Genomic DNA, 80,765 nt, shown 5'->3' on the forward strand with positions numbered 1-80,765 from the left:
CGGCGGTCCGGTACATCCGAACCGCACGCTCACGCAACTCCAGCGGGTACTTCCTCGGGGCAGGCATCGTCTGGGCTCCTCTCGTGAGACCCATCTGACCCCCTGTCACCCATCCCCGCATCTCGGGGGAACCTCACTCACTCGTTCAAGCACCCAACCCGCGTGTCACCAACGTTCCGGGACAGCACACCTAGGCCCTGACTCTGCCGCCGCCACCGCCCGCGCTGCCGACCCGGGTCCGACGACGGTCGGCGTCGCCCAGTACAGCCCGGGGCCTCCTGTCGGCCGACGTCATTGACGCCCCGATCGGCGCCGAGTTCATCTGCAGCAACGGCGTCGCCGACCTCCTCGTCACGTCCAGCCCACTCGCAAGCGGCTCCTGCACGGGCCAGTGACACCAGTTCCTGCCAGGGTGACCAACAGGGGTGTCGGCTCTCAGCTACGCCGTGACAGCGTACGGACGGCAGGTGTCGCGCAATCCCTGCCGCCGACGTCCCGTCACCGCCGCTGCCTTCGGGTTGCGGGCGTGTGAGGCAGGACAGATCCAACTGGCAGCACATCCGCGACGGTGCTTGCATGGAAGTGGAGCTATGCCCTCGTGTAAGCACCGAGGAAGGCTCATCTACGCGTTCACGGGATCCGGCTTTCGGCCCCGTTTGCAGCGCACAGCAGCACGCCGGACCGGATCAGGCCCGCACGACGCAATTCATCAACCAGAGGTGACAACCATGGCCGCGACCGCCACAAAGATCGACTCCACGTGCCATACACCACTGTTGTACATCGGGCGCGTGCTCTTGCGCCCGTCGACCCCGGCAGAACTCCAGCAGTTCCCAAACGCGACATACGTACTCGCCGTGGACATCATCGGCCCGCCCGAGTACAAGGTGGTTCTGGATAACCTCATGCTGTTCGTCACCATCACGGATCCCCCCTTGAACGCGGACGGGACCGGGGTGTTCTTCGTCCAGCATGCGAATACCGGCTGGCTTTGGGGCCTCCCCGTAAGTGACAACACACCCCCCGGTCTGGACGGCTGGAAAGAAGACCCGCATCAGCCGCATCAGCCTACGAGGCGGCTGCGAGGTCGGAAGCTCCAGGACAAGATCTGGTCGGGCGCCGATAACGGCTCGACCTACTGGATCGGCGTGAACGGCTTGAAAGCCACTCAAACCTTGTCCTTCACTGCCTACCCGATGGCAGAGAAGGCTGTCGCTGACACGGGCGGATGCACTATCCAGATGACGGGCCTCAGCATCAACGAAGATTTCCGCGGGACTTGGGGTGGTTAGTATTCCAGCTGTAGATCGCGATCTTGCTGGTGGAGTACCAGGTGCCGGGCCGGTCTGATCCCCGCCTCGATTGGTTTGGTCCGATGCGCTTGCCGCTGGACTGGTCAGGAGGGGCTGTTGGCGCTGGCCGTGCCGTAGAAGCGGCCCTGGTCGCACAGGGCGTCGATCTCGGCGTTGTCTTCGTCGCTCAGTTGTGCATCCAGCGCGACGCTGATGATGCCTCGGGCGCGGGCCAATCGGCGAGCGACATCCCAGTCGGCGATGAATTTGCCGACTGTGTATTCGTCGGCGGTTCCGGATGCCTGGCGGGATCCGAGTCGGTCGAGGGAAACGACGAACTCGTTCAGGTCCTGCAGTACTTCGACGATCTCGCTGAGGGGCATGCGGATCACTCGGGAGGACACGTCCATCAGCCGATTCAACTCCAGAGTTGATGCTCGGGCCCAGATCCTGATCTTGGTGCTCGGGGCCGGTCCGGGAACGGGTGCGGCCACCGGTGATCATCGGTGTGTGAAGACAGAAGATCAGACGGTGGCCGCAGGTCACAGCATAGATCCTGCCCGCTGGCAGAAGGCGTTCGAGGTCCTGATGGGCCGTATCGCGGGACGGTTCAGCCGGGTAGAACCTCGGCGCCGGGCACGGGCGTTCGTGCTCGGACTCTTGTCGGACCTGCCGCGCAAAAACTGCTGGACACTCGCCGAGCAGGCCGGCGACGCCAACCCGTACGGTCTGCAACACCTGCTGTCGAGGGCGAAGTGGGATGCCGACGCGGTACGCGATGACCTCCGCGGCTTCGTCGTCGAGCACCTGCACCACGACGATGCGGTGCTGGTCGTGGATGAGACCGGCGACCTGAAGAAGGGCATGGGCACGGTGGGGGTGCGGCGCCAGTACACCGGCACTGCCGGGCGCATCGAGAACTCCCAGGTCGCCGTCTACCTTGCCTACTCGACTCCGCTCGGGCACGCGGCGATAGACCGGGAACTGCATGTTCCGCGTTCGTGGACCGAGGACACGGCCCGTTGCCAGGGCGCCGGGATACCCGACAGCCTCGCCTTCGCCACGAAACCCGCCCTCGCAGTCCGTATGATCATCCGCGCGCTGGATGCCGGCGTCCGCACATCCTGGGTGGCCGGCGACGAGGTCTACGGAGCCAACCCGCACATGCGCACCGCCCTGGAGAAACGGCAGGTCGGCTAGGTACTCGCCGTCGCCCGTGACCACCAGATCACCACCCACGCGGGCACGTTCCGCGCCGACGCCCTGATAAAGAAGCTGCCGCGCAGAGCCTGGCAGAAACTCTCCGCCGGCGCCGGAGCCAAGGGGCACCGCCTTTACGATTGGGCCCTGGCCGACCTAGCCGACGACCGGCCTGGCCACCACCAGTTACTCGTCCGTCGCAGCCGACGCACTGGTGAACTCGCCTTCTACCGCTGCTACTCAGCCACCCCAGCGCCGCTGTCCACCTTGGTGCGCGTCGCCGGACGCAGATGGACCGTCGAGGAGACCTTCCAGTCCGGCAAGGGCCTGGCCGGACTGGACGAACGCCAAGTCAGACGTTGGACGTCCTGGCACCGCTGGGTCACCCTCGCAATGCTCGCCCACGCCTTCCTCACCGTCGTCCGCGCCGACGAACACGCCCGCTACCCGAAGCCCGACGGACTGATACCCCTCACCTGCAACGAGATCCAGCGCCTGTTCATCGCGCTCGTCGTCCGGCCCGTCCACGGCACGACCCACCGGCTCGACTGGTCCCACTGGGGACGCCGCCACCAAACCGGCGGAAATCGCATCTGACGCGAACTGGAGGATTGTTGCGCCGCGTTGGCCGGGCGGGCGTCGGGAAGCCGCTGATCAGCGGCTAGAGGCCCCGCCATGTGCCTGCGAAGACGGTAGCCGAAGGGCCGGGGTCGCGTCGTTCCACTTCACTCGATCGGATGGTTGACCTGCTGTTCCTCTCCGGGCTTCGCGTCTGATGCGAGATTCTCGCACCGAATGCGATCTCCGGAGCGTGACGGATTTGGCGAGCACGGATGGAACGGCCCCCGGTGCCGTGCGACTGCACCTGGCCGATGGGGTGCCGCTCCTGCGTCCGGAGGAGCAGGTCTTCGAGGCCATGCTGGACGGCTGGCGCAACCAGCAGCTGGCGCGGAACCTCGCGCTGTCGACCATCAACGGCCGCGAGCGGAAGGTACGGGCGTTCGCCGCGCACGCGGACGCCTTCCCATGGAACTGGTCCTCGCCACTGGCGGACGAGTGGTTCGGCGACCTGCGGGCCGTCTGTGGCTGCGTCCGCTCGACACTGCGTGGCTACCAGGAGGCGGTGCGGCTGTTCTGCGACTACGCCACCGACCCGGCATACGGCTGGGCCGGCGAGTGCGAGCGGCGATTCGGCACCCATCCGATCCAGGTATGCCACGAGTGGAACACCGCCGTGCACATGCAGGAATGCGAGGCCGAGGCCCCGAAACGAGCCTTCACCCGGGACGAGTTGCAGGCGTTCTTCGACCACGCCGACGACGAGGTGAGCCGGGTCCGAGGCAGAGGCCGCCAGGGCTGGCTACCAGCCTTCCGCGACGCGATGCTATTCAAGACCGCGTATGCCTACGGGCTACGACGCAACGAGACGCGGATGCTGGACACCGCCGACTTCGGCCGGAACCCCGAGGGACCCGAGTTCGGCGAGTATGGCGTCTGCTACGTCCGCCACGGCAAGGCCAAGAAGGGCTCACCCCCCAAACGCCGCAGCGTGCTGACCGTCTTCGACTGGCGGCCGAGATCCTCGACCAGTGGGTCAGCGAGGTCAGGCCCGCCATGCGGCACGCGGACGGGACCGCCCTATGGCCGTCCGAACGCGGCCGGCGCGTCGGCCTGCGACGGCTGGACTCCCGCTTCGCCGCCTACCGCGACGACCTCGGCCTGGATGCGGTCCTGGACTTCCACTCGCTGCGGAGGTCCTACGTCACGCACCTGATCGAGGACGGGGGGATGCGTTGTTCGTCCAGCAGCAGGCCGGCCACGACCACGCCTCCACCACCTCCATCTACACCTGCGTGTCCTCCGACTTCCGCACCCGCACCCTGCGGCGGGCCCTGGACGCCACGATCGAGGCCGCGCTCAAGCCCGCGAGGAGCGTCCGATGAAACGCCAGGTCAGCTACCAGTGGCGACTGCGCGAGCGGATGGCCGCCGCCGGGATGTTCACCACCAGCGAGCTCGCCCCTCCGCTCGCCGAACGCGGCATCAACCTCTCCCTCTCCCAGGTCCATCGCCTGGTCACCGGCACCCCCGAGCGGCTGTCGCTGCCGGTCCTGGCCGCGCTCTGCGACATCTTCGAGTGCACGCCGGCCGACCTGATCGCCACCAAGGCGGAGAACGCCACCGTCCGCAAGGTCGCCACCGGCGACGCGGTCTTCGACCTGTCGACGGTCCGTCCCAAGCGCACCCGCATCCGGCCCGAAGGATGAGCCGCACCCGCGTCCGCACCGAGGACCTGTTCTGCACGCGGTGCAGGCGAGCCGTCCGCCTCGGGGCGGCCCACTGGCCCGAGGGCTACCTCTGCACAAGGTGCTACGACCACGCGCTGGAAACCTATGGGACCTGCACCGGCTGCGACACCGAGCGGCTGACGCCCGGCCTCACGCCGGACGGCGGCAAGCTCTGCACCGACTGCGCCGGCGGCCTCGGCGACTTCACCTGTGAACGGTGCGGCCAGGAAGCACGGCGCTACCGGCGCGGAGTCTGCGGCCGATGCGTCCTGGCCGAGCAAGTCGGCGAACTCCTCGACGACGGCACCGGCAGCATCCGGCCCGAATTCCTCCCGTTCTTGGACGCCCCGCGGCAGATGCGCCGCCCGAAGGGCGCCCTGACCTGGGCCAGCAAGCCGCACGTCCAGCGGAACCTGCGGGCCCTGGCTCGCGGCGAAGTCCCGCTCACCCACGAGGGCCTGAGCCGGCTCACCCCCTGGCGTTCAGTGGCCTACCTGCGTGATCTGTTCATCGAGGCCGGGATCCTGCCACCGGCCGACCGGCAGCTGCTGCTGTTCCAGCGATGGCTCGCGGAGAAGCTGCCCGCCATCGACGATGCCGGGCACCGGCAGTTGCTGGAGCTTTTCACCGCCTGGCACGTCCAGCGCCGCCCGAACACCCTGGCCGGCCGCGGCCCGCTCACCGGCAAGCAGGTCCAGCAGGCCCGCGACCAGATCCGCCTCGCGACCGCCTTCCTCGATCACCACGCCGATCGTGGACGATCCCCCGCCAACTGCACGCAGGCCGATGTCGATGCCTGGTACGCCGGCGGCTACACCGCCCGGCGCCTCACCCACGCCTTTCTGCGGTGGGCGATACGGTCCAAACACATGCCGAAGGTCGTCGTCCCGCACCACTCCACAAGCAATCCCGCCCCGCTCGCCCAGCACCAACGGCTCGCGCCAGTTCGATCCCCCTCAGGCGCTGCTTGACCTTGCCGCTGGGGGCAGGGTTGCACGATGACCGGCATGAACAGCACGCACCACAGAGCAGCAGGATCGTCGCCGTCACCGGAGCCGGCACCGGGATCGGCCGGGCCACCGCCCGCGCCTTCGCCGCTGAGGGCGCCCACGTGGTCGCGATCGGGCGGCGGGCCGAGCCCCTCAAGGAGACCGGGGCCAGGCACGACCGGATCACGCCGCTGGTCGCCGACATCACCGCCGAGGGCGAGCCGGATCGGATCATCCGGGCCGTTCTGGAGACACACGGCCGGCTGGACGTGCTGGTCAACAACGCAGGCGTCGTGCGCAGCGGCGCCCTCGGCACGCTGACGCCGGGGATGATCACAGCTCAGCTTGCCACCAACCTCGTCGCCCCCATCCTGCTGGCCCAGGTCGCGCTACCACTCCTGGAGAAGTCGGGCGGGGTGATCGTCAATGTCAGTACGTCGGTGGGGCAGCGGGCCTGGCCCGGCAGCTCGGTCTATGCGGCTACCAAGACCGCTCTGGAGCTGCTGACCCGCAGCTGGGCGGTCGAGCTGGCACCCCGCGGGATCCGGGTGGTGGCGGTCGCCCCCGGCGCGATCGACACCCCCATCGGCGAGCACCAGGGCCTGACGCCGGAGCGAATGGCAGCGGTGCGGGAGTGGCAGCTGGCGCACACCCCACTGGCCCGGATCGGCCGCCCCGAGGAGGTGGCCTGGGCAGTCACCCAGCTTGCCGCACCGGCCGCTTCGTTCGTCACCGGAGTGGTACTCCCGGTCGACGGCGGAGCGGTCGTGGCGTGATAGGAGTGGCCCGGGAGGTGGAATGGGTGCGGATCGGTGAGCTAGCCAGGGCGACCGGGACAACCGCCCGTGCGCTGCGGCACTACGAGCAGGCCGGACTGATCTCCTCGCAGCGGGCCCCCAACGGCTACCGCATCTACGACGAGCGGGCGGTGGTGCGGGTCCGCAATATCCGCTACCTGCTGGCCTCCGGGCTCACCCTGGACGACGTGCGGGTGTGCCTGCCATGCCTAGACGGCGATGTGTCCGCCGCACCGCCCTCGGAGCAGGGCCTGCGAGTCGCGTTGGAACGGCTGGCGGTCCTCAACGAACGGATCGCCGCCCAGACCGAGGCCCGCGACCGGCTGGAAGCCGCATTGCGACAGGCAACCGGTGGCCGGATCCGCCCAGTGGCCTGAACGCCCGCCCCGTCGCAGAAACCGGAGGAACCTGTCACTACGCTCCCCACGGCCACTCACGGTGACCACGAACCCTCACCGGCCAAGGAATGCGCGACTCTCGATTACGCGAGGTCGCCAGTTTCACACGCCTCACGGGTTCATCCGATCGCGTCGGGAGTAGCGATCAGCCTCCGGGCCAGATGCGTTCTCGCCATCGGGGAGAGGAATAGTCAATACCTGTGGATCTGGGGGGGCAGCGGTGATGTCGAAGTCTGCCGAGGTCCGGGTGCTCGTCTTCGAAGCCGCGGTTCCAAACAGCGTTGAGATCTCAGTCCTTGGCTGGCAGGTCATGTCGCGCTAGCCAGTTCGGATCATCCAGATCCTTGAGGACCTGCTCCGACAGCCGGGCGAGCCCCGTACCGCGTCCCCGGGCGAAGCATCCGCGAGCCTCGCACCGGGCGTGCTCCAAGGCAGCAGCCCGAGCGGCATCTTCGCTGTCGTACCGCGTCACGTTGCGCCGCTCGTAGCCCTCCTCTGAATCGGCGGAGGCCTGCCCGGCTTCGCACGCCCGTGCTTACGGTGGTCAACGAGGACGGCACCACGCCAAGCGGCAGTTCGCTGTTGGATGAGGTTGTTCGGGAAGGCGCACGGCGGATGCTGGCCGCCGCACTGGAGGCCGACGTCAATGCCTACATAGGCGAGTTGACTGCTGAGCGCGACGCCAGGGGGCGCCGCCTGGTGGTCCGCAACGGCTGTCACCAACCCCGGCAGGTCACCACCGCTGCCGGCGTGGTCGAGGTGAAGGCCCCGCGGGTGAACGACAAGCGCGTCGACGAACAGACCGGAGAGCGCAAGCGGTTCTCGTCCGCGATCCTGCCGCCGTGGTGCCGCAAGTCGTCGAAGATCGGCGAGGTGCTGCCCCTGCTCTACTTGCACGGCCTGTCCTCCGGCGACTTCGTGCCCGCCCTGGAGCAGTTCCTCGGCTCCTCCGCCGGGCTGTCGGCGGCGACGGTTACCCGGCTGACGACGCAGTGGCAGTCCGACCACGCCGCCTTCATAGACCGCGACCTGTCGGAGGTCGACTACGCCTACGTGTGCGACGACGGCATCCACCTCAACGTCCGTCTGGAGGAGGCCAAGGCGTGCGTCCTGGTGCTCATCGGGGTCCGCGCCGACGGCTCCAAGGAGCTCGTCGCCCTCAAGGACGGCTACCGAGAATCCGGCGAGTCATGGGCTGACCTGCTGCGGGACTGCGCCCGCCGGGGCATGCGCGCCCCGGTCCTCGCGGTCGGCGACGGCGCCCTGGGCTTCTGGAAGGCCCTGGCGGAGGTGTTCCCCGAAACCCGCGAGCAGAGGTGCTGGGTTCACAAAACGGCCGACGTCCTCGACTCCATGCCGAAGTCCGCGCAGCCGGGCGCGAAGAAGGCGATCCAGGACGTCTACAACGCGGAGGGCCGCGACCACGCCGAGGTGGCGATCAAGACATTCGCCCAGCTCTACGGGGTGAAGTTTCCCAAGGCGGTCAAGAAGATCACCGACGACCAGGAGCAGCTGCTGGCGTTCTACGACTTCCCGGCCGAGGACTGGATCCACTTGCGCACCACGTATGTAATCGTCAAGGAGGGCAGGTCATGGGCCGGTGCCGGGGATGGCGGGCATGCGGGGTCTGCCGCTCGGGCGTGTGGGCTGCCATTGGGCGGTCAGCAGAGCGCAGGCGCGTTCGGCCTGTTCGGCGATCTCGCGTTCGTGGCGGCGCAGTTGCTTGTTGTTGTAGTCGTAGCCCGCCCCGCGGCGGGCGATCCGGCGTTCGGCGCCGGCGGTCAGCTCGAGCTTGCGGCGTTTGAAGGCGACCAGGCTCGGGCGGGCGAAGGCGTAGTCCTGCTCCTTGGTGACCAGGTGCCAGGCGATGACCGTGATCTTCCGGGCGACCGCGACGATCGCGATCTGCATCCCGCGCCGGGCCGCGATCCGCTGGTGCAGGGCCCACAGCGGGCCCGGGGAGCGCGGCGCGGCGAACGCGGCCTGCACCAGCATCCCACGGGCCTTGCCACAGCCGGCCTTCGTGATCCGGCCGTGGTGGGCGGGTGTCCCGCCGGACTGGCGCACCCGCGGGTTCAGGCCGAGGTAGGACACGAGCTTGTCCGCGCTGTCGAAGCGGTGGAAGTCCCCGACCGCGGCCAGCACGGTGACCGCGGTCATCGCATCCACCCCGGGGATGGTCATCAGGTGCCGCACGGCCGGGTCGTCCAGCGCCTCGGCGGCCAGCCGCCGTTCCACCTCGGCGAGTTCGCCACCGTAGAAGCCGAGCCGGCGCAACAGGGCTTGCACGGTCTGCCGCTCGTCGGCCGGCAGCGTCTGATGCTCCAGCCAGGCCCGGCCGCGGGTGCCGAAGAGATCGGTCACCGGCGGCCGCGGCAGCATGTTGCAGTGCAGCACTGCCTGCACTTGGTTCTTCACCCGGATCCGGCCGCGCACCAGCTGCGCCCGGTGCGCCGACAGGCGCCGCAGCATCCTGATCCGCTCGTCCGGCAGCCAGGTGCCCGGCAGGAAGTCAGCGGCCGGCAGCTGGGCCAGGATGCGGGCGTCGACCTTGTCGGTCTTGACCTTCGCCTCGGCGATCGCCCGGGTCTTGACCGGATTGGAAATCACCACCCGGGCCACGTGCGGCTCCAACAGCACCGCCACCGCGCTCGCGTTACCGGTGGCCTCCAGCGCCACCTGGTCCTCCGGACGCAGCCCGGCGGCGAACTCCCGCAGCGCCTGCGGCCGGCAATCCACTCGGCCCCAGTCCGTGACCAGCCCGTCCTCGACCGCCGCGACCTGCGCGAAGTCACGGTGGATGTCCAAACCGATGAACCGCCCCACCGTCCGCCTCCCTGTGCCGACATGAACCTGATGCGGGGGTCAGCCGGGCGAAACGACACCTACGGAATCGCGCTCACGACGCAGCCAGGCAAGTCGCAGGGGCGGCCATCTACCAAGGCGGGCTCGCAGCCCATCGTTCAAGATCGGCCTGCCCATGCTGATTCCCCGGGCACCCCTTGTCCTGACGGTCGCACCGTACAACCGGGCCGAAGCCTGGTCACCAGGACACGGACAGCGGCACCCACGACTTTCATACCTGGTACGAACCCCATTGAGTCGACCTTCTCCACCGTCCGGCTGCAAACCAAGGTCACCCGTGGCGCCGGCTCCCGCACCGCCGCCCTGGCCGTGGTCTTCGAACTCGTCGAGTCCGCCCAGCAGCGGTGGCGGGCCGTGAACGCACCCCACCTCGTCGCCCTCGTCCGCGCCGGAGCCCGCTTCGAACGCGGCCTCGCGGGCCGTCTTCGCGACAGGGCTCAACCATGCGGTCGGTAAGCCAACTCAGGCGGGACTTTCCTCATCGTCGCGGCCGCGACTCTGAGAGGCGGCCGCGACGCCGGGACACCCCGCAAGCCCTGCGCTCGCGCTACCAGCGCATGACGGCAGGCTCTCCCGATCCGGCCGTGTCCTGGCTGAACTGGGTGATCCGGCTCCGCGCCGAATCCTGCCTGACGGGCACAGTCCAGGCGACGGTCAGCCCCTCCGGCCCCGGCCCCATCGCCGAGATCGCCTGGGTGGTGGGGACCCCGTGGCAGGGAAGAGGCATCGCCGCCGAAGCAGCCCAAGGACTCGTCGACTGGCTCAACCGGCTGCCGGTGCACACCGTAATCGCCCACATCCACCCCGAGCATCGCGCATCCGCTGCCGTCGCCACTGCCGCCGAGCTCACACCGACCGACGAATGGCACGAAGGCGAGATCCGATGGCGCCGGAGCATCAGCCGATAACTTCACCGATCCACAGGTCTTGACTATTACTCTCGGCAGGACGGGGACTGGTCATCGTGGATGCCCTGACCAGCCAGTGGGGTTACGCCCGAACCCATTCCGGCGGAAAGATCGTCTGGGCGCGCATCGCCCCCCATGCCTGACATCCAGCGAGCCAAACCGGCAAGACCGGCACAGGCGCGCCTCGGTGGCTCTTGCGGCACTCGTGAGGCACTGCGACAACAGCCGGACGCAAGGACGATCGGACCGAGTGCGCAACCGGCGGCCCCTCAGCGCAGGCGCGAGGCCGCCTGTCTGCGCGCTGAGGCCATGCGCCCCGAGTGCGCCAACAAGCAGGACACGATCCCGTCAACCCCCGCCCGGGATCAATGACACGCTGTCAGCATCGGCGGCCATGAATTCTCTTGAAAGGCTTGCCGCGTTCAAGCCCGACACCTGCAGCAGCGGAGCCGGCGGAATCGACTGGAGCTCCATCGCCTCCGCCAGTGCCATGAGCGCCTTCTGCGGCATCATGGCCGGCTTCGTCTTCGCCGGCATCGTCGTCGTCATAGGCGAGCGAAACCCCACCCAGGGGGACGGCCACGCCTCCCGCGCCTTGAGACTCATGCTGCCCTGCTTCGTGGGCCTGGCCACCGCGTCCTACCTCTACGCACTCACCTCCGGCGAACTGGTGTGCACCCGAGGCATCACAGAGCAGCTGTTCTCCGGCGCGATCCTCGCCGGAGATGCCGTCGTGGTGATCGTGGCCCTCGCCTGGCTGCTGCCCGCCTACGGCCGCAACACCCACGGCACGGTCGGCTTCTTCCGCGGACTCATCCAGTTCGCAGCCCAGTTCTCCACGCTCATGGTCACCGTGTCCGCAAGCGGATTCACCAACTCCATCCTGCACCACAATGCCGCCGGATGGGCCGACGCACTGGTTTGGGGCAGCGGCGTCCTCGCCTGCGCCGCGGTCTTCTACTTCTGGCGCAAGCCTCTGCCCACAGCTCCTTCCACACTGCCCACCGGACAGACAGCAACTCAGTGGCGCGACGAAGTCCTGCTCAACCGGCGCGTGCACATAGCATCCTGGACGACTCTCTATGTGGGTGGCGTCCTCGCCGTCGCAAGCGGTATCGCCGTCGGCATCCCCTACACCCACTGGGCCGCTCTGCCGGCCTGGCTGGTCTACACACTCGGCGAAGCCTCGCTTCTCCTGCCCGGCTCCATCATCGTCGCCGCCGTCTGGGCAGTCCCCCGCGAATGACCCTGCTCCCGCACAAGCCCCCATGCGGTCCCCGATTGTCATCCCCGCTCCCGACTTCTTCATCTTCTTCATCCGGCCCGAACTGGTCTCGTGCGGAGCGCCGGCTTGGGCAGAACCGAACGAAGCTGACGTACCCCTCCCCCGCCGGAGATGTACGAGGCTGCCTTTCGATGGGGTCCCAGTTCGCCGCGCGGGTGAACCCACCTCCGATCACCCCGCGCGCCGCCGCCCTTACAGCTAAGAAGATCACACTCCTGTTCGTGATCTCCGAAACCAATGCCCTGCCCTGGAGGAAGTGTGGGAGTTCCGTAGATCAGCGGCAGCGGAGTTCTTCGGACCAGTTCCGCAGCCGTCTTTCGAGAGTGAGGTTGTCCCCGCGGCTCACTGTCTGGAGCAGTTGGGCGCACACCGTCGCTTCTGCGGCGAGGCCGGCCCGGCTGCCCAGGACGGGGAAGGCCATGCGGACGCGGGTGGCGGTGTCGGGCTGGAGCAGTGTGTAGGCGTAGAGGGCCGCGGCGTCGAAGCCCTCCGGTGCCATGCCCCCAGCTCTCCCAGTCCAGGATCCGAAGCGGCGAGGCGGTGAGGTTCGCCCAGTGCACGTCGCCGTGAGAGGCGGTCCAGGCGGTGACGGCCGGGGCTGGGATGCCCACGAACTCGGGGATCGCCCGGTCCATGTACTGCTGGCGTACCGCGACGCGGTCGGTGGCGGCGGCTGCCACCTTCGCCAGTGTCCCGGCGAGGTCGGTCCACCAGGAATCCGGCAACGGGAGTTCGCTCTGGAGGATCGGGGCGTCGGACAGGACCGGCTCGTCCACGCGAACCGACAGCTCGGCCCGGTAGGCGGTGCCGTCGTCGACGGCGTCATGGACGGCCAGGAGGGCGGGCCGGTGCCCGTCGAGGTCACCGAAGGCGTGCTGGGCGTCCACGGCGCCGTCCCACAGCTTCCCCGAGGCCTTGTCCTGCGGCGCGGACACCAGGCGCAGCCACGTCGGCCGGCCGTCGGCGGTGCGGGCCGGGGCGCCCGGCCCACCCCCAGAACTCGGTGCCCGGCTCGGTCCGCGCGTTCAGGGCCTGGGCGGCATGGTCGTGGTGGGCGCGCATGCTGCGTTCGGTGTCCGGGTCAGGGGGAGGCGAGTACACCGGATATCTCCCGCAACTTGGCCGCGGTCAGAGGTGGTTGGGCGACCGCGTCGGCCGCCTCCTTCCAGTCTGACGCACCGGAGGCGGCCACCAGGACGTCCGTCACTCCTGGGCACGACGCGACCGTCAGAACGCACGCCTGTGCCGGGGTCAGGCCGGGTCGGACGAGGTCGGCGAGTTCCTGGCCGACGATGTGGGGCAGGTGGCCGCCGCGCAGCGGCGCGGAGGCCACCACCCGCAGCCCTGCGCCAGCGGCGACCCGGAGGGGCCACGGCCGTGCAGGGCCTGCGCGAGCGGGTGCAGTGGCGTCAGCCGAGCGTCCACTGCTGGTTGCTCTGTCCGGTGCAGGTCCACAGTTCGAGCTTGGCGCCGTCGGCGGTGGAGCCCCCGGTGACGTCGAGGCAGAGGCCTGACTGCGCGCCGGTGATGGTGCCGTTGGTGTTGAGGGTCCACTGCTGGTTGGCGCCGCCGTTGCAGGCCCAGATCTCCACCGGGGTGCCGGGAGTCGTCTGGTTGTTGGTGGCGTCCAGACACTTCGCGCCGCCATAGACCGTGAGCTGGTTGCCGGTGGTGTGGGTCCAGGTCTGGTTTCCGTTGCCGTTGCAGTCCCAGATCTGCGTTGCGGTGCCGTTGGTCTGGGATGCGCCGGGCACGTCCAGGCACTTGCCGGCGCCGGCGGCGTGGACGGGGCCGGTGGTGGCACCCGTGCCGCCGATGCCCCAGGCGTACTGGAGCCGGTCGAGGCCGGACTGGTTGTTGATGCTGAGCGTGTAGTTCGGCGCGGTGCCCTGGAGGGAGGTGATCGCGCAGGAGGCGTTCTCGCACGGGCCGGGGCCCTGGGTCTGGTCGGCGGACTTCACGCCGGCCCAGAGGATCGCGCCCATGCCCTGCTTGCGCACGGTGTCGGTGAGCGCGTAGAGGAAGGACACGTCGTTGACGCCGTCGCGCGGGCCGTCGTAGTTGACGCCGGTGTTCATCGGCACGCCGAACTCGGTGAGCACGGCGCGGCTGTCGTATCCGCAGACGTTGTTCTCGAAGCTGGTGATCCAGTCGGCCTCGGTGGGGTGGGTCTCGCCGCCGAGGGTGTAGTCGTGAAGCGAGAGCAGGGTGCCGTCGAGGCGGGAGTCGGCGCCGACGACGCACAGGTTCCCCTCCCAGGAACCGGGCACGATGATCCGTCCACGGGGCACCTGGGAGTAGTGCGCCACCCAGGCCTCCGCGATGTTGTCCTCATCGGTGTTGCTGTAGCCCCACGGCTCGTTCATGATGCCGAAGTACACCCGGCTGTTGCCCGCGTACTTGTTGATCACGGTGTCCCACATCGCGTAGAACGATGTGGTGTCGCCGATCACACCGCTCTGCAGCCACGGGGTGAGCACGACGTTCATGCCCAGCGCGGTGGCCGCGTCGAAGGCGGCGGTGTAGCTGTTCCACCAGCTGTCGCTGACGGTCGCCCGGTTGAAGGCCATGCGGACGGTGTTGGCTCCCAGTGCCTGGAAGCCCTTGAGGATGGGGACGGCCTTCGCGTACGTCGCCGAGTAGCTGTCCGTGTTCGACAGGCCGACCGGTGTGATGTCGCCGGTGACGAAGTTGTCGTTGGGGTCGGCCCAGTTCACGCCGTGGAACTGGCTGGTCGTGGCGTGCGCCGCGGTCCCGGTCGCCGCCTGTAGCCCGAGCAGGCCGAGCAGCATCGCGACGATCAGGCCGACCGGAGTGAAGCGCCGGAAGCGGCTTTCATAGGTCTTCATGGACTCCATACCTTTCTTCGTGGGTTGGTTCGGATCATTCGCAGGATCGGGATGCCCAGGGTGCTCGATGTGACTGTCATGGTTTAGCCGCATTCGTGGCTCAAGGAGATTGGCCGCCCGGTGCCCCGCGAAGACTCGGACCGCTCATCGGGATGCGCGACACCGGATCGCCCGTGTGGACACGTCGGCGAGGTCGTCTGCCGGGCCGGAACAATGGCGTGACCTTGGAGGACTTGGTGCCCGAACTTTGGGCCGGGGCGGACGCCGGCAAGGGCGAGCACCACTGCACGGTGATCGGCGGCGACGGGCAGACGCTGCTCTCCCGCCGGGTACCGAACAGCGAGGACGAACTGATCGAACTTCTCGGTGACGTAACGGAGTTGGCCGACGGGTCTCCGGTGACAGGGGTGGTCGACCTGAACACGGGTGGAGCCGCACTGTGGATCGCCCTGCTGGTCGGTCACAGGCAGAAGCTGCTCTACATCCCCGGTCGGACCGTGCATCACGCCTTGCCGACCACGGTCTCCGGGCGGCGTTACGAGCAGCGGTGGCGCGCGGCAGGCGTGGACAGGAAGTCCATCGCCCTTGCCCTGGAGGGCACTTCGGGTGGGCGCGGGGCCGGTCCGGCCCCGCGCCCAGGGCGTTCGGATCATCCGGCGGTCAGCGCGGTCCACTGCTGGTTGGGGCCGGCGTTGCAGTCCCACAGCTGGACCTGGGTGCCGTCGGTGGCGGAGTAGCCCGGATCGTCGAGGCAGCGTCCGGAGGCCGGGTTCCGGTAGCCGCCGTTGTAGGGCTGCCAGACCTGGTTGGGGCCGCCGTTGCAGCCCCAGAGCTGCACCTTGGTGCCGTTGACCGTCCCCTGGCCCGCGGCGTCCAGGCACTTGCCCATGGAGCGCAGGGTGCCGTCGGTGTACGCGGACCAGAGCTGGTTGGCGCTGTTGCCGCAGCTCCAGATTTGGACCGACGTCCCGTCAGCGGTGTTGGCGCCGTTGACGTCGAGGCACTTCCCGCTGACGCCGGAGCGGACGGGGGCGGGAGCGGGAGCCGGACTCCGCAGCCACCCGGCGCTGTCCGCGGCCTGGATGCCCCGGTGGAAGGCGTCCGCCATCTTCTGGTACCCGGCGTCGTTGGGATGCAGGGCGTCGGCTAGGTCTCCCACGGTAAGCGTGCTCATGTCCACATAGCCGACGTGCTTGCCTGCCGCCTGCTCGCTGCTCACGATGTCCGGGATGGCCTGGTTGTACGCCGCGCGGTACGGCTCCTCGCTGGAGCTGGTGGACACGATCAGTGAGGCCACCAGCACGGTGGCATCCGGGACGTCATTGGTGATCTGGTCGATCAGTGACTTCAATCGCGCACTGGCGGTGGCGAGTTGGTAGTTCTCGTTGAGGTCGTTGGTGCCGATCTCCAGCGTCACGATGTTGGGGCGGTACCGGACCAACGAGGCGTCGACCAGGGGAGCGATCTGGTCGATGCGGTATCCGGAGTGCCCCTCGTTGTCGGGGTCGGACATCGAACCGTTGCGCACCGTGCCGACGAAGTCCAACGGGTGCCCGTCCGCCGCCAGCTCACTCCACAGCGGACCCCGGTAGCCGTTGCCCGTACTGCTACCCAGGCCCCAGGTGATCGAGTCGCCCAGTGGCATCACCCGTAAGGGCGTGTCCGGCGCGGCGGAGGCCGGCATCACGCCCGTGGTCAGCCCACCGAGTGTGGCGGCGACGAGCGCGACGAGGGCCGTCGTCCATGGCTTTCTCATCAGAGGTCCCTTCTCTGTGGGCGGATTCCGAGCAGGGTCGGACGTGTTCGTGCGCGCGGCCGCGCCGAGCGCAAACAGCGGAGGCGAGGCTCACCGCCACCGCGGCAGGCAGCAGTCCAGACGTGTGGGCCCTCCGGATGTTTGAGGCGTGCTCAAGGACAGTCGGGTGCGGCGGCGATGGGTCCTCGTGGACGCCGCACATGGCTGACCTGCCATCATGTTGCCTTGCGTTTGTTTCTGTCTGCCACGCTGCACTGCTTCTTGGTGATGCCAGGTGATGATGGCGGCGAGATGACACTCGATACATGGGATGGATGCGGAGAGGGGCTGGTCAGATGCCCTTCGGCGTCCGGTCCGATGTCCTGCTTGTCGGGACGGTCAAGACGTTGGAGAGCATGCCCTGGTCAAACGAGAGGGTCAAGGGGTGCGACGCAAGCTGCACGACATAGACATGGGATGTATCGGGCCAATCATGCGTCGCAACGCAGCGTCCGACCGGAGGCTGTCGAGACTCTTGACGGTGCACTTCTGAGATAGTTCCCTGTTTCCGTGTTTGATTGTGCGCCGTTCTGATCGGGCGTGGTCGGCTATGTCGACGAGGCCGACCGTTCTCGCCGCGAGGCGGGCCTCGACGCGAGCAGCCGCAGGTAGGGGCGAAGCGGTCAGGCCCTGCTTGTGAGCGCCCACAGTCGGCTTGGTCAAGGCATCCGGTCGGGCACGGCTTGATGACCCGCCCGTCTGGACAAGGGAGTTCATGGTGCCTGCCCTTCTTGTTCGTCGCCGACTGCGCGGGGTACTGGTCTCCTTGCGACGGTGGCGCTCACCTTCGCCGGCCTGGTCGCCGGCCCCGGAGTTTCGCACGCTGCGACGCAGGGGCCCTGCGACATCTACGCCGCGGGCAACACACCCTGCGTCGCGGCCCACAGCACCACCCGCGCCCTGTACGGGTCCTACGGCGGCCCGCTGTACCAGGTCAGGCGCTCGTCGGACAACGCCACCCGCGACATCGTCATGCTGAGCGCAGGCGGGTACGCCAACGCCGCGGCGCAGGACGGGGCGGTGCTGCTGCTCGGTGCCGACGTGGTCGGCCAGGCCGGTCAGCGTGCGGGCGGTGTGGCTGGCGACAGTGTCGGCGGCCGGTCCGCTCACGCGGGAGTAGCTGGGCCGGGGGACCGTCGTCGCGCAGCAGGGCGTCGTCGGCGGCGAGCAGAGCGCGGGCTGCCGCTGGTCTCTCGCCGACGGCGGCGTAGGCACGGGCGTGGGTGATGTGCAGCAGAGCCTCGGTCTGGCCGTCGACGTGACCAAGCCCGCGAGTGAGGGCGCCTTCGACCAGGTCGACGCAGTGATGGGGCTGCTTGAGGCTGAGGGACTGGTGGGCGAGGGCGCGCATCATCCAGGCCGCGTGGCCGCGCGGGTCGGCTTCACAGGCGAGCTGGTATCCGACCTGGTAGTAGCGCTGAGCAGCCCCTTCCTGGCCGAGGTCATGGTGCTTCCAGCCTGCCAGGTAGGCGAGTTCGGCCACGGCACCGAATGCCGCCCGGCGTAAGGACGCGCTCGGGTAACGACTGCGGAGCAGGGGAGCAGCGGTATCAGCGAGGTATGCAGTGACGGTGGTCAGGCCGTGGCCGCCGCCGAGTCGTTCATCGGCCGCGCTGAAGGCCGCGGTGATGTCGCGGACGACGTTCACATCCTCGGCGCCGATCACGGAGGTGGCTGTGCGGGCGCGGAGCATGCGGGCGGTGGCCTCGTGGTCATCGGCCAGCGGCATGGCGACACCGGCGACCAGGTGCTCGGCGCCACCGGCGCGTCCCAGGTCGACATCGTCGGCCACTCCCTTTGACGGGGCGGTCTCGTGGCATGCCGCGTGCGGCGCCTGCACGGATGCAGGTGCCGCACGCGGCCGAACGCCAGGCGTCAAGCGGAGGGCGCCGAGGCCGGGGCGTACTCGAACCAGTCGAAGGCGACCGTGCCCTCGGTGGCGTACATGCCGATAACGCGGCCGGTGAAGCCGCAGGCGACCTCGGTGGACAGGTAGCGCCCGTCCAGTTCGACGAGTGGCTGGGCGTCCGAGGCGTCGGGATCGCCAACCCAGAAGACGATGGTGTCAGGGCCGGTGGTCCCGCCATCGGTGAGTTCGGGCGACGCGGGCACAAGGTCGTTCGTCCGGATCGCGACGGTGAGGGTCAGCGGGCCGGACGGGACCGGTCGGCTGGCCACGGTCTGGCGCAGCGGACCGATCCGGGCGACGACGCCGGCCTCTCCGTTCCCGACCTCCAGTTCGTAGTGGTGGGCTTCGTCCAGGCGCACGCAGAGGCCCCCGCGTCCCGTACCCGGGTCGATCGCCGCGGTGACGCGGCAGTCGTGGTGTTGCTGGCGGCGGCCGACGAAGGTGTACCCGGGGCGGTCGAGGGTGGCGCCGGTGGCGTTGAGGGCCAGCCAGCCAGGGCGCTCGGTGAGCGACCAGGAGCCCTCCGGGCGGGTGAACGGCGAGACCCACTGCGGCGCGAGAGCGGACTCGTCGAAGTCGTCGCGGGCGGGCAGGGCCGGAACGGGGTGCCAGGCACCGCCCGGGGCCGCGTGGCTCTCAGGAACGGGCGCGACGACGGGCCAGCCGTCCTCGTCCCACTCCACGGGGGTCAGGAACGTCTCGCGGCCGAGCACGTGCACGTCGGGCGTGAAGCCGCGGGGCCGGACGCCGAGCAGCACCATCCACCAACTGCCGTCGGGAGCCTCCACCAGGTCGGCGTGGCCGGTGTTCTGGATGGAGCGGGCGGTACCGCTGTGGGACAGCAGGGGGTTGGAGGGTGCGCCTTCCCAGGGGCCGCGCGGCGAGCGGCCGCGGGCGATGGACACGCTGTGGCCGCGTTCGGTGCCGCCTTCCGCGATCAGCAGGTACCACCAGTCGCCGATGCGGTAGAGGTGCGGCGCCTCAGGATACTTGAGGCCGCTGCCCGACCACGTGGCAAAGGGCCCCTCCAGCACCTCCCCCTTGACCGGGTCGATCCTGGCCATGTTGATGCCGCCTTCGGGCCCGGAGAACGCGCACCAGCAGGTGCCGTCCTCCTCCCACGCCAGATCGGGGTCGATCCCCTGCAGGTCGATCCACACCGGGTCGCTCCACGGCCCCTCGGGCCGCTCGGCCGAGACGACGAAGTTGCCGCCGCCGTCGATATTGGTGTTGATGACCCAGTAACGACCGTCGTGGTGGCGGATCGTGGGGGCGTAGAGGCCTCCGGACGCTTTGGCGCCGGGGAGAGGCAGCGGCAGTTGCTCGGACCGGTCGAGCACGTTGCCGATCTGCTCCCAGTGCACGAGGTCCTTGCTGTGGAAGATCGGCAGCCCGGGGAAGTATTCGAAGCTGGAGCACACCAGGTAGTAGTCGTCACCGACCCGGCACACGCTCGGATCGGGGTGGAACCCGCTGATCACAGGGTTGTCGTACGTACGCACAGAATGTGTTCCTTTCGGGCAGCCGGGTGCCGTGGAGCGAGTCCAAGGGGTGCCGTAACTGCTGGTTACTGTTCGCCGGGTTGCGTCCGCGTCGGTTCGGAAAGCTGATCTCCGCGTGCGGCAGGAGGGCGCGGACCCGGTGCGCAGCGACTCACTCGTCCCCTCTCCGGCAGTTCGGCGTAGGAGTCGTGGCGCCAGGTCGGGGACAGCGAGTGCGGTGCCGCCGCCCTGGCTTTGTCCGATCACAGCGACCCGGTCAGGGTCGACGCGGTCCAGCCGGCGGACGGCGTCCACGGCCCGGACCGCCTCGGTGAGCAGTCGGCGGTAGTGGTACGTGCGCGGCGAGCTGATGCCTCGGGTCATCACGCCGGAGACCTCCGGCCCGGTCGGGCCGGAGTCGGGGGTCGCGCCCCGGCTCCAGCCCGAGCCCGGCCCGCGCGTGTCCACCTGGAGGTGGGCGTACCCGGCGGACGCCCAGAGCAGGTTCTCCAGCACATGCCCCCGTCCGCCGCCACCCTTGACCGGCCCCATGCCGAAGCCCGGGAAGGTGACGTCGAAGGTGTCCACGGTGCTCAGTCCGGTGCTGACCGGCGTCAGGCCGACCTCGCCGCTGTACGAGCGGGCCTCCTCGGGCAGGTCGGTGTACACGCGCGGCTCTCGTTGCGTCAGCGGCACTCGACGGTGACGACGGGGTGCAACCTACGGGTGTGGTCGACCTCCCGGACCGGGCCGGTCAGGCGCAGCGGGACCGTGATGCGGTGGTCGGTGCTGCTGGCTGAGATCCGCAGTTCCAGCTCGCCGGGTTCGACGATGCGACGGCCCGTGCGGCCGGTGAAGGAGGCCAGGTCCGCGGGGAGTTCCAGGAGGACCCGGCAGGCTTCCCCGGGTTCGAGCGGGAGGCGCCGGTAGCCGACGAGGCGCTGCATCGGCTGGACCACCGAGGCCACCGGGTCGTGCAGGTAGAACTGCACGACCTCGCAGCCGGAGCGTTCGCCGGTGTTGCGGACCTCGAAGGCGATCCGGAAGCTGCCGTCGGTGCCGGTCTCCGCGACGCTGACGTCGAGCGCGGACCACTCGAATTCCGTGTAGCCGAGCCCGTGCCCGAACCCGTAGGCCGCGCTGGTGCTGGTGCTGGACACGTCGCTGTCCTGGGCCAGCCGGGCGGCCAGGTAGGTGGAGGGCTGAACACCCTTGTGCCGCGGCACACTCACGGGCAGCCGTCCGGAGGGGTTCACCCGCCCGCTGAGCACGCCGGCGATCGCCTCGGTGCCCGCCTCCCCAGGGAAGAAGGACTGCACGATCGCCGCCGCCTCCGTGTCGGCGCGGCCCAGTGCGTAAGGGCGGCCCGCCAGCATGACGAGCACCACGGGCGTGTCGGCATCCAGCAGGGCGTCGAGCAACTGCTGCTGCACGCCGGGCAGTTGAATCGATTCGGCGTCGCATCCCTCGCCGCTGGTGCCGCGGCCGAACAGGCCGGCGCGGTCCCCGAGAGCGAGCACCACGACGTCGGCGACGCGGGCCGCCGCGACCGCCTCGGCGAAGCCGGCCGTGCTGTCGCCGTCGACCGTCGCACCGGGCGCGGAGAAGATCTCGGCGTCGGGGAACTCGGCCGCCAGGGTCTCGCGCAGCGTGGGCAGCGCGATGCCGGTCGGGACCTCGGGGTGTTGCGAGCCGACGTGCACGGGGAAGGAGTAGCAGCCCAGCACGGCCGTCGGGGTGTCGGCGTTGGGGCCGATCAGCGCGATCCGGCGGGGGCGGCCGAGTGGCAGCGTGCCGTCATTGCGCAGCAGCACGACGGCCTGCTCCGCCAGTTCGCGCGCCAACTCCCGGTTGGCCGGGGGGTCCAGGTCGACGCTGCCGCGCAGCGCCTCGGGAACGGCCAGTTCCGCTCCGGAGAGCGCCTGCGGAACCGGGTTCCAGTCGGGGTCGAGCAGGCCGAGCTGTGCCTTCTGGACGAGGATCCGGCGCAGGGCGCGATCGATCAGCTCCTCGGGGACGGTGCCGGCCTCGACCGCGTCGAGCAGGGGCTGTCCGAATGTCTTGACGGTCGGCAGTTCGACGTCGACGCCGCTGGCGAGGGCAAGCCCGGCGGCTTCGTCCCAGCTTCCGGCGACGCCGTGCAGGAGCTTGAGGAAGGCGATGCCGAAGTAGTCCGCCACCACCGTCCCGTCGAAGCCCCAGGTGTCCCGGAGCAGACCGGTGAGCAGTTCCTGGTCGGCGGCCGAGGGGATGCCGTCGGTGTCGGTGTAGGCGTGCATGACCGAGCGCGGTCGGCCCTCGCGCAGCGCCATCTCGAACGGAGGAAGGATGACGTCGGCGCGCTCGCGGGCGCCCATGGAGACCGGTGCGAGGTTGCGGCCGGCCCGCGAGGCGGAGTAGCCGGCGAAGTGCTTGAGCGTGGCGACGATCCCGGCGGACTCCAGGCCCTGCACGTAGGCGGTGGCGATGGTGCCGACCAGGTACGGGTCCTCGCCGATGGTCTCCTCGACGCGGCCCCAGCGGGCGTCGCGCACCACGTCGAGCACGGGGGCGAGGCCCTGGTGGACGCCGACGGCGCGCATGTCGGTCCCGATGGCGGTGGCCATGGTGCGCACCAGCTCGGGGTTGAAGGTCGCTCCCCAGGACAGTGGGACCGGGTAGGCGGTCGCCCCCCAAGCCGCGAACCCGGCCAGGCACTCCTCGTGGGCGATCGCGGGTATGCCGAAGCGGTTGGCGGCGACGATGCGCTGCTGGGAGCGGGCGAGCGAGAGCGCACCGACGGCGGCGTCCACGGGAACGGTGCCGAAGGGCCGGGTCAGCTGGCCCAGACCGTTCGGCAGCAGCTCGTCAAGGTCCGGCGGCTCCTCCATCTCGTGCTGGTGCGGGGCGACCTCGCCGCCCTCGTCGGAGGCGCCCACCCAGACGCCGACCAGCTGCGCTGTCTTCTCCCGCAGGGTCATCGCCGCGATTAGGGCGTCGGCCCTGGTCGCGGGGTCGAGCGAGACGTCCCGCCACACAGGGTTGGCGAGCTCGACGGTGGGGTTCATGTTGCCGGTCACTTTCCTCCGACCCCCATGAGCCCCTGGACCAGGGCGCGGCGGGCGAACAGGTAGACGATGAAGATGGGGAGCATGGACAGCACCACGGCGCTGAGCAGTCCGGGGACGTCGACGCCGTGTTCGGTCTGGAAGTTGTACAGACCGAGGGTGATCACCTTGGTCGAGTCCGACTGGGTGAGGATCAGCGGGAAGAGGAAGCCGTTCCAGGCCTGGAGGGCCGAGAAGACGACGATGGAGGAGAGTCCGCCCTTCGACAGCGGCAGGACGAGTTGCCTGAAGACCCGCCACGGGGAGGCTCCGTCCATCGCCATGGCTTCGTACAGGTCGGGGGTGATGTCGCGCATCGCCCCGGTCAGCACCAGGGTGCACACCGGCAGCGAGAACGCGGCGGTGGGCAGGATGACGCCGATCAGGTGGTCATAGAGTCCGGCCTGGCTGATCACGTAGAACATGGGCACGATCACCGCTTGCGCGGGGACCGCGAGTCCCAGCAGGAAGACCCGGAACACGACGGTGATGGTCCGGCCCTGGGCGCGCACGATGGCGTAGGCGAGCGGCGGCACCACCACCAGCACGATACCCACCACGCTGACGGTGACGATCAGGGTGTTGAGGAAGTCCTGGCCGAAGCCGTTGGAGAACGCGTTGAGGTAGTTGCTCAGGGTCAGCTGCGACGGAAAGCTCAGCGGCCCCTGGGCGGAGTAGTTGGAGGTGGTGCGCAGGGTCGCGATCAGCAGCACGTAGAGCGGCAGGCCGATCAGAGCGAGCCATATCAGGGAGCCCAGTCCGGCAAGGTAGTTGGGGCGCTGCCGCATCAGATCCCCTCCGCCGTGCCGCGCATCTTGTCGTAGCCGGAGAGCCGGACCACGGCCAGGGAGATGAGGGTGGCGACCACGACCAGGACCAGCGCGATGGCCGAGCCGGCGCCGAAGTCGTACTCCTTGAAGCCCTGCTCGTACATGTAGTAGGCGCTGACCGTGGTGTCCGTGCCGGGACCGCCCTGGGTGAGGATCAGCACCGTGTCGAAGGTGGTCAGCCCGCCGACGACCATGAGGATCATCGAGGTGATCATGGTGTTGCGCAGTTGCGGCAGGGTGACGTGGAAGAACTGCCGCACGGTGCCGGCCCCGTCGATCGCCGCGGCCTGGTAGAGCACCTGCGGAATCGCGCGGGCGCCGCCCTCATAGAGCAGCGCGTGCAGGGGGGTGAACTGCCACATTCCGACGAAGGTCAGCACCGCGATCGAACCGGCCTGGCTGCCGAGCAGGTTGCCGTTGCCGAACAGCCAGGGAAGCTGGCCCGGGATGCCGAAGTTGGGGTCGAGCAAGGCGCGCCACACCACCGAGACCGCAGTCGCCGAGAGCAGCAGGGGGACGAAGAAGATCGCGGACAGCACGGCCCGGTTGCGCTGGGGTCCGGCCGCCCAGACGCCCAGCAGGATGCTGATGGGCGTCTGCGTCACGACCCCGAGCACGGTGAGCACGAGGGTGAGCCAGACGCTCTGGGCCATCACCGGGTCGTGGATCAGCTTGGTCCAGTTCGCCAGGCCGTTGAAGTGCGGCGAGGTGATGCCGTCCCAGCTGGTGAAGGACAGCACCGCGACCAGCACCAGCGGGAGGATCGCGAAGAGGAGGAAGAAGACGGTCGCGGGTACCGCCCAGACGAAGCCCGGGCGGGTCACCCCGACGCCGGGCCGGCGCGCCTTGAGGCGGCGGCCGGACACGGCTGCGAGAGAAAGGGAGCTCATCGGTCCTACTCAGGAGGTGGACAGCGACTGCATCGCCTGGATGAAGCCGTTGGCGTCGGTCTTGCCGTCGAAGAACTTCTGAATGGCCGTGTGGAGCGGCGTGGCCTCCGACTGCGGGTAGGCCTGGTCCCAGGACAGCTGGAACGACGGGGCCGCCTTGACCAGGTCGAACTGGAACTTCGAGTAGTCCGGGCTGGCCGAGGTGGACAGGAACTTGGGGGTGTTGGTGGTGGTCGGCAGGTTGCCGATGCCGAGCTGGGCCTTCACGAACTCGTCGGAGTACATGAGCTTGAGGAAGGCCGCCACGGTGTCGGGGTGCTTGGTCTTCTTCAGGACGGAGTAGAAGTTGTTGGTGTTGCCGACGAGGTCCTTCGGGTCGCCCTTGCCGCCACTGACGGTCGGGAAGGCGCTGTAGCCGAGGTCGTTCTTGGCGAAGTCGGGGTTGTTGGACTGCTGGGTGGAGTACTCCCAGGAGCCCATCAGCTCGAAGGCGGCCTTGCCCTTGGCCAGCAGCGCCGGGGACCCGCCGTCGGTGAACTTCACCGAGTCGAAGTTGCTGCCGAATGCGCCGGCGTCGACCAGCTGCTTCAGCATGCTCAGGGCCTTCTGGCTTTCCGGTCTGGCCCACGCGCTCTTGTCACCGGCGAGCGCCTTCTGGAACAGGTCCGGCCCGGCGACCCGGTCGAAGACGTACTCGAACCACATGAGGGTGGGCCACTGGTCGCCGCCGCCGAGCGCGATCGGGGTCAGGCCCTTGCCCTTGAGCACCTTGACGTCGTTGATCAGGTCGTCCCAGGTCTGCGGGACGCTCAGGCCGGCGCCCGCCAGGACCTTCTTGTTGTTGAAGAGCAGCACGGGCTGCGTGCCGCGCATCGGGACACCGTAGGACTTGCCGTCGACCACCGCGGTGTTGAACACCGAGGGGAGGAAGTTGGCCTTGAGCCCCGGGTCCTTGGCGATCATGTCGTCCAAGGGGAGCAGGAGGTTCTTCTTGGCGAAGGGCGCGATGCTGCCGCCGCCCCAGTTGAAGAAGATGTCCGGGGCCTGCGGGGTGTTGATGATCGTGTTGAGCTTGGACTGGTAGTCGGCGCCGGGGATGGTGTCCAGCACCACCTTGACCTTCGAGGTCTTGTTGAACGTGTCGACGATCTGCTTTTCGACCTTGTTCGCGGAGTCCCCGTAGACGAGGACGTGGATCGCCCCGGAGCTGGAGCCGCCGCTGGACCCGCATGCGGTGGTCAGACCGAGCAGCAGCGCGGTCGTTGCCGCTGCTGCGGCGAGTCTGTTCCGGGTCGCACCGTTGCGAACGGTCACGCGAAGAGAACCCATGGGATTGCCACTCCGTCGATAATTTCGATGTGGTTTCCGAATGCTGCGGGAAACCTAGGCGTAACGTCGATCTCCGTCAAGGGTTTGGAAGATCTCGATTCGGACGTACCGGCTGGGGCCCTGACCAGCTAATATCCGTCTTGTACAGCCGCAGTGACGACGTACTTCGCACACCAGGGCAGCACAGGAGGGGCTCGTGACCAGAGCGGCGACACTCGCCGAAATCGCGCGCGAGGCGGGGGTGTCCACACCGACTGTTTCGAAAGTCGTCAACGGCCGCGCGGACGTCGCCCCCGCCACCCGGGAGCGGGTGGAGGAGCTGCTGCATCAGTACGGCTACCAGCGGCGACGCAGCAACAACGCCCCGCCCAGCCCCTTGCTTGAGCTGGTGTTCCACGAGCTCGAGAGCGCCTGGGCGATGGAGGTCATCCGCGGGGTCGAGAACGTCGTCCGCGAAGAGGGGATGAGCGTCGTCCTGTCCGAATCCTCGGGCCGGCTCAGCCTCGGGCAGTCCTGGATGGACGGAGTGCTCGCCCGCCGCCCCACCGGCGTGGTCCTGGTGCTGTCCGGGCTCGACGAGGCCCAGCAGGCGCAGCTGACCAGTCGTGATATCCCGTTCGTGGTGATGGACCCGGCCGGGGACCCCGGTCAGGACGTGCCGGCGGTCGGTACGACCAACTGGAACGGCGGCCTCGCCGCCACCCGCCACCTGCTCGACCTGGGCCACGGGCGCATCGGCATGATTGCCGGACCGCAGCGGATGATGTGCAGCCGCGCCCGGATCGACGGCTACCGGGCCGCGCTGGAGACGGGCGGCGTCGCCTTCGATCCCGCACTGATCCGCGAGGGCAACTTCTACCACGAGACCGGCTACTGGGCGGGCCTGGAGCTGCTGCGCCTCGAGGACCGGCCCACCGCGATCTTCACGGGGAACGACCTGCAGGCGCTCGGCCTCTATGAGGCCGCACGGGAGTTGGGCCTACGCATCCCGGAGGATCTCAGCGTCGTCGGCTTCGACGACCTGCCCATCGCCCGCTGGGTCGGCCCACCCCTGACCACCGTCCGCCAGCCGCTGACCGAGATGGCCGAGGTCGCCGCGCGCATGGTGATCGACCTCGCCCGCGGCAACCTGCCGTCCGCGCTGCGCGTCGACCTGGCCACCAGCCTGGTCGAGCGCAGCAGCACAGCCCCCCGGCCCCCGACCGCCGGCCGGCACTGAGTCGTCGGCACCTTCGAAATTTTCGACAGCACGTGACACATCGCTCCGGACGCGTACCGCGGGCACTGGAGCCATTGCCCCTCGAACCGCCCCACTGCCGGCTGCCGGCCAGGTTGCCCCGCGCACATCGACTGCTTCGGGCGCGTCCCGCTTCCCGCAACGGCATCCCCCGGGACGGCTCGAGCCCCGACAGAACCCAGGTGAGTCGTGTCAAGAAGCCGTATCTCCATCGATCATGAGGACGGTTCTGATCGAACACGGTCCCCGGCCGGGTGATCTCGGCCGTCACTCCCGCCTCGGACACCGCAGGCCGAACGCCTACGAAACAGCGTCCCGAACAACACCAACTACGCCGGCCCCAGCCGCATGACCCATGTCCAAGACTCGGAGTCAAGGCCCAAGGCCGGGTGGTTAGCGTTTTCGCAGGTCACGCAAGTGAGGCTGGGGACCACGCTGTTGCGGCGTAGGGGCCGGGGTCGAGTATGTGGATGAGGCCGCCGGCGGCCCATCGGTTCAGTTGTCTGTACATGGTTTCCAGGGTGACATCGCCGAAGTAGGCGGCGATGTCACGGGGTTGCCACAGACGCGTGGGGTCTTCCTGGAGCAGGGCCAGGATGCGGTGCCGGCGCCGTGCGGAGGGTGTGGCGTGTCGGTCGTCCCGGGAGGCCGTGGGCGGTGCGGGTTGATCCACGGGTTCGAGGACGGTGATGTCGAGGTGGGTGACGGTGTGGCTTGTGCCGGGCCGGCCGTCGGCGTGGCGCTCGCTGTAGCGGGACATCGGGAACTTGACCTTGCGGATGCTGACCCGTTGTCGGCAGGGCGGGAGCAGACCGGTCAGGATCCGGCGGCCGATCATCCCGAGGAGAGTGTGCCGATCGGTGTCCGCGGGGATGCTGCCGTTGGCCTGGATCACCTGGTCGCGGACGGTGTGGAGTGTGATGCTGAAACGGCAGCGGTCCGGGTCGGTGCCGGGGAGAGACTCGGCGGCACCGACCATCACGGTGCGAAGGGCCTGGTAGAGCGTGAGCAGTGAGCACATCTCCTGCTCGATGCCTGCAAGGACCGCGTCCACCAGCTCGAACGGCACGACTGCCGTCAGCTCCCCCAGATGCCCAGGAGCGAACCGGCCTCCGGCCACGGTGACCGTTCGGGTGATGGCCGTCAGCACAGACGGCAGGACACAATGACGGGGCAACGGAGCTCCTTCGGGACAAGCTGTCCTGGTCGACTGCCTGTACCAACGAGCTCCGTCGCTCTGCGTCGGAACCCTTCAACTCACTCGCGTGACCTGCGAAAACGCTAACTACCCGGCCTTGGTGGAAGCCTCGTTTTCGGAGGGGCTGCGAACGCCGATTCCTTCGAATGTTTCGAAGGGGTTCCGGACGGAACCGTCGGTCACTCCGTGGCCCTGCGGATACGGGCCAGCAGGGCGCGCAACCGGTCACGGTCCTCGGCGTCCAAGCCGGCCGTGGCCTCGGCGAGGGCGTCGCGGTCCACCACCTCCGCCTCGCGGTGGCACTCCACGCCTCGGTCCGTAAGGCGGAGCAGGAAGGCACGGCGGTCGTGCGGATGGCGGACGCGCTCAACCAAGCCGTCGCGCTCCAGGCTGTCGACGATGCTGGTCGTGGTCCGGGCGGAGACACCGGTCAGGTCGCTCAGGTCCCGCATCCGCAGCGGCTCCTCGGCATGCGCCAACATCCGCATCGCGCGCAGCCGGGCAACCGACGCGCCCCCGGTGCGCAGCCGTGCCTCCACGAACTGACGCAGTTGGTGTGTCGTCTCGTACAGCTCGTCCACCAGGATGTCGCTGCTGCCCTGTACTGCCATGACCGCTCCCCGTCGAACGTTCCCCGGCCCGGGAAGGCCGTTGCCCGGTCCGGCTGGAAAACCAGATTCTATGAGCAGCCACATACTGAGTATGCTCAGCATGTGCTGTCGTCCCCTCGCCGCCTCCGGCTGTCACCCCGGCTCCGCCGTCCTGGCCAGCGTCTGGTCGTCCCCGTCATCTGCGCCAGCGTGACGTTCATCGCCATCGTCGACGGCGCGATCACCACCGTCGCGCTGCCCTCGATCGCCCGCCAGTTCGACCTCACGACGGCCGCCCTGGACGGGGTGGTCGTGGTCTATCCGGTCTGCCTCGCCATGACCATCCCCGCCTCCGCCTGGCTCGTCGAGAGGTTCGGAGCAAAACGCGTCCTGCTCTGGGCGCTCGGCGCCTTCCTCACCTCGTCACTGCTGTGCGGCACGGCCCCCGGGCTCGCCGAACTGGTCGGCTACCGCGCCATCCAGGGACTCACCGCCGGGGTGCTCTTCCCGGCGTCCGCCGCGCTGCTCTTCGCCACCTTCGACACCGCCGACCAGGTGCGGATATCCCGGTACATGATCGTTCCCCAGCAGATCGCCCCGGCCGCCGCGCCGATCCTCGGCGGGCTGCTCGTGGACCATCTGTCCTGGCGCTGGGTCTTCTACGTCAACCTTCCAGTGGGCATCCCCGTCGTCGTATTCGGCATGCTGTTGCTCGCCGAGCAGCGCGGCCGGCCGGGCGGCCGCTTCGACCTGACCGGACTGCTGCTGAGCGCCGCCGGGCTGGGGGCCGCAATGTTCGGGATCTGCGAGGGACCCAACCAGGGCTGGTCCTCCGCTCCCGTGATCGCGGGGCTGGCCCTCGGCGCCGTCGTGCTGGCCGCCGCCGTCGTCTTCGAACTGCGCACCACCAAGCCCTTGCTGAAGCTCCGGCTCTTCACGGACCGGCTCTTCCGCGACACCAACCTGATCAACCTCGTCGGCCTGATCCCGATCCTCGGCGCGATGTACCTCGGCCCACTCTTCCTGCAGGAGGCGCAGGGGCGCACCGCCCTGGAGTCCGGCACCAGCACCTTCCCCGAGGCGTTCGGCGTCCTGCTCACCGTGCAGCTCGCCAGCGTGCTCTACGCCCGCGTCGGACCCCGAGTGATCGTCGGATGCGGCATGGCCGGGGTCGCCGTGGTGCTGCTGCTCTTTTCCACCTGCGACGAGAACACCGGGCTGTGGACCTTCCGCGCCTACATGCTGTTCCTCGGCATCGCCATGGGCGGCGTCTTCATGCCGACGACGGTGGCGTCGCTCGCCAACATCGCCAAGCCCGACCTGGCCCAGGCCTCCACCCTCAACACCGTCGTACGCCAGACCGGCGGCGCGCTCGCTCCCGCGGCGGTCACCACCGCCCTGGTGCTCGGCACCCCCACGGCGGCCCCCGCCCATCCGCCCATCGGCGCCTACCAGGACGCCTATCTGGCCCTCGCCGCGATCGCCGCCGTCACCGCGGTCTTCGCCTTCACCCTGCCGGACGCCGCGGCCCGCGCGGCGGCGCGGACCACGACCACGGTCGGCGGCCCGGCACCGGCGCACGCCGGGCACGAGAACGTCCACTGACCTCCGCGCCACCTCCGCCACGCGCAAGCCGGTTCCCCGCGTGGGCAGATGGCCTTCCGCTTGTCCCAGTCGTGTCTGCACCGTGGACGCCGCCTATGGCATGCGGCGGTCCGAGACGCGGCCCGCGGAAACCAATCGACCAGCACCGACCGCTCGACCGAGGCTGCGCTGAAGTCTGGCTGTCACGTTTGTGCCGTGCGATCCGACTTCTTGTACGAGAGGGCACGGAACGGCCGTGCCGGACCAGGACAGGACGAGGAAGCGGACATGCGGATCGTCATCTTCGGCGCGAACGGCGGCACCGGCCGCCAGCTCGCCCAGCAGGCACTCGAGGTCGGCCACGAGGTCGTTGCGGTGACGCGCAACCCCGACAGCTTCCCCATCGCGGCCACGCGCTTGACGGTCGCCCGAGCGGACGTGCACGACCGGGCAGCGACTGCGCGGATTGTCGAGGGCAGTGAGGTGGTGCTCTCCACGTTGGGGGTGCAATTCAGCCGGAAGCCGATCACGATCTACAGCGACGGGATCGCGTCCATCGCCGATGCCATGACGACCCACGGGCGCAAGCGGTTGGTAGTGGTGAGCTCGGCGGGCACTGAGCCGAGTCGGCACGCCGACGGCGGGTTCCTGTTGAACCGGGTGATGCAGCCCATGGTCACCCGGACGATCGGCAAGACGACGTACGCCGACATGCGCCGCATGGAGGCCTTCTTGCGCCAGTCCAGCCTGGACTGGACGGTCATGCGTCCTGGCGGCCTGTTCGACGCGGAGCAGCCCAGTGACTACGAGCTGGCGGAGAACCGCTCCGAGCGAGTGTTCACCAGCCGCGCCGACCTGGCCGCGTCGATGCTGGCCCAGGCCACCAGCCGGGTGTGGATCGGCAAGTTCGTCGCGGTCAACACCACCAAGGGTGCTCCCACCGTGCTGCGGATGATCCGCCGCGAAGCGTTCGGCAGCCACTGACCACGACCGGCACCGACAACCATCGGCTGGAGACACTGATGAGCAACCACCACCCCGGAGTCACCGAAACCAGCACCGCGGCGTGGGAACGTCGCGCAGCCCTGGCCGGCCCGGTCGATTTCACGATGATGTATGTCGCACACGACGCCTTCAACCGCGACCTGGACCGCCTGCTGGACGCCGTCGCGGACGGACGCGGCCACTCCCCTGCGGTCGTCGCGACCTGGCAGCTGTTCAGCAAGCAGCTCCACACCCACCACTCTGCCGAGGACACCGTGCTGTGGCCGCGACTGCGGGCGGCGGTCACCGATCCCGACGAGCATCGCATCCTGGACGACATGGAAGCCGAGCACGCCTCGCTCGACCCACGCGTCGAGCAGATCAACGCCGCCATCGCCGATCAGAACACCAAGGCTCTCGAACGAGAAATGTCCGTCCTGGCCAAGGGCCTGTCGGCGCACATGATCCACGAGGAGTCCCAGGCGCTGCCGCTGCTCGAGCGTCGGCTGGGCAAGGCCGGCTGGGATGCCTTCAGCAAGGAGATCCGTGACCAGCAGGGCGGGATCAAGGGCGCCGCGGACTACCTTCCGTGGCTGCTCGACGGCGCCACCGAGCAACTGAAGACCCAGGTCCTCAGGCTCCTGCCCGCGCCCGCACGCGTCGTCTACCGCAGGGTTTGGGAGCCCAAGTACCGCAAGGCCGCGCGGCGGTGAGGGACGAGACTGTCCGCGATGCGAGCGGGCCACAGAGCGGCCAGGAGCAGACGGGCATGGATGATCTGGATTGGTTCGCAGAGCAGTTCGAGGCCCACCGCCCACGACTGCAGGCGGTGGCCTACCGGATGCTGGGCTCGCTCACCGAGGCCGAGGACGCCCTCCAGGAGGCGTGGATCCGTACCACCCGCTCGCAAAGCAGCAGCATCGACAACATCAGCGCGTGGCTGGTGACCCTTGTCGGCCGGGTGTGCATCGACATGCTGCGTAGCCATCAGTCCCGGCGCGAGAACCTGGTCGGCACCTGGCTGCCCGAGCCCGTTGTCAGCACCGAGGAGACCCACGATCCCGAACAAGCCAGCCTGCTCGCCGACTCCGTCGGCCTTGCCCTACTCGTCGTGCTCGAGAGCCTGGAACCGGCCGAACGACTCGCATTCGTCCTGCACGACATGTTCGGCGTCCCCTTCGACAAGATCGCCCCGATCGTGGACCGAACACCCGTCGCCGCCCGCCAGCTCGCCAGCCGGGCCCGCCGCCGGCTACGCGGGACGGTGACGATGCCCGACGCCGACCTGCCCACCCAACGGCGCGTCGTCGACGCGTTCCTCGCCGCGTCCCGAGCCGGCGACTTCGAAGCCCTGATCACCCTCCTCGACCCCGACGTCGTCTTCCGCGTCGACACCGGCCCCCGCCCCTGGCTCGGCCCCGCCCTCCTCGTCGGCGCCCGTGACGTTGCCGAGCACGCCACCACGTTCGGACCGCGGTTCGCTACCCTGTGCCAGCCGGCGCTGGTCAACGGCGCCGCCGGCATCATCGCCACCGGCCGCGCCGGCGTCCTCGCCGTAGTCGGCATCACTGTCGTCGACGAGCACATCGCCGAGATCGACCTCGTCCTCGACCCCGACAAGCTCTCCGGGGTCACCATCGACGACTGAGTCAATACGAAGGCGGCAATAACTGAGGGTCTGAGCTTGACGCTGGTCCGAAAATGAAGATGAGCCCAGGTCAGTGAGGTGATCGGTGGGATGTGTTCATGCGGCCTCGATGGGGTCGAAGCGGACGGTGAAGCCGAGGGCGTTGGCCTGGCGGGTGATGCGGCGCATGGCTCGCTCGGGGTTGTACTTCGCGTAGTAGTCGCCACCGAGATCCTGGTAGGCGACATCTTTGGTGAGCATGTGCCAGACCGCGGTCAGGAGCGGGTGTTCGAAGGCGACCAGGGCCTTCTTCTTGCCCAGCCTGGGCATGAGCCGGTGGTAGCGGGCGCCGAGGTAGGTGGTCTCTCGAGTGCGGGAGGCCGCCATGCCCGCTGTGCCCAGGGCGGCGCCGAGCCACCGGTTCCCGTGGCGTCTGCGGGCCGGACTTGTGCTTGCCGGCGGACTCGTGGTGGCCGGGGCAGACCCCGGCCCACGAGGCGAGGTGGCCGGCGGCCGCGAAGCGGGACATGTCGCCGCCGGTCTCGGCGATGATGACTTCGGCGACTCCCTGGCCGACGCCGGGCACGGTGGCCAGCAGCTCAAGCTGGCGGGCGAAAGGGAGCACCTCCTCCTCGATCCGCGCGGACAGCTCGTCGATCGCCCCGGTGAGGTGGTCCATGCGTTCCAGGTGCAGTCGGCAGAGGAACGCGTGGTGTGCGCCGAAGTTCCCGGTCAGCGCCTCGACCAGTGCGGGGAACTTCGGTCGCAGGCGGGCTTTGGCCATCCCCGCCCGGGCGTGGACGTCGCGTTCACCCTCGATCAGGGCGGCGAGCATGGCCCGTCCGGAAACCCCCCATGATGTCGGTGGCCACGCTGGAGAGCTTGATGCCCGCGTCCTCCAACTCCTCCTCCAGCCGCTGGGCTTCGCGGGTCCGCTCTCCGGCGAGGCTGGCGCGGTAGCGGGTGAGGTCGCGCAGGTGCCGGACTGGCTCCGGCGGCACGAGCGAGGCCTTGGCCCGCAAAGCCCATGCGACTGCCGCGCTCTGCCTCACCGACAGATGACGACACCCCGCCGCCCACCCGCAGCCACGCCACGTGCTGCGAAACCGGCGGCATCCCACAGCCGTGCCGACCAGAACAACGTCAAGAGATGCCCGTGAACCGCGAAAGCGGCCCCGACAGCGATCGCCAGAACATGGTCGAACAAGTCCGCGCATGCATCGCCAGCATGGACACCCCATCCGACGACCGGTCCATGTTCGGCGTGGTGAGACCTCCTTCGTGGCAGGCCACGCCGCAGTCGGTGTCCGCGCCGGAGGCGAACTCATGATCCGTATCGACCCCTCGCGATCCGACGAACTCCTCAGCCGACCCGAAGCACATCCGCTCACGATGGGCACCCGTACCTTCACCGGCTGGGCCGGCATCGGCTTCGACCAACAAACCGACTCCCAGCTCGACTTCTGGGCGGGCCGGCGAATCGAATACGTGCACAGACTGCCGTCCAAAGCCACCAGCCCCCGAACTCAACGCCGGGGCTGAAGCAATCACCTGCTCGGCCACACCCGGAGACTTCCAGGCGGCGGGCCACGTCGGAGTAGGCCAGCTGCCTGCCGGCCCTTACGACGCCATCACGTGCGTCGCCACGATCCACCACCTGCCGTTCACCCTGGCGCTCACCTGCCTCCGCCGTCATCTGGCTCCGGGAGGGGACACTGGTGGGGGCGTCGAAGCCCTCGCTGGCGAGCTTGTCGATGGCCAGCCGTACCGGCGGAGCGGCCATCTCGTCGGCCAGCCGGGCACGGAGGCGGGCCCGCGGAGAGCACAGCCTGTGGCGGCGACACCGGGTCGCCGCCGGTTCACGTACCCAGGACCGCCAGAGTCCGACGGGCCGGGAGCGCCGGCCCGGCTTGTAGCCGGCCACGCCTGCCATCGACACCCGCCCCGAGCCCGCTTCCTGAGCCGACCGACGGGCGTCCGGCCGATCCGGTCCCAGGTCCTGGTGCGTGGCGGAGCCGTAGTCAGTGAAGCTGTCTCGCCAGCAGGTCTGCGGCCAGGTCGGCGAGGATGTCGGGTGCCTGCGTCGCGTCGAGTTCGGCTCCCGGCTCCTCCGGTTCGAGGGGTTCGAGCGTGGCAAGTTGCGAGTCGGGGAGCGAGCTCGGCATGAAGTGGCCGGTGCGTCCGCCGAGCCGGTCCGCCAGCACTTCGGGGCTGGCGGTCAGGGGCAGGAAGATGGCGCCCGGGCAGGCCGCTCACAGGACGTCGCGGTAGCGCCGCCTGAATGCGGAGCAGGCGACCACCGCACCTGTGCCCGCCACATCCCGCTGGTGCAGCCAGCGGCGGACGGACTCCAGCCAGGGCCGACGGTCGGTGTCGTCGAGCGGCGTGCCGGACGGCATCTTGGTGATGTCGGCCGGGGAGTGGAAGGCGTCGCCGTCCGCGAAGGGCACGCCCAGCCGCTGCGCCGGCAGGCGGGCCACCGTGGTCTTGCCGACTCAGTCGGTTCATGCGCTCGAACAGATCCTTGAACTCGGCGGCGCCCGGTCCACCCCACCCGAAGCCGGCGAAGGGCCTGTACAGCAGGCTCCCCCGGCCGGTGTCGTACGGGCAGCGTCATCGCGGTTCACCTCCGGCTGGTCGGCCGTACAGGTCACCATCCACCGTGCGCGTCTACGCAGAACCGTGTGAACCGGGCGACTCAACCCCTTTCGCACGTTTCTCATCGCCGGCAATGCCCAGGCGCCCGATGAACGCGGGCTCGCTGCGCGCCAGGACACGCCGTAGCGCTACGCGTAACTCCGTGTACCGCACACCCGTGCCAGATCGCTGTGCTGTCACGGCAGAACCAACGAATTGCGCCTCGGCAGCGAAGTGCGCCGGACGGGTGGAGTGGCGAACCCGTCGCAAGAGACGTGCGGGACGCGAACTCCGGTCGGACACTGGAGGTCAGAGCGGCGGCCGACGGCGTACGGAACCAGGGCACGATGGCCATGATCCACGGCACGACACACTCCTCCGGTGCGACGGACGCCGTCTCCACGCGCTCCGTGTTCGGCGCGCCGTGCTGGGTGAGCCTGAGCAGCCGCGACCTCGACGCGACCCAGGACTTCTATGCGGCCGTGCTGGGCTGGCGGTGGCGCACGGCCCGACTCGGCGACCGTTTCCGGACCGCACTGGCGGATGGGACCCCCGTCGCGGGGATCACCGAGACGGCCACCGTGTGGCAGATGGCCGTGGCCTGGACGCCGTACTTCGCCGTGGCGGACGCCGACGAGGCGGTCGGCCGGGTCCGGGAGCGTGGCGGAACCGTGGCAGTGGGGCCGATCTCCTTCCCGCCCGGAAGGGCGGCGCTGCTCGCGGACCGCGACGGTGCCCGCTTCGGGGTATGGCAGGGGCAACTCGTCACCGAGTGGGAGGCATGGCGGCAGGCGGCGCCGACGTTCATCACCCTGCACACCCGGGACGCCTTCGACGCGACCATCTTCTACGGTGAGATCCTCGACTGGGCCTCGGACCTGCCCGGCTGCTGCGAGGTCGAGTACGCGGCGGGCGAAGTGCTGCTGCGCAGCCGAGGCGACATCGTGGCCCGCATCGAGTCGGGCTCGGTGGAGGCACCGCCCGACCCTTCTGTGCGGCCGCACTGGCAGGTCCACTTCGCCGTGGCCGATGTGGGACCGTGCGTCCAGAGCGCGGGGAAGCATGGCGGCAGTGTCCTGCACGAAGGCGAGCACGAGGCCGTGCTGCGCGACCCCGACGGCGCCCAGTTCACGGTGACCTCGCGTCGGCGCCACTGACGTCCCGCCCGGGCTGCCGCGCAGCTGGCCGAGCTCGCCCAGCGGGTCTGACCGACGGCGCAGGCAGAAACGAACGGCAGGTCTCTGCCTGCTCAAAAGGCTTGGCTCGGCCCAGGGCTGTTCACGTCGGCGGGCCGGGCACCGAGGCCGTACAGGCCTCAGACTCAAAGGAGGGGCCAAGACTGCGAAAGGACCCGGTGCGCGATGCCCGAGGAACCGCGGGCCGCACTGGCGCTGTTTCTGGAGCGGTCGCACACGGCGGCCCCGCTGCAGCTACCCCAGCTGGTCGATGAGGCAGCCCGCCGGCTGGGGATGGTGTCGGCGACCGTATACCTGGCGGATGTACAGGAAAATCTGCTCGTGCCCTTGCCCGGTCCGGGTGCGGGGGACAACGCACCGGCGTTGACGGTTGAGGGGACGGTGGCCGGGTGGGCATACCGGACGATGTCACTGCGGCTGTCGCGCCAGCCGCTGGCGGTGTGGCTGCCGCTGGTCGATGGCATCGCGCGGATCGGCGTTCTCCAGATCGTCGCCGACCAGATCACGTCTGCGATCCTCGACGGCGCCACGCAGCTAGCGGCGGTGACCGCGTTGACTGTCGTGTCCAAGAGCGGGTTCAGCGGCCTGCTCAGCCGCGCCGCGCGCCGACGGCCTATGACCACGGCGGCGGAAATGGTGTGGGCGTTCCTGCCTCCGCGCACCCTGGGCACCGACAAGGTCACCTCCACGGCCGTGCTGGAGCCCGCCTACGACGTCGGCGGGGACGCCTCCGACCACGGCCTGGACGACGGACGCCTGCACCTGACCGTGGTCGACGCCATGGGGCACGACCTCGCGGCGGGACTGGCCTCCGCCGTCGCCCTGGCCGGCTGCCGGGCCACCCGTCGCGCAGGCGGCACCCTGACCGACATCACCGCCCGGATTGACGAAGACCTGCACCACTGGCGGCCCGGCGGCCTGCTCACCGGCGTCTTCGCGTACCTGGACCTCGACACCGGGCACCTGTCCTGGATCAACGCCGGCCACCCGCCACCGCTCCTGATCCGCGCCCACCACGTCGTCGCGGGGGCACTGGAAGCACACGGCGAGCTGCCACTCGGCCTGGGCCCCGGCTATCAGCCCTCCCGGACCGTGCACCAGGCTCAGCTGCAACCCGGTGACCGCATCCTGATCCACACCGACGGCGTCACCGAAGCCCGCTCGGCCACCGGCCGGCAGTTCGGCGAGAACCAGCTCGTCGACTTGGTCACCCGCGCCCTGGCCGCTGGCGAACCTGCCCCGAAGCCATGCGCCGCCTCATCCACGCCATCCTCGACTACCACCACGGCCAGCTACAGGACGACGCCGCCATCGTCATGGCCGAATGGCATCCCCCGGCCCAATCCGCCCACGATGATCAACCTCAGCGTTGACCGGTCCACGCCTACTACTCGGGGACAGGCTCCAAGCGCCACGACGCTGCTCACCCCAACCATGGGTCCCGCGTCACACGGCTGGGAGTCCCGGTAGTTGCCGAGCGGCACCCCGCCGCGTGTCACCGGACGTGCCCCCCATCTGCGGCTGGTGACAGCGTCGGCCCCCCGATGCGCTGCCGCGCGCCAGTACGCCGATGCGGGCGACGGCGGTCACCTCGCGCGCCCCAGGGGCGATGGAGCGGACAGCGGGCGCGGCGGTCGTCGCGTCCGCCCCGAGCACGCCCGCACGTCGTCGGCTACGCGGCTCGGGTGAGTTCGGCGCGGCCGAACAGCAGCGCGTAGCCGGAGGGGAGCCGGCGCAGGATGCGGGTGATGAGGTCGGGGCCGGCGTAGGCGGCGACGGCGGAGAAGACGGATCCGGTATCCCAGCGGGTGGTGGCCAGGGAGGCGCCGGTGCGGGCGGCGAGGTCCTTGACGAAGGCCCAGCCGCCAAGCGGCTGGGTGTCAGGGATCTGGGCGGTGAGGATGCGTGCGGCCTCAACGGGCAGGCGGGCGGCCAGGTCGACGCGTTCGTCGCCGGTCAGCTGGCGCCCGAGTCCTGAAAGGACGAGGTGGACGGCTTCCTCGGCCTTCTCCCGGGTGGGGCAGGCGCCTTCGTAGCGGACTTCTCCAGCATGTGCTCGTACGCCCTCCCGTAGGGATGCTGGATCGGTGCACTGTGGTCGGACATCACTGCGGTGGTTTTTTCTGTCACCAGGTCGTGGTGGCCGGTGTGTGGTCACCTGGTCACCGGCGGTGGGTGGTCAGGTGGGCTGAGGGCGGCCGAAGAGGAGGTCGTAGCCGACAGGGAGCTGGAACAGGATCTGCCCCATCAGGTCCTTGCCTGCCGTGTCGGCGACGGTGGACAGCACGGCGCTGACGTCCCAGTTCGCGGTCTGCTCGGTGGCGCCCTCGATCCAGGCGGCCGTCGCGCGGACGAACCGCTCAGGGGGCAGCGGTTCGGCGCTCTGCAGCGGGTTGAGCAGGATCAGGGCGAAGCCCTCCGGCAGGCGGGCCGCGAGCTGGGCGCGGACGTCGCCGACCAGGTGTGCGCCGAGCAGGGCGAGCACCACGCGGGCCGCGCGTTCGGCTTCCTCGGGAGTGTCGTACTCGCCGCGTTCCTTCACGTGGTCGAGGAACGCTTCGCGTCGCAGAGTCATCGGGCCGCAATCCCTCTCCTTGCACGGACTGCGCATGAGGGTGCGGAGGGCGGGATGGAGGGGGGAGATCAGGTGCCCGTCCTCCGCACCGGCCCGGCCGGTGTCAGCCGGAGATCTCCTTGTGGCCGGAGCCGACGCCGATGGCGATCTTGCGGGGCTTGGCGCGCTCGGCGATCGGGATGCGCAGGGTGAGCACGCCCGCGTCGTAGTCGGCCTGGATGTGCTCGGTGTCCAGGGTGTCGGCGAGCACGATCTGGCGGGAGAAGACGCCGAGCGGCCGTTCCGACAGGTCCATCTGCACGTCGTCGGCCTTGGCCACCGGCCGGCGCTCGGCCTTGACGGTGAGCATGTTCCGTTCCACGTCGATGTCGATCGCGTCCGGGTCGACACCGGGGATGTCGAAGGCCACCACGTACTGGTCGCCCTCGCGGTAGGCGTCCATCGGCACCGGGGACGGCCGCGACCAGGTGCCCGGGCCCATCAGCTGCTGCGCCAGCCGGTCCAGCTCACGGAAGGGGTCGGTGCGCATCAACATCGTGAAACACCTCCAGCAGGTTCGGGCAGTTGCTGGCAATGCGCTGCACTGACACCGTTGTAACATGTCATCCAATGGATGACAAACATGATGTCGTCGACGCGATGACCATCCGAGGGAGGTGCCCGTGACCGCGGCCGACCAGCCGTCCACGCCCCGTACGAACGCCCACAGCCCGGCGTCCTTCCTTGCCGCCGCGGCGGCTCTTGCCGCCATAGACGACGCGCTGCGCGATGCCCAACACGAGACCCCTGACGCCGCCGGCCCCGGCCCCGAACAGGCGCTGGACTCCCTGATGCTGCTGCGGCAGGTGCGCGAGCAGCTCGCCGACTGGGAGACCGGCCTGATCGAGACCGCCCGCGACGCGGGCGCCAGCTGGGCCGACCTCGCCGGCCCCCTCGGCGTCGCCAGCCGCCAGGCCGCCGAACGCCGCTACCTGCGCGGCCGCCCCGGCGCCGTCGGCACCACCGGCGAACAGCGCGTGACGGCCACCCGCCAGGCCAGAGCCGCCGAACGCGCCACCGCCACCTGGGCCCGTCGCCACGCAGCCGACCTGCGCCGCATCGCCGGCCAGATCACCGCGCTCGCCCACCTCGCGCCCGAAGCGCGCCCAGCCCAGGCCGCCCTGCATGCCGCTCTCGGCGCCGCCGACGCCGCCGAGCTCATTGGGCCCCTGACCGGCATGCGTCCCTACCTCGATGCCCGCCACACCGGCCTCGTCGATTCCCTGGACGCCCTCGACGACCGGCGCACGGCGACAGCCGCTGACGATGACTGACTCCCGGCACACGGAGTCGCATCATGCGGGTGCGGTCCGGCCCGCCCCGAACCACGCCGACGACGGGCAACGCTCTGTCGCAGCCCGAGTCCAACTCCGTTCATGACGTTCCCACAGAAAGAGACCCCCATGAGCAGCAGCGTCGAGACGCTGGAATTCCAGACCGAGACCCGCCAGTTGCTCCGACTGGTGATTCACTCGATCTACTCGAACAAGGACATCTTCCTGCGCGAGCTGATCTCGAACGCCTCCGACGCCCTGGACAAGCTGCGACTGGAATCGCTGACCGACTCCAGCCTCACCGAGACCGACACCACCGACCTGCACATCTCGCTGGAGGTCGACAAGGACGCCCGCACACTGACCGTCCGTGACAACGGGATCGGGATGACCCGGGACGATCTCGTCGAGCTGATCGGCACGATCGCCAAGTCCGGCACCGCCGGCCTGCTGGAGAAGATCAAGGAGTCCAAGGACGCCGCCACCGCAGAGAGCCTGATCGGGCAGTTCGGCGTCGGCTTCTACTCGGCGTTCATGGTCGCCGACAAGGTCACCCTGCGCACCCGGCGGGCCGGCACCGACTCCGGCACCCAGTGGGAGTCCGACGGCGAGGGCACCTACGATCTCCAGAGCGTCGACGACCTGCCCGTGGGCACCTCGGTCACCCTGCACCTCAAGCCCGCCGACAGCGAGGACGGGCTCGCCGACTACCTGTCCGAATCCAAGATCCGCCAGATCGTCAAGCGGTACTCGGACTTCATCCGCTGGCCGATCCGGATGGCCACCGAGCGCGCCGGCGCCGAGGGCGAGACCACCCGCGGCATCGACACGCTCAACTCGATGAAGGCGCTGTGGGCCCGGCCGCGCAGCGAGGTGACCGAGGACGAGTACAACGAGTTCTACCAGCAGATCAGCCACGACTGGCTGCCCCCGGCCGAGACGATCCACATGCGAGCCGAAGGCACCTTCGAGTACGAGGCACTGCTGTTCATCCCCTCGCAGGCACCCTTCGACCTGTTCTCCCGCGAGACCAAGCCCGGCGTGCAGCTGTACGTCAAGCGGGTGTTCATCATGGACGACTGCGAAGCGCTCATGCCCAACTACCTGCGCTTCGTCAAGGGTGTGGTGGACGCCCACGACCTGTCGCTGAACGTCTCCCGCGAGATCCTCCAGCACGACCGACAGATCCGCGGCGTACGCCGGCGCCTGGTCAAGAAGGTCCTCGGCGCCATCAAGGACATGCAGTCCAAGGACGCCGAGCGCTACGCGAAGGTGTGGGCGCAGTTCGGCCGGGCGCTGAAAGAAGGCCTGGTCGAGGACACGGACAACACCGAGACCCTGCTGGAGCTGGTGTCGGCCGCCTCCACGCACGACCCGGAGAAGACCACCACGCTGCGCGAGTACGTCGAGCGCATGAAGGACGGCCAGGACACCATCTACTACCTGACCGGCGAGAGTCGCGCGATGGTGGAGAACTCCCCGCACATGGAAGCCTTCGCCGCCAAGGGGTACGAGGTTCTGATCCTCACCGACCCCGTCGACGAGGTGTGGGTGGACCGGATCCCGGCCTTCGACGGTCGCCGTCTGCAGTCCATCGCCAAGGGCCAGGTCGATCTCGACGAGTCCGCCGACGGCGACCAGGAAACCGACGCCGAGAAGGCCCGGCGTGAACAGGACTTCGCCTCCCTGCTGCCGTGGCTGACCACCACCCTGTCCGAGCAGGTCAAGCAGGTCCGCCTGTCGTCACGCCTGACGACCTCGGCGGCCTGCATCGTCGGCGACGCCCACGACGTGACGCCGACCCTGGAGAAGATGTACCGGGCGATGGGCCAGCAGATACCCCCGGTCAAGCGGATTCTGGAACTCAACCCCGCACACCCGCTGATCACCGCCCTGCGCACAGCACACGACGCGGGCGCCGACGATCCCGCACTGGCGGAGATCGCCGAGCTGATCTACGGCAGCGCGCTGCTCGCCGAAGGGGGTGACCTGCCCGACCCGGCCCGCTTCACGCGGCTGCTCACCGACCGCCTGACCCGCACTCTGTAACCACGGGGCGGCCCGGCGCTTCGGCGGTGCCGGGCCGCACCCACCCCGACCTCGCCACCCTGGCACCGTCGCGCGCGGATCACGCCGGCGATCAAGGAGCGGGCGGTGCCCACCAACTTTCTGAGTGGACCAGGGCGGGTTGGCCAGGTCTCGGCCGGTGCAACGCCCGCGGCCTCGCGCAGCCGGCGACGTGGTGCTGGGCCTGCGCGGCCGCCTCATGATGCACGGTGATCAGTGGTAACGCGGGGGGAGTTGGCTGGGGTTGGGCATGTCCGCATTCCCTTGCTGCTGTGGGTGTGCGGGCCGTTCCGCATGCTGTTACCGGAGTTCGACGGCGTACGAGGTGCCGGGGAACTCCCATCCGTCGGTGCCTTCGCCGATGACGGCGACGATGACGTCGTCGATGAAGAGGCCCTCGAACTCGTCGTAGGCGAGCACACGCGCCGTTCAACGACGGCCGGGTCCGTCCCGCTGCTGTCGGGGACGTCGACGAACCGGGCGTGCAGAAGGTATACCGACCCGAGGACTCCGAAGTCCCGCTCGAAGATCGTGACGTGGACCCGGAAGGGGTCCGCCGTCGGGGCGAGCATCAGGAGGACGTCGGCGTCCAGGAGACTCAGGAGCGCGGGGTCGCTACTGTCCACCACCGCCAGGACAGGGACATGCAGAGAGCGGGCCAGCGTAGCCAGGACCTGGGAGGCAGCCGAAAGACGGTCGCCGGACAGCGTCAGCCGGGCACCGTGGGCAGCCTGGAGCCGGTCCACGACCACGAGGGCCAGGTCCTCCGTGTACGGGACTGTCTCCACGATCGCCTCGGCCGTCAGGTCACTGCCGTCGTCGATCGACAGCGGCACCTGCCCCAACTGCTGAGCGAACTCCTGCTCGGAGGCAGTGAGTCGGCCCTGCCTCAGCCGCGGGTAGTCGCCGTTCGTCTCGGCCGACAAGATCCGCCGGAAGATGTCGTCCCGGTCCGGCCCCGACCCCGCATACAGGACTCGGCGGCCGTCCCCCAGCGCGGTCTTTCGCGCGGCGGCCAGTCCCAGAAGGCTGCCGCCGACACTGGGCGGGGCCGCCACCAGCGTCAGCCGGCCCGCCTGGAGACGGCCCACCGCGCTGTCCAGGGCGGGCAGCCCGAAGGCGGGGCCGGCCGCCGGGGCGGAGGTGAGGGCGGGGCTGATGGCGTCGCCGAGCGTGGCGAGCCGGCGTGGCGAGCCGGCGTGGCGTGCCAACGGGATCCCAAGTGCTCACTGCGTCTCCTGTGTCCGCCGCGCCCGCGGCCGCAGGCGGATCGGATGGGGGCAGGGGGCCGGCCGGCAGCACGGCGACCGGCGTGGTGTTCCGCAGGAGCACCTGTGGCTGGCCCAGGGCCTCCCGGACGACGAGGTCGCCGAACTCCTTCTGAGCCGTGCTGAGAACGTAGGACGGAAGACCTTCCGTCTGCCGGGCCGCCGGCAGCCGGTCGACCGGCGCCAACTCCACCGTCACCAGGGCGCCAGCATGAGCTTCTGGACCAGGGTGATATGCCCGTCCTCCTCCACGCGCTTCACGAGTGCGTAGAGCTGACTGCGGGCAGCCGTCGCGTTCAGGGGCGCTCGGTCGTCTTCGAACGCGCGGAGTCCCTCGGCTCCTTCGCCCGCTTCTACTGCAGCCTCCCGGAGCACCTGCGCGAACTGACCCTGCTGATGGCCGCCCGCAACTGGGACGCCCAGTACTCCTGGAACGCCCGAAACCTTCGCGTACAGCGGGCGGTCGGGTACGGCGAGGGGCCACGCGGACCGCGGGCCGCCCGGCCTACCGCCGGATCGCGGGAATCGGGTTCTTCGCGAGCCGCCGAGGAGGGGTCCGCATGACCGGCGGCATCAATGGCGTCCTCGGATGATGTAGCCGAAGGCCGGCCGCGTTCGGTGAGCACGTCGTCACAACCTCTGGACGATCTCCGGGAGCAACGCGATGACTGCGGGCACCAGCAGGTACCCGGTGATCGCGGTGATGGCCTTGCGCGTCCCGACGGGCAGCACCGACACGGACCACACCTGGGCTATCGCCACGTCACGGTCGTTCGGAGACATGTCAGTCGTGGACAGCGAAGCGACGTATTCCTTCTTGACGTCCAGGGCCGAGTGGTAGCCGATCGAGGAGGGGTAGATGATGACGAGGGCGTCCACCACCATCACCACCACCACTGCGAAGAGCGTCCACGGTGCGGCGGGCAGCCATATCACGAACAGGACCAGCAGCCCGGACAGATGAGCGAGGGCGGAACCGTAGGTCCACAGCATGAACTGCCTGAGGGTGCGGAGTCCTTGGAACCCGTCACTGTCGTAGGCCATGTTCGGTGTCACGCCGAAGCCGAGTTCAGAGGACCGTTTCAGGTAGATGGTGAAGACGACACCCATCGCCAGCTGCTTCGCCAGGAAGTAGAAGGCGTACGCGCCCGCCACACACAGCGCCATCGCCAGCTCGGGGTGGGTGTGCCGGTTGGCCCACCAGCCGTCGTACACCTCGGACCGCCAGACCGCGTCCGGGAGCGTCGTCGAGTTCCAGCCCTCCAGGAGACCGTGGTCGTTGACGAAGGTGTACAGCAGGGCGGTACCGGCCGCCACGGTAGCCATGATGGTCACCGAAACGTCCCTGCGACCGAGCGCCGCGAACGCCCTGTTGGTTCTGGCGGTCAGCCGATTGAGCTGTTCGATCCGGCGTTCTGAAAGCTGAGAGGCACCACCGTTGCGCTCATTCATCGGTACGAAGTCGGAGATCGCCCGCACCTGCTGGCAGTAGAACATCGGCGTGACGAAGACGACGGCCAAGATGATCAGGCCGGCGGGATCTTGAAGCAGCGACAGGCTGACCGCGCTCGGCTCGGCGTCTGCGGAGAAGAGGTAGTTGAGGGCCGGCCGTGCGCCGTCGACTGTCGACGACACCAGCACTCCCCCGGCGTCGGCCAGACCCAGCAGCGCCACCGAGGAAGACAGGCTGATCAAAAGGAACCTGGTCTTGGGAGTCCAAGGCGTGTAGCACAGGCGGACCAGCAGGCGCGCCGCACGCCGCACGGGACGCGGCAGCCAGCGAAGCACGCGCATCGCACTGCGGATCCCGAAAGGCTCCCACGCGCGGAAGATCGTGCCGGTCAACTGCGGCTGCAGGACATCGAGTTGCGCCATGCGCTCCCCCCGATCGCAATATCGCATCGCACCCTTTATATCCGGCGTGACCAGCCTTAACCCAACCCTCAGCCAGGGGCCACCGCCCTCCACAGCGCCGCTCGGTACCTCTACGGCTGCCTCAACATGTCTTGGGCGTACGGTTCGCGGCGGCGGCGCTTGTGGCGTTCGGTCCGCTGCAGGTGCATGACGACGACGCCGGTACGGAACCGGCGCGGCAGGGTCAGCGGATCACGGCAGGCCCGGCACTCCAGCGGGTGCAGCACGTTGTCCTGCGGTCGCAGGAAGTTCTCCGGCGCGGCCACGCCCTCGCGGGTGTTGCAGCTGCCGCAAAGCGGTCCTTCTCCGAACTACGGGTTCCTCCGGGTTCGTTTTTCGGATGCGGTGTGCCGCTGCTCCGTGGTGGGACGCGCCGCATGAGCGACTCGCTGCGTGCTCGTATCGAGCAGTACTACGCCACCGTCCCCCTGCTGTTCGCAGATGCCGAAGAGTTCGGCCCGCTGCGGCTGTTCGTACGAAAGGAACCGGGAACCCCGTACTACGGCGGCCCGAGCCATGCTCAGCCCACCGCAGAGAGTGCCGGGAGCGTCACCACAGCAGCTTGCCGAGGCAGCCCCGGCTCTACGCGCCCGTATCGAGGACGTGGGGCTGCCGGTGGCAGAACGTCCGCTCATGGCCCTCGCCCCCCCTCCCTATCCCTCCGCAACTACTGCCGGATGGCGTCACGATCCGAGTGCTGACGGCTGACGCCCCAGCACTCCCTGCAGTTCTTGCTCTGCCTCGACTGGCTTTCGCCGCGGAGGCCACTGCTGTGGGCGCCGCAGGCCGTGCGGAACTGTCAGCAGCGGCTGAGGAAGTGACCGCGGACGGCACAGTCGAGAGCACCCGCCCGACTGTCCGCGCCGGGCACAAGACACTCATTGCTGCTCTTGCCTCGGACGGCACCCCTCTCGCCGTCGGCCACTACCATCCGGCCAACGGCACCACCGAGATCGGTGGCGTGGGCACCCTCCCCACCGCTCGCCGCCAGGGTCTGGCCGCAGCTGTCACGGCGGCCCTGGCCGCCCACGCCCGCGACCACGGAGTGCAGACAGTCTTTCTCGCCTATGCGGAGGAGAGTGTCGCTCGCATCTACCGCCGCCTGGGCTTCCGCCCTGCCGATGTCACGCTGCTGATCGCCAACCAACCCGCACGGTCGTAGAAGGCGGCGCGGTCGACTGCGGCCTCGCTGGCGAGGGTCTTGATGTTGCACTTTCCGCCGGGCCGGATCTCGCCTCGGAGGAGCCGGTCCATGGCGGCCCGGATGCGGTTCTCGTTCTCGGTCCGCTGGGCTGCGGAAATCCTCGTGCGGACTCCTCCTGCTTGGTGGCGCCGGCGGCGTCGATCTCGGCGACGCGGAGGGCCCGGTCGTAGTCGGCCTGGAGCCGGGTATGTTCGGTCTTGCGTGTGGTGCCGAGCTGGCCGAGGAAGGTCTCGGTGCGTTCGGCGTGTTCGGCCCAGACGGGGCGGTGACAGGGGCGATGGGTGGCCTGGGGCAGCGGGCTGAGTCACACATCCCGACCGGCGGGCGGTCTGCCGTCGGGGCACCGGTCAGCAGGTCTGCACCCTGGACATCGTGGCCCGTCGGCAACCGCTGCACGCCGCGGGTCTTCTGCTACCGCTGCTGGAGGCGGCGGACGACACCGGCGCCCCGGGGCTCCATCGCGACCTGGACGGACCCTTCACCGCGTGACGCGCGGACGCGGATCCGGCACACCGACGACCACACCGCCTCCGCCGTGACGGTCACGAACACCCCGCCTACCCAACCTCGCTGCCCCTCCCCGGTACCCGTCGCTTCATCGACGACGGCGACACGCGAGGCGACATGCCCGCCGGCCGAGCCGCACCGAGCAACAACTGACGTAGCGTCATACCACTTACGGCATACGGCTTCCGTACTTGTGTGGTGCGCGGCTACGGTCGCGCCGTGACGGACACCGGCCCGCAGCGTCATGCGTTCGCCCGGCTCCCGGTCGGGGTGGTGGCGTTCGCGGTGATGGCGGTGCTGCTGATGACCGCCTCGCGATACGGCTATCACCGGGACGAGTTGTACTTCCGGGTGCTGGGCCGCCATCCCGCGTGGGGGTACGTCGACCAGCCGCCCGCCACTCCGCTGCTCACCCGCGCGTCGATCGCCCTGTTCGGGGACACCGTACGAGGGCTCCGGGTCCCGGCGATCCTGGCGGCGGGCGCGGTGGCGTACCTGTGCGCTCTGGTCGCCCGGGAGACCGGCGGCGGTCCCGGGGCCCAGATGCTGGCGGCCGCGGCCTCCTCGGGGACGCTCGTACTGACCTTCGGTCACCTGTTCGTGACCACATCGCTGGACATGGTCGTGTGGCTGGCCGTTGCGTTGTTCGCCCTCAGGGCTCTGCTGCGTGACCGGCCGAGGTGTTGGCTCGCCGTCGGCGCGGTGGTCGGCGTGGGTCTGTACAACAAGCTGCTGGTTCTGCTGCTCCTGGCCGCGCTGGCCGCCGGCCTGCTCGCGGTCGGACCGCGCCGGGTGCTGTTCTCGCGGTGGCCGTGGGCGGGGATGGGGCTGGCCGTGCTGATCGGCGCACCGAACCTCGTCTACCAGGTCACCCACCACTTCCCGGTGCTGACCATGGCCGGCGCACTCCGCACGGACAAGGGCGCCCTGGGCGGCGTGCTGAACATCCCGTTTTTCTTCCTGACGGTCGGCCTGCCCCTGTCGTACATCGCCGTGGCGGGCCTGTTCCGGGTGCTGCGCGATCCGGTGCTGCGACCCGTGCGCGCCTTCGGTGCCGGATACCTTCTGCTGCTGGTGCTGCTCTGCGCCGTCGCCGCACAGCCCTACTACGCCATGGGCCTGGTGCTGACCCTGCATGCCGTGGGTTCCGTGCCGGTGGCGCGGGCGCTGGCCGAGCGGCGGCACAGCCGGGTTCTGTTCGCGCTGCTCCTCGGCCTCAACCTGGCGACCTCGGTGGCGTTCGCCCTGCCGGTGCTCTCTCTCCACAGCCAGCAGAGCTTGCGTCTCGCCGACGCCAACCAGGGCCTCGGGGACGAGATCGGCTGGCCGCGCTACGTCTCCCAGATCGCCGCCGTCTACCGCCCGGGCACGATCATCATCACCGGCAACTACGGCGAGTACGGCGCCCTCGACCGTTACGGCGCCGCCTACGGCATTCCCTCACAGGCGCTCTACAGCGGCCAGAACGGCCTGCGTAACCTGGGCACCCCCCCGAATCCGCCCGTACCGCCGTCGTCGTCGGCTACGACGACCGGGCATGGCTGTCCGCCCAGTTCGCCGACTGCCGTATCGAGGGCCGGCTGGACAGCGGCTATCGCATCGACGGCGAGGAACAGCAACGCTCCGTCTACCTCTGCCACGCCCCGGTGAAGCCGTGGCACACGCTGTGGCACCGCTTCCTCCACTACGACTGACCGGACCGGCACCGCTTTCAGGTCGCTCCGGCGGACCTGCGTGCACGGCGGTCGCGCCACCGGGTGACCACCCACAGCGCGTTGACTCCGCCCAGGGTGACCGGCACCGCAACCGAGTCGGCGGTGAGATCGCATGACGGATGCGGCGGCTGCCGTGATCGCGCACTGCGGTTCAAGTACCGTCTCCGCACCCGCCGTTCGGGGCGGCCTCTCCGAAAGCAACCTGCTCATCTGCGGTGCGTGCGGCTGGGAGGACGCGTGCGCCTTGTCAGCGCGTGACGAGGGAAGACCTCTACTGGCCAAAAACGTCGGACACAAGGCGTGCAATGACGAACAGAAAGCGTCTCCGGCGCAGAAACTGGCGCCCGGAGCAAGGGATACGGCTCCACGTGCCGGGACCGTCGGCGGGCACAGCGGGGTCTGGCATCACAGGAACCGGAACCGTGCGCTGGCGGGTGCGCGTCGGAAGCGTCTACTCGGCGCCGTGCGTCGCCGAGGCGACCGTCCATGTCGCCGGCAACGGGCTGTGGGCCATTGACGCGACTGACGGCACCGTTCGGTGGACCCGGCCCGACGCAGGGTTCATGAGCGCGCCCCCCGTGGTCGACGATACCGTCTACGCGGGCCAGGACCGGTTCTTCGCCCTCGACGCCGCCGACGGCCACACCCGCTGGCGCCGCCGGATGGACCGGTGGTCCCATACGCCGCCCGCGGTAGGCGGCGGCCTGGTCCACTTCGTCAACGGCAGCCGGTACCTCCGTACCCTCGACGCGGCAACCGGGCGTCGCCGCTGGCGGAGGAAGTACCGTCGCATCGGCTGGAACCGCTCCGCCCCCGTGCTCGCCGACGGCGCCCTCTACGCGGTCGACGAGCGGGGCACGGTCCGGGCCTTCGACCCGGCCACCGGCAGGATCCGCTGGCAGCAGTCCACCTTCGCCATCGAGTCCCGTACCCCACTCGTGCACGACGGCAGCCTCTATCTGGCAGACGGACTCGGCCATGACGTGTTCGCCCCCGACGCCGCCACCGGCGAGCACCGATGGCAGGCATGGCCCGACGTCCAGAGCGTCAGCAGCATCGCGACCACGCCCGCGATCCACGGCAACACTCTGTACGTCGGCTCCCAGGATCACCGCCTCTACGCACTCGACGCGACCACCGGCAAAACCCGATGGCACGTCGTCACAGGCGGCTGCGTCGACTCCTGCCCGGCGGTGGCGGACGAAACGGTGTACTTCGGCAGCGACGACGGTCATCTGTGGGCAGTGAGAGCGGAGAACGGCCGGGTCCGCTGGAAGGTACAGACCGGTGGACGGGTGGAGAGTCCTGTCGTCGCGGACGGCGCGGTCTACGCCGGCACCCGGGACGGATACCTGTACGCCATAGATGCGGTGCCGGCCCCAGGAGCGGTGTCGTCATAGAGCAGGCAGCTCGTGCAGAGAAGTCCTCTCAGAGGGTCCGCGGCATGGGACACGCCGTTGCGAGGCAGTGTTACGGGCGCCGGGCGGAAGCTGTTGTACCGGGAGTGAGTCCCAGGGCTGCCTTGGCCTGTCGGGTGCGTTCGTCGGCGAGGACTTCCGTCCGGCCAGCCTCGACGGCGGCGAAAGTCTGCTCGGCGATCGCTTCGGGGGTGTTCTTGGGGCCAGTGACGTGGGCGGCCATGTCCGTGTCGATGTAGCCGCAGTGGACGCCGACGACGAGGACGCCGGTGTTGTGGAGTTCGCTGCGGATTCCGTTGGTCAGGGCCCAGGCGGCGGCCTTGGAAGCGCTGTAGGAGCCCATCGCGGGGTTGGTGAACCAGCTCGCGATGGACAGCACGTTGACGATGGCGCCAGGCGAGTTGCCTATGAGCAGCGGGGCGAAGGCACGGCACATGGCGAGCGTGCCGAAGTAGTTGACCTCCATCTCCGCGCGGGCGGCGTCCGCGGCGGGCGCGGCCAGCAGGGGACTGTCGGTAAGGACACCGGCGTTGTTCACCAGCAAGGTCACGTCGGAGCACGTCTCGGCTGCCGCGGCCACCTGGGCGGGGTCGGTGATGTCGAGGCGGACCGGGATCACGCCGGCCTCGAGGATCGACCGCGGGTCGCGGGCCCCGCCGTAGACGCGCTGCGCACCGCCGCGCAGGAGCAGCCGGGCCATTACCTGCCCGAGCCCCCGGTTCGCGCCGGTCACCAGCGCCGTCGCCCCTTGGATCTGCATGGTTTTCCCGTCTCGTCAGGCCGACTGGTCGACAGATTCCCGATCATGCAGTGGACCACTTGAGATGAACAGCGGTCTCGTGGAACCCCAGAGCGCGATAGAAGTCGGCCGCTCTGCGGGTCGGCACAGTCACCTCGACGTCCTTCGCCTCCCGGGCCTTTGCCTGTACGGCCCGGATCAGCGCGGAACCCGTACCGCGGCCCCGCATGGGCTCGTCCACGGTGAGTTCGAGCAGTTCGAGGATCGTTCCGCCGGCGAACAGGGTGGGCATGCGCACCGCGAGCAGGTACCCGACCACGCACGAGTCCTGCTGGGCGACCAGGAACTCGACGCTGCCGTCCGAGGCGGCGTCGATGATCCGGGGGAACGTGGCTTCGTCGAAGACCTCTCGGTCGGGCCCGTAGCTCGTCACGAACCCGCTCAGCAGACGGTAGATGTCACCGGCGTCCGAGGGCGTGGCGTCGCGGATAGTCGTCATGCCGGCTCATCCGCCGGGAGGTCGGCGATCGACGCCAAAGCGGCCCCCGGGACGGCTGCCATGAGCTCCGCCGCCTCGATCTCGATGCTGCTGTCGCGTCGGCCGCTGCCGCAGTGCACCCGTCCCAGGCTGCTGACCGTCCCGTCGAACACCACCACCGCGGTCCGGTCCGCGGACACCGGACACACCCCGCCCGGCTGCATCCCCGCCCGAGCCAGCCGCCCGGCACCGGCGGGAGACAAATCGCCTCGGCGGATCCCGGCTGCGCGGGCCAGGGCGCCGTACCGCAGCCGGGCATGGCCGGGCAACGCCGCCAGCAGGAGACGGTCCTCGGGAGTGACGAATGCCAAAGTCTTGACGGTTCGCTCCAGCGGAACGCCCAACGCGACACAGACCTCCAGAGGGCTGGTCACGTCAGGGTGCTCGTGGAGCCGGAAGGACACACCGAGCGAAGCGAGGATGTCCGGTGGACCAACGGGCGCGAGACTATTCACCTCGCCGAGATTACCGTGCTCGGTAAGGGAGTTGATCGCGGCTGGCGGAGCAGAAGTCGGGCACGCCGCTCCACCGGGACCTACCCGCGGTTCAAACCGCAACCAAGTGAGGGAGACGAACAGAGGCGGCCATTCAGGGTTCTGACAGCGATCTCATGAAAGCCGAGGTCAGGGCCGTGCCAGGATGCGAGCTCGCAAGAGCGCGAAGGACGCGCGACCGTACATGCTTCTCTTGCGGAGCTTGACTCTGCAGACATGTAGCGACACGAACCCTGACATGTCGTCCGAGCGTTTCACGATCTGCAGCGTGAGCTGCAGTTTCTCCTTCGCCTAAGCGACGAGCCGACCGCGGTAGCCGCTGTCGGCCCACACCAGCGTGATCGCGGCGAACAGCTCGTGCAGGCGGGGCAGCATCATCTGGGCGGCCTGGCGGTCGGTGACGTTCCCGGCCGTCACCAGCTGTCGGCGTACTGAGGAAAGTGCTCAGGCGCGTACAGACGAACGTGTTCAGTCGTGGGACCGGGACGACAACCCTGCGCCCATGGCGGTGTCCGCGAGCGTTCATGACCCGCCGGAGGGGGCTGAACCCGGAGCGCGCGGGCGTAGGCTCCCAGGGATGCGGATCGGCGAACTGTCCAAGCGCACGGGCGTCAGTGCGCGCTCACTGCGGTACTACGAAGAGCAGGGCCTGCTGACCAGCTCGCGCTCCGGCGCGGGGCAGCGTCACTATTCCGATGCCGCGGTCCAGCGCGTGTCGCTCATCCGGCAGCTGTTCGACGCGGGTATGTCCAGCCGGGTGATCGCGACTGTGCTGCCGTGTGTGGACGTCCCGGGTGACCTGGGCGTCGCCGAGGAGACGTTCACGGCGATGATGCGCGAGCGCGACCGGATCGATGCCGACATCGCGCACTTGATCGAGACCCGGGATGCACTCGACGTGTTGATCGAGGCCAACAGCCGGCACCGGGCGGAGCTGTCCACGCCCCCGGGAACCGGTGGCGCAGCCGGCCTGACGCCGTGACCTGCACCACAGCCGCTTGCCCCTGACGTCGGTGTCAGAGGTGAGGATGGCGACAGCGCCCGGAATCACCGGGCCGGTCATACGGGAGGCTTCGAAGATGGGGCAGGCGTGGGGTTTCGACAGGCATGGCGGGCCCGAGGTGCAGGAGTTCTTCGATCGCCCCGACCTCGTCCCCGGTCGCGGCGAGGTGCTGATCCGGGTCACCGTGGCCGGCGTGAACCCCCTCGACCACCTTGTGCGTTCGGGCCTGGTCCCCGGGCTCGACGGCGGGCGTCCGTTTCCCCGCGTGCTGGGCATGGAGGCAGCGGGAACCGTTCTCGCCCAGGGCGAGGACGTCGACGGGCTCGAGGTGGGTGACAGGGTCTTCGGCTTCGCACTCACGGGTGGCGGCACCTACGCCGAGACGACGGTGCTGTCCGCGCCGAACACCGCGCGCATCCCGGCGGGTCTGTCCGCGACCATAGCGGCAACGCTGCCGGTGGCCGGGACGACCGCGGTGGATGCGCTCGACCAGCTCGGCCTCCCGGCCGGTGCCACGGTCCTGGTCAACGGGGTCGGGGGCGGGGTGGGCCTCGCCGTCGCCCGGCTGGCCGTGGGGCGCGAGTTGCGTGTGGTCGGTACCGGGAGTACCGCCAAACGCGAGCACGCCGAAGCCATCGGGGTGCGGTTCATCGACTACGCGGCCGGGGACGTCGCCGCCGCGGCACGCGCGCTGGTTCCCGACGGCTTCGACGGGATCGTCGACCTGGTCGGAGGCGCCTCGCTGCGGACGGTCGCTCCGCTGGCCCGGAATCCCCGCAACGTCATTGCCGTGGGTGATATGTCCGTGCCCGATCTCGGTGGGCGTTTCGTCGAGCGCCGCCTCGACCGCGAGAACCTGGAGCGGTCCGCCCGGCTGGCCCTCGACGGACTCCTCGCACCCGTCATCACCGCGATCCACCCGCTCTCCGACGCCCCGGCCGCCCTCGCCACTGTCGAGAACGGTCACACCTCCGGCAAGGTCGTCATCAAGGTGGCATGAGAAGTGCCCGGCCGCCCGACGCCGTCGGCCGTCCCTTGCGGACTGACGCAAGCCCGTGGTCAGCGCATCACCAACTGTCCACGTGCACCTGTACAGGGTTGAGCACGGTCAGGCGTACGCCGACACCAGCACCATCAGCAGCAGGCCCAGACCGTGCGGACGCCCACTTGTCGTGCGCGGCGACGATCGTGTGGTTGAGCTCGACAGCCATTGATCGGCCTCCTTCCCCCAGGTTGCCGGAACCACTGGTCACGCTGACAACCATCCGAAGCGAGGCCATCCGCCTCTAGTCCTGTCCTGCTCCGACCTGCGGCCGAGACCGAGAGCCGGGGGAACGAGCGCGTCGAGCCGTGCTGGCCGGTGGTGATCGTTTCGAGTTGAGGACGGCCGGGAGCTCCCAGTGCTTACCGCTCAGAGGCCCCTCGGGGAGGCCCCGGACCTGGAGATCTGTTCGAGGGTCGGCTTCTGTGCACCGCAGGGTGCTGAGCCACTGAGCGACGACGGCGTCGATGAAGGTGTCGGTGATTGGGCCGCGGTCGAGCAGGAGCCGGGCGAGCACGGGTCCGTAGAGCAGGGTGTACTCGTCGGCGTCAACCTGGATGCCGGAGGGCTCCAGGACCCGGTTCAGGGCCGCGCGGCGGTCCTCGCCGATGCGGACGAGCGCCTGGGTGCTGTCGGGGTGGTGGTATTCGACGGCGAACGCGGCGGTGTCGTGATCGGTGCCCACGTTGACCCAGCCGGTGTTCGCGACGACGTCGTAGATGCCGTAGGGCACCGCCCTGCCCAGCACGCGGTCGTGGAAGTCGTGGGTGTCGACCCGCACCGGCTCGCCTCTCGGCTCCCATTCACGGCCGTTGTTCTTGAACGGGCCGACCAGCTCCTTCTTCTTCGTGTCCACACTGATCACCGGAGCCCCGCTGTCCTGGTGGTCGCGGGCCTGCTCGTTGAGGTAGTGGAACTGCGCGTCCCGGTCGGGGTGCTGCTTGCCTTCCAGCGTCTTGGCATTGCTCTGCAGGCTGAAGCCCTCCTCGCGCAGGAGGTCGCCCACCGTGTCCGCGGAGATCTTGTGGCCCCGGCGGGTCAGCTGCTCGGCGCGCTTGCGGGGGGGATTTGGTGGTCCAGCGCAGCGGCGACACGGGATCTCCGCGGACGTCGGGCTCGACCAGAGTGAGGAGTGCCTCCCGAACGGCTGGGTTCAGGTCGACGACGCGTTTGCGGCCACCTCCGGGCCGACGGATGCCTCCCAACGGCGCCTCCCCGGAGTCGAGTTCCCGCATTCCGACAGACACAGTGGCTTCACGGACACCGGCGGCACGGGCGACCGCTCTGATCCCGCCGTGGCCGAGGGACTGGGCTTCCGCTCCTATCAACAGGCGACGCTGGCGCTCGTCGAGATGCGGCAGAATCGCCCTGAACTTGGCTTCCAGCACGGCACGTTGCCCTTTCAACCCGCTCATGCCAGACCAACGAACCACCGAGCGGAAAGCTACGAGTTAAAGATCTGCACGCCCTTACAACGGCTGACACAATGCAACGGACGGCCAGCAGAGCCGCTTGCCCTGCGCGACAGTGAGCAGTCTCGCCAAGGTGTGGCGCCCTGGGCCGACTCCATGGGGTCTGAACCGATCGGCCGGTGGGCTGGGCAAGCAGCACAGCGTCAGCGCCGTCTGGTTCTGCATGTCTGCTCGTCAACTGCGCCTGGAAGCAGGCAGACTGTCTTAGCCAGCACGTGTAGTGTCCCGTTGCGTGCTGGCTGAACAACGACACCAACTCATCCTGCGGTCCCTGCGTTCCGGCGGCACTGCCTCCGTGACCGACCTCGCCGAGCAGCTTGACGCCAGCGCGGCAACTATCCGCCGGGACCTCCTCAAGCTGGAGGCGGACGGGCTGATCACCCGCGTCCACGGCGGAGCAGTGATCGAGGATGATCAACCGCCCTTCAACGAGGCCGCCGAAGTTCAGGTGTCAGAGAAGGACGCCATTGCCGCCAGAGCAGCCGCACTGGTCGAGGACGGCCAGTCGGTCATTCTCGACAGCGGCACAACGGTCCACCGGCTGGCACTTCAACTGCGCGGCCGCCGGATCACCGTGATCACCAACAACCTTGCGGTGTATGAGGAACTCATCGCTGACGAGAACGTCGACCTGATGCTGCTGGGCGGCATGGTCATCCGTGAGTCACGGATGTTGGATGGCTTCATGGCCGAGGACAACCTCCGCCAGGTCCACGCCGACTGGCTCTTCATGGGCGCTTGCGGCCTCCGGCCTGGGGGCCAAGTCATGGACACCACAGTGGCTGAGGTGCCCGCCCGCCGCGCCATGATCGCCGCTAGCGACAAGGTGGTCCTCTTGGCTGACAAGACCAAGTTTCCCGGAACCGGCATGGTGAAGATCTGCGGTCCCGAGGACCTGGACGTGATCATCACCAATGCGTCCGAAGACGACGCGACCTGTGTGGCCCTGCGGGAAGCCGGTGTAAGGGTCGTGCCGACAGCTTCGGCCACTGTCGACGGCTAACAAAGCACGTTGCGTTGCCGGTAGGCGATGAGGCAGCAGGCGAGTCTGAGGAACGCCTCGTGGACGTCAGGCCGTGGCTCCCAGCGGATCCGCAGGCGCCGGAAGCCGTGCAGCCACGCAAAACTTCGCTCGATCACCCAGCGATGGACGCCAAGTCCCGTTCCGTGCCGGGTCCCGCGGCGTGTGATCGCGGGCAAGATGCCACGATCGCGTACCTGATCGCGGTAGACGTCGTGATCGTAGCCGCGGTCGGCGAACAGAGAGTCCGGTTTCCGGCGGGGACGGCCGACCCTGCCGCGGACCGGCGGGATCGCGTCGAGCAGTGGCAGCAGCTGCGTGACGTCGTTACGGTTGCCGCCTGTCAGTAGAACCGCCAGCGGAGTGCCGTGCCCGTCGGTGATCAAGTGGTGCTTGGAGCCGGCCCGCCCCCGATCGACCGGCGAAGGGCCCGTGTGTAGCCCCCTTTTTAGGGCTCTGACGTGGGAGGAGTCGACCACGCAACGGGACCAGTCCAGCCGCAGGGCTGCGTTGAGCTCGGCCAGCAGGACTTCGTGGAGCCGCTGCCGCACGCCGGCATCGTTCCAGTCGCGCAGCCGCCGCCAGCACGTCATGCCCGAGCCGAACCCCAGTTCCTGCGGCAGGTACTCCCACTGGATCCCTGTGTGCAGCACATAGAGGATGCCACACAGCACATCCCGGTCCGGCAAAGGCTTGCGACCTGGGTACCGGAAGCGCCGCTTACGCTGCGGCAGCAGCGGTTCAAGGCGGTCCCACAGCTCATCCGGCACAATCCACGGTGACGCCCCCACACACCACCGAACGCTCAACTACTCCCACGGACGCGGCCAGCAGGGTCGTTCTGCCTCATAGTGTTAGTCGTTGTCAGGAGACCGTATTTAGGCACGGCCATCATGGCCGAGTCACCTCGTTGTGCAGCTGTTGCAAGAGGAAAAGGGTGCGGAGCCTGCAGTAATCAGGCGGAGATCTCGGCGGGCCCGCCCATTGTGAGCACTAACTCACCCGTGCTGCACGGGACTTGCAATGCCACTTCGTGATTCTGCACAAGTGAGAACCCTCAGCGGATGTCGGCAGTCTCCGGGAAATGAACGTGTAACCAAGGGCCTATTGACATCCCGTCATGCGTGACCGGCTAATTGTCGGGACGTCTTCCTGCACGCAGGTTTCCCCTGTTCCCGGCCCGATTCCGAGGGCCCGTCACGATGGGTACGAAGTGAAGCAATCCGCGTTCCGAAGAGAGCGAATATCCGTGGCCACGCGGCTCCGTTCGGGTGTGACCGCCCTGGGGCTCGCCGCCCTTGCTCTGCTCTGCATCGAGGCGCCCGCGCATGCCGTGCCGGCCACGCCCTCAGGTGCCGCCGCCCCTCCGGCCCGCCTCGACACCTCTCCGGACACCGAAACCGCAGCGGCCACCGACCTGACTCCCGTGTGCGGCACGCCCGCCAAGGGACACGCGACGTGCTTCGCCATGCGCTCCACGAGTGAGTCCCCGTTGCTCCGGCTGGCCGCGGCTCAGACGCCGCCCGGGCTCGGACCGCAGGACCTGCAGAGCGCCTACAGCCTCCCGGCCGACGGCGGCGCGGGGCAGACCATCGCCATCGTGGACGCCTACGACAACCCCGACGCCGAAGCGGACCTGGCGGTCTACCGCGCCCAGTACGGGCTGCCGCCGTGCACCACGGCCAACGGCTGCTTCAGCAAGGTGGACCAGCGCGGCGGCACCGAATACCCGCTGTCCAACGACGGCTGGGCCGGTGAGATCGCCCTCGACCTCGACATGGTCTCCGCGGTCGCCCCGCAGGCGCACATCCTGCTCGTGGAGACCGACAACGACGGACTCGACCGGCTCGCGGCCGGGGTCGACAAGGCGGTCGAGCTGGGCGCGAGGTACGTGTCCAACTCCTACGGCCGCTCCGGCGACTACGCCTCCGACGTCCCGACGTACGGCGCCTCCTACGACCATCCCGGCGTCGCAGTCGTCGCGGCGAGCGGGGACAACGGCTACGGCGTCGCCTTCCCGGCCACCCTTCCCACCGTGACGGCGGTCGGCGGCACCAATCTGGTCGCCGACCCGGACACTGCCCGCGGGTGGGACGAGACCGTGTGGAAGCGCGGCTCCTACGGGCCCGGCTCGGGCTGCGCGTCGTACCAGTCCAAGCCCTCTTTCCAGCAGGACACCGGATGCCAGGGACGCAGTGTCGCGGACGTCTCCGCGGTAGCTGACAACGTTGCCGTCTATTCGACGTTCGGCAGCCACGGCACCGGCTGGCAGACCTACGGCGGCACCAGTGCGGCCACCCCGGTGATCGCCGGCGTCTACGCGCTGGCCGGCTCACCGCGCCCGGGCACCTACCCCAACGCGTATCCGTACACGGCCGGCGGGACCGGACTGAACGACATCACCTCCGGATCCAACGGCACCTGCGCTGCCGCCTACCTGTGCACCGCGGCCACCGGCTACGACGGCCCCACCGGCCTGGGCACCCCGGCCGGGCTGGCGGCCTTCCGCAGCGGCCCGAGCGGGACCCTGACCGGCAAGGTGACGGACACCAGGACCGGCAAACCCGTCGCCTCCGCCACCGTGGCCTCCGGCCTCGACGTGGCCACCACGAGCGCCGACGGCACGTACACCCTGAACCTGCCCGCAGGTGAGGTCGACGGGCTCACCGTCACGGCCTTCGGCTACGCGTCCACTGCACCGGCCTCCCTGGAGATCGCGGACGGCGAGACCGTGACGCGCGACTTCGGCCTCAAGGCCCTGCCCCGCACCCATGTGCGCGGCACGGTCCGGGACGGCTCGGGGCACGGCTGGCCGCTGTACGCCCGGATCGCCGTCGAGGGTTCGCCGGAGGCGCCGGTGTGGACCGACCCGGTCACCGGTCGGTACGACATCTCCCTTCCGGAGCAAGCCGGTTACACCCTGGACGTCACCGCGGCCCTGCCCGGTTACGAGTCGGTCACCCGCGAGGTGACGGTGGGCAGGAAGGCCGTGACCGCCGACAGCACCCTGGCCGCCGACCCGGACGCGGCCACCGCCGTCGGCTACGCCCTCCACACCACCGAGCACTCCGAGGGATTCGACACACCCACCGCGGCACCACAGGGCTGGACGGTGGCGAGCGCGGCGGACAGCGACAACGGCTGGCAGTTCGACGACCCCACCCAGCGCGGCAACGCCACCGGCGGCAGCGGCTCCTTCGCGACCGTCGAGAGCGACAACGCGCCCTTCGGACCGCACCAGGACACCTCGCTGGTCAGCCCCGCCTACGACCTGTCGACGGCGCAGTCGGCCAGTCTCACCTTCAAGACGCACTACATCACCAACCTCAGCCAGCAGCACATGACCGTGGACGCCAGCACCGACGACGGCGCCACCTGGCAGAACGTGTGGGCCGGCCCCAAGGCGAACGGTGAGGCCGACCACCTCACGGTGAGCGTCCCGCTGCGGCAGTTCGCCGGGCAGTCGTCGGTGCGGCTGCGCTTCCACTTCGTCGCGAACTGGGCCTACTTCTGGGAGGTCGACGACGTGAGCGTGCAGAGCCGGACGCTGGAGCCGGTGCCGGGCGGGCTGACGGTGGGAACCGTCCAGGACGCCCGCACCGGTACCGCGATCATCGGCGCGAAGGTCGCCGACACCTCGGCGCCGGACAGCGCCGTACTCACTGTGGCCACGCCGGAGGACCCGGCCGTGGGCGACGGTCTCTACACCCTGTTCTCGCGCGCCCCCGGCGTACACACCCTCCAAGCCACTGCGGACGGCCACCGGCCCCTCAGTCGCCGGACCGTGGTGCACCGGGACCGGGTCACCCACAGGGACTTCGCGTTGAAGCCCACCACGTAGGTCTCGATCACGGGGCCGTATCCACGGGTACGGCACCGTGCGCGGTGATGCCGGGCCGCGTAACCGCCCCCGCGGCAGACTGTCCGAAGCCTTCTGCCGAGACACCCGGCAGGCTCTCCCCCAGCCACCCCCGTTCGGCCGCCAGCAGGGCGATCTGGAAGCGGGTGCGGGCGCCGAGCCGTGTGCCCGCGTCGCTGACATGTTTCTGAACGGTGCGGCGGCTCACCTTGAGTACGCGGGCGATCGTGTCGTCCTTCATCCCCGCGGCCATCAGCTGCAGGATCTCCCGGGTGCGCGGGTCGGGTGTCCCCGTCGCCCCGGTGTCCGGCAGCGGCGTGCCGTGGTGGCCGCCGGCCGGCGACGGCGCATCGGTCCGGCTGGAGAGGGACATTGGTTCGGCATCTCGCCACACGCTCTCGAACAGGTCCGCCAGCGCCTCGACGAGCGCGGGCGAGTGAACCACCAGTGAGCCGGCGGACGGTCGGTCCCCCCGCACCGGCAGCAGGGCCGCGGTCCGGTCGAACACCACGAGTTTCACCGGCAGTCGTGGCGCCAGCCGAAGTTCCCCGCCCCGCCCGGTGCCGCGCACGGCCGTGGCCAGGGACACCTCGTCGGAGAACCCTTCGGTCTCGTACACGGAACGCATCCGCACCCCGTCCGCCACCCCTGATGCCTCCGCGGCCACCCCGAAACTGGTGACGTAGGGCGGTTTCGCCAGGTGCAGCACTTCGGTCGCACATCCCTTGAGCAGCTGGGCGTAGCGCGCCGATACCTCGTCCTCGCGCTCCAACAGCTCCACCAGGTGGGCCGAGCGCGGTCCGGACACCGTCTCGTACATCTCGTGCAAACGCTCCACGAGCCCTTCGGTGCGCGCCAGTTCGGCCCGCCGACGGGCCAGCAGGGCGCTCAGGGAGGTGCGTGGAGGGCCGGCCGCCCAGCGTGGCGCGGCAGCGTCGGTGCGCAGGGCGAGCGAGGCGTCCGCGAGGTCGCGCAGAGCCCGCGCCGCCTTCGCCGTGGACACTCCGACGGCTGCCGCGACTTCGTCCGCGTCAGCCGAGGGCACAGTCACCAGGTGCTCCAGAACGCGACCGGTCAGCGGGTCCAGACCGGCTCCGGACCATGGGCTGTCCGCGGGTGCGTCCATGGGGTTTGCCACTCCTGTGTGCTGCAAGACCGGGCGAACCCGAGCCCGACCGACGGGGTACCGGCTTGATGCTACGTCGATCCCGGCGGGCCCGGCGGCCGAGGTACCGGCAGGGCGAGAGTTGCCACACCCACTACTTGTCCCGTGTTGTGTGCGTGCTGCCCGGCAGCGGCTGCCGCCAGTCCGCGCAGCTGCCGGACCAGCACCTCAAGGCGTCTTGGAATACATCGGGACTCGGCAGCAGGTGAGGCCGCCCCGGGTGCGCCGCGCACGGTGGCTTGCGACCGATCTCCTCGCCGTTCAGGAGGGCCTGCATCGCCTTGGGGCACGTGACCTCTGTGGTGCAGCGGCACCGTCATGTATGCCTTCCTCCCGGAGACCTCGTGGACGGGACTCGGACAACATGAATGACGAAGCCGGAACGGGTTCCGACGCCGATCCCCCATTTTTTCTGTTGTCCGGACCTCGGAGATCACCGCCTGCCGTCACGACAAGCCCACCGCCCCACTCCGGGCGGCCGGGCTCGGCGCCATCGCTTGCCGGCTCGTGGGTCTGGTCGTGGGGAATCGTCAGTCGCGGCCGTGGATCGTCTCGGATGAACTGTCGTCGCTGATCGAGCCATTGCTGCCGGTGCCGGGTCCGAAGCTGGTCGAGGGCAGACCTCGGGTGCCGGATCGGCAGGTGTCGTGCGGGGTCCTGTTCGTGCTGCACACCGGCATCCAGTGGGAGTACCTGCCGCAGGAGCTGGGCTTCGGCTCGGGCATGACCTGCTGGCGGCGGTTGGCTGCGGGGAACGAGGCCGGCGTGTGGGACAGCCGCATCTGGTGCTGTTGAAGAAACTCCGGTCGGCGGAGAAGCTGGACTTGTCCCAGGCGGTGATCGACTCCTCCCACGTGCGGGCGGCCCGAAGGGGCCCAAAAGCGGACCCGGCCCCGTCGACCGCGCACGGCCGGGCAGCAAGCACCCCATCCTCACCGACGCTCAGGGCATCCCGCTCGCAGTGTCGCTGACCGGCGGAAACCGCAACGACGTCACCCAACTCCTGCCCCTGCTCGACAAGCCGGGACCGTGGGCGGCCTCGACACCGGCCCGACGCACTCCTTGCTGACCGCGGCTACGACCACGACAAATGCCGGCGCCGGCTGTGGGCCCGGAGCATCCGCCCGGTCAGGCTCTTCCGCGTGGCCGCAACGCCGCCGTGGACCACCGCCGCCGCGACCGCTCCGTACCGGTCGGGGTCACCGCCGCGGACTTCGCGGGCACCGCGCTCGCGCCCGTCCGCGACCATGCCGGGGCCGTCGAGGACCGCACCGTCCTGGTCGGCGCCCTGCGCGCGCTCGCCCCCGCGCACCGCGAAGCGATGGTCCGCTTCCACGTCATGGGCCGGGCGGGCAAGCGCGTCGCGGCACAGCCGGGAGTTCCGCGCGGGACGGTCAAGTCCCGTACCCGTCACGGCGTCCGTGCGCGGCGGGCGGAGTAGACGCGCCTCGCCATCCGCGGCGCGGGGCGGCCTGAGCGCCCGCCGGCACGGCAGAATGCCGCGCTGACACCTAAAGGGGGCCACGGCCGCATCCCGTGGCGCCGTTGCGACATGTCGCAGGTGTGACACCGGAGGCCAGTGACATGCCCACCGCCACAGCAGATTCTGTCGGACAGCGTGTGACTCCCAGCTGTACGAGAGGTGCTTGGCTGATGGCATGGATCCGCCTGACGGCGGCGATTTCGACAGGATTGCTGCTGGCCGCCGGAGGCGTACCGGCCGCCGCCGCCCGGACGCTCCAGGACACCACGGCGCGACCCGCCGGCGGCCTGGGCGCGCCGCCCGTGACCGTACGCCTGGTGACCGGCGACCGCGTGACGGTGACGCCGGGGGCCGACGGCCGCCGCGCCGCCTCGGTCGAGCCGGGACCCGGCCGTGAGGGCATCGTCTTCCGCACGTACCAGGAGGACGGCGGCGACCTGACGGTGCTGCCGTCGGACGCCGCGGACCTGGTCTCCGCCGGGACGCTGGACCGGCGTCTGTTCGACGTCTCCACCCTGATCGCCCAGGGCTACGACGAGACCGGCACCTCCGCGCTGCCGCTGATCGTCTCGGCCTCCCCGCGCGGCGGCGTGGCCCGGACGACCGCGAAGAGCGAGAAGGCCGCGGCCGCCGTCGCGGACCGGGTCGCCGCGTTCAACGAGGCATCGGCCCCAGCGCGGACCCTCGCCAGTATCGGCGCGCGGTCGCTGCGCGTCGCGGACGACGACCTCGGCGCCTTCTGGAAGGCCTTGAACCCGGGCGACGCCGAAGGCACCGCCCGCGCCGCCGCGACCCCGCGGGTGTGGCTGGACGGCCGGGTCTCACCGGTGCTGGACCGCAGCACGGCGCAGATCAACGCGCCGGCGGCGTGGAAGGCCGGGTACGAGGGCCAAGGCGTGAAGGTGGCCGTGCTGGACACCGGCGTGGACGCCACCCACCCCGATCTGGCGGGCCGGATCGCGGAGTCGAAGGACTTCTCGGGCAGCGGGAACACCGTGGACCACTTCGGGCACGGCACGCACGTGGCGTCGATCGTCGGCGGTACGGGCGCTGCGTCCTCCGGTTCCCGCAAGGGTGTGGCGCCGAAGGCGGAGTTGCTGATCGGCAAGGTGCTCGGCGACGACGGCTACGGTTCGGAGTCGCAGGTCATCGACGGCATGGAGTGGGCGGCCGCCGAGCACGCCAAGGTCGTCAACATGAGCCTCGGCTCCGACGAGCCGACCGACGGCACCGACCCGATGAGCCAGGCTCTCGACACGCTGTCCGCCTCTGGCGACACCCTCTTCGTCGTCGCGGCGGGCAACGCGGGCGAGAGCGGGGACTCCACGATCGGTTCGCCCGGTGCGGCCGACGCCGCGCTGACGGTGGGCGCCGTGGACCGCGACGACTCCCTCGCCTCCTTCTCCAGCCGCGGTCCGCGCCTCGGCGACAAGGCCGTCAAGCCCGACGTGACCGCCCCCGGCGTCGGCATCGTCGCCGCGCGCGCGTCCGGCACCACCATGGGCGACCCGGTCGACGCGAACTACACGGCGGCGTCCGGCACCTCGATGGCGACCCCGCACGTGGCGGGTGCCGTCGCGCTGATCGCGCAGCAGCACCCCAGCTGGACCGGTCAGCAGTTGAAGGACGCGCTGATCAGCACCGCGCACACCGTGCCGGGCACGAAGGTGACCGAGCAGGGCGGCGGCCGGATCGACGTCGCCGCGGCCATGGGCGCGGTCACGGCCACCGGCAGCGTGCTGCTGCCCGCCGTCCAGGTGGGCGGCGGCAAGCAGCAGTCGGCGACCTTGCACTACACCAACACCGGTGACAAGGCAGTGGACCTGAAGCTCAGCGTGGCCTTGGCCAACGCCGACGGCGTGCCCCTGACGGCCGGTGTCGTCGCGCCCGGCGCGAACACCGTCCACCTCGCCCCCGGCGCCTCCGCCGACGTGCCGCTGAGCACCGACGCGAAGGACGCCAAGCGCGGCGCCTACTACGGCTACGCCACCGCGACCGGCGCGGACGGCACCGTCCTCGCCCACACCACGCTCTCCCTGGTCGTGTACGCACCCCTGCATCGGCTCACCGTGATCGCCCGCGACCGCGCGGGCAAGGTGCTGCCGGGCTGGCTGCCGACGATCTGGGGCCAGGACGGCTTCGTCTCGTACACCAGTGCCGACCCCGCGGTCGCTGTCGTCGAGGACGGCACGTACCAGGTCGATTTCAGCACTCTGGACAACGCCTCGGACGGCCAGGAACTGGTCGAGGTGATCAACCCGCAGGTGGAGGTCGCCAAGGACACCACGGTGACGCTGGACGCCTCCAAGGTCACCCAGGTGCAGATCCGCACGCCCGAGCCCGCCGAGCAGCGCGGGATCCTCAGCTACCAGACGTACCGGCGCATCGAGGGACACAGCCTGATCCAGGGCGTGATGTTCTTCGACATCGCCAAGCGCATCTACGTCAGCCCGACCGCGCAGGTCACCGACGGCACCTTCGAGTTCGCCTCGCGCTGGCAGATGACGGCCCCGCAGTTGCGGGCGAAGGTGTCCGGCACCTCGACGCCCTTCACCCCGTACTACCTGCCGACCTCCCCGGTCTTCGACGACAAGGGCCTCCGGCTCACCGCGGTGGACGCCGGAGCGGGCACCGCCGCGGACCTCAAGGCCGCCCACGTGCGCGGAAAGCTCGCTGTCGTCCGCTACGACTTCGGCAACGACACCGAGCTGGCGAAGGCCGCCGCGGACGCCGGGGCCAAGGCGCTGATGCTCGTCATGCCCGAGAACTTCTTCCCCTGGACGCGCTGGCAGCCGGAGGGCGACCGCCTCGCGCTGCCGATCATGCGCGCCGGCGCGACGGAGGGCACCGACCTGCTCAAGCGCGCCGGTGAGCGCACCACCACGGTGGACTTCTCCGGCACGGTGAAGAGCCCCTACCTGTACGACGTGATGCAGGTGTCCCAGCAGCGTGTTCCCGAGAAGCTGGTGTACACGGTCAGCGAACGCAACAGCGCGGTGGTGAAGGCCTCCTACACCCGCACCGGCGCCTCGGCCTGGGCGAGCGAGCAGCGTTTCGGCTGGCGTCCCTACCAGGACTTCGCCTGGAACCAGTACACCCGTGACGTGCCGGTGGGACAGCAGCGCACCGAGTACGTGACGGCCGGTGACACCCTGTGGAGCCACACCGTGCACCACGACACCGTCATGGACCGCGACCTCGAGCTGGGCGTCGGCATGCAGGACGCCGCCCACACCTACCGGCCCGGCCAGCACGCCGCGGAGAAGTGGTTCGCGGGGCCGGTGCGCCCGTCGATCCCGCACGGTGTGACGGGCTGGCCCGGCTCGGTGCGCAACGGCGACACCTTGTCCCTGTACATCCCGGAGTTCACCGACTCCCAGTCCGGCCACTGGTCGTTCGCGGAGGCGAGCTCGCTGGGTGGCGGTGTGGGCACCGGTGCCGCGGTGTCCGCGGTGGGCGACCCGAGCGACGTGGCCCACGCCGAGGTGTACCGCAACGGCCGGCTCGTGGCGCAGTCCGGCACCGGGGCCTGGGGCGGATTCGAGGTGCCCGCGGGCAAGGCCGGCTACCGGCTGGACCTCACCACCGCCCGCACCTCCGACGACTGGCAGTTCGGCACCGGAACCAGGACGTCCTGGACGTTCACCTCGGACACCGCGGCGACGGCCACGCTGCTGCCGCTGCTCCAGGTCGACTACAGCGCGCCGGTGGACCTCCGCAACGCGGTGGGTCCGCGCCGGTCGCACACGCTGGGTCTGAACGTACGGATGCCGGACGGCCTGGCCGCCCCGCGCGGGGTCACGCTCAAGGTCGAGGCGTCGTACGACGACGGCCGTACGTGGCACACCGCCCGCACCGCGCGGCACGGCGGCACGCGGTTCACCGCCGCGGTCGAACGGCCGTCGGGCGTGCGCGGGGACGCGTACGTCAGCCTGCGGGTGACCGCGGTGGACGCCGCGGGCAACAGCGTGCGGCAGACCGTCGACCGCGCCTACCTGCACCACGGCCCCTCCTCGGGGCGGTGACGTCGGCCCTGCTGAGCGGCTGAACGACGGCGGGTGCCCGGGCGGAAGCCCCGGCACCCGTCGTTTGCTTGCCCGGTGGTGGCTCGCGGTGCAAACTTCAACGGGCCGTTCCGCTTCTCGGGGCCGGCCGCGGCGAGGGAGGGGCACGGCATGCTGGAGGCGGCAGGTCTCACGGCGATCGAGGAGACGGTCTACCGGCTCCTGGTCGGGACCGCGACCGCGTCGGCCCAGGAGGTCGCCGACCGGACCGGGCTCCCGCGCGACTCCGCCGAGGCCGTGCTCGCGGCCCTGCGCGGCAAGGGCCTCGCCAGCCCCACCGACCTCGATCCCCTGCACTATGCCGCCGTACCGCCCGACGTGGCGCTGCTGCCGCGGCTGCAGCGCAACGCCGACGCGCTCGACAAGGCCCGTACCGCCGTCACCGACCTCCTCGACAGCTACCGCAGTACGCGCCGCAGGCACGACCCCGGCCAGCTCATCGAGGTCATCACCGGAGCGGAGGCGCTGCGCCAGCACCTGCGGCAGATGCAGGACAACGCGCGCCACGAGATGCTCTGGTTCTGCAAGGCGCAGTACGTGGCGATGCCCTCGGGCAGCAACCGCGCCGAGTACGACGCCCTCGCCCGCGGGGTGCGCTACCGCGTCCTGTACGAGCAGGCCTTCTTCGACGACGAGGGGGCCGTCGACAACGTCGTGGAAGGTGTGCGCGCCGGTGAGGTGGCCCGGTCGGTCCCGCACCTGCCGCTGCGCCTGGCCGTGGCCGACCGCGCCATCGCCATCTGCCCGCTGGTCCCCGGTGGGCCCCAGGGCAGTCCCCAGGTGGCGACGGCCGCACTGGTGCGGGGCAGCAGCCTGCTGGAGGCGCTCATCTCGCTCTTCGAGCGCTACTGGGAGACCGCGGTCCCGCTGAAGGTCAGCGCGTCCGGCGGGGTGGAGGGCAGCGACGGGGTCGTCGACGCCGACCCGCTGACCGAGACCGACCGCCGGCTGCTCTCGCTGCTCGTGGCGGGTGTCGCCGACAAGGCCATCGCGAGTCAGATGGGGCTGAGCAGGCGCACCGTGCAGCGCCACATCCAGCACATGATGACGCTCGCCGGCGCCGACACGCGGATGCAGCTCGCCTGGCAGGCCGCTCGCCGCGGCTGGCTCTGAGTCCCACCGCTCCCAGGCGAACTGACTGCTCGTCAGTCCTGGTGGGTCACCGTCCGGTGCGGGGCCGGCCGGGCGCGGACGAGCCCGTACGGACCGGTCGCGGCGGCGGCCGGACGGCGGGCCCGGGATCCCTGGCATTGGCAAGAGCCTTCCGCCCTGGTCGCACCGCCGGATCGAGAACGATCCCGGAAACCGTGGGAGGTCGTGATCATCGTCGAACAATCTCCTGGTCGGCCCGCACGCCCGGTCCGGGCACGAGGGGCGGGGAACAGCAGCACGCACCGCCTCGACCAGAGCGGTGTGTTCATGGCCGTCAGAAGGCAAAGCAATCAAGCCCAGATCCGGCACACCCCGGCCGGTCCCGTGTTGCCGACTACCTCGGCTGAGGCCCAGGGCGCAGCATGGAGCCCGCCGCTGTGAGGAGGTTTCACCCAGCACTTCAACACCCTGCTCCGCCAGGCCACGCTCCGCCGCATCCGGTTCCACGGCCTCCGGCACTCAGCGGCGACGCTCCTCCTGGAGCAGGGGGGTGGAACTCGTGGTGACCAAGGTGCTGTTGGGGAACGCCCATATCGGCTCGCCTTCGCCGTCACGGACCGGCCCGGGCAGCAGGAGGCCTCGCCGGTCGCCTCCATCAGCCGTACGTTGGTCGGGCTCGCCCCCGCGACCAAGACGCGGTCCTCGCCGCCGGCCTCACCCACCTCCTCACCGCCCGGGGCCGGACCCGTCACAACGGCGTCGCCCCCGACACCGGCATCGGCATCGGCATCGGATCGGCATCGGCATCGGCACCATCGCCGTCCGCGACGGCAAACTCGTACTGTTCCAGTCCAGGCACGCCGACAACGCCGACTCCGGTCCGCCCGGCACCGGCACCGGCAGCGCCCCGGCTACCGGCCACAGCACGCCGTCCCGGTGTAACGCCGCCCCGAGCAGTGCGTCGGACGGCTGTCCGGCCCGAGCGCCCGCGGGCGCTCGGGCCGAGCGCGCAGGGCTACCGCACCCCGCGAAACCCCCCGGCCGGGCCGCCCGGATCCCGCCCCCGCTACCAAGATCCGGCTTCCGGCGCCACGGCGCTGTCAGACCCCAGTGGCAGGATGTCGATGACGTGCCCTGGCAGTTCGCACACGGCCGGGGTGATCCACAGAACTGGAGAGCAAGATCATGAATCGCAGTGAGCTGGTGGCCGCGCTGGCCGACCGTGCCGAGGTGACTCGCAAGGACGCCGACGCCGTGCTGGCCGCTTTCGCCGATGTCGTCGGCGACATCGTCTCCAAGGGCGACGAGAAGGTCACCATCCCCGGCTTCCGACCACCGGTGGCCGCCCCCGGGCCGCCGCCCGAGGGCGGCGGCCCGCCGGCGAGGTCCTGAAGTGGTGCAGATCCACAGGGGGAAGCCGTCGCTGCGATCTGGAGCTTGCAGCCTGCGATCTCAGCGGACCTGGATGTCGTCGGCTCCTTCGACGACGAACACGCGGTAGTCCGCACCGGCCGGGCGGTGGGGCAGCGCTGCCTGGCAGGCCGGGCTCCGGCTCTCGTACCAGGCCCGCGCGTCCGCGACGCTGGGGAAGCGATGGATCAGCACACCGTGGAACGGCGCACCCTCCAGGGATTCGATCGCCCCCTGTCCGACGCGAGGTGTCACCTCGTGGCCTGCCCGGGCCGGCCGGGCCGAGCCAGGGCAGAGGGCCGGCTCGGCCGGGTCGGTCACACGCTCGCGGAAGATGACGACGCAGGCATTCACACGCCGCCCTTGGCCACCAGCTCGATCAGAGCGTCGGCGGCAGGAGCCGAGGACGCCGGGTTCTGTCCGGTGATCAGCAGACCGTCCTTGAGGACATAGGGCTGCCAGTCACCGGTCTTGGAGTAGACGCCTCCGAGCCTGGTGAGTTCGTCCTCGACCAGGAAGGGGACGATGTCGGTGAGCTGGACGGCCTCCTCTTCGGAGTTGGCGAATCCAGTGACCTTCTTACCCGAGACAAGCGGGGTGCCGTCCTCGTTGACGGTGCGCCGCAGTACGCCGGGGGCGTGGCACACCAGTGCCACCGGCCTGCCGGAGCGGAGGGTGGTTTCGATCAGCCGCGCCGAGACGGTGTCCTCGGCCAGGTCCCACAGCGGCCCGTGCCCGCCGGGGTAGAAGACCGCGTCGAAGTCGTCGGCCGAGACCGCGTCGAGGCGCATGGTGTTCGCCAGTGCGTCGGTCGCCTCCGAATCGGCCTCGAAGCGCCGAGTGTCGTCGGTCTGGAAGCCGGGCTCGTTGCTCTTGGGGTCCAGCGGCGGCTGTCCGCCCTTCGGCGAGGCGAGGGTGATCTCCCAGCCGGCCTCCTTGAAGCGGTAATACGGCGCCGCCAGCTCCTCCAGCCAGAATCCGGTCTTGACACCGGTGTTCCCCAGCTCGTCGTGAGAGGTGAGGACGATCAGAACCTTCATGACACACTCCTGTCGAGTAGACCAGTCTACTATTAGAGATCAAGAGACTCCCACGACCGGATCGGGCATGGGGCCTTCTGCACGTGGGGCTGATCACAGCTGCAGAAGCTTGCGGGTCACCGCCGTGGCGGTGTCGAGCGGGGCCGGGCTGCGATGGATCTTGGCCATGACGCTCGCGCCGAGCCACATGTCGTACAGCGCCTGCGCAGTGTCGCGGACCTCACCGTCGAGCGAGAGAGAGCCGTCCTCGAGGCCGTCGGCGATCGTACGCTCGATGCGGTCGACGATTGCGCTCGTGCCTTCCTTCAGAGCCAGGCGCATCGGCTCGGACAGGTCCGCGACCTCGGCGCCGAGCTTCACGGCCAGGCACTTGCCCTGACACTCCTCAAGGCTCTGTGTCTGGCGCCACTGCCGCCAGTAGGCCATCAGCCGCTCGGCCGCCGACTGGCCGGATGGGGCGAGAACACCGTCCATGTCCGTGAGGTAGTCCGCGAAGTAGCTCCTCAGGATGGCTTCGCCGAAGGCGTCCTTCGAGGCGAAGTAGTGATAGAAGGACCCCTTCGGTACGCCGGCCTCCGCGAGCACCCCATTGATACCGACAGCCGAGTAACCCTTGCGGGCCATGATCCGCTGGGCGGTATCGAGGATGATCCGACGGGTGTCTGTGGTGCGCGCGGCCGTTGCCATACAGAAAACGTAGCATCGGAGTAGACCAGTCGTCTAGAGAGCGCCGCTCGGGCGCGCGATCCGGCAGGTGTCCGCGTACTCGCCTGAGTGCACCGACGAGCAGGCGGGCACCGGGGCGCTCCTCGACATCGGCAGTGGTCGCGCCTCGCTTGTGGGGCCTGATGCCGCGCCGGCCGGGGCCGGGTCGGGCAGCCTGGTCGACTCGGCCGCGGTCGCGTCCTGCTCGCGCGGCCAGGCGAAGCCGACGCCGCGCTTTTCGCCGCACCCGGGCTCGACGACACACCGGCACACCCTGGCAGATGTGCCCCCACCGCCGTCGCACCTGGTCCCGGTCAGGCTGCCGGGGCGGTCAGGACTGCCTTGGCGGCCAGGCGGAGATACCTGATCATCGGATTCGGGTCGCCCTTGCGGCTGACCAGGACGACCTGACTGGGCGGAGCGCCCTCGATCGGGACGGTGACGAGGTCGGGGCGCAATGAGCTGCGCCGATCGCCGACCGGTAGCACGGCGATCGCCCTGCCACTCGCGACGAGTTCGAGCTTGTCTTCGTAGCTCTCGACCGGCGGCACGCCGGCCCCGAGAATCCGGTAGGAAGTCCAGTCCGCGGTGTCGAACGCGCACGGCGCCGCCTCTTGGCCGGCCAGTTCTTCCGCGGTCACCGACGCGCGGCCGGCCAAGGGATGGCCGCTCGGGACCACGAGGATCCGGGGCTCCTCGTACAGCGGGGTGGTGAACACGTCGTCGGCGGCGAGCGGCAGCGGGGCCCGCGCGATCAGGGCGTCGACGCGCTTGTCGGACAGCGCCCCGACGTCGCGGCAGCTCAGATACCGGGTACTGATCTCCGCCTCAGGGTAACGGCGGCGCAGTTCCCGTACGGCGGCAGTGACCACCAGGTCCTCGACGTAGCCGATGGCGATTCGTTCGGTCTGGGCTTGTTCACGCACGGCCAGCTCGGCCTGGCGGGCGGACTGCAGCAGGGCTTGGGCCCGGGGAAGAAATGCCTGGCCGGCCGGAGTGAGCCGGGTTCCCTGGGGGGTGCGGTCCAGCAGTCGTGTGCCCAGATATTTCTCGAGCCGTTGGATCTGGCGGCTCAGCGCCGGCTGGGCCACGTGCAGGTCGGCGGCCGCCCGGCCGAAGTGCTGGTGCGCCGCCACCACGGTGAAGTAGCGCACCAGCCGCAGTTCCAGGTCCTGTCCGAGATCGTTCACCTTTACAGCGTACGTGTCATGCCGTTTCGGAATGACCAGGTTGCCGAACCGGTCTTGGACGGCCAAGCCGACGTGGGCCTTGACTGAAGGAGCAACGTTTCCCCGAGAAAGCGACAGGCACGATGAAGGCGATCCAGTTCCACGAAGCGGGCGGGCCGGAAGTTCTGCACTACGACGAGGTGCCGGTTCCCGAGATCGGCCCGGGCGAGGTGCTGGTCCGGGTGCACGCGGTGGGCATCAACCCTCCGGACTGGTACCTGCGCGAGGGGATGAAGGTCATGCCGGCCGGCATGAGGCCGGCGCTGGAGTTCCCCCTGATCCCTGGAACGGACATGTCGGGCGTGGTCCAGGCGGTCGCTCCCGACGTGCTCGGGTTCGCCGTCGGTGACGAGGTCTTCGGCATGCTGCGGTTCCCCGGATTCGACGGCCGGACGTATGCCGAGTACGTGGCCGCGCCGGCTTCGGACCTGGCTCACAGGCCGGACGGTATTGACCACGTGCAGGCAGCCGGGGCGCCGATGGCCGTCCTGACGGCGTGGCAGTACCTGGTTGATCTCGGCCACGACGTGCCGTCTCCCTTCACCGGCCAGGTGCACCGGCCGGTGCCGATCACGCCGGGGATGACCGTGCTGGTCAACGGGGCCGCCGGTGGAGTGGGCCACTTCGCGGTGCAGCTGGCCACCTGGAAGGGGGCACACGTCATCGCCGTGGCCTCGGGCCGGCACGAGCAGTTCCTGCGCAAGCTCGGCGCCGACGAGTTCATCGACTACACCAGGACGCAGGCCGCGGACGTGGTCAGCGGCGTCGACCTGGTGATCGACGCCGTCGGCGGCCCGGACAGCTCACGCTTCCTGAGCGTGCTCAAGCGCGGCGGCACCATGCTTCCGGTGTTCTTCGCTCAGTACGACCCGGAAGAGACGGCACGTCTGGGCATCACGGTCTCGAACATTCAGGTGCGTTCCAACGGCCCCCAGCTCGCCGAGATCGGGCGCCTGTTCGACGAGGGCAAGCTGCAGGTCGGGGTGGACAGCACCTACCCGCTGTCCGAGGCAAGCCGCGCACACACGCGAGCCGCACAGGGCCACATCCAAGGCAAGCTCGTGCTGACGGTGGTCTCGTGATCGCCGAACTCCGGCAGACGGTGGCGCTTACGCACGGCGGTGCTCGACTTCATCCGTGACGGACACACGACCCAGACCGGAAGGGTGCGGCACCGCCTGGGTGATGTCGTGGTCACGGCGGCAGCACGCACCGGGCGGCCGCGGCGGTCCACCAGAGGTCCACAGCCACGACGGATGGCGAACGATGCCATCGGTGCCGGCCACCGCGGAACACTCCCAGATCTATCTGCACCCAGGTTCGGGACGTCCCGTCACAGTGGCCTTGGCCGCCCCGCATCGGACCCGGGCCGGGCATTTCACACTCGTCGCTTCTGTCGGCAAGGCGGAGAGCCCGCCCCGTGTTCGGGGCGGGCTCTCGACGTGTGCGTGGTCGTGAAGGGCGGTCGCCTACGCGGCGAAAGGCTCCATGAGGCTTCAGCCGTACGATCGTCCTCATGGGCAATGGGTGAGGCCCGGGGACACTGTCCCTTCCACGACCACGCTCTCCCCAACACGGGCAGGCTGCCGGGCATTCCCGCCGGGCGGCACGGAAGTAACCGGTCCTGTTTCCGGTGGGTCGTGTCCGTGCCGGGGCTCGGTCAGGGGGTGGTCGGCGGGAGTGTGGAGCGGAAGGTCCAGTGGCCTGAGCCGGTCTCGTAGACGGTTTCGGTGGGCGTGGTGCGGAGCGGGCGGGCTCCGGTGGGGGCGGTGACGTTGCCGTCGCCGGCGGGGACGTGGATCTCGGCGGTGCTGCCCGCGGGGACGTCGACAGTGAGGCGGAAGGTGTCGCCGGTGCGGGTCCAGTCGGTGCGGCCGAGGCCGTAGGGGGTGCGGTAGGAGGCGCTCGCGGAGGTCAGGTCGCCTTCGACCGCCGGGTCGGCGAGGAGTTCGCGGTAGCCGACGGAGTCGGTTGTCTGGCCGAGGCCGGCGATGCGGCTGGTGAACCAGGAGTCGATCGCGCCGAGCATGAAGTGGTTCTGCGACTGGCTGGGGCCGCCGTCCCAGGATTCCCCGAGGGTGGTGTTGCCGGCGAGCACCTGGTAGCCGTAGCTGGGGCTGGTGGTCTGGGTGGCGATCCGGTACACGATGTCGTCGCGGCCGGCCGAGGACAGCACGCGGAACGCGGACGGCAGGGAGATCTCGCCGAGTCGGACGTGGTAGCCGGCGGCCTCGACGGACGCGGTGAAGTGGGTCAGCAGCCGGTCCTTCTCCCCCGCCGGGTAGGCGCCCATGTCGAGGGCGAGGGCCTCGGCGCCCTGCCCGCCGCCGCCGAACGTGCCGGTGGCGGTGTCGTAGTACTTCGCCGCGAGGGCCTGTGCGGAGGTGTCGGCCTCGGTGCGGTAGTCGGCCGCGGCGGTGTCGTCGCCGAGGACGGCGGCGATCCGGGACAGGGCGTCCACGACACGCCAGTAGCCGTAGGTGCCGGCGACCGCGCGAGGGAAGGTGTGGTCCGGGGTGAACCAGTCGCCGAGGCCGTAGTCGAGGATGCCGGCCGAGACCTGGGTCTTCAGGAAGGCCGCGTACTGGCGCATGCGCGGGTAGTAGGTGCGCAGGATGTCGCGGTCGCCGTAGGTGGCGTACAGCTGCCAGGGCACCAGGACGAAGGAGCCGCCCCAGTTGGAGTCGTTGCGGTAGGCGCCGGGCAGGCTGGTGTATTCGGGGACGGTGCTGGGGATCAGGCCGTCGGCGGTCTGGGCGTCGGCCATGTCACGGACGATCTTGCGCAGGTAGGCCTGCATGTCGTAGTTGGCGGCGAGGGCCGGGAAGACGAGTTGGTCCTGTTCGAGCCAGCCGAGCTTCTCACGGCTCGGGCAGTCGGTGAGGACGCTCATCATGTTGCCCTCGATCGCCCGGCGGATGATGCCGTGGATGCCGTTGATCAGCGGGTCGGAGCTGGTGAAGTCGCCGGCGGAGGTGTTGTCGGTGCGCAGCACCAGGCCGCGTACCGTGACCGTCGCGCCGTCGGGCAGGCCCTTCAGTTCCAGGTAGCGGAAGCCGTGGTAGCTGAAGGCGGGGTGCCAGGTGGCGGTGCGGCTGTCGCGGGTGGTGTAGCTGTCCCACAGGGGTGCGCCGACGTTGCTGATGGACTGGAAGGCGTGCCCGTCCTTGAGGCTTTCGGCCGGGTAGACTCGGACCTCCGTGCCGGCGGTTGCGCTGACGGTGATCTCCGGCCAGCCGGCGATGTTGCGGCCGAGGTCGAAGACGCGGCTGCCGGCGGCGCCGGCGACCTCCTTGCCGGTGAGGGTCTCCACGACCCGGATCGGCGCGGTCTCGCGGGCGCTGAGCGCGGCGGGGGCGTCGGCGGTGCCGGGGGCGGCCACCGTGACCGCGTGGTCCCAGGTGCGGTGGTCGCCCTTCGGGTCGTTCCAGTGCGGGATCTCGCGGCGCGCGTCGTAGTCCTCGCCGCCGTACCAGTTGCTGGAGGTGGTGGGGCCGAGCGTGGTACGCCAGTTGTCACCGCTGCTCACGACGCGCCGGCTGCCGTCGGCGAGGGTGATCTCCAGCTGGGCGGCGAGTTTGGGGTCGCTGATGTTCCCGTACAGCTTGCGGTAGCGGTCGGCGGTGCTGACGACGTCGGACATGCCGTTGCCGAGGGCCACGCCGAGGGTGTTGGCGCCGGTGCGCAGCCGGTCGGTGACGTCGTAGGTGGCGTACTGGACGCGGTCGCGGTAGTCGGTGTTGGCGGGTTCCAGCACCGCGTCCGAGACGGGTTCGCCGTTGAGGGTGGCGTCGTAGATGCCGAGTCCGGCGATGTAGAGGCGGGCGCTGCGGATGCCGTGCGGGAGGGTGAAGTCGTCGGCGAGTAGCGGGAGTCCGGCGGGCAGGTAGGGCTTCGGGGGCTGCTGGCCGGTGACCTGCGTGAGGGGGGTGAAGGGCCCCGTGGCGGCGTCGGCCGCCGAAAGGGCGTAGTCCACGGGGAAGTTCGGGACCTTGCCGTCGTCGGTGAGGACGTCGGCGCGCGGGTAGAGCGCCACCTGGTCAAAGGTCTCGGCCGACTTGAGGTCGAGGGTGAGGGTGACCGGGGTGGCCGAGGCGTCGGCGGAGGTGTGGGCGGCGCTGGAGTAGCCGGCGGCCGTCTGGAGGGAGCTGTTGGTCAGTCCGTCGACGGCGAGGGCGGGTTCGTAGGTCTTGCGGATCGTGTAGGTCTCGGAGGCGGTGACCCTGGCGCCTCTGGCGAGTCCGGTCGCTCCGGTCTGTCCGTCCCGTACGTCGATCTCGCCTAGCTGGAGCCGCCAGGTGCGGGCGTCGACGCTCTCCTTGAGGGGCAGGCCGAGGCGGGTGACGTCGAGACGGAGGTAACGGGCCGTCGTTCGCGGCAGCTTGACGACGACGGGCTCGATCTCCTTCTCGCTGAGCCGCCATTCGGGGTGGGTGATCCACCGGGCCCGCCAGTCGGTGGCCTTGGTCAGACCGGTCTCGAAGGCGGCCGGGGCGCTCCAGTCGGAGGTCCGGTGCGCGCCGGACCACACCTGGACGCGCCAGTAGACGCGGGTGCGGGAGCCGAGGGTGCGGCCGGCGTAGGTGGCCCCGGGTATCGCGGAGGTGACCTTCCCGGAGTCCCACAGGTCCGGGTGGCCGGAGCGCAGCCGGCACCGCCCACCGGGCACTGCTCCCCACACACGCTCACCCGCCTGGGCGGGTACTCCTGGGCACAGACAGCCGAGTTGCTCGACCGGCTGGTCGCCCTGCGGGCGCTGACAGCATGGTGTCCCAGCCGGGAGACAAACGAGGTGTGGTGACCATCGCGGCCCGCCTCACACGGAGCCGGGACCCCTAACATGGCATCCGCGGCTGCCCCATCGACAGAAGCTCTCGCGCCGAGACGATGTCCATCCGAGGGCACATGGCTCTGCGCACCGCACAGCGGAAACAGGGCTTCCCACCCGTAATATCGCTGAGCCGGAGGATACTGCGACCAGAGCGTCCTTCCCGACGCGCCGCAACCGACCCACCGAGGCTTCACCAAGGCCAGGAACCCGAGGAGCGAGCAATGTCCGAAAGCACCACCCACACCACCGAGTTGACTTCGCAGTACGTCAGCCAGGTGACCAGCGACCTCGAACACAACACCAAGGAGCAGGAACGCATCACAACGGAACTCGCAGCACTGCACGAGCAGTTGGCTACGCTGCAGCGAGACCACACCGTCCTGCTCAACATGCAACAAGCGCTCGGTGTCCCGGCCTCCCCGCCCGAGCCGACCAGCACCAGCGGCGCCACGGTCCCCTCCCCCAGGAAGAAGTCGGCGTCGGCATCCGGCACACGCCCGTCGGCGCAGAAGGCACCGTCGAAACGCGCTCAGGGCAAGGCGGAGGTCGTCGCGAAGACGGCGCAGCCCACTCTGGTCGACCTCATCCACCAGCATGTAGCTGAGCAGCGCGAGCCCCGTTCCGCGGCGGAAATCGCCGAGGTACTCAGGCAGGCCCACCCCAAGCGCACCATCGACACCAAGGTGGTGCGCACCACCCTCGAAAACCTGGTGGCCAAGAGCCGCATCCAGCGGACCAAGCAAGGCTCCTCGGTGTTCTATACCGCCGCCAGTACGCCGGAGCCCGCGGCAGTGTCCAAGGACGAGGTACAGCCCGACACTGCCGCATGAGCCTGATCCACAGCCGATCCTGCCGATGATGCCACGGGCTTGGTTCAGCGTCCCTGGCCACGGCGCTGGGCGGGACGCGCAGTGCGGCGCGGGCGGCGGGGCCGGTACACCTGGCCGTCGGCGGGCTGGGCGGCGGGTGAGGAGAAGCCGCCGGGGACAGCCGGCCGTGCAGGCACCGGCACCTGCGCCGCCGGCGCTTGCCCGTCCCGCCGCTGGTTCGCGTGTGAGGACCGGGAAACGCGGGCCAGGACGCGGGCGTTGGGGATCAACGGGGCACAGGCCTCGCAGACCTCTTCGAGCGTCCAGACGCGTCCTACGAGTGGATCGTGCTGGAGGACGAGTGCCACGCCGCCGGCGCAGTGGGTAGTGGTGTCGGGGTGGGCGGCGCACTGCGTGGAGCCGCAGTGGCACCAGGCGTTGGCGTGGACGGTGGCCACTCGCGCGTGGGCGGCGGCGTGCTGAGCAGCGAACGTCCGCAGCCCGGTCACATCCCTGGAGCGGGGTGGCATCCGGCATGCCGCGGTGCTGCAGGTGACCGTTGCGGTCCGGTCGGCGTGCCCGGTCAGGCGGACCGTCCAGACACGGCCGGGGACACGGTCGGCGGAGGGCTCGCTGGCAGCAGTCGTCACAGGTGTCCGTTCCTGAAGGGATCAATGGCGGTGGGGCAGTCCACTATGAGCTACCCGGCAACGGTGCGGCATCACCTTTGCGTCGGCGCTGCGGTGTGCAGTCAGCATCGTGGGGTTGCCAGGCAGTACTACGCAAGCCGAGGCCGACCGGGGTTCCGGAGCGTGGAGGCATGCCTGGCCCCGGCCGGCAGGCCGGGGCCAGGCATGCTGGTGGTCGTGAAGGGCGGTCGCCTACGCGGCGAAAGGCTCCATGAGGCTTCAGCCGAACGATCGTCCTCATGGGCAATAGGTGAGGCCCGGGGACACTGTCCCCTTCACAACCACACCCTCCACAACGCGGACGCGGGCCCGGGCATTCCCGTATGCGCCTGACCCTGATCACCTGGGAGGCACGACGATCCGGCACCTTCAGTGCCGGAGGTGTGGGTGAGTGCGGCCTGGCAGCCTGCGCAAGGTCTTGCGGGTGTCCGAGCCCTTTCGGTAGCGCGGCCGTCTTCGTCCAGTCGTGCGATCTACTCCCTCGTCGTCTCGACCTGCGCGACGATCTCCGGTGTCCGCTCCTTCAGTTGTCTCCGCACCGACCCTAGGTCAACTCCCTCGCCGTCACGTGCTCCGCCAGGCCGTAGAGGTGGCTTTGGTCAGTCGGCGCCGTACCAACCGCGGTCATCACCCAACATTCAGGATGCATCCGGGCTTGCGTGCTTTCTGGGGATATTTTGCAAAGTATGCGACTGCCCCGTGGCGCGTGCCCGGGGTGTGAGGTTCCCCCGAGATGCGGGGATGGGTGACAGGGGGTCAGATGGGTCTCACGAGAGGAGCCCAGACGATGCCTGCCCCGAGGAAGTACCCGCTGGAGTTGCGTGAGCGTGCGGTTCGGATGTACCGGACCGCCGAG

Annotated in this window: 65 protein-coding genes and 15 pseudogenes; 41 read left to right on the forward strand and 39 right to left on the reverse strand. The window is 69.6% G+C overall.

Features of this window, described 5'->3' with window-relative positions:
• Positions 1-728: 728 nt before the first annotated feature.
• On the forward strand, positions 729-1,292 hold the full coding sequence (locus tag JF597_RS29145) for a hypothetical protein (RefSeq protein WP_294002260.1): 564 nt from the start codon (positions 729-731) through the stop codon (positions 1,290-1,292).
• Between the two features lie 104 nt (positions 1,293-1,396).
• On the opposite strand, the gene JF597_RS29150 is transcribed toward JF597_RS29145, so the two are convergent.
• Positions 1,397-1,702 (reverse strand): hypothetical protein, encoded by a 306-nt coding sequence (locus JF597_RS29150; RefSeq protein ID WP_294002261.1) that lies wholly within the window; start codon positions 1,700-1,702, stop codon positions 1,397-1,399.
• A gap of 178 nt (positions 1,703-1,880) precedes the next feature.
• Between JF597_RS29150 and JF597_RS29155 the strand changes: the two are divergent.
• The 8 genes and pseudogenes from JF597_RS29155 to JF597_RS29185 form a co-directional block, all read left to right on the forward strand.
• Positions 1,881-3,089 (forward strand): annotated as a pseudogene (locus tag JF597_RS29155) (IS701 family transposase).
• Between the two features lie 256 nt (positions 3,090-3,345).
• Positions 3,346-4,266, forward strand: coding sequence for a site-specific integrase (locus JF597_RS29160; RefSeq protein ID WP_366916458.1), 921 nt, complete (start codon positions 3,346-3,348; stop codon positions 4,264-4,266).
• Between the two features lie 19 nt (positions 4,267-4,285).
• On the forward strand, positions 4,286-4,435 hold the full coding sequence (locus JF597_RS55695; protein WP_366916459.1) for a hypothetical protein: 150 nt from the start codon (positions 4,286-4,288) through the stop codon (positions 4,433-4,435).
• Positions 4,432-4,758 (forward strand): helix-turn-helix transcriptional regulator, encoded by a 327-nt coding sequence (locus JF597_RS29165; protein WP_294002263.1) that lies wholly within the window; start codon positions 4,432-4,434, stop codon positions 4,756-4,758. The genes JF597_RS55695 and JF597_RS29165 overlap by 4 nt, the downstream gene beginning before the upstream one ends.
• A complete protein-coding gene (locus JF597_RS29170) occupies positions 4,755-5,750 on the forward strand; it encodes a hypothetical protein (RefSeq protein WP_294002265.1) in 996 nt (331 codons plus the stop codon). Before JF597_RS29165 ends, JF597_RS29170 begins: the two co-directional genes overlap by 4 nt.
• Positions 5,751-5,770: 20 nt before the next feature.
• Entirely contained in the window at positions 5,771-6,544 is a 774-nt protein-coding gene (locus JF597_RS29175) for an SDR family oxidoreductase (protein ID WP_294002267.1), read from the forward strand.
• Positions 6,545-6,570: 26 nt separating this feature from the next.
• Positions 6,571-6,942: a MerR family transcriptional regulator gene (locus tag JF597_RS29180; RefSeq protein ID WP_294002328.1), complete on the forward strand. Its 372-nt coding sequence runs from the start codon at positions 6,571-6,573 to the stop codon at positions 6,940-6,942.
• 552 nt (positions 6,943-7,494) lie between these two features.
• Positions 7,495-8,529 (forward strand): annotated as a pseudogene (locus tag JF597_RS29185) (IS256 family transposase); the annotation flags it as partial.
• 24 nt (positions 8,530-8,553) lie between these two features.
• Here JF597_RS29185 and JF597_RS29190 read toward each other — a convergent pair.
• Positions 8,554-9,771 (reverse strand): IS110 family transposase, encoded by a 1,218-nt coding sequence (locus JF597_RS29190; protein ID WP_294002329.1) that lies wholly within the window; start codon positions 9,769-9,771, stop codon positions 8,554-8,556.
• A 279-nt stretch (positions 9,772-10,050) separates the two neighbouring features.
• Here JF597_RS29190 and JF597_RS29195 point away from each other — a divergent pair.
• From JF597_RS29195 to JF597_RS29205, 3 genes and pseudogenes are all read left to right on the forward strand, one after another.
• Positions 10,051-10,284 (forward strand): annotated as a pseudogene (locus tag JF597_RS29195) (hypothetical protein); the annotation flags it as partial.
• Complete coding sequence (locus JF597_RS29200; protein WP_294002268.1) at positions 10,272-10,736, forward strand: GNAT family N-acetyltransferase; 465 nt, start codon at positions 10,272-10,274, stop codon at positions 10,734-10,736. The pseudogene JF597_RS29195 and the gene JF597_RS29200, both read left to right, overlap by 13 nt.
• A gap of 394 nt (positions 10,737-11,130) precedes the next feature.
• The gene (locus JF597_RS29205; protein ID WP_294002270.1) at positions 11,131-11,982 is read left to right on the forward strand and encodes a hypothetical protein; all 852 of its coding nucleotides are present in this window, start codon (positions 11,131-11,133) and stop codon (positions 11,980-11,982) included.
• Between the two features lie 313 nt (positions 11,983-12,295).
• Here JF597_RS29205 and JF597_RS29210 read toward each other — a convergent pair whose 3' ends face one another.
• The 3 genes from JF597_RS29210 to JF597_RS29220 form a co-directional block, all read right to left on the reverse strand.
• Positions 12,296-12,520 (reverse strand): hypothetical protein, encoded by a 225-nt coding sequence (locus JF597_RS29210; protein WP_294002271.1) that lies wholly within the window; start codon positions 12,518-12,520, stop codon positions 12,296-12,298.
• A gap of 582 nt (positions 12,521-13,102) precedes the next feature.
• Positions 13,103-13,357: a hypothetical protein gene (locus tag JF597_RS29215; RefSeq protein ID WP_294002272.1), complete on the reverse strand. Its 255-nt coding sequence runs from the start codon at positions 13,355-13,357 to the stop codon at positions 13,103-13,105.
• 73 nt (positions 13,358-13,430) lie between these two features.
• Positions 13,431-14,870, reverse strand: a complete 1,440-nt coding sequence (locus JF597_RS29220) for an RICIN domain-containing protein (RefSeq protein WP_294002273.1) — start codon at positions 14,868-14,870, stop codon at positions 13,431-13,433.
• Positions 14,871-15,103: 233 nt separating this feature from the next.
• On the opposite strand from JF597_RS29220, the pseudogene JF597_RS29225 reads away from it, so the two are divergent.
• Positions 15,104-15,379 (forward strand): annotated as a pseudogene (locus tag JF597_RS29225) (transposase); the annotation flags it as partial.
• A gap of 140 nt (positions 15,380-15,519) precedes the next feature.
• Here JF597_RS29225 and JF597_RS29230 read toward each other — a convergent pair.
• Positions 15,520-16,626: a ricin-type beta-trefoil lectin domain protein gene (locus JF597_RS29230; RefSeq protein WP_294002274.1), complete on the reverse strand. Its 1,107-nt coding sequence runs from the start codon at positions 16,624-16,626 to the stop codon at positions 15,520-15,522.
• Between the two features lie 813 nt (positions 16,627-17,439).
• Between JF597_RS29230 and JF597_RS29235 the strand changes: the two are divergent.
• Positions 17,440-17,679, forward strand: a pseudogene (locus JF597_RS29235) (arabinofuranosidase catalytic domain-containing protein); the annotation flags it as partial.
• Between the two features lie 3 nt (positions 17,680-17,682).
• On the opposite strand, the pseudogene JF597_RS29240 reads toward JF597_RS29235, so the two are convergent.
• The 7 genes and pseudogenes from JF597_RS29240 to JF597_RS29270 form a co-directional block, all read right to left on the reverse strand.
• Positions 17,683-18,406 (reverse strand): annotated as a pseudogene (locus tag JF597_RS29240) (tetratricopeptide repeat protein); the annotation flags it as partial.
• Positions 18,407-18,540: 134 nt separating this feature from the next.
• Positions 18,541-20,076, reverse strand: coding sequence for a glycoside hydrolase family 43 protein (locus JF597_RS29245; protein WP_294002330.1), 1,536 nt, complete (start codon positions 20,074-20,076; stop codon positions 18,541-18,543).
• A gap of 195 nt (positions 20,077-20,271) precedes the next feature.
• Positions 20,272-20,607, reverse strand: a pseudogene (locus JF597_RS29250) (acetylxylan esterase); the annotation flags it as partial.
• 134 nt (positions 20,608-20,741) lie between these two features.
• On the reverse strand, positions 20,742-23,015 hold the full coding sequence (locus JF597_RS29255) for a glycoside hydrolase family 3 N-terminal domain-containing protein (RefSeq protein WP_294002331.1): 2,274 nt from the start codon (positions 23,013-23,015) through the stop codon (positions 20,742-20,744).
• 95 nt (positions 23,016-23,110) lie between these two features.
• Positions 23,111-23,929: a carbohydrate ABC transporter permease gene (locus tag JF597_RS29260; protein WP_294002276.1), complete on the reverse strand. Its 819-nt coding sequence runs from the start codon at positions 23,927-23,929 to the stop codon at positions 23,111-23,113.
• Entirely contained in the window at positions 23,929-24,861 is a 933-nt protein-coding gene (locus JF597_RS29265) for a carbohydrate ABC transporter permease (protein ID WP_294002278.1), read from the reverse strand. The genes JF597_RS29260 and JF597_RS29265 overlap by 1 nt, the downstream gene beginning before the upstream one ends.
• Positions 24,862-24,870: 9 nt before the next feature.
• Positions 24,871-26,175 carry an extracellular solute-binding protein gene (locus tag JF597_RS29270; RefSeq protein ID WP_294002279.1) on the reverse strand — a complete coding sequence of 435 codons (1,305 nt, stop codon included), beginning with the start codon at positions 26,173-26,175 and terminating at the stop codon, positions 24,871-24,873.
• A gap of 211 nt (positions 26,176-26,386) precedes the next feature.
• On the opposite strand from JF597_RS29270, the gene JF597_RS29275 reads away from it, so the two are divergent.
• Positions 26,387-27,409, forward strand: a complete 1,023-nt coding sequence (locus JF597_RS29275) for a LacI family DNA-binding transcriptional regulator (RefSeq protein WP_294002281.1) — start codon at positions 26,387-26,389, stop codon at positions 27,407-27,409.
• 427 nt (positions 27,410-27,836) lie between these two features.
• On the opposite strand, the gene JF597_RS29280 is transcribed toward JF597_RS29275, so the two are convergent.
• Together JF597_RS29280 and JF597_RS29285 are read right to left on the reverse strand one after the other, a co-directional pair.
• Positions 27,837-28,604 carry a hypothetical protein gene (locus JF597_RS29280; protein WP_294002282.1) on the reverse strand — a complete coding sequence of 256 codons (768 nt, stop codon included), beginning with the start codon at positions 28,602-28,604 and terminating at the stop codon, positions 27,837-27,839.
• A 200-nt stretch (positions 28,605-28,804) separates the two neighbouring features.
• Positions 28,805-29,236, reverse strand: a complete 432-nt coding sequence (locus JF597_RS29285) for a MarR family transcriptional regulator (protein WP_294002283.1) — start codon at positions 29,234-29,236, stop codon at positions 28,805-28,807.
• 189 nt (positions 29,237-29,425) lie between these two features.
• On the opposite strand from JF597_RS29285, the gene JF597_RS29290 reads away from it, so the two are divergent.
• From JF597_RS29290 to sigJ, 4 genes are all read left to right on the forward strand, one after another.
• Positions 29,426-30,820 (forward strand): DHA2 family efflux MFS transporter permease subunit, encoded by a 1,395-nt coding sequence (locus tag JF597_RS29290; protein ID WP_294002285.1) that lies wholly within the window; start codon positions 29,426-29,428, stop codon positions 30,818-30,820.
• A 267-nt stretch (positions 30,821-31,087) separates the two neighbouring features.
• Positions 31,088-31,783: an NAD(P)H-binding protein gene (locus JF597_RS29295; protein WP_294002287.1), complete on the forward strand. Its 696-nt coding sequence runs from the start codon at positions 31,088-31,090 to the stop codon at positions 31,781-31,783.
• A gap of 38 nt (positions 31,784-31,821) precedes the next feature.
• The gene (locus tag JF597_RS29300; protein WP_294002289.1) at positions 31,822-32,496 is read left to right on the forward strand and encodes a hemerythrin domain-containing protein; all 675 of its coding nucleotides are present in this window, start codon (positions 31,822-31,824) and stop codon (positions 32,494-32,496) included.
• Between the two features lie 56 nt (positions 32,497-32,552).
• Positions 32,553-33,431 carry an RNA polymerase sigma factor SigJ gene (gene sigJ, locus JF597_RS29305; RefSeq protein ID WP_294002291.1) on the forward strand — a complete coding sequence of 293 codons (879 nt, stop codon included), beginning with the start codon at positions 32,553-32,555 and terminating at the stop codon, positions 33,429-33,431.
• Positions 33,432-33,501: 70 nt separating this feature from the next.
• On the opposite strand, the gene JF597_RS55700 is transcribed toward sigJ, so the two are convergent.
• A complete protein-coding gene (locus JF597_RS55700; RefSeq protein WP_366916461.1) occupies positions 33,502-33,996 on the reverse strand; it encodes a transposase in 495 nt (164 codons plus the stop codon).
• Between JF597_RS55700 and JF597_RS29315 the strand changes: the two genes are divergently transcribed.
• Positions 33,913-34,269, forward strand: a complete 357-nt coding sequence (locus tag JF597_RS29315; protein WP_294002294.1) for a hypothetical protein — start codon at positions 33,913-33,915, stop codon at positions 34,267-34,269. The two genes, JF597_RS55700 and JF597_RS29315, sit on opposite strands and share 84 nt — an antisense overlap.
• On the opposite strand, the gene JF597_RS55705 is transcribed toward JF597_RS29315, so the two are convergent.
• A complete protein-coding gene (locus JF597_RS55705) occupies positions 34,220-34,411 on the reverse strand; it encodes a hypothetical protein (protein WP_366916460.1) in 192 nt (63 codons plus the stop codon). The genes JF597_RS29315 and JF597_RS55705 overlap by 50 nt on opposite strands.
• A 142-nt stretch (positions 34,412-34,553) precedes the next feature.
• The gene (locus JF597_RS29320; RefSeq protein ID WP_294002295.1) at positions 34,554-34,973 is read right to left on the reverse strand and encodes a hypothetical protein; all 420 of its coding nucleotides are present in this window, start codon (positions 34,971-34,973) and stop codon (positions 34,554-34,556) included.
• A 43-nt stretch (positions 34,974-35,016) separates the two neighbouring features.
• On the opposite strand from JF597_RS29320, the pseudogene JF597_RS29325 reads away from it, so the two are divergent.
• A pseudogene (locus JF597_RS29325) lies at positions 35,017-35,121 on the forward strand (class I SAM-dependent methyltransferase); the annotation flags it as partial.
• A gap of 310 nt (positions 35,122-35,431) precedes the next feature.
• On the opposite strand, the pseudogene JF597_RS29330 reads toward JF597_RS29325, so the two are convergent.
• A pseudogene (locus JF597_RS29330) lies at positions 35,432-35,902 on the reverse strand (gluconokinase, GntK/IdnK-type); the annotation flags it as partial.
• 498 nt (positions 35,903-36,400) lie between these two features.
• On the opposite strand from JF597_RS29330, the gene JF597_RS29335 reads away from it, so the two are divergent.
• Together JF597_RS29335 and JF597_RS29340 are read left to right on the forward strand one after the other, a co-directional pair.
• Positions 36,401-37,204 (forward strand): VOC family protein, encoded by an 804-nt coding sequence (locus tag JF597_RS29335; protein ID WP_294002332.1) that lies wholly within the window; start codon positions 36,401-36,403, stop codon positions 37,202-37,204.
• A gap of 204 nt (positions 37,205-37,408) precedes the next feature.
• Complete coding sequence (locus JF597_RS29340; protein ID WP_294002296.1) at positions 37,409-38,713, forward strand: PP2C family protein-serine/threonine phosphatase; 1,305 nt, start codon at positions 37,409-37,411, stop codon at positions 38,711-38,713.
• A 202-nt stretch (positions 38,714-38,915) separates the two neighbouring features.
• On the opposite strand, the pseudogene JF597_RS29345 reads toward JF597_RS29340, so the two are convergent.
• From JF597_RS29345 to JF597_RS29355, 3 genes and pseudogenes are all read right to left on the reverse strand, one after another.
• Positions 38,916-39,352: pseudogene (locus tag JF597_RS29345) on the reverse strand (DUF2267 domain-containing protein).
• A 70-nt stretch (positions 39,353-39,422) separates the two neighbouring features.
• The gene (locus JF597_RS29350) at positions 39,423-39,818 is read right to left on the reverse strand and encodes a DUF2267 domain-containing protein (RefSeq protein WP_294002297.1); all 396 of its coding nucleotides are present in this window, start codon (positions 39,816-39,818) and stop codon (positions 39,423-39,425) included.
• Between the two features lie 103 nt (positions 39,819-39,921).
• A complete protein-coding gene (locus tag JF597_RS29355) occupies positions 39,922-40,353 on the reverse strand; it encodes an Hsp20/alpha crystallin family protein (RefSeq protein WP_294002298.1) in 432 nt (143 codons plus the stop codon).
• 127 nt (positions 40,354-40,480) lie between these two features.
• Here JF597_RS29355 and JF597_RS29360 point away from each other — a divergent pair, with 127 nt between their 5' ends.
• The gene (locus tag JF597_RS29360) at positions 40,481-41,131 is read left to right on the forward strand and encodes a type III effector protein (RefSeq protein ID WP_294002299.1); all 651 of its coding nucleotides are present in this window, start codon (positions 40,481-40,483) and stop codon (positions 41,129-41,131) included.
• Between the two features lie 129 nt (positions 41,132-41,260).
• On the forward strand, positions 41,261-43,180 hold the full coding sequence (htpG, locus tag JF597_RS29365) for a molecular chaperone HtpG (RefSeq protein WP_294002300.1): 1,920 nt from the start codon (positions 41,261-41,263) through the stop codon (positions 43,178-43,180).
• A 215-nt stretch (positions 43,181-43,395) separates the two neighbouring features.
• Here the strand turns inward: htpG and JF597_RS29370 are convergent, their stop codons facing one another.
• On the reverse strand, positions 43,396-44,409 hold the full coding sequence (locus tag JF597_RS29370) for a DnaB-like helicase C-terminal domain-containing protein (protein ID WP_294002301.1): 1,014 nt from the start codon (positions 44,407-44,409) through the stop codon (positions 43,396-43,398).
• A 291-nt stretch (positions 44,410-44,700) separates the two neighbouring features.
• Between JF597_RS29370 and JF597_RS29375 the strand changes: the two genes are divergently transcribed.
• Positions 44,701-45,030, forward strand: a complete 330-nt coding sequence (locus JF597_RS29375; RefSeq protein ID WP_294002302.1) for a hypothetical protein — start codon at positions 44,701-44,703, stop codon at positions 45,028-45,030.
• Between the two features lie 66 nt (positions 45,031-45,096).
• Here the strand turns inward: JF597_RS29375 and JF597_RS29380 are convergent, their stop codons facing one another.
• Together JF597_RS29380 and JF597_RS29385 are read right to left on the reverse strand one after the other, a co-directional pair.
• Positions 45,097-46,341 carry a hypothetical protein gene (locus JF597_RS29380; RefSeq protein WP_294002303.1) on the reverse strand — a complete coding sequence of 415 codons (1,245 nt, stop codon included), beginning with the start codon at positions 46,339-46,341 and terminating at the stop codon, positions 45,097-45,099.
• 110 nt (positions 46,342-46,451) lie between these two features.
• The gene (locus tag JF597_RS29385) at positions 46,452-46,646 is read right to left on the reverse strand and encodes a hypothetical protein (RefSeq protein WP_294002304.1); all 195 of its coding nucleotides are present in this window, start codon (positions 46,644-46,646) and stop codon (positions 46,452-46,454) included.
• Between the two features lie 111 nt (positions 46,647-46,757).
• Here JF597_RS29385 and JF597_RS29390 point away from each other — a divergent pair.
• The 3 genes and pseudogenes from JF597_RS29390 (at position 46,758) to JF597_RS29400 (ending at position 51,206) form a co-directional block, all read left to right on the forward strand.
• A pseudogene (locus JF597_RS29390) lies at positions 46,758-47,542 on the forward strand (GNAT family N-acetyltransferase).
• Positions 47,543-48,310: 768 nt separating this feature from the next.
• Positions 48,311-49,741 (forward strand): glycosyltransferase family 39 protein, encoded by a 1,431-nt coding sequence (locus JF597_RS29395; protein WP_294002305.1) that lies wholly within the window; start codon positions 48,311-48,313, stop codon positions 49,739-49,741.
• A gap of 370 nt (positions 49,742-50,111) precedes the next feature.
• Positions 50,112-51,206, forward strand: a complete 1,095-nt coding sequence (locus JF597_RS29400; RefSeq protein ID WP_294002306.1) for a PQQ-binding-like beta-propeller repeat protein — start codon at positions 50,112-50,114, stop codon at positions 51,204-51,206.
• A gap of 70 nt (positions 51,207-51,276) precedes the next feature.
• Here JF597_RS29400 and JF597_RS29405 read toward each other — a convergent pair whose 3' ends face one another.
• The 4 genes from JF597_RS29405 to JF597_RS29420 form a co-directional block, all read right to left on the reverse strand.
• Positions 51,277-51,984, reverse strand: a complete 708-nt coding sequence (locus JF597_RS29405) for an SDR family oxidoreductase (RefSeq protein WP_294002307.1) — start codon at positions 51,982-51,984, stop codon at positions 51,277-51,279.
• Positions 51,985-52,027: 43 nt separating this feature from the next.
• Positions 52,028-52,462 carry a GNAT family N-acetyltransferase gene (locus tag JF597_RS29410; RefSeq protein ID WP_294002308.1) on the reverse strand — a complete coding sequence of 145 codons (435 nt, stop codon included), beginning with the start codon at positions 52,460-52,462 and terminating at the stop codon, positions 52,028-52,030.
• Positions 52,459-52,875: an aminoacyl-tRNA deacylase gene (locus JF597_RS29415; RefSeq protein ID WP_294002309.1), complete on the reverse strand. Its 417-nt coding sequence runs from the start codon at positions 52,873-52,875 to the stop codon at positions 52,459-52,461. Before JF597_RS29415 ends, JF597_RS29410 begins: the two co-directional genes overlap by 4 nt.
• Positions 52,876-53,286: 411 nt before the next feature.
• Positions 53,287-53,412, reverse strand: coding sequence for a hypothetical protein (locus tag JF597_RS29420; RefSeq protein WP_294002310.1), 126 nt, complete (start codon positions 53,410-53,412; stop codon positions 53,287-53,289).
• A 160-nt stretch (positions 53,413-53,572) separates the two neighbouring features.
• On the opposite strand from JF597_RS29420, the gene JF597_RS29425 reads away from it, so the two are divergent.
• A complete protein-coding gene (locus JF597_RS29425; RefSeq protein WP_294002311.1) occupies positions 53,573-53,977 on the forward strand; it encodes a MerR family transcriptional regulator in 405 nt (134 codons plus the stop codon).
• Positions 53,978-54,074: 97 nt separating this feature from the next.
• Positions 54,075-54,998 (forward strand): NADP-dependent oxidoreductase, encoded by a 924-nt coding sequence (locus JF597_RS29430; protein WP_294002312.1) that lies wholly within the window; start codon positions 54,075-54,077, stop codon positions 54,996-54,998.
• A 67-nt stretch (positions 54,999-55,065) separates the two neighbouring features.
• Here the strand turns inward: JF597_RS29430 and JF597_RS29435 are convergent, their stop codons facing one another.
• Positions 55,066-55,209, reverse strand: coding sequence for a hypothetical protein (locus JF597_RS29435; RefSeq protein ID WP_294002313.1), 144 nt, complete (start codon positions 55,207-55,209; stop codon positions 55,066-55,068).
• 477 nt (positions 55,210-55,686) lie between these two features.
• A pseudogene (locus JF597_RS29440) lies at positions 55,687-56,455 on the reverse strand (ISAzo13 family transposase); the annotation flags it as partial.
• A 289-nt stretch (positions 56,456-56,744) separates the two neighbouring features.
• Between JF597_RS29440 and JF597_RS29445 the strand changes: the two are divergent.
• Positions 56,745-57,515: a DeoR/GlpR family DNA-binding transcription regulator gene (locus JF597_RS29445; RefSeq protein ID WP_294002314.1), complete on the forward strand. Its 771-nt coding sequence runs from the start codon at positions 56,745-56,747 to the stop codon at positions 57,513-57,515.
• Here the strand turns inward: JF597_RS29445 and JF597_RS29450 are convergent.
• Positions 57,512-58,324, reverse strand: coding sequence for an IS5 family transposase (locus JF597_RS29450; RefSeq protein ID WP_294002315.1), 813 nt, complete (start codon positions 58,322-58,324; stop codon positions 57,512-57,514). The genes JF597_RS29445 and JF597_RS29450 overlap by 4 nt on opposite strands.
• 458 nt (positions 58,325-58,782) lie before the next feature.
• On the opposite strand from JF597_RS29450, the gene JF597_RS29455 reads away from it, so the two are divergent.
• Positions 58,783-61,374, forward strand: coding sequence for a carboxypeptidase regulatory-like domain-containing protein (locus tag JF597_RS29455; RefSeq protein WP_294002316.1), 2,592 nt, complete (start codon positions 58,783-58,785; stop codon positions 61,372-61,374).
• 7 nt (positions 61,375-61,381) lie between these two features.
• On the opposite strand, the gene JF597_RS29460 is transcribed toward JF597_RS29455, so the two are convergent.
• Complete coding sequence (locus JF597_RS29460; protein ID WP_294002317.1) at positions 61,382-62,518, reverse strand: helix-turn-helix transcriptional regulator; 1,137 nt, start codon at positions 62,516-62,518, stop codon at positions 61,382-61,384.
• 630 nt (positions 62,519-63,148) lie between these two features.
• Between JF597_RS29460 and JF597_RS29465 the strand changes: the two are divergent.
• The 6 genes and pseudogenes from JF597_RS29465 to JF597_RS29490 all read left to right on the forward strand — a co-directional run.
• Positions 63,149-63,684 (forward strand): annotated as a pseudogene (locus JF597_RS29465) (IS5 family transposase); the annotation flags it as partial.
• Positions 63,648-63,998 carry a hypothetical protein gene (locus JF597_RS29470; protein WP_294002333.1) on the forward strand — a complete coding sequence of 117 codons (351 nt, stop codon included), beginning with the start codon at positions 63,648-63,650 and terminating at the stop codon, positions 63,996-63,998. The pseudogene JF597_RS29465 and the gene JF597_RS29470, both read left to right, overlap by 37 nt.
• A 212-nt stretch (positions 63,999-64,210) precedes the next feature.
• On the forward strand, positions 64,211-68,065 hold the full coding sequence (locus JF597_RS29475) for a S8 family serine peptidase (protein ID WP_294002318.1): 3,855 nt from the start codon (positions 64,211-64,213) through the stop codon (positions 68,063-68,065).
• 150 nt (positions 68,066-68,215) lie between these two features.
• Complete coding sequence (locus tag JF597_RS29480; protein WP_294002319.1) at positions 68,216-69,217, forward strand: LuxR family transcriptional regulator; 1,002 nt, start codon at positions 68,216-68,218, stop codon at positions 69,215-69,217.
• A 429-nt stretch (positions 69,218-69,646) separates the two neighbouring features.
• Positions 69,647-69,794 (forward strand): annotated as a pseudogene (locus JF597_RS29485) (tyrosine-type recombinase/integrase); the annotation flags it as partial.
• Between the two features lie 587 nt (positions 69,795-70,381).
• Positions 70,382-70,525 (forward strand): annotated as a pseudogene (locus tag JF597_RS29490) (HU family DNA-binding protein); the annotation flags it as partial.
• A gap of 123 nt (positions 70,526-70,648) precedes the next feature.
• Here JF597_RS29490 and JF597_RS29495 read toward each other — a convergent pair.
• The 4 genes from JF597_RS29495 to JF597_RS29510 form a co-directional block, all read right to left on the reverse strand.
• Entirely contained in the window at positions 70,649-70,960 is a 312-nt protein-coding gene (locus JF597_RS29495; protein ID WP_294002320.1) for a DUF1330 domain-containing protein, read from the reverse strand.
• Positions 70,957-71,646, reverse strand: a complete 690-nt coding sequence (locus JF597_RS29500; RefSeq protein ID WP_294002321.1) for a type 1 glutamine amidotransferase domain-containing protein — start codon at positions 71,644-71,646, stop codon at positions 70,957-70,959. Before JF597_RS29500 ends, JF597_RS29495 begins: the two co-directional genes overlap by 4 nt.
• Positions 71,647-71,739: 93 nt before the next feature.
• Entirely contained in the window at positions 71,740-72,333 is a 594-nt protein-coding gene (locus JF597_RS29505; RefSeq protein WP_294002322.1) for a TetR/AcrR family transcriptional regulator, read from the reverse strand.
• A gap of 332 nt (positions 72,334-72,665) precedes the next feature.
• Positions 72,666-73,541: a LysR family transcriptional regulator gene (locus JF597_RS29510; RefSeq protein ID WP_294002323.1), complete on the reverse strand. Its 876-nt coding sequence runs from the start codon at positions 73,539-73,541 to the stop codon at positions 72,666-72,668.
• A gap of 122 nt (positions 73,542-73,663) precedes the next feature.
• On the opposite strand from JF597_RS29510, the gene JF597_RS29515 reads away from it, so the two are divergent.
• Positions 73,664-74,662 carry an NADP-dependent oxidoreductase gene (locus JF597_RS29515; protein WP_294002324.1) on the forward strand — a complete coding sequence of 333 codons (999 nt, stop codon included), beginning with the start codon at positions 73,664-73,666 and terminating at the stop codon, positions 74,660-74,662.
• Between the two features lie 578 nt (positions 74,663-75,240).
• On the opposite strand, the gene JF597_RS29520 is transcribed toward JF597_RS29515, so the two are convergent.
• A complete protein-coding gene (locus JF597_RS29520) occupies positions 75,241-78,249 on the reverse strand; it encodes a family 78 glycoside hydrolase catalytic domain (RefSeq protein ID WP_294002325.1) in 3,009 nt (1,002 codons plus the stop codon).
• Positions 78,250-78,632: 383 nt separating this feature from the next.
• Between JF597_RS29520 and JF597_RS29525 the strand changes: the two genes are divergently transcribed.
• Positions 78,633-79,241, forward strand: coding sequence for a BlaI/MecI/CopY family transcriptional regulator (locus JF597_RS29525; protein ID WP_294002326.1), 609 nt, complete (start codon positions 78,633-78,635; stop codon positions 79,239-79,241).
• 44 nt (positions 79,242-79,285) lie between these two features.
• On the opposite strand, the gene JF597_RS29530 is transcribed toward JF597_RS29525, so the two are convergent.
• Entirely contained in the window at positions 79,286-79,870 is a 585-nt protein-coding gene (locus JF597_RS29530; protein WP_294002327.1) for a hypothetical protein, read from the reverse strand.
• Positions 79,871-80,765: the final 895 nt, after the last annotated feature.

Origin of the sequence: Streptomyces sp. (assembly GCF_019510245.1) — a bacterium.
Lineage (GTDB): Bacteria > Actinomycetota > Actinomycetes > Streptomycetales > Streptomycetaceae > Streptomyces.

Bases quoted from the DNA above. Each gene is read 5' to 3' on its own strand.
- JF597_RS29145 (WP_294002260.1), top strand. From the start codon at position 729: ATGGCCGCGACCGCCACAAAGATCGACTCCACGTGCCATACACCACTG.
- JF597_RS29150 (WP_294002261.1), bottom strand. From the start codon at position 1,702: ATGGACGTGTCCTCCCGAGTGATCCGCATGCCCCTCAGCGAGATCGTC.
- JF597_RS29165 (WP_294002263.1), top strand. From the start codon at position 4,432: ATGAAACGCCAGGTCAGCTACCAGTGGCGACTGCGCGAGCGGATGGCC.
- JF597_RS29170 (WP_294002265.1), top strand. From the start codon at position 4,755: ATGAGCCGCACCCGCGTCCGCACCGAGGACCTGTTCTGCACGCGGTGC.
- JF597_RS29200 (WP_294002268.1), top strand. From the start codon at position 10,272: ATGCGGTCGGTAAGCCAACTCAGGCGGGACTTTCCTCATCGTCGCGGC.
- JF597_RS29205 (WP_294002270.1), top strand. From the start codon at position 11,131: ATGAATTCTCTTGAAAGGCTTGCCGCGTTCAAGCCCGACACCTGCAGC.
- JF597_RS29210 (WP_294002271.1), bottom strand. From the start codon at position 12,520: ATGGCACCGGAGGGCTTCGACGCCGCGGCCCTCTACGCCTACACACTG.
- JF597_RS29220 (WP_294002273.1), bottom strand. From the start codon at position 14,870: ATGAAGACCTATGAAAGCCGCTTCCGGCGCTTCACTCCGGTCGGCCTG.
- JF597_RS29230 (WP_294002274.1), bottom strand. From the start codon at position 16,626: ATGAGAAAGCCATGGACGACGGCCCTCGTCGCGCTCGTCGCCGCCACA.
- JF597_RS29255 (WP_294002331.1), bottom strand. From the start codon at position 23,015: ATGACCCTGCGGGAGAAGACAGCGCAGCTGGTCGGCGTCTGGGTGGGC.
- JF597_RS29260 (WP_294002276.1), bottom strand. From the start codon at position 23,929: ATGCGGCAGCGCCCCAACTACCTTGCCGGACTGGGCTCCCTGATATGG.
- JF597_RS29265 (WP_294002278.1), bottom strand. From the start codon at position 24,861: ATGAGCTCCCTTTCTCTCGCAGCCGTGTCCGGCCGCCGCCTCAAGGCG.
- JF597_RS29285 (WP_294002283.1), bottom strand. From the start codon at position 29,236: ATGGCAGTACAGGGCAGCAGCGACATCCTGGTGGACGAGCTGTACGAG.
- JF597_RS29295 (WP_294002287.1), top strand. From the start codon at position 31,088: ATGCGGATCGTCATCTTCGGCGCGAACGGCGGCACCGGCCGCCAGCTC.
- JF597_RS29300 (WP_294002289.1), top strand. From the start codon at position 31,822: ATGAGCAACCACCACCCCGGAGTCACCGAAACCAGCACCGCGGCGTGG.
- sigJ (WP_294002291.1), top strand. From the start codon at position 32,553: ATGGATGATCTGGATTGGTTCGCAGAGCAGTTCGAGGCCCACCGCCCA.
- JF597_RS29335 (WP_294002332.1), top strand. From the start codon at position 36,401: ATGATCCACGGCACGACACACTCCTCCGGTGCGACGGACGCCGTCTCC.
- JF597_RS29340 (WP_294002296.1), top strand. From the start codon at position 37,409: ATGCCCGAGGAACCGCGGGCCGCACTGGCGCTGTTTCTGGAGCGGTCG.
- JF597_RS29350 (WP_294002297.1), bottom strand. From the start codon at position 39,818: ATGACTCTGCGACGCGAAGCGTTCCTCGACCACGTGAAGGAACGCGGC.
- JF597_RS29355 (WP_294002298.1), bottom strand. From the start codon at position 40,353: ATGTTGATGCGCACCGACCCCTTCCGTGAGCTGGACCGGCTGGCGCAG.
- htpG (WP_294002300.1), top strand. From the start codon at position 41,261: ATGAGCAGCAGCGTCGAGACGCTGGAATTCCAGACCGAGACCCGCCAG.
- JF597_RS29375 (WP_294002302.1), top strand. From the start codon at position 44,701: ATGCCCGTCCTCCTCCACGCGCTTCACGAGTGCGTAGAGCTGACTGCG.
- JF597_RS29380 (WP_294002303.1), bottom strand. From the start codon at position 46,341: ATGGCGCAACTCGATGTCCTGCAGCCGCAGTTGACCGGCACGATCTTC.
- JF597_RS29400 (WP_294002306.1), top strand. From the start codon at position 50,112: ATGACGAACAGAAAGCGTCTCCGGCGCAGAAACTGGCGCCCGGAGCAA.
- JF597_RS29405 (WP_294002307.1), bottom strand. From the start codon at position 51,984: ATGCAGATCCAAGGGGCGACGGCGCTGGTGACCGGCGCGAACCGGGGG.
- JF597_RS29410 (WP_294002308.1), bottom strand. From the start codon at position 52,462: ATGACGACTATCCGCGACGCCACGCCCTCGGACGCCGGTGACATCTAC.
- JF597_RS29425 (WP_294002311.1), top strand. From the start codon at position 53,573: ATGCGGATCGGCGAACTGTCCAAGCGCACGGGCGTCAGTGCGCGCTCA.
- JF597_RS29430 (WP_294002312.1), top strand. From the start codon at position 54,075: ATGGGGCAGGCGTGGGGTTTCGACAGGCATGGCGGGCCCGAGGTGCAG.
- JF597_RS29435 (WP_294002313.1), bottom strand. From the start codon at position 55,209: ATGGCTGTCGAGCTCAACCACACGATCGTCGCCGCGCACGACAAGTGG.
- JF597_RS29460 (WP_294002317.1), bottom strand. From the start codon at position 62,518: ATGGACGCACCCGCGGACAGCCCATGGTCCGGAGCCGGTCTGGACCCG.
- JF597_RS29470 (WP_294002333.1), top strand. From the start codon at position 63,648: ATGCCGGCGCCGGCTGTGGGCCCGGAGCATCCGCCCGGTCAGGCTCTT.
- JF597_RS29475 (WP_294002318.1), top strand. From the start codon at position 64,211: ATGGCATGGATCCGCCTGACGGCGGCGATTTCGACAGGATTGCTGCTG.
- JF597_RS29480 (WP_294002319.1), top strand. From the start codon at position 68,216: ATGCTGGAGGCGGCAGGTCTCACGGCGATCGAGGAGACGGTCTACCGG.
- JF597_RS29500 (WP_294002321.1), bottom strand. From the start codon at position 71,646: ATGAAGGTTCTGATCGTCCTCACCTCTCACGACGAGCTGGGGAACACC.
- JF597_RS29505 (WP_294002322.1), bottom strand. From the start codon at position 72,333: ATGGCAACGGCCGCGCGCACCACAGACACCCGTCGGATCATCCTCGAT.
- JF597_RS29515 (WP_294002324.1), top strand. From the start codon at position 73,664: ATGAAGGCGATCCAGTTCCACGAAGCGGGCGGGCCGGAAGTTCTGCAC.
- JF597_RS29525 (WP_294002326.1), top strand. From the start codon at position 78,633: ATGTCCGAAAGCACCACCCACACCACCGAGTTGACTTCGCAGTACGTC.